This window comes from Sphingomonas sp. P4_G3 (genome assembly GCF_056401105.1).
Genome location: NZ_JBFUJZ010000001.1, coordinates 449,446 through 562,614, shown reverse-complemented (window position 1 = coordinate 562,614; position 113,169 = coordinate 449,446). Strand labels below are relative to the sequence as shown.

Below are 113,169 nucleotides of genomic sequence, written 5' to 3'. Positions count from 1 at the left end.
TTCGCCTTCATATTCGAAGCTGACCTGGCGCTGGTCGAGCACGCCCACGGCGGCACGCAAATTCTCGAGCCAGCGCCCCTCGGGATTGCCGAAGGTCGAATAGCTGAGGAACGCGACGCGCGGTTCGTGACCCATGCGGCGTGCGACAGCGGCGGTCTGCTCGGCGATATCGGCCAATTCCTCGGCGGTCGGACGCTCATTGATCGTGGTGTCGGCCATGAACACGGTGTGCGTCTGGCCGACCATGACATGGATGCCGAATGCGGTCCGCCCGGCCTCGATGTCGATCACCTTGCGCACTTCGCGCATCGTCTGGGCATAGGTCCGCGTGACCCCGGTGATCATCGCATCGGCCTCGCCGAGCTGGAGCAGGACGGCGCCGAAGATGTTGCGGTCCTGGTTGATCATCCGCTCGCAATCGCGGCGCAGATAGCCGCGGCGCTGGAGCCGCTGATAAAGGAAATCGACCATCCGCGGCACCAGGGCCGAGGTGCGGCTGTTATGGACCTCGTAACTCTCGACCTCCTTGACGCCGAGCGCCCGCAGCCGGTCATGGACGTCGTCGCGTCCGACCAGCACCGGCGTGCCGTAACCGCCCTCGCGGAATGCCGCCGCGGCGCGCAGCACGACTTCCTCCTCGCCTTCGGCGAACAGTACGCGCTTGGGCTGCGCGCGCGCGCCTTCATAGGCCTGGGCGAGCACGCCGGTGGTCGGGTTGAGCCGACCGCGCAGCTGCTGGCGATAGGCCGCCATGTCGAGGATCGGCTTGGTCGCGACTCCCGAATCCATCGCCGCCTTGGCGACCGCGGCGGGCACCAATTCCATCAGCCGCGGATCGAACGGCGCCGGGATGATATATTCGGGACCGAAAGTATGGCGCACACCATAAGCGACGGCGACTTCCTCGGGCACCGCCTCGCGCGCCAGTTCGGCGATCGCGTGCGCGGCGGCGATCTTCATTTCCTCGTTGATCCCGGTTGCGCGCACGTCGAGCGCGCCGCGGAAGATGAACGGGAAGCCGATCACGTTGTTGACCTGGTTGGGATAGTCCGAGCGCCCGGTCGCGATGATCGCGTCGGGGCGTGCTTCCTTGGCCAGCTCGGGACGGATTTCGGGCTCGGGATTGGCCATCGCGAAGATGATCGGCGCGTTGGCCATGTCGCGCACCATGTCGGGGGTGACCGCACCCGCTGCCGACAGGCCAAGAAAGACGTCGGCACCGTGCATCGCTTCCTTGAGCGTTCGCTTTTCGGTCACGACGGCATGCGCCGACTGCCATTGATTGATCTTGTCACGCCCCTGATAGATCACACCCGAACGGTCGCACATGATGACGTTTTCATGCCGCACGCCCATTGCCTTGATCAGCTCGGTGCAAGCGATCGCGGCCGCGCCCGCGCCGTTGACCGCGACCTTGATGTCCGAAAGGTGCCGGCCGGTCAGCAGGCAGGCGTTGATCAGGCCGGCCGCGGTGATGATCGCGGTGCCATGCTGGTCGTCATGGAAGACCGGGATGTTCATCCGCTCGCGCAGCGTCTGCTCGATGATGAAGCATTCGGGCGCCTTGATGTCCTCGAGGTTGATGCCGCCGAAGCTCGGCTCCATCAGCTCGACCGCGTCGATGATGCGGTCCACATCCTCAGTCTTGAGTTCGATATCGATCGCGTCGACATCGGCGAAACGCTTGAAGAGGACCGCCTTGCCTTCCATCACCGGCTTGGACGCCAATGCGCCGAGATTGCCCATGCCCAGGATCGCGGTGCCATTCGAGATGACCGCGACGAGATTGCCCTTGGCAGTATAATCATAGGCGGTCGCGGGATCGTCGGCGATCGCTTGCACCGGAATGGCGACACCGGGCGAGTAGGCCAGCGCCAGGTCGCGCTGCGTCGTCAGCGGTTTCGACGCGATGATCTCGATCTTGCCGGGCCGCCCCTCCGAATGGAACAGCAATGCTTCGCGGTCGGAAAACTGCACGGAAGATTCGTCGGCCATCCTGGTCCTCTCTGTTGCGCCCGTCTTTAGGTGCGCCTTGGGGAGAAGGAAACCGGCTTCCGGGCCCTTGATGTACTTTTGCCGACAGGGATGCGCTGCCCGCCAGGCGGGAATCCGCACACTTTACCCACAGCAAAGGGCGAAAGCGGGATTTGCGCCGCAGATCGGCTGGGCTAACCGACGCCAATGGCTGACGCCGCCCCGACCCCGATGATGGCCCAGTATCTCGCCTTGAAGGCGGAGGCTGGAGATTGCCTGCTCTTCTACCGGATGGGCGATTTCTTCGAATTGTTCTTCGAAGACGCGAAAATCGCCAGCGCCGTGCTCGACATCGCGCTGACCGCGCGCGGCGAGCATGACGGGGAGAAGATCCCGATGTGCGGCGTGCCGGCGCATGCCGCGGTCGGATATCTGCAACGACTGATCAAGGCCGGCCATCGCGTCGCCATCGCCGACCAGACCGAGACCCCGGCCGAGGCCAAGAAGCGCGGCGGGTCCAAGGCCTTGGTCGCGCGGGCGATCATCCGCGTGGTGACTGCCGGTACCTTGACCGAGGAAGCTCTGCTCGATTCCCGCACCGCCAATTGGTGCGTCGCGATCGGCGAAGCGGCGGGCGGCATCGCTGTCGCCGCCGCCGACGTTTCGACCGGGCGGTTCGAATTGGTCGAAACCGATGCAGGCGGCCTGTCCGCCGAACTTGCGCGCCTGAACGCGGCCGAAGTGCTGGCGAGCGAAGGCAGCGCGTTTGAACATTATGCAACCGTGCTGCGCCCGCGCGGCGAGTTCGATTCGACCGCCGCCGAAACGCGGTTGAAGCGCGTTTACGGTGTCGCCACGCTCGATGGATTCGGACAATTGAGCCGCGCCGGCATGGCCGCGGCCGGCGGGTTGGTCGCCTATCTCGACCATACCGCGAAAGGCTCGCTGCCGTTCCTGCAGCCGCCCCGGATCGGCAATGCCGGCGAAGCGATGGCGATCGACGCCGCAACGCGCGACAGCCTGGAACTCACCCAGACCCAGACCGGCCAGCGTAAGGGCAGCCTGCTCGACGCGGTCGACCGCACCGTGACCGGCGCCGGCGCGCGGTTGCTTGCCGGGGATATCGGCGCGCCACTGATGGACCGCTCGGCGATCGAGGCGCGGCTCGACCTCGTCCAGCGGTTGCACGACGATGGCGCCTTGCGCGAAAGCCTGCGCGCGACCTTGCGCAGCCTGCCCGATATCGGCCGCGCGCTGGGACGCCTGGTCGCCGGCCGCGGCGGCCCGCGCGATCTTGGGCAGTTGCGCGACGGGCTCGATGGCGCCTGGTTGCTCGGTGAGCGGATCGACGCGCTCGATGCGCCACCGCCATTGCTCCAGGACATCGTGCCTCGGCTGCGCGGCCACGGGTCGCTGGTCGACCTGCTCAAGCGCGCGCTCGTCCCCTCCCCGCCGATCGACGCGTCCGACGGCGGCTATATCGCCGAAGGGTATGACGCCGAGCTCGACGATCTGCGCGATATCGGCGCCGGCGGCCGCCGCGCGATCGCTGCGCTCGAGGCGGAATATCGCAACCGCACCGGCACGAGCGCGCTCAAGATCCGTCATAACGGCGTGCTCGGCTATCATGTCGAGGTTCCGGCCAGAGCCGCCGATCCGCTGATGGCGCCCGACAGCGGGTTCACCCATCGCCAGACGCTGGCCGGCGTCGTCCGCTTCAACGCGCCCGAACTCCACGAACTGGCGATGAAGGTCACCCAGGCCGGCAGCCATGCGCTTGCCGCCGAGGCGGCGCATCTCGAGGAACTGACCCAGACCGCGCTCGCCGGTCGCGAGGCGATCGCCGCGACCGCCGATGCGCTGGCCCGGCTCGACGTCGCCGCCGGGCTGGCCGAGCGCGCCGCCGAGGACGGCTGGGCTCGGCCCAGCTTGGTCGATCATGCCTGTTTCGAGGTCGAAGGCGGGCGCCATCCGGTGGTCGAGGCCGCCGTCCAGCGCAGCGGCGAACGCTTCGTCGCCAATGATTGCGTGCTTTCCGAAACCTCGCGGCTGTGGCTGGTCACCGGCCCGAACATGGGCGGCAAGTCGACTTTCCTCCGCCAGAACGCGCTGATCGCGGTACTCGCCCAGGCGGGCAGCTATGTCCCGGCGGCACGCGCCGAACTCGGGCTGGTCGACAAATTGTTCAGCCGCGTCGGCGCGTCGGACAATCTCGCGCGCGGGCGGTCGACCTTCATGGTCGAAATGGTCGAGACCGCGGCGATCCTGGCGCAAGCCACGCCGCGCAGCTTCGTCATCCTCGACGAAGTCGGACGCGGTACCTCAACCTATGACGGCCTCGCCATTGCCTGGGCAGTGGTCGAGGCGATCCATGAGGACAATCGCTGCCGCTGCCTGTTCGCGACGCATTATCACGAGCTGACGCGGCTTGCCGAACGCTGTGATGCACTGAGCCTTCACCATGTCCGCGCGCGCGAATGGAAAGGCGATCTGGTCCTGCTCCACGAAGTCTCCGAGGGACCCGCCGACCGTTCCTACGGCCTCGCGGTGGCGCGCCTCGCCGGGCTGCCGCCGGCCACGATCGCGCGTGCCAAGGCGGTGCTGGCCAAGCTCGAGGCGGGCCGCGCCAAGACTGGGGGGCTTGCTGCGGGACTCGACGACCTGCCGCTATTCGCCGCCGCGATCGAGGCGGAGGAAGAGGAATGCGACGCCGTCCGTGCCGAACTCGACAGCCTCGATGTCGACGCGCTCAGCCCGCGCGAAGCGCTGGACGTGCTCTATCGTCTGAAGCGGCTCGCGCACGACGACTAGCCCCAGATTGGTTCGATAAATCTTGCCCACGGCAATTTGGTCCGTTGCGGCCATTTCCGAACTATGGCAGAGATCACCTCGGGGACAGGAGGGGATTCGATGGACCGCGATAAACGCGGTCCGGCACCAGATCATCTGACCGCGAAAATGGAGGGAAGGGCCATTTCCGCACCCAGCCAGATCGGCGAAGCCTTGTGGCGCGGCCGGTTGAGGATGGGTTTGTCGCTGGATGACGTGGCGCGCCGGGCCGGCACCGACTTGCAGATCGTCAGTGCGATCGAGAATTCGGATTTCGGCCGACTGCCTGGCGCCGGCGCGACGATTGCGGCGGCACGTGCTTATGCCCGGGTCGTGAAACTGCCTGAACGGTGGGTGGCGCTGACCCTTGCCGCCGAACTGGCACGGATCGCCGTCTCCTCGTTACCGATCACGTGATTCCGATCTGCCTCAGCTGAAATCGACCAGCGCCGGCCGTCCCGCAATATAAGCGCTTTTGGGGTCGTTGAACGGGAAGCCGCCGGGCACCAGTCGTCCGAACAGCGCCGCGGTCCGCATCGTCGCCGTGGCCCCCATGATCGCGGCGCCAGGCCCGGCCAACAAATCGTCGGACAGCAGCACGCCGCGTCCGCGCTCGACCAGCTTGCCAGCCGCGACCGTCGCCAGGATCTGGCGCCGCACCGTCGAATAGGGGATCGTCAGCGCACGCGAGATCGCCGCCGCGGAAACCGGATCGCGCTGCTCGATCGGCACGAAGGTAGCGGTTTCCGAATAACGACGCGCCAATTCGCTATCGAGCGTGATCCGCCGCACGCTCGCGACCAGCACCGCTCCGACGATGGCGAGTTCCAGCCAGTCCGACACGAACAAGCCGACATTGTCGAACGCGCCCAGTGCCAGGTCGATCGACGCCGCCAGCGTGATGTCGGCGCGATAGGGCTGATCGACTGTCGCGGTACGCGGGAGCGGCATGTCGAAGGCGTGGAATTCGTCGGCCAGCCAGACCAGCGAATCGTGCAGATGGACCAGCAATGCCGCGACATCGGGATCGTCGCGCAATGCAATCGGGATCACCACGCCATTATTCGTGCGCGCACACAATCCAGCTTCGATTAGCGCGTTGACATGGCGGCGGACGGTTTCGAACGGGCGGTGCAGCGACTGCGACAGCGCGTTGATGCTGATGCCGCCACTATCGGCCTGGCTACGCGGCGCATTGGGCCAATCGGCCAGCACGTCGCCGCTGGCACGCAATATCGCCAGGAAGAAGATGCCGCGATCGAACACGAACGACCCGCCGGCAAGTTTGCGTACGATAGCGATCGCCCTGACCAGGCTGGTTAGCTGCGTTTCCACCAGCAGGCGCGAAGCCAGCCGCGATTGTGTCCGTTCCGGCGTTACCGGCGGCTCAAGGTTCATAATTCCCACCCCGCACCAAAAGAGGCGCCCTGCCAAGCCATTACAGTAAGATTACCGCGCCGCAAACCATCTGAGCGACCCAAATTCGGACGCTTTGTCAGCCGCAAAGCAGTCCTGGCCAATCAGCGTCGTTGCGGTAGCGGCACAATGGTGCGATCCTCCGATCGAGTCGGGGGGCTTCTGATGGATTTGTTTGGAGAGGAACTCGACCGCAACATGCCGGTCCTGTCCGCGGATGCGGTCGGTCGGGCGTTGCGGTCGGCGCGTGAGCAATTGGGATTGTCGCTGGCCGAGGTCGCCGACGTGACCCGGATGGCGGTGCGCCATCTCGAAGCGATCGAGCAGGCGCGCTTCGACGGTTTCTCCGCCCCGGTCTATGCGCTTGGATTCGCCCGCAACTACGCTCGTGCCGTCGGCCTACCGCTGCCTTGGATCACCGATTGCCTGCGCGGCGAGATCTCCGCGTTCTTCGCCGATCGCGAACGCTTCGATCTCGGCTGGACCGCCGAGGGGCTGCAGCACGGCCGCTAGAGGGAGTGGCCCGGCACCGTTACCGTTTCAGCTTTGCTGAAACAAATTCTAGGCCATAACCACGCGTGACGCCGCGTGCGTTCGCGACTATCGCCGGGTCATGCCCGCACGCTTCGACAGCCTGCCCCACCGCCGCGCGATCATCGATCGCCGCATATTGGCCGATGCGCTCAAGGCGCTGGAGGGCGACGACCGTACCAAGCTCCGCCACGCGGCGACCGCTCTGCTCAAACAGGCGCTGCAATCGGGCCGCGCCGAGATCGAGCGCCGGCTGCTCGAACACCCGTCGCGCGGGCTGGAGATCGCGGCCAGCCAGGCGTTCCTGATCGACCAGATTCTGCGCCTGCTCTACGATTTCACCGTCGAGCGGCTCTATCGGCTGAGCAACCCGACCGCCGCCGAGCGCCTGACCCTGATAGCGGTCGGCGGCTATGGCCGCGGCGAGATGGCACCGCATTCGGACGTCGATATCGGTTTCCTGACGCCGTGGAAGGAAACGCCCTGGCACGAGCAAGTCGTCGAATCGATGCTCTATGCCTTGTGGGATCTGGGGCTGAAGGTCGGCCAGTCGACCCGCAGCCTCGACGATATGGTCCGCCAGGCAAAGGGCGACGTCACGGTCCGCACTGCTTTGCTCGAGGCGCGCTATGTCTGGGGCGACCAGGACCTTTACGACGAGGCCGCGCGCCGCTTCAAGGCGGAGGTCCAGTCGGATACCGCGCGCGTGTTCATCACCGAGAAGCTCGCCGAGCGCGACTTGCGCCATAAACGCATGGGCGACACGCGGTACGTGGTCGAACCCAATGTCAAAGAAGGCAAAGGCGGATTGCGCGATCTGCACGCGCTCTTCTGGATCGGCAAATATGCCTATAACGTCCAGAACGCCGCGCAACTGGTCGATGTCGGGCTGTTCACCCGCGCCGAATATGCCCAGTTCCACCGCGCCGACAATTTCCTATGGGCGGTGCGCTGCCACCTCCATTCGCTGTCGCGGCGGGCCGAAGACCGTCTGACCTTCGACATGCAGCGCGAGATCGCCGAGCGGATGCGCTTCGCCGACCGGCCGGGCAAGTCCAAGGTCGAGCGCTTCATGCATTATTATTTCCTGCAGGCGAAGGCGGTCGGCGACCTGACCGGGGTCTTTCTGGCGCATCTCGACGATAAATTCGCGGCGCGCGGGCGACGCTTCGGCCTGCCGGTGCTGCGCCGCCGCCCGAGCAAACTCAACGGCTTCGTGCTCGACCGTGGTCGGCTGGCGCTACCCGACGAGGATTTCCTCGCCCAGAAACCCAGCCGATTGATCGAGATGTTCGTGCTGGCCGACCGTCACGGTCTCGAAATCCATCCGCTGGCGATGCGCGCCGCCGCGCGCGACGCGAAGCTGGCCGACGACATTCGCCGCGACCCCGAAGCGAACGCCTTGTTCCTCGAGGTGCTGACCAGCCGCCACAATCCCGAGACCACGTTGCGCTGGATGAACGAGGCCGGGGTGTTCGGCCGTTTCGTACCCGATTTCGGCCGCGTCGTCGCGCAAATGCAGTTCGACATGTACCATCATTATACGGTCGACGAGCATACCATCCACGCGATCGGGCTGTTGAGCCGGATCGAACGCGGCGACCTGACCGAAGATCATCCACTCAGCCACGCGATCATGAAGCAGATCGCGTCGCGCCGCGTCCTCTATGTCGCGGTGCTGCTGCACGATATCGCCAAAGGGCGCGGCGGCGATCATTCGGTGCTCGGCGCCGAAGTCGCGCAGCGGCTGTGCCCGCGCTTCGGGATGACCGCGGCCGAGACCGAGACGGTCGCCTGGCTGGTCCGCTATCATCTGCTGATGTCGGCGACCGCGTTCAAGCGCGACCTGTCCGACTTCAAGACGATCCTCGATTTCTGCGAGGCAGTGCAGAGCCCGGAGCGGCTGCGCTTGCTGTTGACGCTGACGGTGGTCGATATCCGCGCGGTCGGTCCCGGCGTTTGGAATGGCTGGAAACGCCAGCTCCTCACTGACCTCTATGAAGCGGCGGAAGAAGTGCTCAGGCTGGGCCACAAGCAGAAGGGACGGAGCGAACGCGTCGCGGCCAAGCAGTACGCGGTCGCCGCCGCGCTCGGCTGGGACGACAAGACCTTCGCGTCGGTCGTCAAGCGCCTGCCCGAATCCTATTGGGTGGCGGAACCCGACCATGCGCTGATCGCCAATCTGAAGCTGATGGCCGAGGCCGGCGACGAGCCGTTATCGATCGCCAGCCAGGTCGATGCGGATCGCGGCGCGACGCTGGTCACCATCTACGCCGCCGACCATCCGGGGTTATTCTACCGCATCGCCGGTGCGATCAGCGTGGCGGGCGGCAACATCATCGACGCGCGGATCCATACGACCCGCGACGGCATGGCGATCGATAATTTCCTGGTCCAGGATCCGCTCGGCCGCCCGTTCGATGATTCCGCCCAGCTGACCCGATTGCGACGCGCGATCGAGGATGCGCTGGCCAATCGCAACAAGCTCAGCGACCGCCTCAAGGCGAAGCCACTACCGCGTCCGCGCGCCGAGGCGTTCGACATCAATCCCGCGGCCTTCGTCGACAACCATGCCTCGAACCGCTTCACCGTGATCGAGGTCAATGCGCGCGATCGCCCTGCCTTGCTGCACCAACTCGCCCAGGCGCTGTTCCAGTCGAAAGTGACAATCCACTCGGCGCATGTCGCGACCTATGGCGAGCGCGCGGTCGATACTTTCTATGTAACCGACCTGACCGGCGACAAGATCGAGGCGCCGGCACGGGTCAAGACACTCGAACGCCGGCTGGTCGATGCCGCGATGGGAGAGATGGCCGCCGAGGCGGCCTGACAGAGGAGAACACAATGCCGGTACTCGGAGTTGGTGGAATATTCTTCCGCGCAAAGGATCCCGACGCGCTCAACGCATGGTATCGCGAGCATCTCGGCATTGGCGCGGGTTGCGCGGCGGAGGATACCGGGCCGCCGGAAGAATGGACCTGGAAAGTACAGGGCGGTCCGATGGTATTCGCGCCGTTCAAGGCGGATACCGATTATTGGGCGACCGACCATCAGTTCATGCTCAATTTCCGCGTCAACGACCTCGACGGCCTGCTCGAGCAATTGAACGCCAGTGGGATCGACGTGATCGTGAAACCGGAATGGGACTCGCCCGAAACCGGGCGTTTCGCGCGTATCCATGATCCCGAGGGCAATCCGATCGAATTGTGGGAAGCGCCGGCTTGAGTCTATCCGATCCCCAACCGCCCGGCGCCGCGTTCCAAGCAAGGCTTAAAGACGATCTCGATGCGCTGACCCGCCGCCATCGCCGGCGTGCGCTGGCCGCCCGGACCGGCCACGATTTCGCCTCGAACGACTATCTCGGCCTCGCCGGGTCGCCCGAAATGCGGGCGATCGTCGCCGACGCGCTGGCGCGGGGCGTACCGATCGGCGCGGGCGGATCGCGTCTGTTGCGCGGCAATCACGAGGAGCATGAAGCGCTCGAAGCGGAGGCAGCGCGCTGGTTCGGTAGCGAGGCCGCGCTCTATTTCAGCACCGGCTTCGCCGCCAATGGCGGATTGTTCGCGGCTTTGCCCGGCGCCGACGACCTCGTCGTCCATGACGAATTGATCCATGCCAGCGCGCATGATGGCATGCGGCTCGGCCGCGCCGCGCGCGTATCGGCCAGGCACAACGATGCCGACGCCGTCGCCGATGCAATCGCGCAATGGCGGCGCGAGGGCGGCCGCGGCCGGCCATGGATCGCGGTCGAGAGCCTCTATTCGATGGATGGCGACCGCGCCCCGCTCGGCGATCTGGTGGCGATCGCCGACCGCGAGGATGCCGTGCTGATTGTCGACGAGGCGCATGCGACCGGCGTGTTCGGACCGGTCGGGCGCGGGCTCGCCGCCGAATGGGAAGGCCGCGGCAACCTCATTACCTTGCGCACCTGCGGCAAGGCGCTGGGGGCTGAGGGCGCGTTGGTCTGCGCCTCTCGCGCAGTATGCGATACCCTGATTAACCGCGCCCGCGGCTTCATCTTCTCGACCGCGCCCTCCCCACTGATGGCCGCGGCGGTGCGCGGTGCCCTCGCTTTGCTCGAGCGCGAACCGGAACGGATCGCCACGCTCGATGGCCTGGTGCGCCACGCGCACGATCGCCTCGTCCCGCTCGGCGCGCTTGCCAGCGGGTCGCCGATCATGCCGGTGATCATCGGCGATGACGCGCGGACGATGGAGATTGCCGGGCATCTCCAGGCACAGGGTTTCGACGTACGTGGCATCCGCCCGCCGACCGTCCCTGTCGGCACTGCGCGGCTACGACTGTCGATCACGCTCAACGTCGATGCCGCGACGATCGATGCGCTCGCCCAGGCGCTGAAAGAGGCATTGTGACTGCGATCGTCGTCACTGCCACCGGCACCGATATCGGCAAGACAGTGTTCGCCGCCGCGCTCACCGCCGCGCTCGACGGCTGCTATTGGAAGCCGGTCCAGGCCGGGCTCGACGATGGCAGCGACCTGGAGCGAGTCGGACGATTGTCGGGCCTGCCGGCCGCGCGTCTGCTGCCCGAAGCCTATCGTCTGACCACCCCCTGCTCGCCACACCGCGCGGCGGAGATCGATGGTGTGACGATCGATGTGGACGCGCTCGAACCACCGCGGTGCGACCGGCCCTTAGTGATCGAAGGCGCCGGCGGCGTGCTGGTGCCTTTCACGCGACAGGCGACGTTCGCGGACGTGATGGCGCGCTGGCAGCTGCCGGTGGTGCTCGTCGCCGCGACGTCGCTCGGCACGATCAGCCACAGCCTGGCCGCGATTGAAGCGTTGCGCGCACGCAAGGTCGATATTCGCGGGGTGGCCTTTGTCGGCGATGCCGTCGAGGATAGCGAAGCGACGATCGCGGATATGGGCGGGGTCAAACGGCTTGGCCGCCTGCCGATGCTCGACCCGCTCGACCCCGGTGCGCTGGCCGCAGCCTTCGCCGCCAATTTCGATCTGGCCGATTTCCGATGAGCGGTTCGCCAGTCTGGCACCCCTTCACCCAGCATGGCCTAGGCGAGCCGATCCCGCTGGTGACGCATGCCGAAGGTGCGGTGCTCCACACCGCCGACGGCCGACGCGTGATCGATGCCATCTCGTCCTGGTGGGTGACGACGCACGGCCATTGCCATCCGCGCATCATGGCCGCGATCGCCGCGCAGACGCAAAAGCTCGACCAGATCATCTATGCCGGCTGGACGCACGAGCCGGCCGAGACGCTGGCGCGCGGGCTGACCGCGATCATGCCCCCCGCGCTCACCCGCGTCTTCTATTCGGACAGCGGATCGACCAGCGTCGAGGTCGCGCTCAAGATGGCGCTCGGGTTCTGGACCAATCGCGGCGAGGCGCGGCACCGCATTCTGGTGTTGGAGCATAGCTATCACGGCGACACGATCGGCGCGATGTCGGTCGGCGCGCGCGGGGTATTCAACCGGGCCTATGCGCCATTGCTGTTCGATGTCGGCACGATCCCCTTTCCCGCCGAAGGTCATGAACAGGTGACGCTCGACGCGCTGGAGACGGCATGCCGCGAGCATCCCGCGGCGTTCATTGTCGAGCCGCTGATCCTCGGCGCCGGCGGGATGCTGATCTATCCGGCGCACGTCCTGGCCGAGATGCGCGCAATCTGTGCGCGGCACGACGTGCTGTTCATCGCCGACGAGGTGATGACCGCCTGGGGTCGCACCGGCACTCTGCTGGCCTGCGAACAAGCCGATGTCGTGCCGGACATTTTGTGCTTGTCGAAGGGGTTGACCGGCGGCGCGGTCCCGCTCGCGGTGACGATGGCGACGCGGCCGATCTTTGACGCGCATCTGTCCGACGATCGCGCCAAGATGTTCTTCCACTCATCGAGCTACACCGCCAACCCCATCGCCTGCGCTGCGGCGGTCGCCAATCTGGAGATCTGGCGCGACGAGCCGGTGCTACAGCGGATCGCCGATCTGGGCGCGCGGCAGCAGGCGCGACTCGATGCGCTGAGCGGCGTCACGGGAAAGCGGCGGATCGGGTCCATCGCAGCGATGGAAGTGCCGGTGGGCGACGGCGGCTATCTCGCCGCGATCGGGCCGCGCTTGCTGAAGCATTTTCGCGAGCGCGACGTGCTGCTGCGACCGCTCGGCAACACGGTGTACGTAATGCCGCCTTACTGCATCGACGATGCGGAATTGGATACGGTTTACGAGGCGATTGCGACGGCGCTCTAGCCATCGTCGTCATGCCGGGCTTGTCCCGGCATCCACCGTGCAGCTTGGCCAAGGCTAGAGGCACTAATTTCACGCTTGCCGCCCGGTGGACCCCGGCACAAGGCCGGGGTGACGATGCTATTTGGGGCAGCGGAGCCGGCGCGGAGTAAATCCGCGCCGTCGGTCGGCGCTTAAGCGCCGCCGGCCGAGCTCGCCGAGCTTTCGCGGAATAGCGTTCCGCTATTCCGCGTCGGCGAGCCTTACTTCGGCGAAAGCACCATCAGCATCTGACGGCCTTCCATGCGCGGATAGCTTTCGACCTTCGCGTCCTCGGCGGTGTCGTCCTGCACGCGCTTCAACAGGTTCATGCCGAGCTGGCCGTGGCTCAACTCGCGGCCGCGGAAGCGGAGCGTCACCTTGACCTTGTCGCCCTCACCGATGAATTTGTGGATGGCCTTCATCTTCGTCTCATAATCATGATCGTCGATGTTCGGACGCATCTTGATCTCCTTGATCTCCTGCGTCTTCTGGCTCTTGCGAGCGAGGTTGGCCTTCTTCTGCGCCTCGTACTTGAACTTGCCGACATCGAGGAACTTGGCCACGGGCGGATCTGCGTTGGGCGACACTTCGACGAGGTCGAGACCAAGCCCTTGGGCCTGCTCCATCGCCTCTTTGGTGTACATAACACCCAGATTCTCGCCTTCATGGTCGATCACTCGAACCTTGGGCGACTGGATCCATTCGTTGAATCGGGGGCCGTTCATCGGCGGCGCCTGGTTTGGTCGGCGCATCGTGGGAGGACGGATAGGTACTGCTCCTTTGGGTTGTGAGGTGCCTGATATAGAATTTTGCCGACGGATTTAAAAGCCGCGACAGCAAAACTAGGCATTTATGATCGGGAATAGCGGTTCGCGATCGGCGCAATCCACGCCGGCGGCAACATTTCCTCACGATTGCGCACGATTACGGCAATGCGGGGGCGATAGTCAGAAGCCGCCGCCGGGACTCGGTCTCGCCATAGAAGACCCTGCCGGGCGGCCGCAGGAGGAACGTTCACCTCATCGCACAGGGGAATGTTCCATGATCTATCGCCTCGCCGCCATCGCGGCGGCGCCGTTGCTGGCCGCCATGCCTGCCGCCGCGCAGGAAGAGCCGCCCAAGCCGGTCACCGTGTCGGCCAATGTCGCCCTGGTGTCCGACTATCGTTTCCGCGGCGTGTCGCAGACCGACAAGCATGCGGCGTTGCAGGGCGGCGTGACCGTCACGCATGAAAGCGGCGTCTATGCCGGCGCCTGGGCCTCGAACCTTTCCGGCTGGGGCACGTTCGGCGGCGCCAACCTGGAACTCGACCTGTTTGCCGGGATCAAGAAGCCGATCGCCAGCGGCACCAATATCGACGTCGGCCTGACCTGGTACATGTACCCCGGTGGCGCCGACACGACCGATTTCGCCGAACCTTATGTCAAGCTTAGCACCACGATCGGACCGGCCAATCTGCTCGCCGGTATCGCTTATGCGCCGAAGCAGAAGGCGCTGGGCAATTTCTCCAACACGCCTGAGAGCCGGGGCCAGGCGCAGGACAATCTCTACCTCTGGGGCGATGCCAGCGTCGGTATTCCCAAGACCCCGCTGACCGCCAAGGCGCATCTCGGCCATTCCAACGGCAATCCCGGACTCGGGCCCAACGGCACCAGCGTCGCCCCGACCGGCGAATATTTCGACTGGTCGCTCGGGGTCGACTACGTGATCGGCCCGGTCACGCTGGGCGTGTCGTACGTCGATACCGATATCAGCAAGGCGAGGTCGGCTTATCTGCTGCCCAATTTCGCCTCGACCAAGAACGGGTCGTCGATCGCCGATGCCACCGCGGTGTTTTCGGTCAGCGCCGCCTTCTGAAAACAAACGGGCGGCGAAAAGCCGCCGCCCGCTGTTCGCATCAGGCCTGTGCCTCGGCCTCCGCCGCGATGGCGAGGTCGGGCGGCATCGCGGCGCGCTGCAATTGTTCGATCACCGCGGCCAGGGTCAGCACCTGCTGGCGATCGCTGCCCAGCTGGCGCAGCGCCACCGTGCCTTCGTCGGCTTCGCGCTTGCCGACGACGAGCAGGTTCGGGACCTTGGCCAGGCTGTGCTCGCGCACCTTGTAGTTGATCTTCTCGTTGCGAAGATCGGTCTCGACCCGCAACCCAGCCGCGCGCAGTTCGGCGGCGACCTGGTGGGCGTAATCGTCGGCGTCGGACACGATCGTCGCCACCACCACCTGGGTCGGCGCCAGCCAGAGCGGGAAACGCCCGGCGTGATGCTCGATCAGGATGCCGATGAAGCGCTCGAAACTGCCCAGGATCGCGCGATGAAGCATGATCGGGCGATGACGTTCGCCATCGTCGCCGACATAGCTCGCGTCGAGCCGCTCGGGCAGCACCGTGTCGGTCTGGATCGTGCCGACCTGCCATGTGCGCCCGATAGCATCGGTCAGATGGAATTCGAGCTTGGGCGCGTAGAAGGCCCCCTCGCCCGGCAATTCCTCCCAGCCGAATTCCTCGGTGTTGCGGCCCGTCGCCGCCACCGCGTCACGTAGCGATTGTTCGGACCAGTCCCACATCTCTTCGCTGCCGAAGCGCTTGTCAGGACGCAATGCGAGCTTGATCGCATATTTGTCGAAGCCCAGGTCCTTGTAGACGATATCGAGCAAGTCGATGAACGCCGCGACCTCGCCCACCAACTGGTCGGCGCGGACGAAGATATGTGCATCGTCCTGGGTGAACTGGCGCACGCGCATGATGCCGTGCAGCGCGCCGTGCGGCTCATTGCGATGACAGCAGCCGAACTCGGCCATGCGGATCGGCAGGTCGCGATACGATTTGATCCCCTGGCGGAAGATCAGGATGTGCGCCGGGCAGTTCATCGGCTTGAGCGCCATCCATTGCGCGTCGTCCGAGACCAAAGGCCCTTCGTCGTCGATGTTCGGCACCTCATCGGGGATGACGAACATATTTTCGCGATATTTGCCCCAATGGCCGGACTTTTCCCATTGGCGGGCGTCCATCACCTGCGGCGTCTTCACTTCCTCATAGCCCGCGGCGTCGAGCCGGCGGCGCATATAGGCTTCGAGCTCGCGCCAGATCATATAGCCCTTGGGGTGCCAGAACACCGATCCATGCGCTTCGGCCTGGAGGTGGAACAGGTCCATCTCCTGCCCGATCTTGCGGTGGTCGCGCTTGGCCGCTTCCTCGAGCATCACCATGTGCGCGTCGAGCTGCTTCTTGTTGAGCCAGCCCGTGCCGTAGATGCGCGAGAGCATCGCGTTATTCTGGTCGCCGCGCCAATAGGCGCCCGACACGCGCGTCAGCTTGAACGCCTGGGGATCGAGCTTGCCGGTCGAGGCGAGATGCGGACCGCGGCACATGTCGAGCCAGGCATCGGGGCGATTGCCGGCCTTGTAGACCGTCAGTTCCTCGCCCTCGGGCAGTTCGGCGGCCCATTCGGCCTTGAACGTCTCGCCCTGCGCCTTCCAGCGCGCGATCAGATCGGCGCGGCTCCACACTTCGCGGATCAGCGGCTCGTCGCGCGCGATAATGGCGCGCATTTCGGCCTCGATCGCGGGAAGCTCTTCCTCGGTGAAGGGTCCATGCTCGGGGGTCGGCGCGAAGTCGTAATAGAAGCCGTCATCGGTCGCCGGGCCGAACGTGATCTGCGTGCCCGGGAACAGATTCTGCACCGCCTCGGCCAGGACATGCGCGAAATCATGCCGCGCGAGTTCGAGCGCGTCCTTCTCGTCCCTGGATGTCACAAGCGCGAGTTGGGCATTGCCCTCGAAGGGCCGCATAATGTCGCGCAATTCGCCGTCGACGCGCGCGGCGATCGCCGCCTTGGCCAAACCGGGGCCGATCGCGGCGGCGATATCGGCCGGGGTCGTGCCGGGCGCGACCTCGCGAACCGAGCCGTCGGGGAGCGTGATCGAGAGCATTTCCATGGTCGTTCCTGTCAGTTGGCGCGCCTATGCACCGGGCAGCGTCCGAGGGAAAGACTGGAACGGGGAGCGGACGCCGACCTCACCCGTTCCCGGGCGAGGTAATCGGCGTGAACGTCAGTCGCGCGCGCCGAACACCCCCCGGAAACCCGGGGTAGTGGTGGTAGTCGTAGGGAACGCGCGGTTCATGGCCGGGGATATAGGGCGAGTTCGTAAACATCGCCACCCCCTCGATAAACACCCCTTATCATCGCCTTCCGAGCTTCGATTCATGCAGACGGCGGATCGCCGCTAAAGCATGCGCAGGAGGATCGCCCGATGGACAAGACCGTCATCCTGCGCCGCTGGTCGGCGCGCATCCGTACCGCCGATGAGGCGGACTATGTCGCCTATATCGCCGGCACCGGGCTCGACGATTACCGCGCGACGCCCGGTAATCTCGGCGCGCAGATGCTCGTCCGCACGCTCGGCAACGGCGAAAGCGAGGTCACCACGCTCAGTTGGTGGGAGTCGATCGAGGCGATCGCGGCGTTCGCCGGCGAGGATATCGACCGCGCGCGTTATTATCCGGAGGACGACCGCTTTCTGCTCACGCGACCCGATCATGTCGAGCATCACCGCGTGGTCGGCGGTGCCGAAATACGTCCCGGCGCCAGCGCATGATGATGACGGCCGGCAGGCCGATCAGGCGGCCTGAGCACCGACAATGTCGTTACGATGCGCGCGCAGGCGCGCATGGTCATCGTCGCTCAAATCGGGCGCCATCATCTGCCGCACTTGGGCGATGTGCGCGCGGACCCTGCCGTTGAACCAGGCCACTCCGGCGGCAACCCCGTCCCAGTCGAGCGGCGCGTCGGCGGCGCGCGCCATGAGTTCGCGGACGTTGAAGCGCAGATCCTCGGTCAGCGCGATGCACTCGACCTTGAGCTCGTTGACCCGCGCACGCGTCCCGGCGTCGACACGCTCCAGCATCGGTGCGAACACCTCGCGGTGGACGAACAATTGGTAGGAGGCGAGGACTAAAACGGATTCGGCGATGCGCCGCTTGATCAACTCTTCGCTCCCCGCGTCACGTGCGATCAGCCAGGCATCGCCTTCGGCCATCATGCGTTCGATCTTGGCGTGATATTCTTCAAGCGTCTGCGGCATYGGGGACCTCTCGATCGCCGATGGCTAATGGGAATTGGTTAGCAAAGGCTTTGGAGACCTACGTAGTTCGACGGATGTGCCCATTATGGGTACGATTATCCCCGGGATATGACCTGGCCGAACGGCACGACATGGTTGTTGCTGTCATGCCCGATCAGCGCGCGACCCTCATACGGGACCTTCAGGATCTTGCTCCAGTCCCAGGCGATCTGGTCGGGATTGTGCCCGAAATCGGCCTGACCGTCGGCGGGCGGCAAGGTGATCGAGCCGACGCGGAGCGTGGCGATTCCCGACAGCTGGGTCGAATTGGCGACGTGGAACATCATCCGGTCGACGCGATAGAGATGCTCGCTGACTTCCTCGACCAGCAAATCGTGATCGGTTAGATCGGGCAGCCACGGCGTGCCGATCATTGCGTCGAGGATCGACAGGTTGAACGCCGCCGCCGGGCGCCCCGATCCGATGATCCCGGGCTCGAGTCCCGCTTTGTCGCCATGGACCAGCCAGCCCAATGTCCGCCGGACCGAGGCGCCATTGTCCTTGCGCGTGACGTCGATCGGCATCGGGCCGTGGATCGGCTTGCCGATCTTGTGCGCGTAGAGCGCGCCGAGCATGAACCCCATGTCCGAATAGCCGATATAGGCCTTGCGCTTCGCGGCGTCCTCCAGATGCGGGAAGATCAGCGGGAACAGCCGGTTCGAGCCATAGCCGCCGCGCGCGAACCAGACCGCATGGACGCTGGGATCGTTGGCATATTTGAGAAAGGTGTCGGCGCGCAGCTGATCCGGGCCCGCCCAGGTATGGCCGCCACCCGAGGCCCAGCTTTGCGGATCGATCACCAATTCGACATCGTATTCGGCGGCGATTGCCGGCAGCGCGTCGAGCGAATGTTCGTCGACCCGGTTGGCAGGCGCCATCACCGCAATTTTCATTTACCCTGCCGTCCCGTTCTTGCCGTCGTCCGTGAAAGCGGGGATAGCCCGGCGCGATGGATATGAGCAAACCCTGTTTCTTCGTCGGGATCGGCGGATCGGGCATGATGCCGCTGGCGATGATCCTGGCCGCGCGCGGAGCGACCGTCGCGGGATCGGACCGCAGCCTCGACCAGGCGCGGCTGCCCGCCAAGTTCGACTATCTGCGCGATCTGGGCGTCACCCTGTTCCCGCAGGACGGCAGCGGCATCACCTCGCCCGATCAGATCGTCATCGCCTCGGCGGCGATCGAGCCGACCGTGCCCGATATGATCGCCGCGGAACGGCTCGATTGCCCGCGCCGCACCCGCGCGGAAATGCTCGCGGATCTGTTCAATGCCAGCACGATGCCGATCGGCGTCGCCGGCACCAGCGGCAAGTCGACCGTGACCGGCATGATCGGCTGGATCCTCCATGCGCTGCGCCGCGATCCCTCGGTGATGAACGGCGCGGTGATGAAGAATTTCGCCTCGCCCAACGCGCCCTTCGCCAGTGCCCTGGTCGGCGGCGGCGATGCGTTCGTCAGCGAAGTCGACGAAAGCGACGGATCGATCGCCTTGTTCGCGCCGCGCATCGCGGTGCTCAACAATGTCAGCCTCGATCACAAGAGCCTCGACGAGCTCAACCAATTGTTCGGCGACTTCATCGCCAAGTCCGAGATCGCCGTCGTCAATCTCGATAACGAGGATGGCGCACGGCTGGCTGGAACCTTGCCCGCCAATCGCGTGGTCGGGGTCGCACTCCAGGCCGATGCCGAGATCATGGCGACCGATATCGTCGAAGAGCCTTATGGCGCGCAGTTTCAGCTCGTCGCGCGCGGGCACGATCCGGTCGCGGTCGAGCTCCAGGTGCCCGGCCGCCATAATATCGCCAACGCGCTCGCCGCGATCGCCGCGTGCCATGCGGCCGGCATTTCGTTCGAGGATGCCGCGGTCGCGATCGGCGGCTTCACCGGCCTGCGCCGCCGCTTCGAACTGGTTGGCGAGACCAACGGCATCGCGGTGCTCGACGATTTCGGGCATAATCCCGACAAGATCGCCGCGACCTTGACCACGCTCCACGCCTTTCCCGGCCGGCTGATCATATTGTTCCAGCCGCACGGTTACGGTCCGCTCAAGACGATGCGCCGCGAACTCGTCGCCGCCTTCGCCGACGGCTTGAAGCAGGACGACGTGCTGATCCTCCCCGACCCGGCTTATTATGGCGGCACCGTCACGCGCGAGGTGACCAGCGCCGACATCGTCGCCGATATCCAGGCGGCCGGCCGCAACGCTAGCCACATCGCCGATCGCGCCGAAGCGGCGGACAGGATCGCGGGGCTGGCCCGACCCGGCGACCGCGTGGTGGTGATGGGCGCGCGCGACGACACGCTGAGCCTGCTCGCCGGGGATATATTGGCGAAGATCGCGGGTAACTGAGGCTGGGCGATCCCAGTTAGAGCCCGCAGCGCCGGGTCAGCTTATTTCGGCACGTGAGACTGAAATCGTGCTCGGCTTTAGAAGCGTCCGAACTCGAGATCGCAACCCGGCTTATTTTAAGCATCGACAATTACATGCACATTTCATCAGTTCTGGTGATGAAATTTGACGACAACCGTTGAATCTGGCTTCATTACGTCAGCGACTCGGGGGCGAGTCGATCGATATTGAGGGGGTTCCATGAAGACTGTCTATTCCAGCGCGCTCGCGAGCGCGCTGCTGGTCGTTGCGTTGCCGGCCGGCGCTCAAACCGCGCCTGCGGCGTCCACAGCGACGCTTGCGCCCGCACCCAAAACGGCTCCCATTGCCGTAGCCACCGGAACTGCACAGGACCCCAATGTCCTGCGCGTGGGGACGCCGATTTCGTTCAAGATGGCCGAGACCATCACGACCAAAGGCAAGAAGCTGGAGTCGGGCTATCGCGTCCACCTGGAAGTGATGGAACCGGTCATGGTGAATGGCGTCGTCGCGATTCCCGCCGGCAGCCCGGCAATCGGTGAAGTCACCGATGTCCGCAACAAGGGCATGTGGGGCAAGTCGGGACGGATCAACGCGCGGCTGCTCTATGTCACCGTCGGCAGTCGGCAGATTCGCCTGAGCGGCGTCTTCGACGACAAGGGCGTGACGGGCACGGCAGGCGTGGTTGCCGCGATCGCTTTCGTGCCGATCGCCGGCTTTTTCACCACCGGCACGAGCGCGACGATCCCGCTCGGCGCCGGCGTCAAGGGCTTTATCGACGAAGAGGTCGCACTCTCGATCGCGGCTCCTGCTCCGTCGGCGAACCCGGCGCCGGTCACTACTCCTGTTTCGACTTCGACGCCGGCTCCAGCGGCTGCACCAACAAAGTCGTAACGCAGAATAATCGGGCCGCACCGTGCTCACGGGCGGCCCCTTTTCCCGGCCAAACTACATACTTGAAGAAGCCATGGCATCAGCCCTGAATGGGAGTGCCTAAGGGGAGGTTGAATGGGCGCATTCAGTTTAATTCACTGGCTTATACTAGCCATAGTTGTTGCGTTTTGGATTGTTCCAGCTTGGAAAATCGCAGCGCGGGTGGGAATCGGTGGCGCTTGGTCGCTGCTGCTGATCGTCCCAATTGTCGGGATGGTCGCGTATTGGGTCTTCGCGTTCATGAAGTGGCCGATCGACGCAGAAACCGACCGTACGACAACGTTCGACTAGCTTTTTGTCGTCGTCCCTGCGCCGAGGGTCATCTACAACGCTCAGAAAGAAATGCGCGGCGGCCGAACTACAATTTTACCCGTTCCCGGCGTCGCGTTGGTCCGTCAGCAAGCGCCGATCGTGACGCGCGAACAATCTGTTCCACAGCCGCACATTGGCGGCATGACGCGCGGCGCGTTCGCGGCGGCGTTTGCGGCGCTGCGGTTGCTGGATAGCCCGCATAACCAAGATCGCCGCCCCCGCTATTGCGCCGATCGCCAATATGAACAGCAATACCGACTCCACGCCCGTTCTCCCCCCAAGGCGATCCAATCGGCTTCATATCACTTTCGATATAGCCACTCCACCGTCATGCCGTCGCAGAGCGGGACACCCTAGCCACCACAGCGGTCGCCTGTTTTGTAAAGCACCCTTGACTGACAAGCACGCTTTACTGTAAAGCTCACTTTACCGATTCGAAAGGAGACTTTACATGATCATGAGCCCCGCCGGTTGGCGCTACAACAAGAGGGTCATCGTCCTCAGCCTGATCTATTCCGCGTTCCTGATCGGCGCGGTCTATGGGTTCAAACATCATCTGGTGAGCGGCGCCTTCGCCTGGATCGTGGCGATCCTGCCCGCGCTTCCGATCATCGGCATCTTCGCGGCGATCGGGCTATATCTGGTCGAGGAGCAGGACGAATATGTCCGCATGCTGATGGTCCGCCAGACGCTCTGGGCGTCGGGCTTCTCGCTCTCGATCGCGACCGTGTGGGGCTTTCTCGAAAGCTTCGAACTGGTCAGCCATATCGAGGTCTATTGGGTCTCGGTCCTATGGTTCGGCGGGCTCGGCCTCGGCAACTTTGCCAACCGGCTGACGATGGGAAGAGGTCAATGAACAACCGCCTCAAGGTGCTGCGCGCCGAGCGCAACTGGAGCCAGGGCGACCTTGCCGACAAGCTCGAGGTCAGCCGGCAGAGCGTCAACGCGATCGAGACCGGGCGCTACGACCCCTCACTCCCCCTCGCCTTCAAGATCGCCGAGCTGTTCGAGCTCGCCATCGAAGACATCTTCGTTTCTCCGTCCAAGGAAGCCTGAAGTCATGAACCACTTCACTCTCCGTTTCGCGGTTGCCGTCCTCGCGCCGCTCGCGATCCTCCAGCCCAATATCGGCCATTGCGCCCCTGCCGCCGCCGCCGAGGTTCGAATGGACCACATCTCCGTCACCGAGACCGGCAAGGGGTCGCCGGTCATCCTGATCCCCGGTTTGTCCTCGCCGCGCGCGGTGTGGGATGGCATGGCGCCCGATCTCGCCAAGTCGCACCGCGTCATCCTGGTCCAGGTCAACGGTTTTGCCGGCGACGATGCCGGCGCCAATCTGAAGCCCGGCGTGCTCGACGGGATCGTCGGCGATCTCCACACCTATATCGGCAAGCACAAGCTGCAGGGCGCGGCGGTGGTCGGCCATTCGATGGGCGGGCTGGTCGGGCTGATGCTGGCCAAGGCGCAGCCCGGCGATGTCGGCAAGCTGATGATCGTCGACTCGCTGCCCTGGTACGGCATGCTGTTCGGCCCCGGCGCGACGGTCGATACGGTGAAGCCGCAGGCGGCAGCGATGCGCGACCGCTTTACCGCGAGCTATGGCAAGCCCAGCCCGGCGGCGAATCAGGCGATGGCGGCGCGGTTCGCGCTTCGCCCCGATGCCCAGGCCAAGGTCGCCGGCTGGATGGGCCAGACCGATGCGCGCGTCTCGGCCGAGGCGATGTACGAGGACATGATCACCGACCTGCGCGGCGACATGGGCAAGATCGCGACCCCGATCACGATGCTCTATCCGACCTCGGCGGCGTTGCCCAAGGCGGTGGCCGAGCCGCTTTACACCGCCGCCTATAAGGATGCGCCGCACGCGACGTTGGTCGAGGTGCCCGACAGCGCGCATTTCATCATGCTCGACCAGCCGGCGGTGTTTTTGAAGACGCTGATGGCGTTTGTTGGGTGACCTCTATCTCCCCTCCCTGCTTGCAGGGAGGGGCTGGGGTTGGGTGCGCGCGTCTGCGCGCCTAAAAAGACGCATTGATCGACCACCAAAACAGCGTCGGACGAGGCATCGAGCCTCGCCCGACGCTAAACCCACCCCTTAATCCCCTCCCTGCGAGCAGGGAGGGGAGCCCTAATTCACCCCTCCTACTTCGTGGGAGGGGCTTTTTGTTTGCCCGCCCTCCCCCTACAGCCCTCCCCATGACCGACACCCCTGCCCGCCCCGCGCTCGCTTATCACCTGACCGTCGGCAAGGGGCCGCCGGTGGTCTTCCTGCCCGGTTATGCCAGCGACATGAGCGGATCGAAGGCAGTTGCGCTGGAGGACTGGGCGAAGACGGTCGGCCGCACCTATCTGCGCTTCGATTATGCCGGCTGCGGCGAGAGCGAGGGTGACTTCGCCGACCAGACGCTGACCGGCTGGCGCGACGACGTGCTGGCGATGCTCGACATGCTGGCCGAGCCCGCGATCCTGGTCGGATCGTCGATGGGCGGCTGGCTCATGCTGATGATCGCGCGCGACCATCCCGAGCTGATCGCGGCGTTGGTCGGCGTCGCGCCGGCGCCCGATTTCACCGACTGGGGCTTCTCGATGGACGAGAAGATGAAGCTGCTCCAAGACGGCCAGCTCGAGCGGTCGTCGCCATATTCGGACCAGCCGACTGTCTATACCAGCCGCTTCTGGCAATCGGGCGAAGCATCGCGCCTGACCGCGTCGATGCTGGCGGTGGATTGCCCGGTGCGCATTCTCCATGGCCAGGGCGATCGCGACGTGCCCCACGAACGCTCGCTCCATCTCGCGCGGATTCTCCGTTCAGCCGATGTGCAGCTGACCTTGATCAAGGACGGCGACCACCGGCTGTCGCGCGATCAGGATATCGCGCTGTTGATCCGGACGATCGAAGGACTGTCGCCGCGCTCATGATCCTGCTCCCGCTGATGTTCCAGGTCGGGTCCACCCCGTCGCCGCTGTCGCCGAACGACCAGCGTTACGCTGCCTGCGTCTCTCTGGCGACGAGCGATCCCAAGGCGGCCGAAGCCGAGGCCGATCGCTTCCGCATCGCCGGCGGCGGCGCCAAGGCGCGGCAATGCCAGGGCATGGCCTATGCGCAGGAATCGCGCTGGAGCGATGCCGCGACCGCGTTCGAGGGTGCCGCACGCGATGCCGATGCGGCTCGCGATCGGCAGGCGGCGCGTTATTGGGCGCAAGCCGGCAATGCCTGGCTGGCGGCGGGCGACGCGGTCAAGGCGCAGACCGCGCTGACGACCGCGATCACTGCCGGGACGCTGGACAATTTCGGCCGCGGTGAGGCTTTGCTCGATCGCGCCCGTGCCCAGGTCGCGGCCGGGCGCCTCGCCTCGGCGCGCGGCGACATCGATGCCGCGCAGGAAGCGACGCCCAAGGATCCGCTCGCCTGGCTGTTGTCGGCGACGCTGGCACGCCGGATGAACGACTTGCCGCGCGCGCAGACCGACATCACCGAGGCACTGAAATTGTCGTCGGACGATGCTTCGGTCCAGCTCGAGGCCGGCAATATCGCCGCCTTGTCGGGCGATGCCGATGGCGCGAGGACGGCGTGGCAGGCCGCGGCCAAGCTGGCGCCGGGCACAGCGACCGCGGACAATGCCCGCGCCGCGCTGGCGCAGTTCGATACGCCTGCCGCAGCGGCGGCAACGCCGGTAGCTCCAGGCCCGGCGCCGGCCAAGAAACCCTGACCACTGTCTCCCCTCCCTTCTAGGGAGGGGCTGGGGGTGGGTGCGCGCGTCTGCGCGCCTTCAAAGACTCATATGCCGACCGCCAAAAACAGTGACGAACGAGGCATCGAGCCTCGCCCGTCACTCAACCCACCCCCGACCCCTCCCTTGCAGGGAGGGGAGATCTAAAGGTCGATCGGCCCGGTACTCATCTCTGACTGGCGCCGCCGCGCCCGCACCCCTATCTCCCGCCTGCACTACCAGCAGGGAGAAGAAGGATGAAATATCTCCACACCATGATCCGGGTCAGCGACCCGGAAGCGACGGTGAGATTCTTCGAGCTGCTGGGACTGAAGGAAGTGCGCCGGTTCGACAATGAAATGGGCCGCTTCACCTTGATCTTCCTCGCCGCGCCCGAGAATCTCAACGAACCGGGCAAGCGCGCCGAGGCCGAGGTCGAATTGACCTATAACTGGCCGTCCGAAGACGGCGAGCCAGAGCGATATTCGGGTGGGCGCAATTTCGGCCACCTCGCCTACCGCGTCGACAATATCTACGAGACCTGCCAGCGGCTGATGGACGCTGGCGTGACGATCAACCGCCCGCCGCGCGATGGCCACATGGCCTTCGTCCGCACCCCCGACAACATCTCGATCGAATTGCTCCAGAACGGCGTGCTCGAGCCGGCCGAACCCTGGGCGTCGATGCCGAACACCGGGGAATGGTAACGCAGTGACCGCTGCGGCCGATCGCTTCCTGGCGCTGACCGGCGCGCGCCTGCCGCTAGTCCAGGCGCCGATGGCCAATTTCGCCGGTAGCGCGCTCGCGATCGCCGCGCTCAAGGCAGGCGCGGTCGGATCGCTTGCCTGCGCGGTGCTCTCGCCCGAGCAGGTCGCGGACGAGGTCGCGGCGATCCGGACGGCGGCTGCGGGGCCGATCAACCTCAACTTCTTCTGCCACACGCTCAGGCCGCAACCCGACGAGAGCGCCTGGCACGCAGCGCTCGCCCCCTTTTACCAAGAGGAAGGAGTCGCCCCGCCCGCCCAGCCACCGGTGTTGCGCAAGCCGTTCGACGCGGCGATGGCCGAGGTGATCGAGGCGGTGCGGCCGGAGATCGTCAGCTTCCATTTCGGCCTGCCCGAGCGCGACCTGCTCGATCGCGTCCGGGCGACCGGCGCCAGGATCTTCGGCAATGCGACCAATGTGATGGAGGCGCAGTTTCTCGCCGGCGCCAAGGTCGACGCGATCGTCGCCCAGGGGTTCGAGGCGGGTGGCCATGCCGGCCATTTCCTGATCGGCCATCGTCCGATCGGCGTGCTCGCCTTGGTGCGGCAAATCCTGAAGGACATCGACCTGCCGGTGATCGCGGCGGGCGGGATCGCCGATACTGGCGCCGTCCGTGGCGCCATCGCGGCGGGTGCAGCGGCGGTACAGGTCGGCACTGCCTATCTCCGCACTCCCGAAGCGACGACCAGCGGGGTGCACCGCCGGCGGCTGGCCGAGGCGGGGCCCGAGGATAGCGTCTTCACCAACCTGTTCTCCGGCGGGCTCGCACGCGGATTGCGCAATCGGCTGATCGAAGCGCTAGGCCCCGTCAGCGATGTCGCGCCGCCCTTTCCCTATGCCAGCGCGGCGCTGGCGCAATTGCGCGCCAAGGCGGAAGCCGACGGCCGCGGGGACTATTCGCCGTTATGGGCGGGGCAAGGCGTACGGCTCGCCGGCGACGGTCCCGCCGAAGAACTGACCGCCCGGCTCGGCGCCGCGGCGCTGGAAGGAAACAGATGAGCAAGGTCGACATCGTCCGCATTGCCGCGCTCAGCGACAATTACATCTGGCTGGTGCACGATCCCGACAGCGGCGAGACGATGGTGGTCGATCCCGCCGAGGCCGATCCGGTGCTGGCCGAGGCCGACCGCCGCGGCTGGACGATCAGCGCGATCTGGAACACGCATTGGCATCCCGACCACACCGGCGGCAATGCTGCGATCAAACAGGCGACCGGCGCTCCGGTGATCGCCCCCGCCGCCGAGGCCGCGAAGATCCCCACCGCCGACCTGCTGGTGGTCGAAGGCGATATCGTGCAACTCGGCAAGCACATTGCGACCGTGCTTGAGACGCCAGCGCATACCGCCGGCCACATCACCTATCATTTCGCCGACGACGCCGTCGCGTTTACCGGCGACACTCTGTTCGCAATGGGATGCGGCCGCCTGTTCGAAGGCACCGCGGCGCAGATGTACGCCAATATGCGACGGCTGGCCGATCTGCCGCCCGAAACATCGGTCTATTGCGCGCACGAATATACGCTGTCGAACGCCCGCTATGCGCAGGTTGCCGAGCCCGACAATGACGCGATCGCCGACCGTCTGCGCGAGGTGGAAAAGATGCGCGAGCGTGGCGAGGCGACGGTGCCGACGACGATCGCGCTGGAACGCGCCACCAATCCGTTCATGCGCGCACAATCGATTGAACAATTTGCCGAAAGGCGTGCCTCTAAGGATGTATTCCGCGGCTGAACCGGTGTAGGATCGGGCCGAGGGGATGCGAAGGAGCCGCTTATGCGTAACCGTATCTTTCCGCTCGCGTCGCTGGCCGTAGCGCCAATCGCGCTGTCGTCCTGCGCGATGACGCCCGCCGAGACCGCGCGCGCCGCCGATGCCAAGGCCGCGACCCAGGCGGCACTGGGCAAAGAACTCGCCGGGCTGACGCCGACCGAGACCCGGGACTGTATGGACAATTACCAGTCCTCGTCGCTCAAGGCCTATGGCGGGACCCTGGTCTATAGCGTCAGCAAGTCGCTCAAATATGTCAACGACACCGGCGGTGGCTGCGAGGCGGTCGAACGCGGCGACATCCTGGTCACCACGTCGCCGAGTGGGCGGGTGTGCCGCGGCGATATCGCACGCACGGTGATGCCGGGATCGCGCATGCCGTCGGGCAGCTGCGCGCTCAGTTCGTTCACCACGTATCGCGCGAAGTGACGCCATGCGTATCGTGTTGATCCCCCTCGCGGCGCTTGGCCTGCTCGGCGCCGCCGCACCCGCCGCCCCGCGCCAGGAAACCATAGAGAGCGCGCTTGCCGGACGAATTGCGGGCAAGCCCGTCGATTGCGTCGACCATTCGCGGCTCGACGGCCCACAAGTCATCGACGAAAAGACGCTGATCTATCATGAATCGGGCCGTCGTATCTGGCGTAACGACCTGATCGGGGAGTGCCGTGGCCTCAAGCCGATGGACACGTTGATCGTCGACGTCTTCGGCACCCAACTGTGCCGCAACGACCATTTCCGCGCGCTGACGCCCGGCACGACGATCCCCGGCGCGATCTGCCGGTTGGGCAAGTTCACGCCCTACGACAAGCCGGCCAAGGCGAAGTAGAGTCGATTCCCTCCCAGCCGTCATCCCGGCGGACACCCTCGTCAATCCGACGTTGGCCTCAGGCGGTCGCGCGATGCTGCTCGAGATCCCAGCTTTCGCTGGGATGACGAATAGGCCGGGATGACGAATTGGCGTTGAATGTCGATCCGTTCAGGTGTTGCAACCTTGCCCCGCACCCCGCCCCTCGTCAAAGCACGAAGCGGCTGAGGTCGGTGTCGCGCGCGATCGAGGCGAGTTGCTTGTCGACATAGGCGGCGTCGATCGTCAGGCTGGTGCCCGATCGGTCCTCGGCGTCGAAGCTCACTTCCTCGATCAGCTTTTCCATCACCGTCTGCAGCCGCCGCGCGCCGATATTCTCGACCGCGGCGTTCACTTCGGCGGCGATCTTCGCCACCGCGCGGATGCCGTCGTCGGTAAAGTCGATCGTCACGCCTTCCGTCGCAATCAGCGCCTTATACTGTTCGGGCAGCGACGCCTTGGTATCGTTGAGGATGGCGACGAAATCGTCCTCGGTCAGGCCCTTCAGTTCGACCCGGATCGGCAGGCGCCCTTGAAGCTCGGGCAGCAGGTCGGACGGCTTGGCGACGTGGAACGCCCCGCTCGCGATGAACAGGATGTGGTCGGTCTTCATCGGGCCGTATTTGGTCGCGACCGTGGTGCCCTCGATCAATGGCAGCAAGTCGCGCTGCACGCCTTCGCGGCTGACCGAGCCGCCGCGCACGTCACTGACCGCGATCTTATCGATCTCGTCGAGGAACACGATCCCGTTGGATTCGGCATCGATCAGCGCGACCCGCGCAACGTCTTCCTGATCGAGGCGCTTGTCGGCTTCCTCCTCGACGAGCTTGTCCCAGGCCGAGGGCACGGTCAGCTTGCGGCGCTTCATCTGGCCCTGGCCGAATGCCTTGCCCATCATCTCGCCCAGATTGATCATCCCGACCTGGCCGCCACCGGGAATCTCGAACGGCATCTGGGGTGCTGCCTCCAGTTCGACCTCGATCTCGGTCTCGTTCAGATGGCCGTCCTTGAAGCGCTGGCGGAACGCCTCGCGCGTCGCGGTCGAGCTGTCGCGCCCGGTCAGCGCGTCGAGCAGGCGGTTCATCGCCGCCTCCTCGGCCTTGTCCTTGACCGCGACACGGCGGCGCTCCTTCTCGAGCCGGATCGCTTCTTCGACCAGGTCGCGGGCAATCTGTTCGACGTCGCGGCCGACATAGCCGACCTCGGTGAACTTGGTCGCCTCGACCTTGACGAACGGCGCATCGGCAAGCTTGGCCAGGCGGCGCGAAATCTCGGTCTTGCCGCACCCGGTCGGGCCGATCATCAGAATGTTCTTCGGCGTCACCTCGTCGCGCAGATCGGCCGACAGCCGCTGGCGGCGCCAGCGGTTGCGCAGCGCGACGGCGACCGCTTTCTTGGCGTCTGTCTGGCCGATGATATGCGCGTCGAGTGCGGCAACGATCGCCTTGGGAGTCAGTTTGTCGTTCATGTTCTTCTTCTTCAGCCCCTCCCCTCCAGGGGAGGGGTAAGGGGGTGGGGGATATCTCGTAGAGTGGGTCGCTTGCGACTGCCCCACCCCAACCCCTCCCCTGAAGGGGAGGGGCTTAGGTCAGGTAGCGCTGTCGAGGCTCTCCAGCGTCAGCCGGTCGTTGGTGTAAACGCAGACTTCCGCGGCGATCTTCATCGCCTTGCGGCAGATCGTCTCGGCATCGTCCTCATATTCGACCAGCGCGCGCGCGGCGGCGAGCGCGTAATTGCCGCCCGATCCGATCGCGGCGATCCCCGCTTCGGGTTCGAGCACGTCGCCATTACCGGTCAGGATCAAGGTCACGTCCTTGTCGGCGACGATCATCATCGCTTCCAGGTTGCGCAGATATTTGTCGGTTCGCCAGTCCTTGGCGAGCTCGACCGCGGCCCGCATCAGCTGGCCGTTGGCGCGTTCGAGCTTGGCTTCGAGCCGCTCGAACAGGGTGAAGGCGTCGGCGGTCGCGCCGGCGAACCCGCCGATCACGCTGCCGTCGCCCAGGCGGCGCACTTTCTTGGCATTGGGTTTCATCACCGTCTGGCCGGCGCTCACCTGGCCGTCGCCAATGACGATCACCTTGCCGTTCTTGCGCACGGAGAGAATTGTCGTGCCGTGCCACGTCATCTTGTCGCTCATACCTGCGGATGTAGTCATCGGTTGCGCGCGCGCAACATCACGCTCCCAGCGGCGGCAAAACGATGGTATCATCGCCGGGACGTGCTGCCGTTACGGCAGGCGATGTCGGGTCGATCCAATAAATAGGCCGCCCAACGCGGCAGAAGGTGACGGTAGCGGCGCGCTTTGGCGCGGAAAAGAAAGGGGTTTCAGCATCATGGCGAGCGAATTTCCCAAGGATATCGGACAGCCTCCGGTCGGCGGAGGCGGCATGATCGGGCGCATTCAGCGGCTGATATTGAAACCCAAGGACGAATGGGCGGCGATCGATGCCGAACCGATGACCGTCCAGGGAATCCTGATGGGCTGGGTAGCGCCGCTCGCGGCGATCGGGCCGATCGCGCATCTCATCCAGGTCATGGTTTTCCCCATGAGCTTTTTCGGCGTGGCCTGGCGCCCGTCGCTGATCGGCGCGATCGTGACCGCGGTTCTGACCTGGGCGCTGACTATCGGCCTGACCTATGTGTGGGCGCTGATCATCGACGCGCTCGCGCCCAGCTTCGGCGGTACCAAGAACCCGGTCTCGGCACTTAAGGTCGCGGCTTTTTCGGCGACGGCTGGTTGGATCGCGGCTGTTCTCGGCATCCTGCCGGCGCTCGGTATCATTGGCAGCCTGATCGGGCTCTACAACATCTATCTGTTCTGGGTCGGCGGGCCGATGCTGATGAAGGTGCCACAGGATAAGGCTGTAGGCTTCGTCGTCGTCTCGATCATCGTCGGCGCGGTCGCCATGGTTGTAGCCGGCCTCGTCGCGGTCGCGATCGCCGGCGCGATGTTCGCGATGTCGCCGGCGGCCGGCGGCTTCGGCGCACCAGGCGGTGGCTCAATCACCGTCGGCGGAACGACTCTCGATACCGGCAAGCTGACCGATGCCGCGACCAAGATGGAGGCCGCCAGCAAGTCGATGGAGGCGTCGCTCAAGGGCGGCGATGGCGCGGTCAAGATGGTCGATCCGGGCGCGCTGCAGAACCTGTTGCCGGCCTCGATCTCGGGCTGGAACCGCACCAGCGTCGAGAATCAGGGCGGCGCCGCCGGCGGGATCGGCGGCAGCAACGCGCGCGCCGAATTCCAGTCGGGTGACCAGAATTTCAGCCTCTCGGTCACCGACACCGGCGTGCTCGGCAATATCGCAACCCTGGGCGGCGCGATCAGCGCGACGTCCAACAAACAGACTACAACCGGCTATGAGAAGTCAGAAATGCAGGGCGGCAACAGGGTCGAAGAGAAGTGGGACAACCAATCGAAGTCGGGCAGCTATTCGGTGCTCGTCGCCAGCCGCTTCGCCGTCGAGGCGAGCGGCTCGGCCCCCAGCATCGACACGCTGAAATCCGCGGTTGCCTCGGTCAATCTCGGCCAATTGCAGTCGATGGCGAAGTGAGCAGCCGGGCGCGCGTCCGCATCACTCGATCCTGCAGGCGAGCCCGATGAGGCTCCGCATCATTCTGGCCGGCGCCATGCTCTCCATCGGTGGCTGCGAAGCCGGCAACGATAATCAATCCGCCGACGATCGCGGGCCGACCACCACCACCGCGGTTGCGGGGGCAGGCAGCGCCCCGGCCGATTGCAGCAAGCTGCCCGATTTCGTCCCGCTCTATGCCGATGCCCGCGTCGAAACCTGCGTTTCGGGCCTCGCCGGCGAACCGCGTCGCGAGAGCGGAACGGTGGTCTATACGACCGGCGCCACGCCCGACGCGATCATCGCCTGGTACAAGGACAAGGCCGTGCTCGACGGCCTCGTCCCTGCTCTGGCGACCCCCACCCTGTTCTCCGCACGTGACGGCGGCAAACGGTCGATGATGGCGATGGTCGAGACCGTCCGCGACGCGACCAAGGTCACGCTCAATTGGGGGCGGGATACCTGAAATTTCCTGGCTCCTCCCCTTCAGGGCAAGCCGGGCTTTTTCGTGTAAGGTCCCCACCCATGACGGGCACAGCCGCCATTCTCGGCATTCCGGTGCCCTCCACTGACCCGGCGTTTCTATCGGTCGTCGTCATCCACATCGGGTTCGGGGTCGGCGCTGTTGTCGCGGGCTTTTTAGCAATGATGAGTAGAAAGGGCCTTGGCAGACACGCTAGTTGGGGGAAGGTCTATTTCTGGTGCCTCGCGGGCCTGTCTGTCACGATGACTGCCCTTTCGGCCATCCGATGGGCAGAGGATTATCCTTTGTTCATTTTAGGTGCGATGGCGCTTGCGAGCGCTTACTCGGGACGCCGATTGCGCCTCCATCCGCGACTACATCTCACTGCGATGAGCGCGTCATACATCTTGATGTTGACCGCCTTCTACGTCGACAACGGCAAGGCGTTGCCGCTGTGGAAGGAGCTTCCCCAATTCGCCTTTTGGATTATCCCCACTGCCGTTGGAGTGCCGTTGGTCATCTGGGCGTGGTTTCGGCATCCGCCGACTGTGAGTCACACAGATATATAGGCCCGTGAAGGGGAGGGCTTTTTATGTATCAGCCCGCCAGAACCCCGACCAACAGCTTCACGTTCAGCACGACGATCGCCGCCGTGACCGCCCAAGCCGCGACGCGCAGCGCCCAAGGGCTGGCGAACTCGCCCATCATCCGTCGGTCGCCGGTAAACATCACCAGCGGAACCACCGCGAATGGCAGCTGCAGGCTGAGCACGACCTGGCTCAGCACCAGCAGGCTGGTGGTCGAGCCTTCGCCAGCGATCCCGATCACCAATGCCGCCGGTACGATCGCCAGCAGGCGCGTGACGATGCGGCGCAACCAGACCGGTAGCCGCAAATCGAGGAACCCCTCCATCACGATCTGCCCCGCCAGCGTGCCGGTGATGGTCGAATTCTGCCCCGAGGCGAGCAGTGCTAGCGCGAACACAACGCTCGCCGCCCCCGCGCCCAGCATCGGCGACAGCAAGCGGTGCGCCTGCTCGATATCCGCGACGTCGGCGCGGCCCGCCGCGTGAAACACCGAAGCCGCCAGGATCAGGATCGCCGCGTTGATCAGGAACGCCAGCCCGAGCGAGACAATCGTGTCGACCGTGGCCAGCCGGATCGCCCCGCGCTCGTCGCCCGCCGCGACCCGGCGCGTCTGCACCACCGAGGAATGGAGATAGAGATTGTGCGGCATTACCGTCGCGCCCAGGATGCCGATCGCAATGTAGAGCATCGCCGGGTTGGTGACGATCTCGGGCCGCGGCACCAGCCCGCCGGCGACCGCCCCCCAATCGGGCCGCGCCAGCCACAATTCGTAGGCAAAGCACCCCGCGATCACCACCAGCAGCGTGGCGATGAACGCCTCCAGCTTGCGGAAACCAAACCGTTGCAGCGAGAGCAACAACAGCACGTCGAACGAAGTGATCGCCACGCCCGCCAGCAGCGGCAGCCCGAACAGCAATTTGAGCGCGACCGCGGTGCCCAGTACTTCCGCCAGATCGCAGGCGATGATCGCCACCTCGCACAGCAACCACAGCACGATCGTGGTCTTGCGCCCGTATCGCGCGCGGCACGCCTGGGCGAGGTCGAGCTTCGCCGCGATGCCGAGCCGCGCCGACAAGGTCTGGAGCAGGATCGCCATCAGGCTCGACAGCAGAACGACCGCGAGCAAGGTGTAGCCGAACGCCGATCCACCGGCGAGGTCGGTCGCCCAATTGCCCGGATCCATATAGCCGACCGCGACCAGATAGCCTGGCCCGATGAAGGCGAAGAACCGGCGCCAGGCACCCGTCGCCGGCACCGCGATGCTGGCATGGCTTTCGGCAAGCGACGGCCGCCCTCGCGCGAAAGGCGCGGTAGTGCTGATCGCGTCGCTGTTCGGCGGTGGCGTCATTCGGGTCCCTGTTCGCGTCCGCACAGTCAAAGCCGCTCATTCAAAACCGCGCAGCCGCCGATCGTTCCTAGCGCCGCAATGCCCGCCCCGCCACCGCGTCGAGCTTCGCCATTAACACAGGATCACGCTTGGCCGGATCGGTGATCAGCGCGACGTCCAGGCAGGTGTCGATCGGCGACGGCGTGCGCTCTCTGGGCAGCGCCTCGACGAACGCCTCGACCGTGCGCCGCGCGACTTCGCCATTCTTGTGCATCTGCGCGATCACCTCGGCGACCTCGACCGGCGCCTCGCTCTCGCGCCAGCAATCGTAATCGGTCACCATGCCGATCAGCGCGTAGGGCAGCTCGGCTTCGCGCGCGAGCTTGGCTTCGGGCATCGCGGTCATGCCGATCACGTCGGCGCCCCAGTCGCGATAGAGCAGGCTTTCGGCGCGGGTCGAGAATTGCGGCCCCTCCATCGCCAGATAGGTGGCGCCGGTCGCGACCTTGCCGCCCGCCGCCTCGACCGCCGCGGCAGCAAAGCCCGACAGGCGCTCGCACACCGGATAGGCCATACTGACATGGGCGACCATGCCGGTACCGAAGAAGCTCGACGCGCGGTGCACGGTGCGGTCGATGAACTGGTCGACCACGACGAAATGGCCGGGCGGCAAATCCTCCTCAAGCGACCCGATCGACGAGATCGCCAAGATGTCGGTCACCCCCGAACGTTTGAGCGCATCCACATTGGCGCGGAAATTGAGTTCGGACGGCGGGATGACATGGCCACGGCCGTGGCGCGGCAGGAACACCAGATTGACCTTGCCGATCCGCCCGAACAGCAATTCGTCCGACGGTGAGCCCCAGGGCGTATCGACCCGGCGCCATTCGGCATCCTCCAGCCCGTCGATCGCGTAGAGTCCCGATCCGCCGATGATCCCGATCGTCCAGCCGTCGCTCATATCGTCTCCTGTGGGTGCCGATTCGCTGCCTCCTTAGGCGATCGGGACGCAGGGCGCAGCGCCCGATCGGCATCCATCCGCCGCGATGAACGGTTGGTTCGTCCGGCGGCACAAAGGCCTGCCATGCCCCCGTTTATGCCATCGCCGATGATTCGCCCGCTCCTTCTCGCCCTCGCCGCCGTCACCGCCGCGCTCCCCGCCCCGCTGTTCGCCGCGGCGCCGATCGCCGGCCGCTGGCTGACCGCCGATGGCGGCGCGGTGGTTGCGATCGGCGATTGCGGTGGCGCGATTTGCGGCCGCGTCGTCAAGGTGATCAAGGGTCCACCAGCCGGCAAGCCCTGGGTCGATTCGCTCAATCCAGACCCCAAGCTCAAGACCCGCCCGCTGGTCGGCCTGCCGATCCTGACCGAGATGGCAGCGTCCGGCGAGGGTTGGAAAGGCAAGATCTACGACCCCAAGAGCGGCAAGACCTATCGCGCATTGGTCGGCCGCGACGGCGCCAATCTGAAGGTCCAGGGTTGCATCGCGATCTTCTGCCAGACAATGATCTGGACGCGGGCGGGGTAGGCTACGGCAGCCGTTGTGGAAAGCGGCCGTCCGTTTTGCAGCCTGCAAAGATGCCTAAGGAGCGCTATACGTCGCGGCGACTCTCTTGGAACGAAGCAGATAAGCGGTCGCCGCCGCGCTAATCAGTATCAGCCAGATCAGGTTTGGCGCTGCGCGACCGTAGGATACGGGTCCAGGATTGAAGGCCACCGCAATAGCCACGCTGACTACGCCCAACAGGAACAAGGCCACCCAAATTCCTATGGCCGCGATTTTTGGCGTCGAGCGTCGCCTATCCCATATCAACGACTTTGCCACGAACAAACAGATGATGGTGCGAGCCGCCATCACCGAGGAAGCAAGCGCAAAGTAAGTTGACCAGTTGGAACCGAAACGCGGTTCCAGGATCGGTGCTGCGTTTGTAAGAGTAAGGAAGCTGCCGACCTGACCCAACGGAACCAAAACTCCGACCACTCCAACGAGCACTGCTAGCCAACCTTTAATGCTCGCCAATCCTACCTCACCCGCCATTCTCACCCCCAACATATAACTTATCCGCGGTTACATGACGGCCCCGACGAATGACCGCAATCGCGGCCGCTAGTAGACGTTTAGATCACGTCCATGTCCACCTTGTAATGATGCCAGGCCAGGATCGCTGCCGCCCCGCGATGCGGGCGCCAGCTCTCCGCCAACTCGCGCATCAGCTTTTCCGCCGGCCGCTCGTCATGCTGCAGGATGCGGCCGATCTCGATCTGCACCGCCAAATCGCCGGCCGGCCAGATATCCGGGCGTCCTTCCGCGAACAGCAGATAGATTTCCGCCGACCAGCGGCCGATGCCCTTGATCTTGACCAGCTGCGCGATCGCGTCCTCGTCATCCTCGGGCAATTGCGCGAAATCGAGCCGCCCGCTCGTCACTTCCTCGGCCAGGCTGCGCGCATAGCTCACCTTTTGCCGCGACAGGCCGGCAGCGCGGAGTTGCTCATCGCTCGCCGCGGCGACGGTGGCGGGGTCGGTCAGGTCACCGACTTGCGCCTCCAGCTTGTTCCAGATCGATTGCGCCGCCGCCACCGACACCTGTTGCCCGATGATCGTGCGCAGCAAGGTGGCATAGCCGCGGTCGCGCACGCGCGGCGGGGGATAGCCCGCCCGCTGCAGCGCGACGGCGAAAGCGGGTTCGATCGCGGCGAGCGTGTCGAGCGCGGCCTTTAACGACTGGGCAGTCTGGACCATATGAAACCTTGTACGAAACCTTGATCGATGCGCCCGGGCACGGCATGGGCCCCTGCAACCGGACGGAGGAAAGACATGCCCAAGCTTATCGTCGTGACGCGCGACGGGGAAGAACAGGAAATCACGGGCGAGTCCGGGCTTTCGGTGATGGAAGTGATCCGCGACGCCGGGATCGACGAGGTTTTGGCGCTGTGCGGCGGCTGCTGCAGCTGCGCTACCTGCCACGTCCATGTCGACCCGGAATTTGCGGCCAAACTGAAACCGATGAGCGAGGACGAGAACGACCTGCTCGATTCCTCCGCCGACCGCGACGAGAATAGCCGCCTGTCGTGCCAGATCGAGTTTGGCGATCACCTCGACGGGTTGAAGGTGCGGATCGCCGAGGAGGACTAGGTTCTCCTTGCTCTCGATCGTCATGCCGGGCTCGTCCCGGCATCCACCGCGCCCCAGACTGAGGAAGTGGAACCTCGAGTTCCGCGCTCGCCTCCCAGTGGATCCCGGCACAAGGCCGGGATGACGAAATATGGGTAGCGCGGCCAGCCGCCTACTTCGCGGCCCCTGCAAACCGCACCACCGCCATCGGCGCAGTGGTCGATAGCGGGGTCGCTTTCCACGTCACGGTCTTGCGGCCGTTGACGGTCTTCGCACCCTCCTCGTTATTCTGGCTGACGATCTCGGCGTCGGTGTCGAGGATGAAGGTGCCGTCGAGCTTGGCCGAGGCCTTGCTCGTATCCGATCCGGGCATGCCCGCCGAATCCTTCGAATCGTTGGCGAAGCCCGGTGCCTTGACGCGCGCGGTGCCGTTGGCGCGGATTTCGACCGCGACGAACGGGATGATGATCCCGGCATCGATGTTGTAGGGGAACAGATAGGTGTGATCGAGCTTCCCGCTGATCTGATAGTCGATCACAAACTTGTTATCGCCGACATAGGTGACCTTGCGGAACCCGGCTTCCTTGGACAAGGTCGCGGCCATTTCGCGGTTCTTGGCGTCCGCCGCGGCCTGGGACTTGACATCGTCCTTCGCGCCGCTCTTGCCATTCTTGTCGCCCTTGCCGCTCTTCTGGCCGCTTTTGTCGAAGCCGATCTGCTGCAACGAGACGCCGTCGGTCTTCTTGGTGTCGTCGTCACCGCCCGACGGCATGTCCTTCATCGCCTCGTTGAGGTCGAAGGCATAGACCTCGCCCTGGTAGCTATAGGTGAAGGTGCGGTCGGCATTGATCGTCAGCGTCGAGGTGAACTTGCCCGGTGCAAGCAGGCAGCCGACCAACATCAGAGGAACAAGCAACACCAGCGCGAGACGCGTCATCCGTGCCGTCATTTCCGATTCCCCCATCAGTCGCGCGCGGCCACCGCGTAGAGCGCGATCGCGGCGGCATTGGATACGTTCAAGCTTTCAATTCTAGGAGATATCGGCAGGCGCGCAAGCTGATCGCAATGCTGCATTGTGTTGTGCCGCATGCCCTCGCCTTCCGCCCCCAGCACCAAAGCGATCCGCGCCGCGCCGATCACGTTGCCAAGCGTTTCGGTCGCTTCCCCCGCCAGGCCGACGCGCCAGAAACCGGCCTCGGCGATCTCTCCCAGCGCGCGCGACAGATTCACCACGCGGACCCAGGGTACGATCTCGAGCGCGCCCGACGCGGTCCGCGCCACGGCGCCCGATTCGGGCGGAGAATGGCGATCCTGGGTGACGATGCCGAGCGCGTCGAACGCCGCGGCCGAGCGCAGGATCGCGCCGACATTGTGCGGATCGGTGACCTGATCGAGCACCACCAGCGGGCGGCGATCATCCTCTCCCTGGCCCTGCTCGAGCAGGTCGCCAAGCCAGATATCCTCGAGCGGCTCGACCTCGATCACCAGCCCCTGATGCGGCGCGTCGCCCGGTACCAGCCGGCCGAGATCGGCGACATCGGCATAGGTAATCGGGATCACAGGCGGGATGTCGAGCCCGGCCAGCGCCTCGCGCGTCGCCCACATCTTCCTGACCGTCCGCTCGGGATTGGCGAGCGCCGCCAGCACCGCATGGCGTCCCCAGAAACGGGGCCGCGACGCGGGCGCCTGGCTCGGACGGTGACCTCTACGCGCCACGACTACGCCGTCACCCCAGCGAAAGCTGGGGTCTCAGGCCGTTGCGCCATCGCTAGAGATCCCAGCTTTCGCTGGGATGACGGTCGAGAATTATTCGTCAGGATAAGCAAATGGATCGCTTTTCGTCGGTTGGGTCGGCAGCGGCGGACGCGGTAGCGCGTCGCCATTCGCCGCATTCCACAGGAACGCCGCCAGCACAACCGCCGCCTGACGCATGTCGTCGCCCTTCAGGTGATCGAAGGTATCGACCGAGGTGTGGTGGATGCGGCTGCCATAATCGAGCGGATCCTGGATGAACTGGAAACCGGGCAACCCAACCGCTTGCATGAAGACATGGTCGGTGCCGCCGGTCTTGCGGATCACCACCGATGATGCACCCATCGCATTGAACGGCTCCAGCCATTGCTTGAAGATCGGCACTACCGCCGGATTGTTCTCGGCGTAGATGCCGCGCAATTTGCCTGAACCGTTGTCGATATTGAAATAGGCGGCCATTTTCGACCAGTCGGCCTTGGTCGCGATCGGCCAGCGATTGGCCCAGCCCTGATAACGCGCCAGGCCGGTCAGCTTGGGATCGCTGCCGCTGCCGCGGGTCGCGAAATGGTTCTCGACATAGGCCAGGCTGCCGAGCAGCCCCTGCTCCTCACCTGCCCAGAGCGCGAAGCGGATCGTCCGCTTCGGCTTGACCTTCAAGGTCGACAGGATGCGCGCGGCTTCCATGATCATCGCGCTGCCAGCGCCGTTATCGGCGGCGCCGTCGCCCGCCACCCAGGAATCGAGATGCGCGCCGGCCATCACATAGCTGCCGTCCTTGGCGCTGCCGGGGATGTCGGCGATGATGTCATAGGCATTGACGTCGCTGTCGTCGAAGCGGACGTCGTTGTTGATCGACACAGTCGGCGCCGCGCCGACGATCGAGAGCCGAACGAGGCGGCGATAATCCTCCGCCGCGATCTCGACGCCCGGAGTCTTTACGGTATCGCCGGCGCCGAACAGATAGCCTTCGCCATGGACCAATTTGCCGTCGAGCCGTGACTTGGTGGCATAAGCGACCGCGCCTTCCTCTTGCAGAAAGGCGTCAAGCTTCTTGGCGAATTCCAGCCGCTTCATGCCACGATCGGCGGCGGCAGGATCGTATTTGGGCTGGACGAACTGATCGAGCTTGGCGAGATCGTCCGCGGTGTAGCGCTTGAACGGCGCATCGCCCGGTTCCGAGCCGTCATCGGGCTTGGTCACCAGCACGATCTTGCCCTTGAGCTTGCCTTTCCACTTGGCGAAGTCGGCCGGGGTCGCGATCGGCGCGACGATCACCTCGCCCGACACCACACCATTGGTCGAGGGCGTCCAGGCGATCGGGATCGCGGTCAGTTGGATCGGGCGCGGGCTGGTCATCCGCACCGACGAGCTTTCGATCCACCAGCCGCGGCCGAACTCGAACCCTTCCTTGTGAACGTTGGTCAGGCCCCATTCGCTGAACTTGGACGAGGTCCACGCTTCCGCCTTGCGCATATTGGGCGAATTGGTCAGCCGCGGGCCGATCTGGTCGGAGAGATATTCGGCGGTGGTCATCACCTGAGAGCGGTTGAAGCCCTCATCCATGATCCGGTTGACCATCGACAGGTCGTTGGAATGCAACGACGCGGGAATGGCGACGGCGGCAGCCGCGGCAAAGGCGGCGATCATCTTGCGCATGAACGATTATGCTCCCCGGGGATTGTTATGGCGCGCACGCTATTGCCGCCGCGCGACCCGCGCAAGGGTGTGCCACACATATCGTACGCCTGGTTTCGGCAACGCCGAAAACGTGCCCCAACCGCGTTGACATGACCGCCCGCCTTGGGCATGGGGCGCCCTCGCTTTTCGAAGCGACCGCCCTTCCCGCGAAGGGCGAAGACCTGGGGACAGGTGGCCGAGTGGTTAAAGGCAGCAGACTGTAAATCTGCCCGTGCAAGCGTACGCTGGTTCGAATCCAGCCCTGTCCACCATTTTCAAATCGACCAAACCCAGCGTCGTCATCCTGGAGTGTAGGGATCGCTGCCACGCGTTTGTCGATGGACCCATTGCCGGTCCGACCGGTCTCGCGGGCAAGCAGATCCAAAGTAACGATACGCGATCGAGCAACGCCGCCAGACACGAACACTCCCGCGCCCAGTAAACAGTTGTAACGCGGGGCTAACATGACGACCGCGTCGTTGTAGGCCGCTTTCCAGCTCTGTTGATAAGTACTTGCCTGGCACGGATCGAACTATCGGGGTGGCGGTGCGCTCCTCCGGGTTCGGACCTTCGTTGCGCGGCGATGTACGGTTGGAAAGGTCGCCGATGCTCACGAGCCGTTCGCCCGACACTCCGATCGCCGCGATCGTCGAGGACATGCCGCTTCTCCGGATTCAGACGCGTGAGGCGGTCGAGGAGTTGGGATTCGAGGCGAGAGACGCGGCCAGCGTGACCGAAGCCCTCTCGATCATCGAGGCGATGACCCGACCCCTTTCGTTATTGGTCACCGACGTCGAGATGCCGGGCGAACGCCATGGCCTGGGTCTCGCCTGGGAAATTCACGAACGGTGGCCGCTAACGCGCATTCTGGTCGTTTCCGGTAACAGGTCTTTCGCAGCGGAGCGGCTGCCTCCTGGGGCGCTCTTTCTTGCCAAGCCATTTGGAGCGGCGCGATTGAAGGCGTGCATACACGCCTTGTTCGAGGGGCCGCGACATGGATCGATGCCTGCCCCTTCGGGCCAGTCGGACTTGACCAAATACTGTTGACGCGTTGGGGCGCAAATCACGATGCCAGTGAATCTCGCCACGGCAGCTTTGCGAATGGATCAAAGCCCCCAAGACGTAGCGGAAACTCGCCTGGGCGTTACAACTGTTTACAAGCCCGCGATTGTCGCACTTCGGCCCCGTTGCTAGCAGCGGCGCATGTCGCGGAACAGCACCCCTTCCAGGAGAGTGAACCACCGGCCGCCAAGCGTGACGCCATCGCTCGGAGCGTTCCGTGCAGGGCAACACGACAATGGCTTGTCCGATTTCAGGCGGATGGCAGGGGCGCTTATGGCTGAGCCCTATTGAGTTCGCGCAAGGGCCTGGCATGCGAATCGCGGTAGTCGACGACGATGAAAGCGTGATCGAATATGCTTCGGCAGCACTCGCCGGCGCGGGGCATTCGTGCACGGGGTTTCGCAACGGCGCCTCTCTTCTCGCCGCATTGCGAAGGCAGACTTTCGACCTGATCCTGCTCGACTGGAATCTGCCCGACAGCTCCGGGATCGAACTGCTGCGATCAATCCGCGATGCGGTTTCGCGCGCAACGGCGATCATCATGCTCACGAGCCGGTCGGACAAGGACGATGTCGCCGCGGCGCTTCATGCCGGAGCAGACGACTATGTCGTGAAACCGGAAACCGGCACGGTCATCGTGGCGCGGGTACAGGCGGTGCTTCGCCGCGCGATGCCCGCGGCCGCGCAAAACCGCGTTCTGCAATTCGGAATCTATGCCTTCGACCGCCTGACAGAACGGGTGAGCATCGGCGACGAGGAAGTCGCGCTGAGCGCGAAGGAGTTCCAGCTCGCGCTGGTCCTTTTCGAGAACATGCACCGCGCACTGTCGAGGAGCTATCTGCTGGAGACGATCTGGCAGAGCGCCGCCGACCTCTCGACGCGAACGCTCGACATGCACGTCTCCCGGATACGAACGAAGCTCAAGCTAACCCCAGAGAACGGCTACCGAATCGTGGCCATATCTGGCTATGGTTATCGCTTGGAGCGTTTCGGGGCAGAAAATTGAGCATCTTACTCGCGGTCGCCGCGCACGCCGCCGCCATCGCGCCCGCCCAACCGCAGAATGACGATATCTGGTATGTCATCCGGCGAGGTGACACGCTCTACAGGCTGAGCCAGAGCTTTCTCGTGCCCGAGCGCCGCTGGGAGGCGCTGCTCCGGCTGGCGGCGATCCGCGATCCGAAGCGACTGCCCGTGGGCCGCAAGCTGCGTATCCCGCGGACCTGGCTGCGCTTCAAAGTCGAGCCGGCACGGCTGGCCGGCTACCGTGGCACCGTGAGTCTGTCGATGAGCGGCCGGACGATAGCGCCCTCCGTTGGCATCGCCATCGGCGAAGGTGCCGAAATCATCACTGCGGGCAACAGCTTCGCGACGCTCATGCTGGCGGACCGCTCAAAAGTGGTGATCCCGTCGCAAAGCCGCGTGCTTGTTCGGGAACTGCGACGAATCCTGCTGACCGGGGCGATCGACTATCGCATCGACGTCGAACAGGGCCGGCTCGAGACCAAGGTCACGCCGCTGGAGCAACCATCCGGCAGATACCAAATTCATACGCCGATCAGTATGACCGCGGTCCGGGGAACGGAGTTTCGCGTCTCCTTCGAGGACCAACGCCGCGCGGCAGCCACCGAAGTCCTGGCGGGAACGGTGACGTTTTCGCCATCCCAGAGCGAGACGGGGTTGAGGCTGGAACGCAGTTTCGGCGCCACACTCGATCGGGAGGGCGGATCTCGCGTCGAAAAGCTGCTCGCCGCTCCCGACCTCGAGGAGCCGCCGGCATTGCAGACGAAGGACGCAGTCGAGTTTCGAGTGCGCAAGATGGAAGGCTCACTACGCTACAGGGCCGTGATAGCCTCCGACGCGGGCTTCATCGACAACATTGCCGAGCAATTCTCCAACGATGGCGCGTTCGCGCTGGCGGACATACCCAATGGCAACCTCTTCGTCCGCGTTTCCGCGATCGCCCCGAGCGGCCTCGAAGGAATGGCGCAATCCTACAGCTTCCAGCGTCGGCTCGCCTCGATACGCGGCAGCGTGGAACCCCAGGACGACGGCTATCGGTTCCGCTGGGCCGGGGCCGGCGCCGGCGTGCGCCGATACCGCTTTCAGCTCAGGCGGGATACGCCGCAGGGCGCACTCGTCGTCGACGAGGTGGCGCTCGCACGCGATGCGCTCACGCTGCGGCGGCTGAAGGCGGGCGTCTATTACTGGCGGGTTGGCCTCGCCCAGCTCGAAGACGGCGAACTCACCGAGTCCTGGACGGAACCGGAAAAGCTCACGGTCACCGATCCTTCTCGATCGCCGCGAGGCTGACGAGGTGTTCCGGCGGCTGTTAGTCGAATGGTGCGCCGTCGCCTTGCTGGTGCTGGGCCTCACGCTCGGCCTTACCCTGATCGGAGCCACGTCCAAGGCGGATGACGCGATCTATGATCAGATCGTGCAATTGCGCGCGCCGCCCGCCTCGGAGCGGATTCTTCTGGTCACGATCGACGATGCGAGCCTCGCGGCGCTCGGGCATTGGCCTTGGCCGAGAACCGTTCATGCAAAGGCGATCCAGGCCATCTCGGCGGCTCGACCGGCGGCAATCGCTTATGACGTGCTCTTCACCGAGCCCGCACGCGCGCCAAAAGAAGATGCGGCGCTTGCCGCGGCCTTCAGCGATGCGAAGAAGGTCACGCTGCCCATTCTTTTCGAGGCGCCGGGTGCGAATGGTCGTCCGTTCGACACGGTGCTTCCCATCCCGCCGATCGCTCATGCGGCGGCGGCGCTCGGGCATGTGGCGCTCCCTCATGAGGCGGACGGCAAGGCGCGAGCTGCATTGCTCCAGGTGAACGACGGATCGCGCGCCTGGCCGCATCTGGCCGAACAGACGTTCCGGCTGGCGTACGGACGGTCGTCACCGGCATGGCGGCGCAGCGTCCGGCGAGGCGACATGTCGGTGCTGGTGCCGTACCGCGAAGCGGGCGCCTACCGCACCGTGTCCTTCAGCGATGTACTCGCGGGTCGGCTTCCGCCAGCCTTTATCCGCGATCGCATCGTGCTCGTCGGCGCGACCGCTGGGGGCCTTGGGGACCGTCATGACGTCGCCGGGGCCGGTACGCTGGCAGGGATCGAGATCCAGGCGAACCTGCTGAACGCGATGCTGGCCGACCGGTTCGTGCGGGAGGCGCCGCTTCCACTGCGTCTCGCGATCGGAGCGTTGCCCGCTTTCATCCTATTGCTCCTGTTCTGGCGCCTGCGACCCTCTGCAGCATTGGTGGCATCGCTCGTGATGTTCGGGCTCGTCGCTGCCGTGCCGGTCCTGCTGGTCGCCATCGCGGGCCTGTGGATCCCGCCCGCGACGGGCCTGGTCGGCGTGCTGTTCGTGTATCCGTTATGGGGGTGGCGGCGATTGCACACGATCGACAAGGCGGTCGCTCGCGAATTGTCCCAATTGTCGGACGACCTCGGCGGCTGGGTGGCGCCGACGATAGACCGGCTGGACCATCCGGGACGCAACGCACTCGCGTTGAGCGGCTCGATCACTGCGCTTCGCGACCTGAAAAGGCTCGTTGCGGACACTGTGGAGGGAGTTGCCGATCCTCTGATCGTCACCACGATGGAGGGCGATGTCCTGGTCGCCAATCGGCACGCGGAGGCGCTTCTCTCGCAGAATGCCAGCGTTCGCGATGCGCTGTACGGCCTGCCCGCTACCAACGATCTGATATCGGCGGATGGACGACATTTCTCGCACCGCCGCACGCCGCTTACCGGTGCCGACGGCGCACGACGCGGCTGGATTCACTTGCTGGCGGAAATCACGGGTATCAGGGCGGTCGAGCGGGATCGCGAGCAAGCACTCGAATTCCTGAGCCACGATATGCGCTCGCCGCAAGCGTCGATCCTCACATTGCTGGAGGGATCGGAAAAAAAGGGCATCGGCGCGGATGCGGCAGACAAGATCGCTTATCATGCCAGGCGTACTCTCAACCTTGCCGAGAATTTCGTGCAGCTTGCCCGGCTGCGCGAGACGCCCTTCACCCCGGAAGAAACCGACCTTCATGACTGCCTCGCGGAGGCAAGCGACGCATTATGGCCGCTGGCGTCGAAGAAAAGCGTCTGGATCGTCGCGCCACCAGCCGATCCCTGCTACGTGGCAGGAGAGCGCCACGCCCTCACCCGCGCCTTGCTGAACCTGCTCGACAACGCCGTCAGGTTCAGCCCTCCCGGCGCGAAGATCAGATGCGGGATCGACCTCGTGGAAACCACAGGCGCATCGCTGTTCGAGCTTTGGATCGAGGACCAGGGTCCGGGCATATCGGAGGAGCGGTTGACGGATCTGACCAGCCGGTTCGGCCCGCTGGCGGCGACCGGGCCGGGTCTCAGCGTCGGTCTCGGCCTCGCTTATGTCCGGACCGTTGCCGAACGCCATGGCGGCAGCGTGCGATACGAGGCGGTGTCACCCCATGGATCGCGCTTCATTTTCACGATCCCGGCGCTTAGAGCGTGATGTCCCTCATCCGTTGACGGCGGTCCGCACGAGTTCGGGTAATATCTTCGCCGGCGAGCCGCCGCAGTGACGCGCCGCCGCGGCGTTTCGGAACAATAACGCGCCATTGGTCCGGTCGATCATTCCGACCGTCAAGACATAGCGTTGCGGCCGGCAGAAGACGATGGGGTGCATCGTGCCCTTCACGCTTTCCGCGCTACTTTCTGGCCGCTGGACCTCGACATCGGGCGGCGCGCTCGCGAGACCGATCTCGAGCCGATAACGACCGTTCGGACTTTCGCGGTATCCTTTGCCGGCCAGAGCCGCGCGCACCAGCTCGGACGCCTCCATCACAGTGCTGCCGGCATCCCCCGGCGCTGGCGCGAATGTATAGCTGGCATCTGTCAGCCGCGCTCCCGCGGGCGGTAGCGCACCTTGCCGGCTCAGCGGGGAAGTGCACGCGCCGACGAGGGACAGCGCGGCCGCTGCGATCAACCGTGCTGTACGCATTACCTTCTCCGTGACCCCGCGTCCGGCCCATAGACGAAACAACGGCTTAGCCTCAACTCGGCGGGGCCTCGAAGGGCTCAGATCCGAGGCCGGTTGGACTACTTGCTCCATTTCGGATGGATCGGGTTGTGTTCTGGCCAACGCTCGACGAGGTCCTCATCTATACTGATATATGGGGGAAAATCGGATGAAGAAGGTTGGATTGATGCTGCTCGCGACGATGCTGGTTGCTGGCTGCGGACAGCGAGTGAATACGTCGAGCCCGGATGCGTACAGCAAGAGCATCGAAGCGATGGTCAAGGACATGTCCGCCGACAAGCAGGCCGCGCTCAAGGATTCGCTGATCGCGATCACTTTCAACACCCCCGAGCCCGAGACAGGCATCTGGTCGCAGGCCGAGCCGACCGCGCCGGTCTTTCTCGGCGCCAAGGACAAGATCAACGGACTGACCGCGGACCAGATCATCAAGCTCGGCTATCAGACCCGGATCAAGCTGCTCGATCAGAAGATCGCCGACGACGCGGCGAGCGCGCAACGCTATCAGGCGGCGCGCGCCAAGGTCGCCGACGTGTTTCAGGGCGTAAAGATCGGCAATGCGCAATATCGCGTCGACAAGGGCGCTATCGACATCGATCGGCCGCAGATCATGCTGCACGTCACCAACGGATCGAAGCGCCCGATCAAGACGATCTATGTGAAGGGCACGCTGACCTCGCCCGGTCGTGCGGTGCCGTGGATCTCTTCGGACTTCAATTACGAGTTTCCGGGCGGCCTGGAACCAGGCGAATCGCAATCGCTGACCCTGGAACCGAACATGTTCGGCGACTGGAAGCCGCAGGACAGCTTTGCCCACCGCACCGATCTCCATCTCGATTTGACGCTGATCAACGCGGCCGGCGCCGACGGGACGATGTTGATCGACGAGACCATGGTCGGCGACAAGACCGCCACCGCCGAGGCGACCAAGCTCCAGAGCGAGCGCAACGATCTGGCCGCCAAGCTCGCCAAGCTCTGATCGCGGCGCGCGGCCGAGTATTCGGCCGCCGGCTACTCGACGATCGATGCCGCGTTCTGCCGGTTGACGCCGGCGGAGGCGGCGCTCCGTGCCCGCCGCCGCGGGTCGCAAAAAAATTCGGCTCTCGCGAAGCCGCCAAAGCCTGATAGATTGCGCGCATCTTTGGAGGATGCGTGATGGGTCTGGGTGATTTCCTGAAGAAGCAGCTGGTCGATGTCATCGACTGGGTCGACGAGCCGGGCGTGCTGGCGATCCGCTATCCGATGCAGGATCGCGAGATCCAGAATGGCGGCCAGCTGACCGTGCGCGAAGGCCAGGTCGCGATGTTCCATAACGAAGGCAGACTGGCCGACGCGTTCGGGCCCGGCCAGCACACGCTGGTCACGCAGAATCTGCCGCTGCTGACGGCGATCATGAACTGGGACAAGGGCTTCAAATCCCCGTTCAAGGCCGACGTCTATTTCTTCACCCAGCGCGAGCAGACCGGGCTCAAATGGGGCACGCCGCAGCCGATCACGGTGCGCGACAAGGAATTCGGGCCGCTACGTATCCGCGCGTTCGGCAGCTATTCGTTCCGCATCGAAGACGTCGCGACCTTCGCGGTCAAGATGATGGGCTCGCTCGACCGGCTGACCGTGACCGATCTCGACCAGCAATTGCGCGCGGTGATCAACACCGCGATCGCAACGGCTTTGGGCGGCGGCGAGATCGCGTTCATCGACCTTGCCGCCAACCAGCAGGCGATGTCGGAAAAGCTCAAGGGCGCGGTCGAGGCCGGGTTCAAGGAATGGGGCCTGTCGTGCCGCACCTTCTTCGTCGAGAGCGTGTCGTTGCCCGAGAATGTCCAGGAATATCTCGACAAGGGCAGCTCGATGCGGGTGCTCGGCAATCTCGACCAATATGCCAAGTTCCAGGCGGCCGACTCGATCCAGACCGCGGCGGCCAATCCGGGCGGCCTCGCCGGGATCGGCGCGAGTGCCGCGGCAGGGATGGCGATCGGGCAGCAAATGGCAGCGGGGCTCGGCGGCGTCGGCAGTGGCGGCGCGACCAGCATCCCCGCGGCCGCACCACAGCCCGAGGTCGATCCCTATGAACAAATCGAGAAGCTGCACAAATTGATGGTCGCCGGCGCGATCACGCAAGAGGAGTTCGACGCCAAGAAGACTGCTTTGCTCGCCAAGATCTGACGCGCGCCAGTGCTCGACGCCAATTGCCCCAATTGCGGCGCCCCGATCCGGTTCAGGTCGAACGACCTGCCGGTGAAGGTGTGCGACTATTGCCGCACATCGGTACTGCGGACCGGCGGCAATCTCCAGGCGATCGGCAAGATCGCCGAGGTGCCCGACGATGTCAGTCCGCTGCAATTGGGCGTGCGCGGGCGCGATGGGACGCACACGTTCGAGCTGATCGGCCGCGTTCGCTGGCGCTATGCCGACGGCGCGTGGAACGAATGGTTGGCTTTGTTCGACGACGGTTCAACCGGCTGGGTCGGCGAATCCTCGGGGCGCTATATGATGCTGCGTCAGGTCGACGACGACGCGCTTGCGCCGGTCGTCGTCGATCACATCAAATCGGGTCAGCCGATCGCAATCGATACGTTGATCACGATCGGCGGGGTCGATTATGCCGTCACCGACAACAAGCAGGTCACCTGCGTCGCGAGCGAGGGCGAGCTACCGTTCAACGCGCCGCTCGGGCTCACCGCCACCAGCATCGATCTGATGACTCCCGACGGCGAGTGCGCGAGCATCCAGAAGGATCAGGGCGGTGAGGTGGAGGCCTATGTCGGCCGCTACATGTCGCTCGCCGACCTCAACGCGACCGGCTTGCGATCGTTCGAGGGCTGGCCGATGCCGGCATCTGCCGCATGAGCGACGACGCGCTCCCGGTCGACGCCGCGCCGCCGGCACCCGCGCCACCGCCGACAGCGCCGGTCACGCCGGCATCTACCGTCCGCCCGCTGAGCTGTCCCAATTGCGGCGGCATCGTCAACGTCCGCGCGCAGGGTCTGACGGTCAGCGTGTTGTGCGAACATTGCGGCTCGACGCTCGATGCGACCAGGCCCGACCTCCAGGTCATCGCGCGCGCCAATGAGGCGCTCAGGACACCGGAGATCCCGCTCGGCACGCGCGGTACGCTCAATGGCCGGGTGTGGGAAGTCGTCGGCTATATGGAGCGCACCGACGAGGAGATCGGCTGGGCCGAATATCTGCTGTTCAATCCATATGAAGGCTATGCCTTCCTGGTCGATGACGGCCGCCGCTTCAGCCTGGGCATCATGCTCGATCGCCTGCCGACGATGGGCTGGGGCAATTCGATGCAGCTCGATCACCAGAGCTATGCGCGGTTCGGCGATACCTATCCGGTCCGCGTCACCTTCGTCGTCGGCGAATTCTATTGGCGTGTCGCGGTTGGCGAAACGGTCGACGAGACCGATTTCGTCCGCCCCGGCACGATGCTGTCGTGCGAGGTCTATCAGACCGAGCGCACCTGGACCCGGCTCGACCTGCTCGACTGGGGAGTCGCCGAAACGGCGTTCGGCATTCCCGCGCGCCGCCGCGAGTACAGCCATCCCGCGCCGCACGAGCCGTCGCCCTACAAACGCCAGCTGGGCGAGGCGATGATCATCGGGATCGTCGCCTTGTTCACCCTGATGGTCATCTCGACCTTCGCCGGCGGCGAGCAACAGATCGGGCAGACCACCACCGATGCGGTGCTCGACGGGCCCGAAAAGACCGTCGTCATCCGCGGGCTCGACCTCCCCTCGGCGCGGTCGCGCGTGGTGGTCGATGCCGATGCCGGCGCGATCGACAATGCCTGGGTCGACCTGGATTATTCGCTGACCGACGAAAAGACCCAGGACAGCGTCGATACTTATGGCCTGGCCGAACATTATTCGGGCAGCGACAGCGACGGATCGTGGACCGAGGGCGATCCGCGCCCCGAAGTCAGCCTGTCGAGCATCCCCGGCGGCAAATACGATCTGGTCGTCACGCTTTCCGCGCATCGCTGGAACGGCGGTTCGAGCAGCAGCAGTTACTCCATGCCGACCGGTTTCGCCGGCGGCAGCATGTTCGGACAGGATAGCGGCCAGACCATCCCGGTCACGGTCACGATCAAGCGCGGCGGCGTGTTCGGTGGCAATCTCCTGCTTGCCTTCCTGTTGATCGGGGCCTGGCCGTTGATCGTATTGTTCAAGCATTTCGGGTTCGAAAAGCGCCGCATGGCGCCGGTCAGCGGCAGCGGCGGCAGCGATGACGACGACAGCGGGGGAGACGACGACTGATGAGGCACATCGTGATCTACGGGCTCTACTGTCTCGGCATCGTCTTCCTGTCGATGTTCGCCGTCCGCGACGGTTATTCGCCCTTTGCCACTGGCGGCGCGCGCGGGCCGATGATGTTCGGCTCCTACGGCCCCACCCACAAATAACGAAAGGATCGGACCATGATCTCCATCCCCGTTCTCGTCTCGACGCTGCTCTATACCGGCATCGGCCTCGTCATCTTCATCGGCGGCTTCTGGCTGTGGGACAAGATCAGTCCGGTCGACATGTGGGGCGAGATCTGCCGCGAGAAGAATGTCGCGCTGGCGATCTTCACCGGATCGATCGCGATCGCCGTCGCGATGATCATCGCCGCCGCCATCCATGGGTGAACGGCCAAGTTTGAGTCGAAATCGATTGTGCCAAGCTCGTCGTCACCCGGACTTGTTCCGGGGTCCAAGCCTCCACAAGGGAATCCAGCCGTTGTTGCACGTTGGATGCCGGAACAAGTCCGGCATGACGGCTGAGCTGCATGACTGAGCAGCAGGGCGGTCGCGCCATTCCTTCCCGCTCCGGCGCGTTGCTGCTGGCGTCGGCATTCGTCGTCGCGACGTGCGGGCTGATCTACGAACTGCTCGCCGGCACCTTGGCGAGCTATCTGCTCGGCGACAGCGTCACCCAGTTCTCGATCATCATCGGCATCTATCTGTTCGCCATGGGCATGGGCTCATGGTGCTCGCGTTACGTGCGCAAGAACGAGCTCGTGATCTTCGTCCGGGTCGAGGTGCTGATCGCCGCGATCGGCGGTTGTTCGGCGGCATTGCTGTTCCTGCTGTTCGATCGCGTCCAGGATTTCCGCTTGCCGCTCTATGGACTGGTGCTTGCGATCGGCTTCCTGGTAGGGCTCGAAATCCCGCTCCTCATGCGCATCCTCAAGGACCGGCTCGAGTTCAGCGACCTGGTCTCGAAAGTGCTGACCTTCGATTATGTCGGCGCGCTTGCCGCCTCGCTGCTGTTCCCGCTGCTGCTCGTCCCGCATCTCGGACTGATCCGCACCGGTTTCCTGTTCGGCCTGTTCAATGTCGGCGTCGCGATCGCGGTGATCCTGATGCTGCCGCAGCGGCGCCGGATGACGATCGAATTGCTCGTCGCGATCCTGGTCGCGATCGTGCTGGCCGCCGGCTTCGTCGCGTCGGAGAAGATCGAGCGCACCGCCGAGGTCGCGGCCTATGGCGACCCGATCATCTATGCCGACGCCACACCCTACCAGCGCATCGTCATCACCAAGCGAGCCAACGACTTGCGGCTGTTCCTCAACGGCAATCTGCAATTCTCGTCGCGCGACGAATATCGCTATCACGAGGCGCTGGTGCATCCGGTGCTGAGCCGGGTGGCGAACCCGCGCGACGTGCTCGTGCTGGGCGGCGGCGACGGGCTCGCGGTGCGCGAGATCCTCAAATATCCCGGCGTTCAGTCGGTCACCCTGGTCGATCTCGATCCGGCGATGACAACGCTCTTCCGCAAAAGCTCGATGCTCGTCGCGCTCAACCATGGGTCTTTGCTGTCGCCCAAGGTCCATGTCATCACCGCCGATGCGTTCAGCTGGCTGCGCGCCAACCAGCGCAAGTTCGACGCGGTGCTGGTCGACTTTCCCGACCCGACCAATTTCGCGATCGGCAAGCTCTACACGATCAGTTTCTATCGCGAGCTCGCCCGAGCGCTCAATCCCGGTGCGATGATCAGCGTCCAGAGCACCTCGCCGCTGGTCGCGCCCAAGGCCTATTGGACTGTCGCGACCACGCTTGAGGCGGCCGGGCTGACCACGCGCGGCTATCACGTCTATGTGCCAAGCTTCGGCGAATGGGGCTTCGTCCTCGCCTCGAACCGGCCGATTGGCGCACTTGGCGCCTTGCCGTCGGGGCTGCGGTTCCTGACGCCGCGGGTCGACACGCTCGCTTTCTTCTTCCCGCCCGACATGGCGCGACGCCCGACCCCGGTGAATCGACTCGACAACCAGGCGCTGGTTCGCGAGTTCGACGCCGAATGGTCGGTGTTCGAGGGCTAGGGTGCCAACACGCCGCACCGTCATCGCAGGATCGATCGCCGGGGCCGCGGCGCTCGGTGCGGGTGCGATCGCGCTCGCCCCACATGACGAGACGATCCCCGGTACGCTGAGCGGCGCCGATTTCCGCCGCGGGCATCGCTTACGCAGCGGCAAATTCCCCGAGCCGAGTGAGACGGTGCGGACCAGGATCGCGATCGTCGGCGGCGGCGTCGCTGGGCTCGCGGCGGCATGGACGCTGGCAGACGCCGGCGTGCAGGATTTTCGCCTGCTCGAACTCGAGGATCGTACCGGCGGCAATGCGCGCAGCGGACGCAACACTGTCTCCGCTTACCCGCTAGGCGCGCACTATCTGCCGCTGCCCAATGCCGAGGCGAAGGGCGTCATCCATTTGCTCGAACAGCTCGGCATCATCACCGGCTGGCAGGATGGCAAGCCGGTCTACGATCCCTATCAGCTCGTCTCCGACCCCGAGGAGCGCCTGCTCTATCTCGGCAAATGGCAGGAAGGACTGGTCCCGCAAAAGGGGCTGAGCGAGGCCGACGTCCATGACCTCAAGGCCTTCTTCGCCGCGATGAAGGCCTATCAAGAGCGCCGCGACGCCCAAGGACGCCCCGCTTTCGCGATCCCGATGGAGCTGAGTTCGCGCGATCCCGATCTGCTCGCGCTGGACAAATTGAGCTTCGCCCAATGGCTCGACCAGCAGGGCTGGCACTCATCGGTGCTGCGCGTGTACGTCCGCTATGCCTGCCGAGACGATTACGGCACCGAGCCCGACCAGGTCTCGGCCTGGGCCGGGATCCATTATTTCGCCAGCCGCCGCGGGCTCGCCGCCAATGCCGATCCCGACACGATGCTGACCTGGCCCGAGGGCAATGGCCATCTGGTCGGGCGGATGGCGGCGCGGCTCAAGGATCACCTCGATTGCGGCAGGATCATCCATCGCGTCACCCGCACCGACAAGGGCGCGCAAATCGATGCCCTCGAAGTCGCGAGCGGTCGTGGCGTCCGCGTCGATGCCGATGCGGTGGTGCTCGCTACTCCGCACTTCGTGAGCGCACGCCTGACCGCCGATGCGCCGTCGGCCAGCGGGTTCGACTATGCGCCCTGGGTGGTCGCCGCGGTCACCGTCGACCGCCTGCCCGCCGGACCGGGGTTCGAGGTCGCCTGGGACAATGTGTCGTGGACCAGCCGCTCGCTCGGCTATGTCGTCGACACGCATCAATCGCTCGACCGCGTGCCGCGCGCGACGGTGCTGAGCTGGTATCTGCCGCTGTCCGACATGGCACCCGCCGACGCGCGGCGCGACTTGCTCGAACGCCCACTCACCTATTGGCAGGACATGGTCCGCGACGATCTGCTCCGCACCAATCCCGACCTCAAGGGCGCGATCCGGCGGATCGATGTGTGGCGCTGGGGCCATGCCATGATCCGCCCGGTGCCGGGCTATTTCTGGGACGGCCGCCGCGAGGCCGCCGCCGCGCCGCGCCCGCCGTTGTTCTTCGCGCATTCCGACCTGAGCGGGCTCTCGCTGTTCGAGGAAGCGCAATATCGCGGCATCCGCGCGGCGGAGGATGCGATGACGCATCTCGCCATTTCCTATCGCTCGGTGCTGGCGTAGGATTAGGGTCCGTACTCAATTATCGCGAGGATCGTGATTGCCCAGAGGAGCCCGCCGACAAGGAGCGCAGCGCAGTCGCGTAGCCGAAGCTACGCGCAAGCAAGCGACGATGCTCGGCGGGCTCCTCCGGGCAACCGCGAAGCGGCGGGCCGATTTTGGCGTCCGGACGTCGTCGCGCGTCGGTCACGATGCTACCAGCATCGCTCCCTCCTTGCTCCTAGCCGGACACCAAAATCGGCTCCGTCACGACCTCGCGATAATTGAGTACGGACCCTAGCGGCGTGGACTTCAGTGGGACCCACCTTCTTGCCGACCTGTTCGACTGCGATCATCTCGACGATGAAGCGCGGATCGAGGCGGCGTTGCTCGCGGCCGTCGCCGCCGCCGATGCGACGCTGATCGAGCTCAAGGTCCATGGCTTCGGCGCCGGTCAGGGCGTGACCGGCGTCGCGTTGCTCGCCGAATCGCACATCTCGATCCATTCCTGGCCGGAGCGTGGTTACGCCGCGGTCGACATGTTCCTGTGCGGACGGCGCCACGATCTCGACGCCGCGCTGGCGGCGCTGGCCGGGATGCTCGACGCCGGGCGGGTCGAGCAACGCCGCTTCGCCCGCGGCTTCAGCCTGGAGGCCACCGACCAATGACCGGCACGCAATTACCCCCGAAGCGCCAATCGACGGCACGCCTTGTCTTGATCCTCCTGCTCGGGCTGCTCGGCCTGTGGGTCATCCACGCATTCCTGCCCGTTCTCATCTGGGCGGTAGTCATCGCCGTCGCGGTCGATCCGCTCGTCCAGCGCGCCGAGCGCCAGTTTCCGCGCCCCAATCTCGTTGCCGCGGCTTTCACCGTGGGTTTCGCCCTGATCGTGCTGGCGCCGATCGCGATCGGCATCGCTCAGGCCGCACGCGAGGCGCACGATGTCGCGACCTGGGTGAAGGAGGCGCAGCAATACGGGGTGCCGCCGCCCGGCTGGCTCGCCAATTTGCCGTACAGCGCCGAGGCGACTGATTGGTGGCGCACCAATCTGTCCGATCCGGCGGCGGCCCATCATCATTTCGAGGTGCTGAGCCACAGCCTGCTCGGCGCGCAAGCGCGGTTGCTCGGCTTCGGGCTGGTCCATCGCGCGGTGGTGTTCGGCTTCACCTTGATCGCGCTCTTTTTCCTGATCCGCGACCGCGATGCCTTGGCGGTGCAGTTCCGCACCGCCAGCGCGAAGCTGCTCGGGCCGCAGGGCGAACGGATCGGGCAACAGGCGCTCGCCTCGGTCCGCGGGACGATCGACGGGCTGGTGCTGGTCGGACTTGGCTTCGGCGCGGTCATGACCGTCGTCTATTTCTTCCTCGGCGTGCCGCATCCTATCCTGCTCGGCGCCGTCACCGCGATCGCCGCGATGATCCCGTTTGGTGCGCCGGTCGCGTTCGGGCTCGCCGCCTTGCTGCTGCTCGGACAAGGATCACCCGGTGCCGCGATCGCGGTCGTCGTGATCGGCTTTGCCGCCGAATTCGTCGCGGGCCATTTCGTCCGCCCCGTCTTGATCGGCAGCGCGACCAAACTGCCGTTCTTCTGGGCGTTGGTCGGTATCCTCGGCGGCGTCGAGACGCTGGGGTTACTCGGGCTTTTTGTCGGGCCGGCGACGATGGCGGTATTGGTGATGCTGTGGCGCGAACTCGTCGAGGGCGATGCGACCCCCGTTGCCTGACGTCTATAGCTGACCGTCGGCGTTACGATTGCCCCGAACGGATCGGAACCTTAGATGGGCGGCAAATCCCCCGCCCTCAGGAGTCCCTATGACCTATTCCGCCAAGCTCGGCCTCTATATCGACGGCGAGTGGCTGACCGGCGATGACCGGGACGTGCATTCGGTGCTCAACCCGGCGACCGGCGCGGGCCAGGCCGACTTGCCGCTGGCCACCACCGCCGACCTCGATCGCGCACTTGCCGCGGCGCAGCAGGGGTTCGAGGCGTGGCGCGCGGTTGCGCACGAGCAACGCGCCGCTGTGCTTAACAAGACCGCCGCTTTGGTCCGCGAACGCGCCGACGCGATCGCCCGCATCGCGACGATGGAGGAAGGCAAGCCGGTCGCCGAGGCCAAGGGCGAGGTCATGGCCGCTGCTGCGATGCTCGAATTCCACGCCGGCGAAGCGGTGCGCGTTTATGGCCGCGTGCTGATGCGCACGCCGGGCATGCGCTCGATGGTGCTGCATCATCCGGTCGGTCCGGTCGCGGCGTTCTGCGCCTGGAACTTCCCGGCCTTGAACGTCGTCCGCAAAATCGCGCCCGCGGTCGCGGCCGGCTGCTCGATCATCCTCAAGCCGAGCGAGGAAACCCCGGGCTCGGCGGTTGAGATCATGCGCTGCTTCCAGGATGCCGGGCTCCCCGGCAATGTCGCGCAGATCGTGTTCGGCGTGCCCGACATGATCTCGCGCCACCTGCTCGCTTCGCCGGTCACGCGCAAACTGAGTTTCACCGGATCGGTGCCGGTCGGTAAGCATCTGATGAAGCTGGCGTCGGATAGCGTCATGCGGATGACGATGGAATTGGGCGGCCACGCGCCGGTGCTGGTGTTCGACGATTGCGATCTCGAAAAGACGCTCGATATCTTGGTCACGCACAAGTTCAGGAATGCCGGCCAGGTTTGCGTCGCGCCGACCCGCTTCCACGTCCAGGACGGCATCTACGAGAAGTTTGTCCAGGGGTTCGCCGAGCGCACGAAGAAGCTGCAGATCGGCAGCGGCCTCGACGCCGCCAACCAGATGGGTCCGCTCGCCAATCCGCGCCGCCCGGACACGATCTCAGCGCTGGTCGAGGATGCGCGCTCGATCGGCGCGCGTGTGCTGGCCGGCGGCGAGCGCGAGGAAAAGGACGGCGGCTTCTTCTTCCAGCCGACGGTGATCGCCGATGTGCCGCTGGGAGCCAAGGCGATGAACGACGAGCCGTTCGGGCCGCTTGCCTTGATCCGCCCGTTCGGCACGGTCGAGGACGCGATCGCCGAAGCCAACCGCCTGCCCTTCGGCCTTGCAGCCTATTGCTTCACCGAGAGCGGTCGCCGCCAGAATCTGCTCGCCGAAACGGTGGAGGCGGGGATGGTCGCGATCAATCAGGTTCGCATGACCTGGCCCGACGCGCCGTTCGGCGGGATGAAGGAATCGGGCTTCGGCTCCGAGGATGGTCCCGAGGGGATCATGGCGCATCTGACCACCAAGGCGGTCCATATCGCATAGTTCTGTTGTCGATATTTGTTCCCACCCCGGCGAAAGCCGGGGCCCAGTTTCGAGACGATGGTTGGGAAGCGAGTCGTGCCGCCGCCGATTTGGTCGCGACTGGGCCCCGGCYTTCGCCAGGGTGGGATAAACTGCTAGGCGCGGCGGCAAGAATGACGATCCGGGGAGTATGATGACTGCAACCAACGGAGCCGGTTCACGTACGGCCGCCCGCATCCTCGTCGACCAGCTGATCGCGCAGGGCGTCGACCGCGCCACCTGCGTGCCTGGCGAAAGCTATCTGTCGGTGCTCGACGCGCTGATCGGCAGCGGGATCGACCTCCTCACGTGCCGCGCCGAGGGTGGCGCGGCGATGATGGCGGAGGCCCATGGCAAGCTGACCGGTCGTCCCGGCATCTGCTTCGTAACGCGCGGACCGGGAGCGACCAACGCCAGCCCGGGCCTGCACATCGCGATGCAGGATTCGACCCCGATGATCCTGTTCGTCGGGCAGATCGAGCGCGGCATGCGCGATCGCGAGGCGTTTCAAGAGCTCGATTACCGCGCCACGTTCGGCGCGTTGGCGAAATGGGTGGTCGAGATCGATGACGCCGCCCGCATTCCCGAGATCATCGCCCGTGCCTTCCGCGTCGCGATGCAGGGACGACCGGGCCCGGTGGTGATCGCGTTACCGGAGGACATGCTCGACGAGGTTGCGGAGGTTGCCGATGCGCCACGCGTGGACCCCGTCGAAACCGCGCCCGCGCCCGCCGATATCGACCGGCTCGGCGAATTGCTCGCGGCGGCCAAAAACCCCGTCGCGATCGTCGGCGGCTCGCGCTGGACACCGCAAGCGCGCGACGCGATGATCGACTTCGCACACCGCTTTGATTTGCCCGTCGCCGCGCAATTCCGCCGCGCCCCGCTGTTCCCCGCGACCGACGACCATTTCATCGGCGATCTCGGGCTCGCGCCCAATCCCAAGCTGATCGAGCGCATCAAGACCGCCGACCTGGTCCTGCTGATCGGCGGACGGATGTCGGAAATCGCTTCGCAATCCTATACATTGCTCGGCATCCCTGCCTCGGCGCAGCAGCTCGTCCATATCCATCCCGACCCGCTTGAACTCGGCCGCGTTTACCAGCCGGTGCTGGCGATCAACGCCACGCCGCCGGCCTTCTTCGCCGCGCTCGACGGTATCGAGGCGAGCCCGACCTGGTCCGCCAACCGTGAGGCGGCACGCGCCGATTACCTCGCCTGGTCCGACACGCCGCCGCCGGTGCCGGGCGATTTCCAATATGGCGACGTCATGGCGTGGCTGCGCGACCGGCTGCCGCCCGACGCGACGATCTGCAACGGCGCGGGCAATTTCGCGAGCTGGATCCATCGTTATTACCGCTTCCGCGATTTCGGCACCCAGCTTGCGCCGACCAGCGGGTCGATGGGATACGGCCTGCCCGCGGGCGTGATGGCCAAGCGGCAAAAGCCCGACAGCATCGCGCTGACCATCGCGGGTGACGGCGACTTCCTGATGAACGGCCAGGAATTCGCCACCGCCGTCCATCACGGCATCCCGCTGATCGTCGTGCTGATCGACAACGGCATTTACGGCACTATCCGCATGCACCAGGAAAAGACCTTTCCGGGGCGCATCTCCGCGACCAGTCTCACCAATCCCGACTTCGCCGCGCTCGCGCGTGCCTATGGCGGCCATGGCGAGACGGTCACCACCACGGCGGAATTCGCGCCCGCCTTCGAGCGCGCGCTAGCTTCAGGCAAGCCGGCGATCCTGCATTGCCATCTTGACAGCCAGGCGATCACCCCGACCGCGACACTGGATGGGCTTAGGGCAGCGGCAGAGAAGAGCTGAAGCCGGCTGACCCTCCGCTTGATCCGTGATCCAGTTTCTGCGGCATCGCTGTGAAAGTTGGAGCGGGTAACGGGAATCGAACCCGTGTATTCAGCTTGGAAGGCTGCTGCACTACCATTGTGCTATACCCGCATCCGGTTGAATTCACTCGCTAAAGTGATTTCCGGCGCTTGACGATCCAACCGGCGTCCCGCTGGAAATCCAACGAAGGTCCGATCGGCCGCGCGGCGCACCGGTTAGCGCGCCGATCGGCAAGGCGCAAGGGTCAGGCGCTTTGATCGGGCTGGGCGAGTGCCTGCGTTCAAGCTTAACCGATCATTCACCAAACCCTCGCACTAAGCGGCATGGATTACGAAGGACGTTCGGCCTTTGCCACCAGGGTGGCGCTTCATGCGCGCGATGATCTCGCGACCATCGGGCGCGGGATCCGGCCTGCCACGCTGGCAGGTGTGCTGGTCTCGTTCCTGTTGGTCGACCAAGTCCTGCTCTGGCATTTCCTCTGCCTTGTACCACCGATAGCTGTCGTATCGGCGTTGGTCCTGTTGCCCGTCGCGTTCTGGCCGCTGACGCGGCACACGGACGCGGGAAGCGCGAGATTGCCATGGAAGCTTTTGGGCATCTGCTTCGCCGTTTCGCTGGTCGTCTATATCCTGGGCGGCGAAGGGCGACTGTTTTACGCCAATAGGGATTGGCAGGTGCGCGGCGCGGTGCTGCGCGATCTCGTCAACTATCCCTGGCCGGTTATCTATGACGGCACCGATCCGAAGATATTGCGTCTGCCGTTGGGCATGTATTTGATCCCGGCCTGGATCGGCAAATCCTATGGCTTCGCGGCTGCCGAACTGACGGAGCTGCTGCAAAACAGCTTGCTGCTGACGGCCGTGCTGGCGCTCGGTTCGACCCTATTCACCGGTACGCGCGCGCGCCTGATCGCGCTGGGCGTCTTCCTCGGCTTTAGCGGCATGGACGTTATCGGCGCGCTACTCACCGGCCAGCCGCCCCACGGCCATATCGAGCAATGGAATGTCTACCAATTCTCGTCCCACATTACCCAGGCATTCTGGGTTCCGCAGCATGCTTTGGCGGGCTGGATCGGGGCCTTGTGTTATCTGTTGTGGCGCGACGACAAGGCACCCGCGGCATTGCTGTTCTGCGTCGTCCCTCTGTCGGCATTGATGTCGCCGCTAGCCTTTATGGGCCTGTTGCCGTTTGCCGCGCACGCCGCGGTCACCGTCGTCGTTCGGCACGAAGTGCGTGTCCGCCAACTCGTTCTACCGGTGCTCGGCGTGCTGATCTCGCTGCCGTCGCTAGTGTACCTCACGTCCGCCGCCGATACGGTCGGCGGACATTTCGAGGCGCCCAGGATTCTCCAATATCTCCTTATCGAACTTCTCGAGATCGTGCCCTTCCTGGTCGGACTCAAACTCGCGACGAGAAGCGATCGATTTGGCCGGACGACGTTCGTAATCGTCGCGCTCATCCTGTTGTTCGCGCCGCTCGGGAAGGTGGGCAGAGGGATCGACTTCGTGATGCGCGTCTCCATACCGGCGCTGGCGATCCTTTCGATGCTGATCGCCGACCTGTTCAGCACGCCGGCGGAGCCTTCCGCGCGGCGTGGCCGCCAGATCGTGTTTGGTGCTTTCCTGATTGGCCTGGCAACGCCGGCCACGGAGATTGGCCGCGCACTCCTCTTTCCTCGGTCGCCTTCCCCGCTTTGCAGCTATCTCGGCGTCGTACCCGGTGGCGCTACCGACTATGTAGCGTCTCTCTCGAGACTACCCGCCTGGATTAGGCCGAGCGAGCCGGCAATGGTTCGGCCTCGCGATCCCGAGCAATGCTGGGACGGACCCTGGCCAAAACCTGTCACTTAGAGCTGTCGCATCGCTTTTTGCGGAAAACCGGTACCCGCTCTTCCGCGCGATGCTCTAAGCCCGAGAAAGCGCCCTGCTTTACAAATGATGTGTGCGCCTTAGCGGCGCGCGCGTCCGACATCCTTCACGGCTTGCTTACCATTCCGCGCGTATCCCCGCGCGCATGTATCACGACCCTGCATTGGGCACGGCCGCCAAGGCCGATCCGCGCCCCAAGTCCGCCGTGTCGACCGGGACCGGCATATCCGGGCTAGCTGGGCTATTCACCTGGATAGCAATCGCGCGCTGGCTCGGGATGGACGGTCCCTATGCCGCCCTGATCAACGTCGCCGCGACCGCACTGCCGATGGTGCTGTGGTCGGTGTTCGTCGACAAGGTCCACCGTAACCCCTCGACCGGGATCGACTGGGCCAATCCGAAACCGTGGCGCGAGACGCTCGACATCTCGATCACCAAGCTCGCCGGGCTATGGCTGACCTGGGCCGGGATCGCCTGCCTCTACGCGGTCGGACGCTTCTATTGGGAAGGCAATTTCCAGTTCTCGATGTGGTGCTTCATGTGGGCGGCGCCGGCGCTGTTCGTGCTGTCGATCCCCTACACATTGTGGCTCGACCGCCGCATGGTCGAGCCCAAGGACGGCTGCTGGGCCTTGGGCGCCTGGATGATGGGACTCAAGGAACCGATCGACAAGGAAGCGATCTGGAACCACCTGAAGAGCTGGGGCGTGAAGATGTTCTTCACCGCCTTCATGCTGGCAATCGTCCCGCCGGGGTTCGGCGATTTCGTCCGCGGCGATTTCAGCCGGGTGCTCGCCAGTCCCGTGGCGCTGGCCAATTGGCTGATCACTTTCATGTTCCTGGTCGACGTGGCGTTCGCCACCGCGGGCTATCTGCTCGCCTTGCGCCCGCTCGATTCGCACATCCGCACCGCTAATCCCTATGCAGCAGGCTGGATGGCGGCGCTGATCTGCTACCCTCCCTTCGTCCTGATGGGCGATAACGGCCCGCTCGATTACCATCCCGGCACCTATGGCGAGGCCGGCTGGTCGACCTGGTTCGCGGATTATCCGGTGCTGCTGGTCGGCATCGGCACCTTGCTGGTGCTGCTGACCGCGATCTACGCCTGGGCTACGGTCACGTTCGGCATCCGTTTCTCCAACCTCACGCATCGCGGCATCCTGACCAACGGGCCCTATGCCTTTTCGCGGCACCCCGCCTACCTCTCCAAGAACCTGTTCTGGCTGATCGCCACCTTACCGCTGCTGACCACCGGCAGCTGGCTCGACGCGGTGCGATCGACCGCGATCATGGCCATCGTCGCCGGGATCTATTATTGGCGCGCGCGGACCGAGGAGCGCCATCTGCGCGCCGATCCGGCGTACGAGGAATATTATCAGTGGATGGAGCGCAACGGCCTGGTGCCGCGCTTTTTCCGATGGATCAGCGGCAAGTCGGCAGCGGTCACGCCAGACACAGCATGAACCCGATCGCGCCGGCCATCGCCACCGCACTCGCGGCCAGCGCACGGTGCAGATGGGGACCGTCCGGACAAAGCCGGGCATAATCGCGCCAGACCAGGATCGCCGGACGCCAGAGCGATCGCGAGCGTTGCTCGGTCGCCCGGACGGTGATCGCCATCCGCCCGTTTTCCAGGGTCGCAACCACCAGCCCGGTGATCACCGCGACAAGACAGATGACCGCGGCGACCGACCGCGGTCCGGCCATCAGAAGCTCATCTCGTCATAGATTTTCGAAATGTCGCCGTTCCACTCACCGTTATAGCGGTCGAGCAGGACCTGTGCGGGCACCTTGCCCGACCGCACCACTTCGCGCAGCGGATCGAGGAACCCGGTCTCGTTGGTCCCGCCGGCATCGGTCCGCGCGCGCGCGGTCAATCCGGCATGCGCGATGTCGAGCACTTCCCCACCGATGTCACGAAGCTTGCCGCCACCCGGCAACGGCGCGTCGAGCGCCAGCGCGGGCACCGAATTCCGCAATTCCTCGCGCTCAGCCATGGTCCAGTGCCGCACCAGATCCCATGCCGCGTCGAGCGCGCCCTGATCGTAGAGCAGTCCGACCCAGAATGCCGGCAAGGCGCAGATCCGCCCCCAAGGCCCGCCATCGGCGCCGCGCATTTCGAGGAACGTCTTGAGCCGCACTTCGGGGAAAGCGGTCGAGAGGTGATCCGACCAATCCTCGATCGTCGGCTTCTCACCCGGCAGGATGTCGAGCTTGCCGTCGAGGAAGTCGCGGAAGCTTAGCCCCGCGGCGTCGAGATACTGGCCGTCGCGATAGACGAAGTACATCGGCACATCGAGCGCGTAATCGGCATAGCGCTCGTAGCCGAACCCGTCCTCGAACACGAACGGCAGCATGCCGGTGCGCGCGGGATCGGTGTCCGACCAGATATGGCTGCGGAACGACAGCATGCCGTTCGGCTTGCTCTCGGTGAACGGCGAATTGGCGAACAGAGCGGTCGCCAGCGGCTGCAGCGCGAGTCCGACACGGAACTTCTTCACCATGTCGGCTTCGGACGCATAGTCCAGATTGACCTGGATCGTGCAGGTCCGGAGCATCATGTCGAGCCCCAGGCTGCCGACCCGCGGCATGTGGCGCAGCATGATCGCATAGCGGCCCTTGGGCATGATCGGCAGATCCTGCCGCGCCTTGTCGGGCCACATCCCCATGCCGAGGAAGCCGAGCCCGAGCCGGTCGCCGATCGTCTTGACCTGTTGCAAGTGACGGCCGGTTTCGGCGCAAGTCTCGTGCAGATTTTCGAGCGGCGCGCCCGACAGCTCGAATTGCCCGGCGGGCTCGAGGCTGACCGATCCATCGGCGCCGGTCAGCGCGATGATCTTGCCATTCTCCTCGACCGGCCGCCAGCCGAACTCGGTCAGGCCATTGAGTAGGTCGCGGATGCCGCCGGGCTCGTCCCACGACGGCGCGCGATGATCGACGGTGCGATAGACAAATTTCTCATGCTCGGTGCCGATCCGCCAACGCTCGGCGGGCTTTTCCCCACCGGCGAAAAAATCGATCAGCTGCTGACGGTCTTCGATGACCGCTGCGTTCGTGTCCGTAACGGTCTTCGTCGTCATGGCGCGCATGTAGCGACGACGAAACGGTTGCGCTAGCCGTCGTTCGAAAGGCCCCGGTTAACCCCGCCAATCGCCCGCCGCTGACATCCAGATTGTCACCGCTGCTGCCGCCGCAGTCTCGGCACGAAGAATACGCGGACCGAGGCCGATTCCTACCGCTTGGGGCAACGCACGGATCGCCTCGCGTTCGGCGTCGTCGAACCCGCCTTCGGGTCCGATCAGGATCGCCGCCGGCCCGCGATGCGCCGCCATCGCCTCGGCGGCGGGCGCGCCGCCCATCTCGTCGGCGAAGAAGAGCGCGCGATCCTCGGGCCAGTCGCGGAGCAAGGCGTCCAGCTTCACCGCCTCGGACAGTTCCGGCAACGCGGTGCGGTCGCATTGCTCCGCCGCCTCGATCATGTGGCTGCGCAGGCGGTCGAGGTTGAGTCGGTCGATTATCGCGCGGCGAGTCAGCACCGGCATCAGCCGCGCGACGCCCAGCTCGCAGGCTTTTTCCGCGACCCAGTCGATCCGGCCTTTCTTGATCGGCGCCGCGCACAGCCACAGGTCCGGGACCGGCTCGCGGCCGCGCAGATGCGCCGAGACGGTCAGAATCAGGTCGCGCTTGCCGATCGCGCTGGCGATGCCGAGCCATTCGCCGGTAGCGTCATCGAACAACTTTACCGGATCGCCCGCCTTCAGCCGCAGCACCGACAGCAGATAATGCGCCTGCCCGCCCTCGACGCGGACATCGGCGCCTTCGGCCAGCGGGACGTCGATGAACAGACGCGGCGTCGATCGCGGCGGCCAGGCGGGAGTTGCTGCCATGGCTGGCGACTTAGCGAGTTCGTCTCGGTCGGGCCAGCGTCACCTCCCCTCCCGCTTGCGGGAGGGGAACGTCGGTCACGGCTTCGGCTTGCGCCGCATCATCCGCCAGCCGACCACCAGCGCCGCGATCCCGAACGCGCCGCCGACTAGCGCCAGCCCCGCCGCCTGGGCGATGCCCCAGAACAGCGTCTCTGCGAACCGGGCAATGGCGACGGACAGATGGACCATGGACTGGCCTTAGGGCCCGTACCCGATTACCGCGAGGTCGTGACGGAGCCGATTTTGGTGTCCGGCGAGGAGCAAGGAGGGAGCGATGCTGATAGCATCGTGACCGACGCGCGACGACGTCCGGACGCCAAAATCGGCCCGCCGCTTCGCGGTTGCCCGCAGGAGCCCGCCCAGCGTCGTCACTTGCTGGCGCGTAGCTTCAGCTACGCGTCTGCGCTGCGCTCCTAGTCGGCGGGCTCCGGCGGGCAATCACGATCCTCGTGGTAATCGGGTACGGGCCCTTAACACGCCAACCCGCCTAGCGTATCCGTTTCCAGTGCCGGACCTGGCAGCCGAAACCGAATAAGGTACAACCGCTGGCGGTGATGCTGTCGGAATCGGTCAGTTCGATTCGCCCCGAAATCGTCTGGTCGAGCGCCGGCACATAGACCTTGCCCTTCCATTCATTGGGACCGGTCTGACGAAATTCGCGGAACACTTGCGTTCCGATCAAGGTCCGGCCGCGCGAGGCGATGTCCGCCTTGGTCTTGTCGTCCGCCCAGATCACGGTGCCGCACATCGCATCGCCGCAGCGGCCGGCGCGGACGTGCATCGTGTTGTTCATATTGGTCCAGGTGCCCACCCAGGCCGCGCCGGCACGCGCCGGATCGGGTTCGGGACCAGCCTGGGCAGACGCCGCAACGACGGTCAGCGTCAGCGCGGCGCAGGCCAGAAGTCGGGGCATGATCGTCGACATCGCAAACTCCAAAAACACACTCCCCCACCCCTTCCGCCTAGAAATAGAAATTGTCCGTCTTGGGGCAAGGCGTGGCGCTGGTGCGGCAATTCGCACGCGGCTAGTGAATAGGTGATGACTGTCGAACCCGAGTCCGAGATCGTCCCAGACACCCAACATCGCGGGTTGGTCGGGCGATTGCCACCTTATCCGCGCGCATTCGCCTTGCTGGCGCGATTCGATCGGCCGATCGGCTGGCAATTGCTGTTCTGGCCCGGCGCCTGGGCGATCGCGCTGGCGCATGGCGCGATCGACCGCTGGGATCTGATCCTGTGGATCGCGCTCGGCGCCATCGCCATGCGCGGCGCCGGCTGCGTCTATAACGATATTGTCGACCGCGACCTCGATCGCCAGGTCGAACGCACGCGGAGCCGCCCGCTCGCCTCGGGCGCGGTGTCGCTGAAGGCGGCGTGGATCTGGCTGGTGTTCCTGTGCCTGATCGGGCTGGTCGTGCTGCTCCAGCTGCACCGTTATGCCGTGATCGTGGCGCTGGTCAGCCTGGCGCCCGTCGCCGCCTATCCGTTCATGAAGCGGATCACCTGGTGGCCGCAGGCGTGGCTGGGCATCGTCTTTTCCTGGGCGGCGTTGGTCGGGTGGAGCGAGATCGCCGGGTCGCTGATGATGCCGGGACCCTTGCTCTATCTGGGGTCGATCTTCTGGGTGATCGGCTATGACACGATCTACGCGCTCCAGGATATCGAGGACGATACGCTTGTAGGCGTCCGCTCCTCGGCGCGCGCGCTGGGTAGCCGGGTCAGATCGGGCGTCGGGACTTTCTATGCCCTCGCGATCGCCTGCTGGGCGCTGGCCTTGTGGGAATTGCGGCCCGACCCGCTGGTGCTCGTCGCGCTCGCCCCGGCCGCGCTGCATTTCGCCTGGCAGGTCGCGACGCTCAAGCCCGCCGATGGCGCCAACGCGCTCCGCCGCTTCCGCTCGAACCGATTCGCCGGACTGCTGGTGTTCCTCGCCTGCTTCGTCGTCGGACAAACGAGTTTTTGAGCGACTACCGCCACCCGATCTCGGTCAGTTTTGCCGACGCCCTTTGACCGGCGCGCCTGCGCTTCCTAAGTGCCGGTCATGTTGACTCCCGACGCCGCGCGCGACCGCGCTCTCGATATCGTTACACGCGCGCGCAAAGCCGGCGCCGATGCCGCTGACGCAATGCTCGGCGCCTCGGCCAGTGTCGAGGTGTCGGTGCGGCTGGGCGAGCTCGAAGATGTCGGCCGTTCCGAAGAGGAGCAATTGGGTCTGCGCGTATTCGTCGGCCAGCGTTCAGCCTCGGTCTCGACCTCCGATCTGTCGTCGGCCGCGATGGACGCGCTGGTCGAGCGCGCGGTGGCGATGGCGCGCGAGGCGCCCGAGGACAAATGGGCCGGTCTCGCGCCCGAGGATCGGCTGATGACCGGGCCGATCCCCGATCTCGACCTGCAGGATGCGGACGATCCCGCCCCCGCCACGCTCAAGCAAACCGCGCTCGCCGCCGAGGATGCGGCACGCGCGGTGCCCGGCGTCACCAACAGCGAAGGCGGCGGGGCTTCGGCCGCGCGCGTCGCCTGGGCGCTCGCCACCAGCCACGGTTTCTCCGGCGCCTATGCCACGACCAGCCACTCGGTCTCTGCCAGCGTGCTGGCGGGCAGCGGTGGCGCGATGCAGCGCGATTACGGACACCGCACGGCGCGCCACCGCGCGCACCTCCCGTCGCCCGAGGCGATCGGCCGCGAGGCAGGCGAACGCGCCGTCGCCCGGCTCAACCCCGGCAAGGTCGCCAGCGGTCCGATGCCGGTGCTGTTCGATCCGCGCGTCGGCGCGTCGCTGATCGGTCATCTGACCGGCGCCATTTCCGGCGCGGCGATCGCGCGCGGCACCAGCTTCCTGCTCGGCAAATTGGGCGAGCAAATCTTCGCGAGCGGGATCGACATCGTCGATGATCCGCTCCGCCCGCACGGCCTGCGTTCGCGTCCCTTCGATGGCGAAGGACTGGCGGTATCGGCAACCAGCCTGGTCCGCGACGGCGTGCTCACGACCTGGCTGCTCGATTCGGCGTCGGCGCGGCAACTCGGACTCGAGCCGACTGGCCATGCCGCGCGCGGCGGCGCGGGGGCGCCGGGAGTCAGCACCACCAACACTTATCTCGCCGCGGGCAAGACCAGCCGCGACGGCCTGATCGCCGGAGTGAAGCGCGGCGTCTACGTCACCGAGTTGATCGGCCAGGGAGTCAATGGCGTCACCGGCGATTACAGCCGCGGCGCGGCCGGTTTCCTGATCGAGGATGGCGTGCTCACCACACCGGTCGACGAATTTACGATTGCCGGCAATTTGAAGGACATGTTCCTCCAGCTAACTGCTGCCGACGATCTCGAATTCCGCTACGCGACCAATGTCCCCACGCTCCGGATCGATGGAATGACGGTCGCGGGTGGCTGAGCTGATCGACGACATCGCCGAGGTCGCAGCAGAGGCGAGCGCCTATGCGCTGGCGCGCTGGCGGACCGATTTCGCGCGCTGGGAAAAGGCGCCTGGCAACCCGGTCTGCCAGGTCGATATCGACGTCAACAATCTGCTCCGCGAGCGATTGACCGCGCTCGCCCCCGATGCCGGCTGGCTGTCGGAAGAGACGGTCGACGACGCGGTGCGGCTCAACCATCGCCGCTGCTGGGTGGTCGATCCGATCGACGGCACTCGCGACTATATCCGCGGGCGCGAGGGGTGGGCGGTATCGATCGCGCTGGTCGATGGCGAGCAGCCGGTGGCGGCGGTGCTCGATGCCCCTGCCCTGGCCGAGGTCTGGCGTGCCGAAACGGGCAAGGGCGCGACGCTCAACGGCGATCCGATCGCGCATAGCGGACGCGCGGTCTTCATCGGCGCGCGCACGCCAACCGACACGCTGCCCGACGTCGACGCCGATCTGATCGCGGTCACCAAACCCAATTCGATTGCGCTGCGAATCGCGATGGTCGCGTCGGGTCAGGCGGATCTGCTCGCGACGATCCGCTGGGGCAATGAATGGGACATCGCCGCCGCCGTGTTGATCGCGCGCGAAGCGGGATGTGCGGTCAGCGATGCGGTCGGGCGCAAGCTGCGCTTCAACACCCCGCGCGCCGAGGCGTTCGGCGTGCTCGCGACCGCTCCGGGCATTCATCTCGCCGCGATCGCGCGCCTGCATGAGCGCGCCGTGGCGGGATTGGGCAAGCCGCGCTGAAATACGATGCTCCTGCTTTCGCAGGCGCCGGTAGTTCTTCAGACGGTGTCAGCCCTCAAGCTGGCGGATCAGGCTGCGCACCGCGCCGTCGATCTCGTGATCGCTGCCACGCAGTTCCTCGATACGGCGCACCGCGTGGATCACGGTCGAATGGTCGCGCCCGCCGAACTTGCGGCCGATCTCGGGCAGCGAGCGCGTGGTCAGGCGCTTGGCGAGATACATGGCGATCTGGCGCGGGCGGGCAACCACCACGGCGCGCCGCGCGGAAACCAGATCGACCGGCTTGAGGTCGTAATGCGCCGACACCGCACGCTGGATCTCGTCGATCGTGATCCGCTTGGTGCCGCCGCGCAGCACGTCGCCGAGCGTCGCCTGGGCGAACTCCAAGTTGATTTCCTCGCCGGTCAACTGGGCATAAGCGACCAGCCGGTTGAGCGCGCCTTCGACTTCGCGCAGGCTGCCGGTAACCTTGTGCGCGAGCAGTTCGAGCACCTCTTCGGGTACCTTGACCTCGGGCAGCTCGCCGAGGCGATGATCGAGCAATGCGCGGCGCAAGGTCGCGTCGGGCATCTTGATGTCGGCGACCAGGCCCATCGCCAGCCGCGACACGATCCGCGCCTCGACATCGTCGAGTCCCTGGGGATGACGGTCGGCGGTGATAACCAGGCGCTTGCCCGCCGCGGTCAGCTCGTTGATCGTGTGGAAGAATTCGTCCTGGGTCGGCTTCTTGCCCGAGATGAAGTGGAGATCGTCGATCATCAGCAGATCGGCGCCGCGCAGCCGGGTCTTGAAGGCATGCGTATCATTGGCGCGAATCGCCGCGACGAATTCGAACATGAACCGCTCGGCCGACATCAGGAACACGCGCGCCTCGGGAACCGCCGCCAGATAGGCATGGCCGATCGCGTGCATCAGATGGGTCTTGCCGAGCCCAGTGCCCGAATGGAGGAATAACGGGCTGAACCGCGGCACGCCGGGTTCGGCCAATGCCCTGGCAGCGTTGAAGGCGACGCGGTTCGACGGGTCGACCACGAAGCGGTCGAACGTCAGGCGCGGATCGAGCGTGGGTCGCTCGGCGGCTTCGACGGGCGTGGCAGGCGATTCGGCCGGCTGGTCGGTGGCGATACGCAGCACCGCCGGCGCGGACGCCTGACGTACATCGATCGACACGGTGCGAATCGCCGGGATCGCGGCGCGGAATTCCTGGACCAGCCGGTCCTGATAATGGTTGCGGACCCAATTGGCGGTGAACGCCGACGGCAGCGTCAGGCGAACGGTGGTCTCGTCGTCGCTATCGTCGAGCTCGATCGGCTTGAGCCATTGCTCGAACAACCGCGCGCCAGCCGACTCCCTCAGATTCTTACGGATTCTCGCCCAGGCATTGAGAACTTCCCCGGGCACAACACCGTCCTTTGCTAACGAAACCGCCACCCGCAACAACCCCTTCCAAGCCTGCCCACGCCCCCGCGACGGGCCCGATTCTTTAGGCAGACGCCTCCCCCCAGCCGGAATTGCCATCCGCCTGAACGCGAGTACTGCTATGATTCGGCGAGCACCTGATGGGCGCTGCGAGGGCTGATTATGAAGCTCGAAGCCCATCGATCAACCCCGTCGATGACAGAAATATTAAAATAAAAAAGTTGACTCGCCCTGACCCGCAGAAATCCGGGCTTCTCTAAATAAGCCTCTGAATTTAGGTAGATTTCACATTACGCTTCTGTGAACTATTTGCGAATCGCTAGGTTTTCCCATGGTTAGGGAATTCGTTAGAAGATCGGGTATGGTTATCGCTGCGGAGCAGCATGGCGGGAGCACCAGACAGCAAAAAGCCCGCCGGTGAATTTCACACCGGCGGGCGCCATCCCTGCTACCAAATCGGGTATCTTACAGCGAAGCGAGTCGCTTGGTCAGACGCGAGAATTTGCGGCTCGCGGTGTTCTTGTGGAGCACGCCCTTGGCGACGCCACGCTGCAGCTCGGGCTGTACGGCGGCAAGCGCGACGGTGGCGGCTTCCTTGTCGCCGGCGGCCAGCGCCGATTCGACCTTCTTGACGAACGTACGGATGCGACCGACGCGGTTGCCGTTGATTTCCGCGCGACGGTCGTTGCGACGGATACGCTTTTTCGCTTGCGGCGTGTTCGCCATGAAAGTCCTCTGAATTTCGCAAAAAATGGGACAGGCAAGACGTATAGCCGTGCCCGGAAGCGGTGGCCCTTAGCGAGGTGGGGAGATTCGGTCAACCGGGTTGATGTGGTTCATGCTGCCGCCCAGACCTAAGTCTGGCACGCCGGACACCAGAACGTCGATCGTCCGCCCTCGACATAACGATGCACCGTCCCGCCGCAGCCGCATGGTTCGCCCTCGCGGCCATAAACGGCGAACTGCTTGGAGAAATAGCCGAGCTCGCCGTCCGGCCGGGCGAAATCGCGCAGGCTCGACCCGCCCGCCGCGATTGCCGATTCGAGCACGGCATGGATCTCGCGCACCAGCCGTTCGAGCCGCGCCAGGCTGATCCTTCCGGCTTCTCGCCTGGGCGAAATGCGCGCCGCATAGAGCGCCTCGCAGACATAGATGTTGCCCAGGCCCGCTACGATCCGCTGGTCGAGCAGCATCTGCTTGATCGAGGCGAACCGGCTCTTGAGCGCGGCTTTCATATAAGGCGCGGTGAAGTCCGGGCCGAGCGGCTCGGGGCCGAGCGTCTTGAACGCGGGGAAGTCGGCCAGCTCTTCGCTCGGCACCAGGTCGACCGACCCGAATCGCCGCGGGTCGTTGAGCACGACGCGGCGTCCTTCCTGGGTATCGATCACCAGGTGATCGTGCGGCAGCAATTCGTGCGGATCGACTCGCCAGCGCCCCGACATGCCGAGATGGAAGATCATCGTGTCGCCGCGATCGGTCTCGATCAGCCCGTATTTGGCGCGGCGCCCCAGCCCCGTCACCGTCGCCCCGGTCATCCGCTGCGCGAGATCGGGCGGAAACGGCCGGCGCAAATCGCCGCGCCGCGTCACGACATGCGCCAGCCGCTGGTCCTTGAGCACGGGCTCCAGCCCGCGGACGGTGGTTTCGACTTCGGGAAGTTCAGGCATCGGATCCTCATATCGCCATTCCAGCGAAAGCGGGAATGACGAAGATAAGGGCGGGGATGACGGCGAAGGATTGCCCCGCTACAGCCCCGCGCATGACCGATAAAGTCTCCTTCGGCTACGAAGATGTCAGCCCCGAGGAAAAGACCCGCCGCGTCGGCGGCGTCTTCGCCAGCGTCGCCAGCAAATATGACGTGATGAACGACGCCATGTCGGGCGGGCTGCACCGCGTCTGGAAAGACGTGTTCGTCCGCCGCGTGAAACCCCGGGCGGGCGAAGCGATCCTCGATATGGCCGGCGGCACCGGCGACATCGCCTTCCGCATGGAGAAATCGGGCGCCGCGATCACCGTCGCCGATATCAATCCGGCGATGCTCGAGGTCGGGATCGAGCGCGCGGCCAAACGCGGCATCGACGGCCTGGTGTGGAGCGAGGCCAATGCCGAGACGCTGCAATGGCCGGACCGCTTCTTCGACGCCTATACGATCGCGTTCGGCATCCGCAACGTCACCGACATTCCGAAGGCGCTGCGCGAGGCGCATCGCGTGCTCAAGCGCGGCGGCCGCTTCTTCTGCCTCGAATTCTCGACCACCTTGTGGCCGGGTTTCGGCGATATCTATGACGCTTACTCGCACCATGTCGTGCCCAAGGTCGGCCAGGCGATCGCCGGCGACGCCGAAAGCTATCGCTATCTGGTCGAGTCGATCCGCCGCTTTCCCACCATGGAGCGGTTCAAGGAAATGATCGGCGAGGCCGGTTTCGTCCAGACCAAGGTCGAACCGATGCTCGGCGGACTGGTCGCGATCCATAGCGGCTGGAAGATTTGATGGGGCGGAAGATAAACTCCCCTCCCGCAAGCGGGAGGGGTCGGGGGAGGGCATGTCGCCTACTCGATATTATCGAAACACGCCCTCCCCTAGCCCCTCCCGTAAACGGGAGGGGAAGTAGGTGACCGCCCCCGCTATCCATCTCTGGCGCCTGCTCAAATGGGGCCGGATCCTCGCGCGCCACGGAGCGCTCAAGGGCATCGAACGCGACCCCAAAACGCCCGCCAGCGTCCGCCGGTTGGTTCGCGTCGCGCGGTTTGGCGCGCGGGTGCCCGCGGTGCCGCGCTATGCCGATGCTTTCCAGGCGATCGGCCCCGCCGCGATCAAGCTCGGCCAGACGCTGGCGACTCGCCCCGATCTGGTCGGCGAGGAAGCCGCGCACGACCTAATGCGCTTGCAGGACGCGCTGCCGCCGCTCCCTTATGCGACGATCAAGGCGGCGATCGAACGCGGGCTGGGCCGTCCGGTCGACGAGGTGTTCGCCTCGATCGACGAGACTCCGGTCGGTGCCGCCTCAATCGCGCAGGTGCATCGCGCGGTCACGCCCGATGGTCGCCAGGTCGCGGTCAAGGTGCTGCGTCCGGGCGTCGAGGACGAGTTCGCGCGGGCGATCGACACCTATCAATGGGCAGCCGCGCAGGCCGAGGGGTTGGGCGGTGAACTCGCTCGCCTGCGCCCGCGCCTCGTCATCGAAACATTCAAGCGCTGGACCTTGCGCGAACTCGACTTGCGGCGCGAAGCCGCCTCCGCATCCGAACTCGCCGAGTCGATGCGCGCCGAGCCCGATTATCAGGTCCCGGCGATCGACTGGCAGCGCACGACGGGCAGCGTGCTGACGCTCGAATGGATCGACGGGATCAAGCTGACCAACCGCGAGGCGCTGATCGCCGCCGGGCACGATCCGAGCAAACTCGCCGGCATCCTGGTCAATGCCTTTCTGCGCCAGGCGATTTCGGAAGGATTCTTCCACGCCGACATGCACCAGGGAAATCTGTTCGCGACTCCCCAGGGCCATATCGCCGCGATCGATTTCGGCATCATGGGGCGGATCGACCGGCGCGCGCGGGTCTGGCTGGCGGAAATCCTCTACGGACTGATCACCGGCAATTATCAACGCGTCGCGGAAATCCATTTCGAAGCCGGATACGTCCCGCCGCATCACAATGTCGGCGAATTCGCCACTGCCCTGCGCGCGGTCGGCGAACCGATGCGCGGACTGCCGGTCAAGGACATGTCGGTCGGGATGATGCTCGACGGCCTGTTCCGCATCACCCGCGATTTCGACATGCAGACCCAGCCGCATCTGCTGCTGCTGCAGAAGACGATGGTGATGGTCGAGGGCGTCGCCACCAGCCTCGATCCCGAGATCAACATGTGGGACACCGCCGCACCGTTCATCCGCGAATGGATCCGGACCGAATTGGGCCCCGAAGCAGCGATCGGCGACCGGCTGATCACCGATCTGCGCACGCTGATGCGGCTGCCCGAGTTGATCCGCAATATCGAGGCGCGCTTCCCCTCGCCCGGCGGCGCGCCGCCTGCCCCGCCGTTGCGCGAGATCGAGGTCGTCCGGCTCGGCGGCGGCTGGCGCTATGTCGCGGTCGCGGTGCTGAGCGCCGCAGTCTCGGTAGCGGCGACGTGGTGGTTCCTCCACGGATGACGCTCTGGCTGGCCGAACCGTCGCGCTTCGCCGGCCTGTCGAAAGGCAAGGCCCGGCTCGCGCTCGCCGGGCTCGTCCTGCTGCTGCTCGCGACGCTGACCGCGCTCACCGTGCCCGGCCCGCCGCCAGTCAGCGGCGATTCAGCCAAGCGCGGCGACGATCAGGCCGACATCGTCCTCTACGAAGCGATCGTCGACGGCGTCCGCCATGGCGGCAATTATTACGCGGTCGCGGCGCAGGAGCTGCGGCGCGGCGATTATCCCTTGCGCCCGTTCATCACCTTTCGCCTGCCAACGCTGGCGATGGTTCAGGCGCAGATGCCGCATTGGGCGGTGGTCGGTCTGCTTTGGGCGCTCGCCGCGGGCGTCATGGTGGCGTGGTTCAACCGCCTGCGGCCCGCCTTCGCACGGCCACCACCCTTGTTCATTGCGATGGTGCTGCTCGCGGGCGGGATGGGTGCATTCATCCAGGCCGACCTTGCCGCGTTCCATGAGGTCTGGGCCGGCCTGCTGATTGCGCTCAGTCTTGCGCTGCGCCGACCTGGCCATTGGGTCGCGGCGGTCGGGATCGGCGCGATCGCGCTGCTGATCCGCGAAACCAGCGCGCTCTATGTCGGGATCATGGTCGTGCTCGCCTGGCTCGAAGGTGACCGGCGCGAGGCGTTGGGATGGGCCGGTGGGCTCGGATTGCTGGCGATCGCAGTCGCCGCGCACGCTCATGCCGTCGCGCAAGTGGTGACGCCGATCGACCCCGCCTCGCCCGGCTGGGCGGGCATGCTCGGGTTCGGTTTCTTCGTCGAGGCACTGACCTTGTCGACCGCGCTTCGCCTCGCGCCGATGTGGCTGGCGGCATTGCTGATGGGATTCACCTTGTTCGGCTGGGCAGCATGGCGCGACCTCACCGGGATTCGCGCTTTGGCGACCTTCACTGCCTATGCCGCGCTGATCGGCCTGTTCGGGCGGGTCGACACCTTCTATTGGGGACTGATGGTGGCGCCCGCGATCCTGATCGGCCTGGCCTTCGCGCCTGACGGGCTGAAGGACTTGGTCGTCGCTGCCTTCCCCAAGCGTCGCAAGATCACGGTCACGAGGCTCACTCCATGAAGCGCATCCTGTTGATCGTCGGCGGCGGCATCGCGGCCTACAAGGCTTGCGAGCTGATCCGGCTAGCCAAGAAGGCCGGGATCGGCGTCAAATGCGTGCTGACCGCGGGCGGCGCGCATTTCGTCACCCCGATGACACTCGCCGCTTTGTCCGAGGAACAGGTCTATACCACCCTGTGGGACCTCAAGGACGAGACCGAGATGGGGCATATCCAGCTCAGCCGCGAGGCCGATCTGATCGTCGTCGCGCCCGCTACTGCCGATCTGATGGCCAAGATGGCCGCGGGGATTGCCGACGATCTCGCCACTACCTTGCTGCTGGCAACCGACAAGCCGGTGCTCGCCGCGCCGGCGATGAACTGGCGGATGTGGACGCACCCGGCGACGAAACGCAACGTTGCGACCCTGCGCGGCGACGGGGTGACGGTGATGGAGCCCGACGAGGGCCCGATGGCGTGCGGCGAATTCGGCCCCGGCCGCCTGCCCGAACCGCCGGCTATTTTGGCGGCGATTCAAGACAAATTGGGGCGGTGAGTCCTGCCCTGCCCTCACCCTTCCCACCCGGCTGCGCCGGGCGGGCCCCTTCCCTCTCCCGTCGGGAGAGGGAGGGAGCGCCGAAGGCGCGGAAGGGTGAGGGCAGTTAGGTGCTGAATGGCAAGCACATCATCGTCACCGCCGGCCCGACCCACGAGCCGATCGACCCGGTGCGCTACATCGCCAATCGCTCGTCGGGGAAACAGGGCTTCGCGATCGCCGGCGCGCTGGCGGCGCTCGGCGCCCGAGTGACGTTGGTTGCCGGGCCAGTGACGTTGCCCACACCTCCGGACGTCGACCGTATCGACGTCAAAACCGCGCTCGAGATGAGTGAAGCGGTCGATGCCGCCCTCCCCGCCGATGCCGCGGTGATGGTCGCGGCGGTCGCCGATTGGCGAGTCGTGGCCTCGCCCCAGAAGATCAAGAAAGGCGCGAGCGGCCCGCCCGTCCTCCACTTGGTCGAAAACCCCGACATCCTCGCGACGCTTGCCTGCAGCCCACGCCGCCCTCGCCTGGTCATCGGCTTTGCCGCCGAGACCGAGCATGTGGTCGAGCACGCCCGCGCCAAGCTGGCCAGGAAAGGCGCTGATTGGATCGTCGCCAACGACGTGTCGGGCGACGTGATGGGCGGCGACGCCAACACCGTGCACATCGTCTCGACCGACGGCGTCGAGAGCTGGGACAAGCTGCCCAAGGGCGATGTCGCCACGCGGCTCGCGGGCCGAATCGCCGCCGCGCTCGATTAGAGCGTCATCGCCATGAATACCGTGCCCGGCGGCGTCGGCGCGTAATAAGGCTCGATCCGCTCGAACCCGAGCCCTTCGTACAACGCGATCGCGCTAGTCATCGATGGTAAGGTGTCGAGGCGGAGCTCGCGATAGCCGCGATCGCGCGCCGCCGCGATGATCGCCTCGGCCAGAGCCCGGCCCAGCCCCATGCCGCGCGCTGCGGGGACCAGAAACAGCCGCTTCATCTCGCAAACGCGCTCGTCGAGCGGGCGCAAAGCAATACAGCCGAGCGATGCCCCGGCCTGGTCGCGCGCGAGCAGCAGCGCGCCTCGTGGCTCCGCATATTTGCCCGGCAACCCCGCCAGCTCGGTGGCGAAATCCTGATAGCCGAGATCGACCGGTAGCGAGGCGGCATAGCCCTGAAACAAGTCCGAAACGGACTGCACGTCCGCCGCGGTAATGGCGACATCTATCTGGAAACGTTCGGTCATGGGCTCATTGTGGCGTCACCTGCGCAATGCTTGCAACTCCCCTTTCCCCATCGCGGTCGAGGCTCCTACAACGCGACCATGATCTTGATTCGGCCGCACCGGATCGAGACCCGTCGCAAAGGTGACCAAGACCAGATGACCGCCCCCATTCGTATCGCCGTCAAGCGCTTGCCCCATGGCGACGATCTGCCTCTTCCCGCTTATGCCACCACCGGCGCCGCCGGGATGGACGTGGTCGCGGCCGAATCCCTGACGCTCGCACCCGGCGCCCGCCACGCGGTCGCGACCGGCTTCGCGATCGCCATCCCGGAAGGCTATGAGGTTCAGGTCCGCCCGCGGTCGGGTCTCGCCCTCAAACACGGTGTCACTTGCCTCAACACCCCTGGTACGATCGATCATGACTATCGCGGCGAAGTGAAAGTCATCCTCGCCAACCTGGGCGATCAGCCGTTCGATATTGGCCGCGGCGACCGGATTGCCCAGCTCGTCCCCGCCCCGGTTCAGCGCGCGACGCTCGACGAAGTGGCCGATCTCGACGACACTGATCGAGGTAGTGGCGGTTTCGGCTCTACTGGTCGATAATCGGCGAATGATGTTCGGATTCTTTCTGCTCTTCCAGGCGGCCGTTGCCACGGTCGTCCCGACGGCTGTCCCCAGCGACTGGTCGAAACTGCCCGACCTCCGGCTGACGACCACGCCCGATTATGCGGCGATCATGACCAAGTTCGTCCATGACGAGATCGCAGCGGGCCGCTGTGCCGCGCCCGCCCCGATCGATGGCAAGACCAGCATCAAGGTCGATATGGTCGTGCTCGTCTCGTCGGTCAGTGGCGAGGCGGTGAAGATCGTGCCCAGGGCGATCAATTGCCCGACCGTCGAGCAATTCGCCGCGGGCGTCATCCAAAAGGCAGCGCGCGGCAACATCGCCGGCCCGCCGCCCGCTGCCGACAGCTGGTACCATACCGGCGTCACCCTTACATGGGGGCCGTGAGCCTCTCCACGACCACCCTTTCCGATACCGACCTCTCACGGTTCGCCCGGCATATCGTCTTGAAGGAAATCGGCGGCGGCGGACAGCTGGCCTTGCGCCGCGCCCATGCCGTAGTGGTCGGTGCGGGCGGGATCGGGTCCCCAGCGCTGCAATATCTCGTCGGGGCCGGGATCGGGCGGATCACGATCGTCGATGACGATGCGGTCGACCTCTCCAATCTCCAGCGCCAGACCCTGTTCGGGACCGCCGATATCGACGCTGCCAAAGCGGATGCCGCAGCCGCCGCGCTCGCCAGGCTGGATCCCGATGTGACGATCGACCGCCACCGCGTGCGGATCGATTCGGCCAATGTGCGCGAGATCCTGGCCGGGGCCGATGTCGTGCTCGACGGCACCGACAATTTCGCGACACGCCTGACGGTCGCCGACGCCGCGCAGGCGCTGCGGATACCGCTGGTCTCGGCGGCAGTCAGCCAGTTCGAGGGTCAACTCGGTGTCTATCGCGGCTGGGAAAGCGACAAGCCCTGCTATCGATGTTTCGTCGGGCACGACCCCGAGCGCGAGGGCGTCAGCTGCGCCGATGTCGGCGTGCTCGGCGCAATGGCGGGCGTGATGGGCAGCCTGGCCGCGCTCGAAGTCATCCGCGCGATCGTACCGTTCGGCGATGACACTGCCGGCACCTTGCTGCTCGCCGACGGCCTATCGCTACGCTTCCGCACGATCCGCCTGCCCAAGGATCCGGGCTGCCCGGGCTGCGCGGCTTAGAGTTCGTCGATGAATTTTCGGATCGCCGGACCGATTTCCGGGCGATCGAGCGCCAGTGCGATATTCGCCTGGATATAGCCGGCCTTGTCGCCGCAATCGAAGCGGCGCCCGCCGAACTTATAGGCATGAAAGGGCTGGCCGCCGATCATCTGCGCCATCGCGTCGGTCAGCTGGATCTCGCCGCCCGCACCTTTCCCCTGCGTCTCCAGCACCCGCATCACTTCGGGCTGCAGGATATAACGGCCCGGGATCATCAGGTTCGATGGCGCGGTCCCGAGCGTGGGCTTTTCGACCAACGCGGTCACTTCGACCAGATTGCCGTCGTGCCGCCCCGGCGAGATGATGCCGTAGCGATCGGTCTCTTCCGGCGGGACTTCATAGCCGCAGACCAGATTGCCGCCGACCCGATTATAGGCGTCGACCATCTGCTTCATGCAGCCGGGCTGGCCGACCATCAGCTCGTCGGCAAGGAAGATCGCGAACGGCTCGTCACCGACGATGTCGCGCGCGCACCACACGGCATGGCCGAGGCCCATTGGCTCCTGCTGGCGGACATAGGCGACCGCGCCGGGCTTAAGACGCGTTTGATGCAGTATTTCCAGGGACTTGCCGCGGTTCGACATCGTCGTTTCGAGTTCGTAGGCGATGTCGAAATGGTCCTCGATCGCCGATTTGCCGCGGCCGGTGACGAAGATCATCTGCTCGATCCCCGCCTCCAGCGCTTCGTCGACCGCATATTGGATCAGCGGGCGGTCGACGATCGGCAGCATCTCCTTGGGGAGTGCCTTGGTCGCGGGCAGGAATCGGGTACCGAGCCCCCCTACGGGGAACACGGCCTTGCGCAGCGGCTTGATCGACATTCAATTCTCCTGGCGGGCGCGCATAGGGCTCCGCGCCGTCCGCGGAAAGCCCCGTTCGACCATCCGGCGCGCGGCTCGGCCAATCCGGGCGGCTGGGCTGATCAACAGATAGAGCGGCCGCGCGGCACGCGGCAGCGGTAGCGCCAAGGCGTCGGCCGTCGACACCCAGCTGCTCCAGGCAGCGTTGGCGAGGTAGGCGGGGCTCGATTTGAGCAATAATGCCGATACATGCCCGACCGCCATGTAGCGCCGCGGTACCCTATGCTGTTCGGCCAACTCGTCGGCACCGCGCATCAGCGCGTCGGATAAAGCAGCGAGCCAGCGGACGCGGCGCGATCGGCCGACATCGTCGGGCACGGCCGTCCCGAACAGGCGGTTCGCCTGTAATAGCGCAAGATCCATCGCCCTCATCACGCCGTCGCGCTTCGCCCGGGCGCGCAAGGCCGCTACCGCCGCTTCATCCCTTACCGCCAGCAGCGCGTTGAAATCCGCCAGCCATTTGAGCCGCGACCAGCCGTGCCGCGCACCGTGGACCGCGAGATAGACCATTAACGGCTCATCGCCGAGCGTTGGCAGTCGATGGTTGCCGACCGTAACGATCCGCAAGTCTCGTATCAGATCGGGCTCGGCCAGCAGCCCCTCGATCGAGGTCATGCGCCAATGGAGGTCAAGCATCGCCTTGTTGCCTGGTCGTACCAAGGTGCACTCCTTGACCAGGTCGATCAGCACTGACAGCCGCTTCCCATCGAGCGGCACTGCCGGATCGACAACACGATAACCCATAGGCTCGAGCAGCTTGATCGTCGCCGCGACCTGGTCGGGGCCGACCAGCAAATCGTTGTCGAGCGTCTGCTTCACCGCCTGGTCGCCATAAGCCAGTTGGGCCAGCGTCGCGCCTTTGAGAAACGCTGCGGGGATGTCGGCCTCCGCCAGCATCGCGGCGATCCGCGCGGCCTCGTCGAGCAGCAACAGGTTGCGCGCGGTCTGGCGGCGGTGCGCCGCGACAAGCCCGGACGGAACATCGATCGCCGCCGCCTCCAGCCCGATCCGCGCGAACCCCCGCACGCGATGGCGCCGCGCCAGCGCCGCGAAACGGGGCCAATCGATCGCGATCTGGGCAGCCTTGCGGATAGCAATCGTGTCAGTCGGCCAGCGGCAGCATGCCGCAAGCAGCAGGAATTCGGCGGAGGCCCCGCCGCCGCTCACGTCGCGAGGAACCAGCGGTGCCCCGCTTCGATCCCGATCGCGGTCAGCGTTCCGCTGGCATAGGCGCCGGTATCGATGCCGATGCGGTTGTGCCTTTCCTCGACCGCCGGGCTGATCGAATGGCCGTGGACGACGATTGTCCCATGACTGCCCTCGAAATCGAGGAAGCGTTCGCGGATCCAGCGCAGATCCTCGACCTTCTGGCGATCGAGCGGCACGCCCGGGCGGAGGCCGGCATGGACGAAGCAATAGCCGCCGACCACCAAAGTATCAGTCATGCGGTTGAGGAACATGGCATGCGCGTCCGGCACGCGCCTGGCGAAGTCCTCACACAAGGACAATGTATCGCCCGAGTCGATCAGCGACTGGGAAACCCCATAGCTCGCCATCGTCTCGGCACCGCCGATCCGCGTCCAGAACCGCGCCGCCTCCAGATTGCCGCCGAGCGTCAGCAGGAACACTTCCTCATGATTGCCCTTCAGGAATACCGGCCGCCGCGTGCCCCAGTCGCGCGTCAACACATGGTCGATCACTTGTTTCGATTGCGGTCCGCGATCGACCAGGTCGCCGAGCAGGATGATCCGCGTCTCCGCCGCGCCGCGTGCCGCATCGTCGCGATCGATCGCGTCGAGCAAGTGCGTCAACAAATCGAGTCGACCGTGCACGTCGCCGATTGCATAGAGCCGCTCGCCCGGTGGCACGTGCGCGCCGTTGGACGAGGCCGCCTCGCCACCAGCACCCCCGCCGCCGAACAAAGACTTCAACCGCCGGGCGATCATGACGCGTATCGCCCGGCAAAACAGATAACCCGGATATCCATTCTTGCAGATAGGCACCGCGCTCGCCTGCGATCAAGCAAGCATTGGCGAGGCAGCATCGCCAAGCGGGCATGTCGGCTGTTTACCGCGCGCTTATCCCCCTATAGCGGTGCGACCGGGCGAGACGGCCAAATCATCGAAGGGGCGATAGTGCGGCAATTCTACAGGTTATGCCTTGGCGGCCCGCAACAGGCTCGCGAATGACCCTGCCCGCTGCCGTCCGGCCCGTCCGGATGATGATCGCCAGCGAGTTCATTCACGGCTCGACCGCACGCGGCCTGGTCGGGGGGTTCCGTGCGCTGGGCTGGGACGTTGCCGAGGTCGACCTGCTCCATTTCGTGGTGCGCGGCCGTGGCCGGCTGGCACGCGGCGCCGCGCGGCTGTTGTGGAAGAACTCGATCGCCGAATATAACGCCGAGATCCTGCGGGTCGCCGAGCTCAACAAGGTCGAGCTCCTGCTGACCATCAAGGGCGTCAACATCGCGCGATCGACGGTCGAGCGCTTGCGCGCGAACGGCACGCGCGTCGTCGTCTTCTATCCCGATGTGCTGTTCGATCACGCCGGCGTCGACGAGGCGGTGCTGGCCGCGACCGACCTCATCGTCACCTCCAAGAGTTACCATGCGCCGTATCTCGATCAACTGGTCGGGCCGGCACGGCATGCGTTCGTCCATCACGGCTATTGCCCCAGCGCGCATTCGCGCCGCCACGCGCCGGGCGCGATTCCCTATCGCTGGGATATCGGCTTCATCGGCAATGCCTCGCCGCACAAGGCCGCACATCTGTCCGCGGTCGCGCACGCCTTCCCTGATCAGCGTTTCGTCGTCGTCGGCAACGGCTGGACCGATCTTGCCAAGGGAACGCCGCTGGCTCGCTTTGTCATGGGCGCTCCGCTCACCGGCGATTATTTCGCCCGCGCGATCGAGGAAACGCGGATCAACCTCGCGATCCACCATGGCGAGGTCGGGCCGGACAAATGGCAGGACCTCACGTCAACCAGGACATTCGAGATCCCCGCCGCCGGCGGGTTCATGCTCCATGTCGATAACGACGAGGTGCGGGCGCTCTACGAACCCGGACGGGAGATCGATGTGTTCACCGGCGAGGAGCAGTTGATCGAGCGGATTGGGCACTACCTCGCGAACGAAGCCGAGCGCGCGACCATTGCGGAAGCCGGTCATGCCCGTTGCGTACCCGCTTATTCGCTGGAAACGCGGGCGGAAGAGATTGCAGCGCTGCTGAGGGAACGGGGATTGCTCGACGAAGTTCGCTGAGCGATACCGCCCGCATTCGACCTAATTCTACAGGACTTCAAATCGACGGCACCTTCGGGCGATTGCGCGCCGGCGTTACCGCATTGACCCCCTCGGATCGACCCGCCTAGGACGGCGTGGACAAAAACGCWTTGGCGGAAACGACTCTATCCATGTTGGCAAAGCTGTTCGGAGATTTCAGGGGCATCGCCCGCGTTGCCGGCATTGGCACCGCGCTGCGCTGGCTGGCCTGCGTCGTCGTGACGCTGCCGAGCGCGCTGAAGACCCGCAACCTGCTGGCGGCCGATCGCTTGATGGGCACCGGGCCATTTCGCGTGCACCACGCCATCGGCGACGCGCTCCTGACCGGCGACAGCGCGTTCAGCGGGTTGCGCGAAATATGGGTCCGCGACGTTTATGCCGGCGGCGACTTCCTGCGCGTGCCTGACCGCGGCACCGTCGTTGATCTTGGCGCCAATATGGGCAATTTCTCCGCCCAGGCGCTTGCCGCCAATCCCACAGCGCGGTTGATCGCGATCGAACCCAGCGCGCCGCTCGGCGCCAAATGGGCGGCGACGATGGCGGCCAACGGCTTCCAGGATCGCGCGCAATTGTGCCGGGCCTTCATTGGCATCTTCACCGATAAACAGCAGCGCGATTTCGAAAATGATCCCGCTTATGGCGATGCGCCGACGATCAACGAAGACGAATTCCTGCGGCGATACGCGATCGATCATATCGACTTCCTCAAATGCGATATCGAAGGCAGCGAGTTCTTCATGACAGAACGCGGCAGTCGCTTGCTCGACATCACCGATCGCGTCGCGATTGAGCTTCACGATTTCGGCGGCGATCCGCAGCATTTCCTCGACACGCTCAAGGCAAAAGGCTTTGCCGACCTGCAGGTCGATTGGTATGGCCGCGAATGCATCGCACGCGCCGCGCGCGCGGCGTCACTGCGAATGGCAGCCTGATCATGGCGACCCTCGCCATCTCACGATATGCGCCCAAGGCCGAGCGGCGCCAACCCAGGTCGTCGATGATCGCCGATCTGGAGCCGACCTATCGCGAAGTTCTGTTTTCCGCGCTTATCGCCTTGTGGTTCGCGATCGGCTCAGGCGCGCTCGCCGGTTCGGAAGATTGGATCAATACGATCGGGCTGATCGGCTTTTCGATCATGCTAGCCTGGGCCGGCTATCGCCAAATGAAGCTCAACGTCGCCTCGCTCTGGACGCCTTTGCTGTGGTACAGAGTGGCGCTATTGAGCTATTACGGCATCGGCTCGCTAGTGCCGATCTGGACCAACGCCGATACACAGGAGTTGATGAAGGGGTTCTACAGCTACTTTTCCTACGAAATTGTTAAACTAAACTTAGTCATTACGTTATTCAATTTCGTATTTATCGCCGCGACCAAGATATTATTCATAGCTATTAACAATAGATCTATAACTAATATCTTCCACAACAGAAAGTTTATTAGCACATCCAATTTCAGTATGATTGCATTCGGGTCGATGTGCCTGATTGTTGGTTCCGCTGTTAACTATCTGATCATTTTCCCGCAGATCGTTGGATGGATTAATCTTAGTCTTTTCAGTACCCTAGCGAACTTATCTGTCCTTTCGTGGCTCGGATATTTCATGGTGATTTTCTGGGGGCTTGAGAATAAGCGGCGCGAATTCATCATCTGGCCGATCGCTCTTGCACTCGGAGAGTGCGTGATCGGATTCTTCGCGATGAGCAAGTCAGTCATGCTCATGCCGCTGGTCATGGTCAGCATTGCGTTCATCTATCATCGTCGCAGCCTGCTCCGTATCTCACTTCTAGCCGGATCCTTTGTGACTTTGTTCATGTTTCTTTCTCCGATCATCACTCACGTAAGAGATATGAACGGTAAATATTACGATAGCGCCGTCCAGGCTAAAGATATTCCGGGTCTATATCTCTCCTATTTCACTACGGGTCGTGAGAGCGATCAATTTGCCGAGGTCGAAACGGGCTGGATGCGACTGAGTTTCGTCAATGCCGGCACTTTCGTGATCAATCAGTACGATCACGGCATGCCCGGAAACTCTTACCGCTACTGGTCTATCGTCTGGATCCCGCGAATAATCTATCCGACAAAACCAATCATCACCGATGTCGGCAGAGAATTATCCTATGCCGCCAACGGCAACTATAATTCGTCCTCCAGCGCGGGCATTGCGGCGGAGGCATATTGGAATGGTGGCTGGGTATTGTCGATGGGCATCGCGATATTCTTGGCGCTGGTCTTTGGTCTTTGGACGATCTATTCTTATGAGGTCATCCAACGCAAAGCCTGGCACCTGTTCTTTATCGTTTTGATCGGGATGAGAATGGCCCTCCGCGTCGATGGCGCTTTCGTATCCGACATTTTGGGCCCCATAGCGCTGGTGATCCTGGCGCACATCGCCCTGGAGTTGATGAACCGATTCCTTCCGCAGGCGCTGGCTGGCGTGATGCGTCGACCTTCCGCACAGCCCTAAGCTTCCATCATGTGCGGCTTGGCCGGTTTCTTTGCACATGCCGCACACGGCGCGCCCATCGGTCGCGCTACGCTGATCGCGATGCGCGACAGGATGGCGGCCCGCGGCCCCGATGGTGTCGGCCTTTGGATCGCGCCCGATGGCCGCGCCGGCTTCGGTCATCGTCGGCTGTCGATCATCGATCTCAGCGAAACCGGCGCACAACCAATGCCGACTCCGGATGGCCGGTATACGATCGCCTATAATGGCGAGATCTATAATTACCGCGCGCTCCGCGCCGAGTTGATCGAGCAGGGCGCCACTTTTGCCGGCGACTCCGACACCGAGGTCGTGCTCCACCTCTACGCCCGATATGGTGCGGGCATGCTGGAAAAGCTGCGCGGGATGTTCGCGCTGGCAATCTGGGATGCCCATGCCCGGACGATGTTTCTGGCGCGCGATCCGCTCGGCATCAAACCGCTTTATTACGCCGACAGCGCCGGGACGTTGCGATTCGCATCGCAAGTCAAAGGACTGCTGGTCGATCCCGCCATCTCCCGCGATCCTTCCCCCGCAGGCCTGGCGGGTTTCCACCTTACCGGGTCGGTGCCTGAACCGTTCACGTCCTATCGCGCGATCCGCGCACTGCCTGCCGGACACTGGCTGACCTGCACCGAGGAGGGACCGGGCGCCCCAGCGCGTTACGCCAATGTCGCTGCCACCCTCGCCGACGCGCGTGGGCGAGTGATCAGCGATAACGATATTCGCGCGGCGTTGCGCGACAGCGTTCGCCATCATCTCGTCGCCGATGTGGAAGTCGGCGCCTTCCTGTCCGGCGGGGTCGATTCAGGCGCGTTGATCGGGCTGATGCGCGATTGCGGCCAGCAACGGATCCGTGCCTGCACGCTCACTTATCGCGAGTTCGCCGGGACTGCCGACGACGAAATGCCCGGCGCGGTCGATATGGCGCGACGTTATGGCGTCGACCACCATGTCCGATCCGTCACCGCCGCCGAATTCGCCGAGGATCTGGATACGATCTTCAATGCGATGGACCAGCCGAGCATCGACGGCATCAACACCTGGTTCGTCAGCAAGGCCTGCCGCGAAATGGGGTTGAAAGTCGCGTTGTCAGGACTGGGCGGCGACGAGTTGCTGGCGGGCTACTCGACGTTCCGGTCGGTCCCTCGAATGTTCCACCGCGCCGGGCCGCTAACCAGGATACCCGGAGCGGCAAAGGCCGCCAGAATGCTGATCCGAACCTTCGCGCCGCGGCTTGCTCGCCGCAACCCGAAGGCGCTGGGTGTGCTCGATCATGCAGGGACCTGGGCCGGCGCCTATCTGTTACGCCGCGCGGTGCTACTTCCCTTCGAACTCGACGACGCGATGGACCCGGACATGGCGCGCGAGGGTCTGGCCGAACTCGATCTGCTCGGTCTGTTCGCCGACAGCCTCCAGCCCGATCCTGGCTCCGACAATGGCCGGGTCGGCGCGCTCGAAACGTGCAATTACATGCGCAACCAATTGCTGCGCGACAGCGATTGGGCGAGCATGGCGCATTCGGTCGAAATCCGCGTGCCGCTGGTAGATTTCACGCTGCTCGAGGCGATCGCCCCGCGCATCGCTTCGCTCAGGCCGGGCGAAGGCAAGATCCTGCTCGCCAATGCACCCGTCATTCCGGTCCCGGCCGAGGTCGTCGCGCGTCCGAAGACCGGCTTCGGCATTCCGGTGGGCGACTGGCTGCGCGGCGATGTCGAGCATCGCGAGGACCGCCGCACCTCGCGCCGCTGGGCGCACGTGGTCGAAGCGCGCTACGCGGGATCGGTCGACGCGCTGCCGACGGCCTGAACGGTGGCGCTGACGTCCGCGAACGGCTAGGCGATCAGTCTGTGAGGATACTCGCGCTCTCCCATTATTACCCGCCCGAGGTGAACGCGCCCGCGTCGCGCCTGTCCGAACATGCGCGCATCTGGCGCGAGGCGGGGCATGAGGTGACTGTCGTCACCTGCGCGCCCAACCACCCCGCCGGGCAACTCTATCCGGGCTACCGCAACCGGTTGTGGCAGGAAGAGACGGTCGATGGCATCCGCGTCATCCGGCTGTGGACCTACCTTGCCGCGAACGAAGGTTTCCTACCGCGGATCGCCAATTACCTCACTTATCTGTTTTCGGTGCTGGTCTGGATGTGGCGCCTGCCGCGCGCCGACATAGTGATGTCGACCAGCCCGCAATTCTTCTGCGGCCTCGCCGGCTGGTTCCTCAAGCGCGACAAGCGACCCTGGGTGCTCGAGATCCGCGACCTGTGGCCCGAGAGCATCGTCACCGTCGGCGCGATGAAGCGCGGCGCCGTGATCCGCGCGATCGAGAAGGTGGAGGCGTTCGCCTATCGCAAGGCCGACCTCGTCGTGTCGGTGACCGACGGCTTCGTCCCGCACATCCGCGCGCACCGCGCCAAGGGCCCAATCGCGGTGATCAAGAACGGTGTCGACCTGTCGCGCTTCGCCAGCGATCCCGCCGCCGCCGACGCGTTCCGCGCCGAGCACGGCCTGACCGGCAAGTTCGTCGCTTCTTATGTCGGCACGCACGGCCTGGCGCATGGGCTACAGGCGGTGATCGCGGCCGCCGAACGACTTCGCGATCGCGACGACATAGCGTTCCTGATGGTCGGCGGCGGCGCCCAGCGCGACACGATCAAGACGATACGAGACGCGAAGGGCCTGACCAACATCGTCATGCTCGACCAACTGCCCAAGGCGGCGATGCCCGCGGTGTGGGGAGCGAGTGATGCAGCGCTCGTGCTGCTCAAGCGCGTCGACACGTTCAAGACCGTGATCCCGTCCAAGATGTTCGAGGCGATGGCGCTCGGCGTGCCGATGATCCTCGGCGTCGAGGGCGAGGCGAAGGCGCTGATGGAAGCGGGCGGTGCCGGCATCGCGATCACGCCCGAGGACGATGCCGAACTCGCCACGGCGATCCTGCGCCTCGCCGACGACCGCGCGCTCGGCCGCCAGATCGGCGCTTCGGCCCGGGCCTTCGTCCGCGCGCAGTTCGACCGCGAGAGCCTCGCGCACGCCTATCTCGCCGAATTCGAAGCGCTCCGGCGATGAAGATCGCCCGCAGTCTTGCCTTTGCCCGCCACATTCCGCCGCGCCAGATCGCCGCGCGCTTGTGGCTCGAGGCGAAGCGTCGCTGGTCGCTGCGGGCGCCGCCACGCCTCCAAACGCTCGCTTATCCCGCCGCCGACGCGCCACAGCCGATCTTCYCCCCACGCACCGGCATGATCGAGCGCCTCCCCGCTGGCTGGTGCTTCACCTTTGTCGGCCGCTCCGTCGACACCGGCGAGGCGATCGACTGGCAAGCCGATCCCGACCAATTGTGGTGCATGAACCTCCATTACATGGAGTATCTGGAGGAGCTCGACCGCGACACCGGCATCGCGCTGATCCGTCAGTGGATCGCGGCAAATCCCCCCTGGCGCCCGGGCTATTGGCGCGACAGCTGGAACAGCTATGCACTGTCGTTGCGCGTCGTGGTGTGGATGCAGCGGCTGACTGCCTGGGAGGTCGATCTCGCCGATCCCGATATCCGCCGCATCGTCGCCAGCCTGGCTGCGCAACTCGACTTCCTGCTGAAAAATCTCGAGCGCGATCTTGGCGGCAACCACCTGGTCAAGAATATCAAGGCGCTCGCCTGGGGCGGGGCGTTCTTCGCCGGTCCGTTCGGCCAAAGGCTGCGTGATCGCGCGCTCCGGCTGCTGGCGCGCGAAATCCCGCGCCAGATCCTGCCAGACGGGATGCATTACGAGCGGTCCTCCTCCTATCACGCCCAGGTCTTCGCCGATTTGATCGAGACGCGCGTGGCGCTCGGTGACCAGGCGCTCGACCCGGTGCTGGATCGCATGGCGCAGGTCGTCGCGACGCTCACCCATCCCGATGCCGGCCCGGCGGTGTTCAACGATGCAGGGCTGAATATGGCCTATGCCCCCGACGATTGCCTCGCCGCGTTCTCGCGCGTCACCGGCCGAACCATTCCGCAGCGCGACGGCGCGTTCGGCTTTCGCGATGCCGGCTATTTCGGGCTCCACGCGCCAGGCTTCGCGCTGATCGCGGACATGGGGCGGATCGGTCCCGACAGCCTGCCAGCGCATGCACATGGCGATATCGGCTCGATCGAACTGTCGATCGGCGGCGAACGGCTGGTGGTCGACCAGGGCGTCTACGAATATGTCGCCGGTGATCGCCGCCAGGCCTCGCGGAGCGCGCATCACCACAATTGCCTGGCGATCCTTGGCGCCGAGCCCGCCGACTTCTACGGCGCGTTCCGCTGCGGCCGCCGCCCGCAGGTCGGCGTCGCGCAGTTCGTCGGCGGCGATGGCGGCATGCTGCTTCGCGGCCATCATGACGGCTATCGTCGCCTCAAGGGCAAGCCGATCGTCGTTCGCCGTATCGAGGCCAGCGCCGATGGTATCACGATCCACGACCGGATCGACGGCAAGACTTGGCACGAGGCGACGTCGCGATTGTTGCTTCACCCCGAGTGCCGCGCCGAACTGCATGGCGATCTCGCCATCCTGCATCGCGGCGAAGTGTCGATCGCGGTCCGTGGCTCGGCGCCGCTCTCTGTCGAGCCCGCGGTCTGGTGGCCCGACATGGGGGTAGAGATCGCCACGCGGCGGCTCTGCTTGACACTCCCGCCCGGTTGCTTTGAAGCCACATTAGAATTCGGCGCTGTGGTGCCGGCCGGATCGGAGTTTGCGTGAAACAGGTCGAACAAAATTACCGCAGCGGCGTGCTCCGCCTGATCGACGCGCCCGTGCCGCGCGCGGGCGGCGGGCGCAACCTGGTCGCGACGCGGGTGTCGCTGATCAGCGCTGGGACCGAGAAGCAGATCATCGATCTTGCGCGGTCGAGCCTGGCGGGCAAAGCGATGGCGCGCCCCGACCTCGTCCGCAAGACGCTGCAGAAGGTCCGCAACGAAGGTCTGTTGCCGACGGTGCAGAAGGTCTTCGCCAAGCTCGATACGCCGATCCCGCTCGGCTATTCGCTCGCCGGCATTGTCGCCGAGGCGGGCAGCGATGCCGGCGGTTATGCCGTCGGTGATCGCATCGCCTGTGCGGGCGCGGCCGTCGCCAACCACGCCGAATATAATGCCGTGCCCAAGAATCTGTCGGTGCGCATCCCGGCGGGCGTCGATGACGAAGCGGCGAGCTTCGTCACGATCGGTGCGATCGCGCTGCAGGGCGTGCGGGTGGCCAACCCAACCTTGGGCGAGCGTGTCGTCGTCATGGGGCTCGGGCTGATCGGCCAGCTCACCGTGCAATTGCTCAAGGCCAATGGTTGCCGCGTGCTAGGCTTCGATCCCAATCCGGCGCGCGCCAGACTCGCGCTCGACATGGGCGCTGATGTCGCGGTTAGCGAGGCCCTCGACGATGCCGTGCGCGGCTTCACCGACGGTTATGGCGCCGACGCAGTGATCGTCACCGCGTCGAGCAAATCCTCCGCGCCGCCCAACCAGGCCGCCGAGATCAGCCGGATGAAGGGCCGCGTCGTGATGGTCGGGCTGACCGGCATGGAGATCGACCGCGAGCCTTATTACAAGCGCGAGCTCGATCTCAGGCTGTCGATGTCCTACGGCCCCGGGCGCCACGACCCGGCCTATGAGCTGGAGGGGCATGATTACCCGCTCGCCTATGTCCGCTGGACCGAACAGCGCAACATGCAGGCGTTCCTCGAACTGGTCGCCGAAGGTCGCGTCACGCCGCTCAAGCTCGTCACCCATCGCTTCCCGATCGAGCAGGCCGAGGCAGCCTACAAATTGATGGATGGCGACGAGCCGTATCTCGCCATCCTGCTGACCTATTCGGACACGCCTACCCCGATCGAACGATCGATCCCCGTGGCGAGCAAGAAGGCGTCGACCGCCGCCGGTCGCGGCACCGGCTTTATCGGGTTCGGCAATTATGCCAAGGCGGTGCTCCTCCCCGCGCTCAAGAAGGTAGGTAACGAGCGGCTGACGACGGTCGTCACCTCGACCGGCCTGTCCGCACACGACGCCGCCGAGCGCCAGGGTTTCGCCCATGCAGCGACCGACCCGCGGGCGGTGCTGGGCGACGCCGACACCGATTGCGTGTTCGTCGCCACGCGTCACGACAGCCACGCCCAACTGACGGTCGAGGCGCTCAAGGCAGGCAAGCATGTCTTCGTCGAAAAGCCGCTGGCGCTGACCCTCGATCAACTCGCCGAGGTGCAGGCGGCGGCCACCACCGCCCCCGGCGTGCTGACGGTCGGCTTCAACCGTCGTTTCGCGCCGATGATGGTCGAGGCCAAGGCCGCGCTCGCCAATCGCGGCGGGCCGATTGCGATGCATTACCGCATCAATGCCGGGCATGTGCCGGGCGACAGCTGGCTGCACGGCAGCGAAGGTGGCGGCCGCATCGCCGGCGAGGCTTGCCATTTCGTCGACGCGCTGACTTTCCTCGCCGGCGGCCCGCCGGTCGCAATCGAGTCGTTCAGCCCTGACGGGGTGAGCGACACCGTCTCCGCGGTGCTGCGCTTCGCCGATGGCTCGACCGGCACGATCCTCTATTCCTCGCTCGGTGACTCTTCGCTGCCCAAGGAATATCTCGAAGTGTTCGCCAGCGGGCTCGTCATCCGGCTCGACGATTTTCGCAAGGTCCACATCACCCGCGGCGGCAAGACCGTTACCAAGTCGGCATCGGCGCAGGACAAGGGCCAGACCGGGCTGGTCAAGGCCTTCTATGCCGCCGCCCGCGATGGCGCCCCGCCTCCGATCCCGCTCGACGAGCTGATCGCGGTCAGCGCCGCCACGCTGGACATGGCCAGGTCGGACTGAGACCCCGCGTGACCGCGCCCTCGCTCACCGCAGTGATCCTCTCGTATAATGAAGAGATCCATATCGGCCGCTGCCTCGACCGCATCGCGCCGCTGGTCGAGCGGATGATCGTGATCGACAGCTTCTCGACCGACCGCACAGTGGAGATCGCGCGCGAAAAGGGCGCCGAAGTCCACCAGCACGCCTTCTCCAACCAGGCGGCGCAGCTGCAATGGGCGCTCGACACGATTCCGATCGCCAGCGACTGGATCATCCGCGTCGATTGCGACGAATATCTCGAACCCGCGCTGATCGACGAGATTCGGACCAAGCTCCCTTCCCTCCCCGGCGACGTCACCGCGCTCGACGTCAAACTGAAGGTGCTGTTCAAGGGCAAGTTCATCCGCTGGGGCGGCTATTACCGCACCTGGCTGACGCGGCTGTGGCGCCCCGATGCCGGGCGGATGGAACAGCGCTGGATGGACGAGCGCTTGCTGATCACGCGCGGCGATGCCGAGCGGCTGACCGGCGGCGATCTGGTCGATGCCAGTCTCAAGGACATCGGCTGGTGGACCGACAAGCATAACGGCTACGCCACGCGCCAGATGATCGACTTCATCGCGCGCGAGCACGGGCTGATCGACGAGGAGGATGGCCAGCTCACCGCCTCGGCCAGGAAGCGCCGGGGCTTGCGCAAATTCTATGGCGGTGCCCCGCTCTATCTCCGCGCGGTGCTCTATTTCATCCGGCGCTATTTCCTGCTGCTCGGCTTTCTCGACGGCCGGCTCGGCTTCGTCTGGCATTTCCTCCACGGCTTCTGGTTTTTCGTACTGATGGACGCCAAGATCGACGAGGCGCGGACCTGGATCGCAGCCAATTCGATCGAGGAATTCCCGCGCTACCTCGCCGAACGCTATCGCATCGCCGAGACGGGGATCGCATGGCGGCGGTAAGGCCGAAGGTCATCATCCTGATCGGAGCGTTCTGGCCGGGACACGAATCCGCCGGCCCCAACCTCAGCGTCAAGGCGATGTGCGAGAGCCTCTCGGACAAGGTCGAGTTCTTTCTGGTCGCCCGCGACCGCCCGTTTGGTGCGGCCGAGCCGATGGTGGCCAACGGAGAATGGCGCGACCTTGGCTGGGCGAAGATCCGTTATCTGACGGTCGGTTCGAAGGGCGCCGAAGGCCTCGCGCCACTGCTGCGCGAGACGCCGCACGACCTATTGTTCGTCAACGGCTTCTTCGACCGCGAATTCACCATCCCCGCGATGCTCGCGCGCCGCTTCGGCAAGGCGCCGCGAACGCCGGTGGTGATCTCGCCGCGTGGCGAGTTCTCGTCGGGCGCGCTCGGCCTGAAGAATGCGCGCAAGGGCTTGTACGTGGCGCTGGCCCGACTGCTCGGCCTGGCAAAACAGGTCACGTTCCACGTCACCAGCGAGGAAGAGGAAGCCGATACCCGCAAGCTCTTCCCGACCAACCGGATCGAGCGGATCACCAACGTCCGCCCGCTCTTCCCGCTGCCGCCCTATCAGCCCGGCAACCTCTTCCGCCTCGCCTTTCTCGGCCGCATCTCGCCCGTCAAGGGCCTCGACGTCGCGCTCGAGGCACTGGCGCTGGTTACCGAGCGCGTCGATTTCACCATCTTCGGCCCCGTCAGCGACCCCGCGCATTGGGCCCGCTGCGAGGAATTGATCGCCGCCCTTCCAGCCAACGTCACCGCGCATCGCGACGGCGAGTTGACCAACGACGCCGTCCCCGCCGCGATGGCCAGGCAGGACCTGATGTTCATGCCCTCGCGCTCGGAGAATTTCGGGCACGCGATCTTCGAGGCTTTGTGCGCCGGCACTCCCGTCCTGATCGGCGACCGCACGCCGTGGCAGGACCTCGAAACCGTCAAAGCCGGGTTCGATATACCCCTGCCCAACCCCGCCGCGCTCGCCGCCGCGATCGACCGCCTCGCGGCGATGACCTCGGCCGAATACGCCCAATGGCGCGCGGGCGCGCGGGCAATGGCCGAGCGCTTCGTCGTCGGCTCGACCGCGCGCGCCGATATGACGCGGCTGTTCCTCAACTTGACCGGTAAGGGTGCTTCACCCATGGCCGAGCACGCATGACCAGCCTCGCCACCCACGCCAAGCGCTTTATCGGGCCTTTGCTGGCCAATCGCTGGACCGGGATCGTCGCTGCGCGCGTACTCGGCAACCGCATCCCGCATCGCGGACTGATCATCGACACGTCGAGCCCGGTGGTCACGCCCAAGATCAAGGCTGCCTTGCTGCTCCAGGGTTATGAGTCCGGCGAATATCGCTTCGTCCGCCGCTACGTGCCGACCGATTGCGACGTGATCGAACTTGGCGGCAGCCTCGGCGTGATCAGCTGCACGATCCGCCGCCGCATCGATCCCGCCCGCCGCCAATTCATCGTCGAGGCCGATCCGCGCCTTGCCAAGGCGCTTCGTCGCAACCTGGCGATCAACCAGTGCGACGCCAATGTCGAGGTGATCGAGGCGGCGATCAGCTACGATCCGGGCGATACCGTGTCGTTCGCGTTGGGGGAAAGCTCGGTCAGCGGCCGCGTCGCCACCGACGCCGGGTCGCTGCCGACGATCGAGGTCCCCGCCTGCACGCTCAGCCAGCTGATCGCGCGCCATAACCTCACCGACTTCGCGCTGGTCAGCGATATCGAGGGCGTCGAATGGCGTATCCTCAAGAACGATCTGGAGGCGCTGGCAAGCGCGCGAATGATCGTCATGGAGACGCACGACAGTCCGGGCAACGGCAGCTACGAGGATCTGATCGCCGCGCTCCAGGCGACCGGCCGCTTCGATCTGATCGACCGCCACGGCCCCGTCGTGGTGCTCAAGCCCAAAGCGGCCTGAGCCCGCTCATGCCCACGCGCCCCGCGCCCGTACGGCTCGCCATCGTCGTCACCCACCCGATCCAGCATTTCGTCCCCTTCTATCGCGCCCTTGCCGCCGATCCGGGGATCGATCTCCACGTCCTCTACGGTGCGCCGATCGGGGTAAAGTCGTATTTCGACAAGGAGATGCAGTCCGAGATCAGCTGGAACATGGACATGCTCGGCGGCTACGGCCACGAGTTCCTGGGCGAAGTCCCGGCCAACGGCCAGTCGAGCGTCCGCGAACCCAGCTCGCCTGAAATCGGCAAGCGATTGGAGGCGTTCGGGCCGGATGTGGTATTAGTCTATGGCCATGCCCAGGCTAACGTCTATCGCGCGATCTGGTGGTGCCGTCGCAACAAGGTGCCGTTGATGACGATCGGCGACAGCGAATTGCTGCGCGAGCGCACCACCACCACGCGGATGGCCAAGGAAATCGTCGTCCGCCAGATCTTCCGTCGTTATTCGGCGTTCCTGTCGGTCGGCGACCGCAACGCCGACTTCTATGCCTATTATGGCGCCCCGCGCGATCGCATCTTCCGCTGCCCGTTCACCATCGACGAGACGACCTATCGCGCGGCGAAAGCCAACCGCGCAATGCTACGGGCCGAGGCGCGCCGCACCTACGACATCGCCGACGATGCGATCGTCGCCCTGTTCGTCGGCAAGCTCTCCGGCCGCAAACGCCCGATCGACCTGATCGAGGCACTGGCGCAGACCAAGGGTCGCAAGGTCACGGCTCTGTTCGCCGGCAATGGCGAGCAGATGGAGCCGGCCAAAGCGCGTGCCGCCGAAGCCGGGGTCGACGCCCGTTTCGCCGGGTTCGTCAATGTCGACAAACTCCCCGCGCTCTACGCCGCCGCCGACATGCTGGTGCACCCGTCGCAAGCCGACCCGCATCCGCTGATCTGTTCGGAAAGCGCGTGCATCGGGTTGCCGATGCTGCTCAGCGATCGGGTAGGTGCCGCCGGCCCGACCGACGTCGCGCGGCCGGGTGAGAATGCGTTGATCTTTCCCTGCGCCGACACTGCTGCCTTGGCCGGCCTGATCGACGAATTGGCCAGCGACGACGCCCGCCGCGCGGCGATGGGTGCGCGCTCGGTCGAGATTTTCGACGAACTCGACATCAAGGCGAGTGTCGCCGGCGTCCATCGCGGGATCGATACCGCGTTGGCGCGACCGCGATGAACGCCGTTCGCAAGCTGCTCAGTCCGAGCTATTGGCTGAGCGACAGCCCGATCGCGGCCTGGCTGCGCGGCGCTGGCTGGCTGTTCACCTCGTCGCTGATCGAACGCGGCGCCGCGCTCGTCCAGACGGTGATGATCGCGCGCGCGATTGGGATCGACAATTACGGACGCTACGCGCTGCTGTTCTCGACGATCAGCCTGCTGACCCCGCTGATCAGCCTGCAATTGCCCTATGCGATCATCTATTTCGTCTCGCGCTACCAGTTGCGCGAGCCCGAACGAGCAGGCGCCGTCGTCTTGCTGGGCCGCCGGCTGACCGCGGCGACGACCGGCCTGATGCTGGCGATCGCCCTGCTGTTCGCGAGCCCGCTTGCCGCCTGGCTGTTTGCCGCGCCTGGCTATGCCTGGCCGCTGATCCTGGGCGCGATCCTGTTGTTGGCCTCGATCCAGGCGGGGCTCAACGACACCCTGCTCCAGGCGAGCGAGCGCTTCCGCACCTTGGCGATCGCGCGGCTCTCGACCGCCATCGTCGGCGTGCTGATATTGGTCGTCGTCGCGAAGCTGACACCCGGTCTCACGCCGGTGATGATCGTGCTCGCCGGCAGTGCCGTGCTGCGCTGGCTGGCGGTGGCGATCCCCGCGCGATCGGTCAGCAACCGGCTCGTCGCGCACAGCAATTTCCGCGAAGCCATTCGCCAGGGGTCGGTGATCCTGCAATTCTCGCTGCCGAGCGGTATGCTCGCGTTCGCGCAAGGCATCGCCATGTGGATCGGCAATTATTATCTCACCCGCAGCCCCTATGGTCTGCGCGACCTGGCGGTGATCAATACCGGGCTGCAATGGCGCTCGCCGATCCTAGTGGTGATGGCGTCGCTGGCCAGCGCGCTGCTGCCGATGCTCGGCCGCTATATCGGTCAGGACGACCATAGCCAGACGCAGCGGCTGCAACGCTACAACATGATCCTGAACGTCGGCATCGCTTTGATCTTCTCGATCCTGGTCATCCTGTTTTCGAGCTTCATCCTGAAGCTGTACGGCCGCGACTTTCACGGCCAGACGTTCCTGTTCGGGCTGTTCCTGATCGTGCTGGTGCCGACCGTCTATTGCAACGTCCACCAGCAATATCTCGTCGCGACCGGGCGGATGTGGGCGCAGTTCCTGCTGTTCGTGCCCTATACGTTGATCATCGTCGGCGGGACGATGTGGTTCGCGCCTGGACTGCGTGGGGTTGCTCTGGGCTATATTCAGCTACTCGCCTGGGTGGTAACGGCGATCCTCATCACCGTCGTCGTCTCGATCCAGGCGGCGGCCGATCGCAAGAGCCAGGAATCGACCCAGTCATGAGTGCCCAGGACCAGTTCCGATCGTTGAACGCCGCGCGCTTTTGCGAAAGCACAGGCTTCGCCGCGGTCGATATCGGCGCGCGCGGCGGACTCGACGCGGCGATGCTGCCGCTCGCCTGGGCGACCGAGATGATCGGCTTCGAGCCCGAGCCGGCCGAGGCTGCCGCGCTGCAGGGCGGCGATCCCAAGCCGTGGAAAGTCCGGCGCGTGATCGCCGCCGCGGTCGGCGGGGTCGACGGCACCGCGACGCTGCACATCCCGCCCTCGCCCGAAAGCGCCTCGCTGCTGCCGCACAATGAGGAAATGGTCGAATGGTTCGGCGTGTCCGAACAGCACAGCATCGACCGCTCGATTTCGGTCGAGACGCGCACGCTTGACGGCCTGCTCGCTGAAGGCACGCTGCCGACCGCCGACTATATCAAGATCGACGTCGAGGGTGCCGAAGGCGCGATCCTCGAACATGCCACGCGCTATCTCGAAACCACCTTGGCGCTACGTGTCGAGGTGTCGTTCCTCGAACAGCGCGTGGGGCAGCCGCTCGGCTGGGACGTCGCCAAGCTGCTGACCGATAGCGGTTTCCTCATCCTCGACCTGATCGCGGTGCAGCGCTGGCGCGCCAAGCGACTTGCCGGCCATCCCTATCGGACCAAGGCGGACCTTCCTTATTCCAAGCCGGTGCTGGCGCAGGGCGACCTGATCGCGGTGCGCGACTTCCGCCGGGTGAGCGATGCGACCCAAGCCGCCAAGCTGGTGATCCTCACTGCCGCGCTCGGCTATGTCGATTTCGCCGCAACCATCCTGCGCCATCACCAGGCGGCGATCGCCGCGCTGGGGCTGGACCTGACGGCTGATCTCAGGTCATTGTCGGGATCGCTTGGCGGCGCCGCGCCTGCCGAGGCGATCCGCGCCAATCTGCGCGACCTCGTGCCGCTCGGCCGCTCGCTGCTCGGCGGGCTGCCGGCGCGATAGGAGACAAAGCATGTGCGGTATCCTGGGGCTGGTGTCGAAGGACCCGATCGACCGCGGGCGCGCGCACGCCGCGCTCGACCTGATCGCCCATCGCGGCCCCGACGGCGACAATAGCTGGCACGATTCGGCCGACCACGTCTGGTTCGGCCATCGCCGCTTGTCGATCATCGACCTCAGCCACGCCGGCGACCAGCCGATGCACTCGGCCGATGGCCGCTTCGTGCTGATCTTCAATGGCGAGATCTACAATTATGTCGAGTTGCGCAATGAGCTGATCGCCGCTGGCGCGACCTTCCAATCGGCAAGCGACAGCGAAGTCATCATCGAGGGGTATCGCGCCTGGGGCGTCGGCGTGCTGTCGAAGCTCAACGGCATGTTCGCGCTCGCGCTCTATGACCGTGGCCAGCGGATGATGCTGTGCGCGCGCGACCGCTATGGCGAAAAGCCGTTCCTCTATACGATGCGCGACCGCTTCTTCGCCTTCGGGTCGGAGTATAAGGCGCTGCTCGCCTTGCCGGGCGTGCCGCACGACCATGACGAATTGCGCGTCGTCACCGAGACCTGCCAGCCGGGATCGAGCGCCGATCGCCAGCGCCAGACCGTCTTCACCGCGATCGAACAATTGCTCCCGGGCGAGGCGATGGTGGTCAATTGCGCCACGCTGGAGAGCAAGACCTGGCGCTATTTCGACATCGACCTGACACGCGAGCGCAAATTCGCGGACCCGAAGGACGCGATGGCCGAATTCCGTGACCTGTTCGTCGATTCGGTGCGCATCCGCATGCGCTCGGACGTCGAAGTCGGGTCGTGCCTCTCGGGCGGGCTCGATTCGTCTGCGATCGTCGGCGCGGTACGGCATCTGCTTGGGCCGGACGCGGTCTATCATACCTTCACCGGCCGCTTCCCCGGCACGCCCGCCGACGAATGGCATTTCGCCGAGCAGGTGGTGAATGCCTCGGGCGTGGTCAGCCATATCGTCGAGCCGACCGTCGACCGCTTCATCGCCGATCTGCCCAACTTCATGTGGCACAACGAGCTGCCGGTCGGATCGTCGAGCCAGTTCGCGCAATGGTGCGTGTTTCACCTCGCCAAGGAGCATAACATCACCGTGCTGCTCGACGGCCAGGGCGCCGACGAGCTGATGGGCGGCTATGAGCAATATTTCGCCTTTTACATCCGCTCGCTCAAGGCGCGCGGCGAGACCGCGCGGCTGGCGCGCGAACTGCCCGAGATCGAACGCCGCTATCCTGCCGCGCAGATGGACCGCGCGATGCGGATGAAGTCCGCGGTGCCGCAGCGACTGCGCCACGCGCTCGCACACATGCTCAATCGCGGCTCGGACATCCGCTTCGGGTTGAAGCCCGGCTATAGCGAGGCGGTGTCCGAACAAAGAGGGCGTAACGACCATGGCAGCGGCGATCCGCTGCGCGACGCGCTCTACGAGGACAGTTTCGAGCGTTTCCTGACTACTTTGCTGCGCTACGGCGATCGCAACTCGATGGCGCATTCGCGCGAGGTGCGCCTGCCGTTCTGCGACCATCGCCTGTCCGAATTCGTCCTGTCCCTGCCGCCCGAGCTGATCATGGGCGACGTCCAGACCAAGCGCCCGATCCGCGAGGGCCTGCGCGAGTTTCTGCCCGAGGCGATCGCGACGCGCTGGAACAAGCAGGGTTTCCGTCCGCCGCAGGATCTGTGGTTCACCTCGCCCGGCTTCCTCGAGCTGATGCAGGATACGCTGACCTCGACCTCGTTCCGCCAGTCCGAGATCTGGGACCAAAAATGGTGGCTCAAGGTGCTCGACCGCATCCGCGCCGGTGACCTCGGGCTCGGCTGGAATTTGTGGCAGCCGTTCATCCACGAAATGTGGAAACAGCATTTCCTCAAACCCGCGACGCAGGGCATCGAGCCGAAGCGCCTCGCCGCCTGACGACGCGCGCGATGGACATCCTGCTGATCAACGGGACGCACCCCGCGGCGCCGCACATTTCGGGCGTGCGTGCAGGACGGTTCGCCGCCGAGTTGGCGCGGAAGGGGCATCGCTGCGTCCTGATCTGCCCGCCGCTGCCGGGCCTGGCGGCGAAAGACCCTGCCCCGATCGCCTCGCATGACTGGTCGCGTCCGCTGATCGTCGAGGCGGACGATCCGCCGCCTGCGGGCGGCAACGCGATCGCCACGTTCGCCAATTTACTGCGCTATGGCGGCCGCCGCACCGGTTTCCAGCGCAACCTTGTCGCCCGTGGTCGCGCGCTTGTCGCCAAGTTCCAGCCGCAGGTCGGTTGGGCGACGTTCGGCTCGCTCGAAACGGTGACCGCGCTGCGGACGCTGGCGCGCGAGCAGCATTTCCCGTGGATTTTCGACGACAAGGACAATCCCGAAATCTATGTGCCCGGCGCCGTGCGCTTGCCGCTCGCCTGGCGGCTGCGCGGCTATGCTGCGCTCCAGGCCAATTCGATGCTCCATGCCGATGCCGCGCGGCGCTGGCTCGGGGACACCGCCGAAGTGATCTATAGCGGCGTCGATAGCTGCTTCTTCGAGCCCCATCCCTCACCCGAGCCCGCACGGCGATATGTGACCCTGGTCGGCAGCCTTTATCATCGCGACCTGGTCGACGCGATCGTCAGGGCGGTCGGGGATTTCAACGCCGCGAGCGGGCGACCACCGGTCAGCATCGTCCATCTCGGCAAGCAGGGCGACTGGCTGGCGAACGACCGCGGCGTGCCGATCGAGATTCCCGGCTACGTCTCGCCCGACGAGATGGCCCGGCTATGCCAGCACGCGCTCGCCAATATCTATGTGTTCCTCGGCCGCACCTTTCATCACAAGCTCTTCGAACTGCTCGCCTGCCGCCGCCCGGTGATCGCTTATGGCGGCGAGTTGCCGGAAAGCGTCGCCGAGGCGGAACGGCTTCACGCCCCGCTTGCCGTGCCGACCGATCCTGCCGCGCTCGTCGCGGCGCTGACCGCGGCCGAACGCTTCACCCCCGACCCCCGGATGCCCGAACGCTTCTTCACCTGGCCCGAACAGGCTGCCATGGTCGAGGCCGCGATGAGGAGATTGATTGGATGACCGACGCCGCCGTGCCGACCACGCAGGAACGCGTGATCGACCAATATTTCGAGACGACTTCGTCGCGCACTGCCTTCACCGAGGAAATGAAGGCCAATGCCGTGGCGACGCTCGGCCGCCTGCTGGGCGATTGGGGCGCGCAACCGGGCGAGGTGATGGTCGATCTCGGCTCAGGTATGGGCGAAGGTTGTCTTTTCGCGCTGTCCCGCGGGGCGGCGAGCGCGACCGGCATCAATCTGTCGGGCAGCGAGAATGCGCTGGCGCGCGAGCGCGTGCCGGATGCGACCTTTCTCGACACCGATCTCGTCTCGGGCCTCAAGGGGCTGGCCGACAATAGCGTCGACCGCATCATGGCGCTCAATATCCTCGAACATATCGACAAGCAGACGCTGGCCACCGTGCTTGAAGAAGCGGCGCGGGTGCTCAAGCCGAGCGGCTATCTCGTCGCGATGACGCCCAATGCCGGATCGCCGTTCGGGTCGATGACGCGCTATTGGGATATCACCCACGAGATCGCCTACACCCCCTCGGCTTTCCGCCAGATCGGCTTATTGTGCGGGTTCAAGCGCTTCGATTTCCGCGAATGCGGACCCCGCCCACACGGCGTCGTCAGCATGATCCGCTTTGTCCTGTGGCAGATGATCCGGCTGAGCATCAAATTCCGGCTGCTGGTCGAAATGGCCTCGACCAAGGGCGGTATCTACACCGCCGACATGCTCACGCGGATGGCGAAATAGCTTCGGCTACCAGGCGCTTCACCAGCTCCTCGCCGACAACGCTCGCGCGCCAGCCGATCAGTTCGGCGGCGCGTGACGGGTCGGCGTACTGCTCGGCGATGTCGGCGGGACGACGCAGACCGGGTACGCTCGTCACATGGTCGCGCCAATCGAGGCCGATCGCGGTGAAGGCGGCGGCAACGAAATCCTCCAACCGCATGCTGCTACCGGTGGCGATGATAAGATCCTCGGGCGTTTCGCGCTGGAGCATCGCCCACATCGCCGCGGCATAGTCGGGCGCCCAGCCCCAGTCGCGCACCACGCTGAGATCGCCCAATTCGAGCGGCGTGCGATTGCCCGCGGCGAAGCGGCGGATCGCCGCCATCAACTTGCCGATGACGAAGCTGTCGGGCCGGAGCGGCGATTCGTGCGAGAAAAGGAAAGCCGAGCAGGCGCGCTGCCGATAGGCGATGCGATTGGCCCCGATCAGCAGATGCGCGCTGCACTTGGCAACGGCATAGGGGCTGCGCGGGCGAAAGCGCGATCCCTCGGTCGCCGGCTCGACGGTTTCGCCGAAGCAATCGCCCGACGCGGCGTTGAGCAACGCGGCATCCGGCGCCTCGCGCCGCGCCGCTTCCAGGACATTGAGCAATCCGGACGCCGCCCCCGCGAACGTCGCCTCCGGCTCGGCGAACGACCGTCCGACCGAGCTTTGTCCAGCAAGATAATAGATCTCGTCAGGCGCCGCCGCGGCGATGACCTCGGTGACCGTGGCGCTGTCGGACGGATCGGCCCGATGAAGCCTGATCTTGTCGGCGATTCCCAGCCGCGCAAGATTGTCCGGTATCGCGCCGCCGCGACTGGTCCCGTGCACGCGATAATCCTTGTCGAGCAGCAACCGCGCCAGATAGGCGCCGTCCTGCCCCCCGACGCCCCAGATCAGCGCCGACCGCGCCGTCATGCTCGCGCCATCAGCGTGCCGGTCATCGCCGCGAGCCGCCGCGCGAAGGCCGGGAAGGCGAAATAATCGAGCCCTTCGGGAATGGCGCGCGGCCGCTCCAGGCTGGCGATCACCGCATCGACCACCGCCTGCTGGTCGAGCGGGTCGACGATCGGCCCGAGCAGTCCCTCGCGCATCGCCTCGCGCGTGCCGTCGCGCGTGCTGCCGATCGACGGGATTCCGCACGCCATGGCTTCGAGCAGGACGAAGCCAAACCCTTCGCCGCGGCTCGGCATGACATAGACGTCGGCAAGCCGGTAATGATCGGCCTTCTCCGCTTCGGGCACCATGCCGGTGAAGACGACATGGTCGGTCAGACCCATGTCGCGCACCCTGTCCTCCAGCCGCGCACGATCGTTGCCGTCGCCGGCGATCACATAGCTGACGTCCGGCCGTTGTTCGATGATCGCGGGAAGCGCGTCGAGCACGGCGTCGAACCCCTTGTAACGCTCGCTGCCCGCCAACCGCCCGAAGGTCATCAGCACCTTGCGGCCCTGGAGGCCATAGCGCGCCTCAAGATCGGGGTTCTTCGGTCCCAGCGCGAACTCGTCGAGGTGAATCGCGTTGGGCATCAACGTGGTCGTTGCGTCGGGATACGGCGCCCAGGAGTGGAACCGGTCGAGCGTCACCTGGCTGATCGACATGACGTGATCGGCCGATCGCGCCAGCCGCCGCGACAAGGCGCGCGTACTCGGTTCCCACGCGTCGATGCCGTAGATCGCGAGAACGAGCGGCTTTCCGAGCAACGTCGCGACCGCGCGCGCCAGCGGCAACAGGTTGAGGTGCGCGCAATAGACTAGGTCATAGCGCCCGCGCCGCATTGCCCGCATCACTGCCCGAACATAGGCCCCGAACCCGCCCAGCGCGGACAGGTCGAAATCGAGCTTGGCGGGCAGATCGCCAGCCAGCGGCAATGTCGCGACGCGCGGCAACGCCACCACCTGATCGATCGTCGGGTCGAGACACATCGCCTCGATCACATCGCGATTGTAGAGCGCAATGCCGCCATGCCCGCCCCACGCGTCGGTCAGGAGCATCAGCACCCGCCGCCCGCGCGGCGTGGCCGTCATCAGGCGCCGCCTCGGTTGCTCTGCCCCGCGGCCTGACGCAGGTCCGCCTCGACCATTTCGGTGATCAGCGCATCGATCGAGGTAGTCGGCGTCCAGCCGAGCACGCGCTTGGCCTTCGATGCATCGCCGATCAACAGATCCACCTCCGTCGGCCTGAAATAGCGCGGGTCGATCCGCACCAATATACGGCCACTTTCGGTACAACGGCCGATCTCGTCGATCCCTTCGCCTTCCCAGGCGATAGTGATGCCGGCCACCGCGAAGGAGCGTTCGACAAAGCTGCGCACGCTGTGGGTTTCCCCGGTGGCGAGCACATAGTCATCGCCTTGGGGTTGCTGTAGGATGCGCCACATCCCCTCGACATAGTCTCGGGCATGGCCCCAATCGCGCTGGGCATCGAGGTTGCCCAAATACAGCGTGTCCTGGTGCCCGTGACGGATCGCCGCGACCGCTCGCGTGATCTTGCGCGTGACGAAGGTCTCGCCGCGCAGCGGACTCTCATGGTTGAACAGAATGCCGTTCGAGGCGTGCATCCCGTACGCCTCGCGATAATTGACCGTGATCCAATAGCCGTAGAGCTTGGCCACCGCATATGGACTGCGCGGATAGAAAGGCGTGTTTTCGGTCTGCGGCACTTCGCCCACCTTGCCGAACAGTTCCGAGGTGGACGCCTGGTAGAAGCGCGTCTTGTCGGTCAGCCCGGCCACCCTGATCGCCTCGAGCACGCGCGCCACGCCGACGCCATCGGCATTGGCGGTATATTCGGGTGTCTCGAAGCTCACCGCGACATGGCTTTGCGCGGCCAGGTTGTAGACCTCGTCGGGCTGGATCTCGGCAATGACGCGGCCGATATTGGTCGCGTCGGTCATGTCCGAATAATGCAGGAACAGCCGCACACCCTCGACATGCGGGTCGTCATAAAGATGGTCGATCCGCGACGTGTTGAACGACGAGGCGCGGCGGCGCAGGCCGTGCACCTCATATCCCTTGGCGAGCAGGAGCTCCGCCAGATACGCGCCGTCCTGGCCGGTGATCCCGGTGATGACCGCCTTTTTGCCGTTCAACTCCTAGTTCCTCTTCTACGTCGACGCCGCCGATCGACGGGTCGGGAGCCCGGGTAACCGGCGCACGATCAAAAGCAACCCCCAGCCAGGCGCGGCATCAAGCTTGGCAGCGCGCATAGCAGTCGCTAGGGCCTCGGCTTCGCGGGCATCGCCGCGGCAACGACAGACCGACCGAGCCGGAGGAAGTTTGCCCAATCCGTTCAGCACCAACCGGCCGCAGACGCTCTACGCGGCACTCGCGCTGCTTGGCGTCGCTGTCCTGTTTGGCGGAGCGACGCGCTACGAAGTCGGGACGACGATCCTGCCCCGCCTCGCGGCACTGGCAGCGATCGTCTATCTGTTCTGGCCGCGCAACCGCTCGCCGCTTCGCGTCGAACGCGGCGCGTTGTTCTTCTGGGCGGCGCTGTTCGCATTGCCGCTGGTCCAGCTCATCCCGCTCCCTTGGTCGGTCTGGACCGCACTGCCCGGCCGCGGCCTTGCGCAGCAGGTCTATACCGCGCTGGGCGACAAACCGTGGCTACCGATCAGCCTGTCGCCCAGCCGGACGCTCGACTTCCTGCTCGCACTGGTCGTGCCGCTGGCCGCCTGGCTGCTCGGCAAGCATCTCGATTATGCGGGCCGTGTCGTGGTGTTGCGAGCGATGCTGCTGCTGGCGCTCGCCAGCGCGACCCTCGGGCTCATCCAGCTGACGATGGGGGCCGGCAGCCCGGCCTATTTCTATCATGTGACCAACGACGATTCGAGCGTCGGCTTCTTTTCCAACGCCAACCATCTGGCGCTGTTTCTGGCGGGCGCTATCGTCATCGCGCTTGCCTGGCTGGCCGACGCGATGACGGTAAGCGGTCGCATCCCGGCCCCGGCGGCGGTCGTCTGCGGACTGGCGATCGGCGTATTGCTGTTCGGCATCGCCGGAACCAGTTCGCGCGCGGGAGCGATCTTTTCCGTGGCCGGCCTGCTCGGCGGGCTGGCGATGCTCCCGCTCGAACGGATCGGCCTGAAGCGCAGCTACGTGCTGGGTGGCTCCGCCGTCGTGACGTTGGCGCTCGCCGGCGGCCTGGGCCTGGTGCTCAGCGGCCGCGTCTTGTCGGATCGTTTTCAGATCGACGACGGCACGCACGAACGGATCGGGCTTTTGCCGAAGTTTGCCCATGTCGCGCACGATTTCTTTCCATTCGGTTCCGGCCTGGGCAGCTTCGAGCCGGTGTACAAGAGCTATGAACGGGCCAGCGAGCTGAGCTTCGGCTATTGGAACCAGGCGCATCAGGATTACTTGCAGGTCGCGATCGAAGGCGGCCTGGTCGGCATGCTGTTGATCCTGGCGTTCCTCGTCTGGTTCGTGATCCGCGTCGTGCGCATCTGGTATCGTGGCGACGATTCCTCGCGCATGCGGCGGCAACAAGCGACGGCGGCGCTGTTCATGACGATGATTATGGCGCACGGCATGGGCGATTATCCGATGCGGACGGGAACGATCGCCTGCATATTCGGTTTTCTCGCCGCGTTCCTGACCGTCCCGGAGGAAGCCGGTGCGAGCCGCTCAAGATCGCGCAGCGATTTGGGCGAGGACGCTTTTGGGGTATATGGGCAAAATCAGGATGTGGTACCCGTCAGGGCAATCGACCGCGGACTCGCGGCGCAGGGAGGCGAACATTACTCGTAAGCTTATCGTAGCGTGCGCGCTCGCGGCTGGCCTGGGCGCATGCGCAGGCCCCAATTACAAGCCCGACGTGGCAACCGCGGCTACTCCCCAGACGACGCTGCCCGTCCCGTCGGTCGAGGATATGACGCGCGACCAGGCCGATTACCGCATCGGCCCGCTCGACAAGCTGACCGTCACGGTGTTCGGCGTGCCGGATTTGACGACGAACGGCCAGGTCGACGGCGCGGGCAATCTCGCCATGCCGCTGATCGGCCAGGTCAAGGCGATTGGCGAGACGCCCAATTCACTGTCGTCCAAGATCGCGGCCGCGCTCGACCAGCGCTACGTCCGCAATCCGCAGGTATCGGTCAGCGTGACCGAAGCGGTGAGCGCGATGGTCACGGTCGAAGGCAGTGTGATGAAGCCCGGCCAATATGCGGTCGTCGGCCGCACCACCCTGCTGCGCATGCTCGCAGCCGCTGGTGGCCCGTCCGACTATGCGCGGCTGAGCGAGGCGGTAGTATTCCGCACAATCAACGGGCAGAAGATGGTCGCCCGGTTCAATATCAAGGATATCCGTGGCGCACGCACGGTCGATCCAGAAATCTACGGCAACGACGTGATCGTGATCGGCAACAACGCTGGGCGTGCGCTGTTCAAGGACATCATCTCCGTCGCGCCGGTCCTCGGCATCTTCTATCAGATCACAAGATAAGGCTTTCCCTTGGCAACCAATACCCTTCCGCTCGATCTCGGCGGCCCCGCGGCGGACCGCGGCCCCGATTCGCGGCTGGCGCTCGAACATTTCCTGCAGCAGCAGGACGCGGAAAGCCCGCTGACCCAGTATCTTCAGATACTGATTCGGCAGCGCTGGATCGTCCTGGCGATCATCGCCGCGGGCGTGCTGGCGGCGGTGTTCGTCAACGCGACGACGGTAAAACTGTATCGCTCGACTGGGTCGATGGAGATTGCGCGCGAGGCGGCACGGGTAGTCAATACCGACGATGCCCAACCTCGCCAAGCGGCGGCTGCCCAGGAATTCTACCAGACGCAATATGGCCTGCTGCGCAGCCGCGCTCTGGCCGAACAGACGGTTGCGTCGCTGCGCCTCGCCGACAACCCGACCTTCCTCTACGGCTATACCGGCAAGAAAGCGCCGGCCGATGCACTTGGTGGCGATCGCAAACGTCGCGAATTGACTGCCGCTCGACTGCTGATGGGACATTTGACGGTCGAACCGGTCCGCGGCTCGAGCCTGGTCCAACTTAGCTTCGATAGTCCGGATCCGGCGTTGTCGGCCACGATCGTCAATTCGATCGCCAAGAACTTCATCGCATCCAATCTCAATCGCCGGTTCCAGGCGACCGCTTATGCGCGCCAGTTCCTGCAGCAGCAGATCGAAAACACCCGCCAGAAGCTCGAGGCGTCCGAACGCGCGCTGGTCGCTTATGCCGGCCAGCAGCGGATCATCAACTACGAGAACGGCACGTCGGGCAAGGATCAGGACGCATCGAACGGTGCGTCGGTCGAATCGACCGACCTGCGCGCGCTTAACGACGCGCTCAACGCCGCCAAGATCGATCGCGCTCAAGCCGAATCGCACTATCAGCAAGCCGCGCGCAGCCAGGGGTTGAACGCGCCCGAGAGCTTGCAAGACGGCACCGTCGCCGCACTGCGCAGCCAGCGCTCGCAGTTGCAGGCCGAATATCAGCGCCTGTCGGCGCAATTCCGCTCGGACTATCCGCAGATGGTCGCGCTTCGCCAGCAGATCAGCGAACTCGACAGGCAGCTCGGCAAGCAGGGTGCGGTGGTGCTCGATTCACTCCGCGCCGCTTATCAGGCGGCGGCCCAGCGCCAGGGCGAACTTCAAGGACAAGTCGACAAGCTCAAGACCAATGTGATCGACCTGCGCGGCCGTACCGTCCAGTACAACACGCTGCAGCGCGACGCCGACACCAACCGCGCGCTCTATGACGCGCTGCTCCAGCGCTACAAGGAGATCGGCATCGCCGGCGGCGTCGGGACCAACAACGTTTCGGTGGTCGACACCGCGCTCCCGTCGGGCAGCCCGGTAACGCCGCGCACCTCGATGAATCTCCTGCTCGGGCTGTTGCTCGGCACGCTGGTCGGTGGCGCGGTCGCGTTCATCCTCGAACAGCTCGACGAGTCGATCATCGCGCCGCACGATCTCGAACGGAAGCTGGGCGTGCCGCTGTTGGGCAGCGTACCACGCGTGCCCGATTCCGACGTCTCAATCGACCTGCTCGAGGATAGCAAGACGCCACTCGCCGAAGCCTATCTTTCACTCCAGACAGCGCTCCGGCTCACCACCAGCAAGGGTGCGCCGCGCGTCCTGTTCGTGACGAGTTCGCGGCCGTCCGAAGGCAAGTCGACCACGGCGATGGCGGTGGCGCGCAACTTCGCGTCGCTCGGCAAGAAGACGATCCTGATCGACGCCGATTTGCGCAACCCGTCGGTGCACAAGATGATGGGCTTCGCCAATACGGGCGGGCTCACCAACATCCTTGCCGGTGCGACCGACATCGACACTTATATCCGCAAGGGCCCAGTCGATCGCCTGTGGATCATGAGCTCGGGGCCGATCCCGCCCAACCCGGCCGAATTGCTGGCGGGCTCCAACCTGTCGCAGACCTTCGATCGACTGCTCAAAGAAGGCTATGACCATATCGTCGTCGACGGCCCGCCGGTGCTCGGCCTCGCCGACGCGCCGCTGATCGCGAGCTATGCCGAAGCGACAATGTTCGTGATCGCCGCGCGCAACACCCATACTCGGACCGCACGCGTGTCGCTGCGCCGCCTTGCCGACGTCCATGCCAATATCCTCGGCGCGGTGCTGACCAAGTTCGACGCCAAGAAGATCGGCTACGATTACGGCTATAATTACGATTATGGCGACAAGCGGATCGGCTTCATGAAACGCGTGACGGGCTGAGCCCCGAGGCGGGCGCGTAATGGCAATGATCGCCCTGCGCCGTGGCACGGTGACCGTTCGGGTCGTCGTGCTGACGCTCGCGCTCGTCGCCGGCGTCTTCACGCTGCGGTCGGGGCTGGCGTTCCTGCTCGCCACGCCGACTACCGCCCGACTCGCGCTCCGCATCGATCCGACCAATACCAACGCGCTCAGCACGGATGCCAATGAACGGCTGAAGACGGTCGAACTCGGTGCGCCGGCAGCAAAGCTCGCCGCCGACAGCAAGAGGCTCCTCGAACATTCGCCCTATGAGGTCGTGGCACTCCGCAACATCGGCATCATCGCCGCGTCGAACGACGATGAGAAAGGCGCGGCCAAGCTGCTCGACATCGCCGCGCGGCTGTCGTTGCGCGATTACCTGACTCATGCCTGGCTGCTTGACTATCGGTTCCGCACGAACCAGGTCGCGCCGGCCGTGACCGAAGCGGACATCCTACTCCGCCAGGACGACCAGAACTGGCCGGTCATCCTTCCCGCGCTGATCGCGCTGACCCGCGACCCCAGGATCATCGATCCGCTGGCAAGGGTGCTCGCCACGCGGCCCTATTGGAGGAGTACGTTCCTCACCCGGCTCGGCAGCGACAATCCCTATCCCGATGCGACCTTGGCGCTGTTGACCCGACTGAAGGCGATCGGCTCGCCGGCCGCCAAGGAAGAGCTCGATCCCTATTTCATCAAGATGGCCGATCGCCTGTCGCCGACCCAGCTGTTCGCGCAATGGGTCGCTTTGCTGCCACCCAGCGCGCAATCGGCGGGTAAGGGCTTGCTGCGCGAAGGGGACTTTACCGGGCTCGATGCGTCGCCGCCGTTCGGATGGCGGCTTTACCCCGCCGACGGCGTCTACGCGGAGCGGAGCACCGGCCCGGCGGGTATGGGCAGCGCGCTGTATGTCTCCTATTCGGGCGAGCGCGAGACGGTCTTCGCCAACCAGGAACTGGTGCTCCCGGCCGGTCGCTATCGATTCGTGGGGCGTGCCTATGCCGAGGACGCGATCGACGCGGGGGTCTTTCGCTGGTCGATCGTCTGCATGACCAAGGGCGCAACAGGGGTGCTCGCTACCGCGCCGGTCAATCCAGTGCCCGGCCAACTCGGCCGTTATGCGGTCGAATTCGATGTGCCGTCGAAATGCGACCAGCAACAGCTGGCGTTGACGGGGACCGCACGCGACACGACGTTCGACACGCTCGCGCTTTATATCGACGGGCTCGACATCACGCGGCTGCGCTGAATATCCGTTCGTC

The 113,169-nt window shown here is 65.2% G+C and carries 107 protein-coding genes, 2 tRNA genes and 1 pseudogene (1 of these 110 only partly in view); 77 read left to right on the top strand and 33 right to left on the bottom strand.

Annotated elements, in window-relative coordinates:
• Window positions 1-1,995, bottom strand: the 5' portion of a protein-coding gene (locus AC1DQQ_RS02635) for an NADP-dependent malic enzyme (RefSeq protein ID WP_478044187.1). It extends 264 nt beyond the left edge of the window; 1,995 of the gene's 2,259 nt are visible here — the first part of the coding sequence; it begins with the start codon at window positions 1,993-1,995; the stop codon falls past the left edge of the window.
• 210 nt (window positions 1,996-2,205) lie between these two features.
• Here AC1DQQ_RS02635 and mutS point away from each other — a divergent pair, with 210 nt between their 5' ends.
• Both mutS and AC1DQQ_RS02625 read left to right on the top strand, forming a co-directional pair.
• Entirely contained in the window at window positions 2,206-4,785 is a 2,580-nt protein-coding gene (mutS, locus tag AC1DQQ_RS02630; protein WP_478044507.1) for a DNA mismatch repair protein MutS, read from the top strand.
• Window positions 4,786-4,884: 99 nt separating this feature from the next.
• Complete coding sequence (locus AC1DQQ_RS02625) at window positions 4,885-5,220, top strand: helix-turn-helix domain-containing protein (RefSeq protein WP_478044186.1); 336 nt, start codon at window positions 4,885-4,887, stop codon at window positions 5,218-5,220.
• 12 nt (window positions 5,221-5,232) lie between these two features.
• Here AC1DQQ_RS02625 and AC1DQQ_RS02620 read toward each other — a convergent pair whose 3' ends face one another.
• Complete coding sequence (locus AC1DQQ_RS02620; RefSeq protein ID WP_478044185.1) at window positions 5,233-6,201, bottom strand: hypothetical protein; 969 nt, start codon at window positions 6,199-6,201, stop codon at window positions 5,233-5,235.
• A gap of 183 nt (window positions 6,202-6,384) precedes the next feature.
• Between AC1DQQ_RS02620 and AC1DQQ_RS02615 the strand changes: the two genes are divergently transcribed.
• From AC1DQQ_RS02615 to AC1DQQ_RS02590, 6 genes are all read left to right on the top strand, one after another.
• Complete coding sequence (locus AC1DQQ_RS02615) at window positions 6,385-6,732, top strand: helix-turn-helix domain-containing protein (RefSeq protein ID WP_478028130.1); 348 nt, start codon at window positions 6,385-6,387, stop codon at window positions 6,730-6,732.
• A 100-nt stretch (window positions 6,733-6,832) separates the two neighbouring features.
• Window positions 6,833-9,580 carry a [protein-PII] uridylyltransferase gene (locus tag AC1DQQ_RS02610; protein WP_478028128.1) on the top strand — a complete coding sequence of 916 codons (2,748 nt, stop codon included), beginning with the start codon at window positions 6,833-6,835 and terminating at the stop codon, window positions 9,578-9,580.
• Between the two features lie 14 nt (window positions 9,581-9,594).
• The gene (locus tag AC1DQQ_RS02605; protein ID WP_478028127.1) at window positions 9,595-9,975 is read left to right on the top strand and encodes a VOC family protein; all 381 of its coding nucleotides are present in this window, start codon (window positions 9,595-9,597) and stop codon (window positions 9,973-9,975) included.
• On the top strand, window positions 9,972-11,123 hold the full coding sequence (locus AC1DQQ_RS02600) for an 8-amino-7-oxononanoate synthase (RefSeq protein WP_478028125.1): 1,152 nt from the start codon (window positions 9,972-9,974) through the stop codon (window positions 11,121-11,123). The genes AC1DQQ_RS02605 and AC1DQQ_RS02600 overlap by 4 nt, the downstream gene beginning before the upstream one ends.
• The gene (bioD, locus tag AC1DQQ_RS02595; protein ID WP_478028123.1) at window positions 11,120-11,743 is read left to right on the top strand and encodes a dethiobiotin synthase; all 624 of its coding nucleotides are present in this window, start codon (window positions 11,120-11,122) and stop codon (window positions 11,741-11,743) included. The genes AC1DQQ_RS02600 and bioD overlap by 4 nt, the downstream gene beginning before the upstream one ends.
• Window positions 11,740-12,972, top strand: coding sequence for an adenosylmethionine--8-amino-7-oxononanoate transaminase (locus tag AC1DQQ_RS02590; RefSeq protein ID WP_478044184.1), 1,233 nt, complete (start codon window positions 11,740-11,742; stop codon window positions 12,970-12,972). The genes bioD and AC1DQQ_RS02590 overlap by 4 nt, the downstream gene beginning before the upstream one ends.
• A 239-nt stretch (window positions 12,973-13,211) precedes the next feature.
• On the opposite strand, the gene infC is transcribed toward AC1DQQ_RS02590, so the two are convergent.
• Entirely contained in the window at window positions 13,212-13,742 is a 531-nt protein-coding gene (infC, locus tag AC1DQQ_RS02585; protein WP_066808683.1) for a translation initiation factor IF-3, read from the bottom strand.
• A 289-nt stretch (window positions 13,743-14,031) separates the two neighbouring features.
• Between infC and AC1DQQ_RS02580 the strand changes: the two genes are divergently transcribed.
• The gene (locus tag AC1DQQ_RS02580) at window positions 14,032-14,847 is read left to right on the top strand and encodes a TorF family putative porin (RefSeq protein ID WP_478044183.1); all 816 of its coding nucleotides are present in this window, start codon (window positions 14,032-14,034) and stop codon (window positions 14,845-14,847) included.
• 40 nt (window positions 14,848-14,887) lie between these two features.
• Here AC1DQQ_RS02580 and thrS read toward each other — a convergent pair whose 3' ends face one another.
• A complete protein-coding gene (gene thrS, locus AC1DQQ_RS02575; protein ID WP_478044505.1) occupies window positions 14,888-16,915 on the bottom strand; it encodes a threonine--tRNA ligase in 2,028 nt (675 codons plus the stop codon).
• 321 nt (window positions 16,916-17,236) lie between these two features.
• Between thrS and AC1DQQ_RS02570 the strand changes: the two genes are divergently transcribed.
• The gene (locus AC1DQQ_RS02570) at window positions 17,237-17,581 is read left to right on the top strand and encodes a hypothetical protein (RefSeq protein WP_478044182.1); all 345 of its coding nucleotides are present in this window, start codon (window positions 17,237-17,239) and stop codon (window positions 17,579-17,581) included.
• Window positions 17,582-17,602: 21 nt separating this feature from the next.
• Here the strand turns inward: AC1DQQ_RS02570 and AC1DQQ_RS02565 are convergent, their stop codons facing one another.
• Window positions 17,603-18,067 (bottom strand): hypothetical protein, encoded by a 465-nt coding sequence (locus AC1DQQ_RS02565; RefSeq protein ID WP_478044181.1) that lies wholly within the window; start codon window positions 18,065-18,067, stop codon window positions 17,603-17,605.
• A gap of 95 nt (window positions 18,068-18,162) precedes the next feature.
• A complete protein-coding gene (locus AC1DQQ_RS02560; RefSeq protein ID WP_478044180.1) occupies window positions 18,163-18,999 on the bottom strand; it encodes an LD-carboxypeptidase in 837 nt (278 codons plus the stop codon).
• Between the two features lie 56 nt (window positions 19,000-19,055).
• Here AC1DQQ_RS02560 and AC1DQQ_RS02555 point away from each other — a divergent pair, with 56 nt between their 5' ends.
• From AC1DQQ_RS02555 to AC1DQQ_RS02545, 3 genes are all read left to right on the top strand, one after another.
• Window positions 19,056-20,456: a UDP-N-acetylmuramate--L-alanine ligase gene (locus AC1DQQ_RS02555; protein WP_478044179.1), complete on the top strand. Its 1,401-nt coding sequence runs from the start codon at window positions 19,056-19,058 to the stop codon at window positions 20,454-20,456.
• 240 nt (window positions 20,457-20,696) lie between these two features.
• Entirely contained in the window at window positions 20,697-21,368 is a 672-nt protein-coding gene (locus AC1DQQ_RS02550; RefSeq protein WP_478044178.1) for a hypothetical protein, read from the top strand.
• Between the two features lie 114 nt (window positions 21,369-21,482).
• Window positions 21,483-21,698, top strand: a complete 216-nt coding sequence (locus AC1DQQ_RS02545; protein ID WP_478044177.1) for a hypothetical protein — start codon at window positions 21,483-21,485, stop codon at window positions 21,696-21,698.
• A gap of 75 nt (window positions 21,699-21,773) precedes the next feature.
• Here AC1DQQ_RS02545 and AC1DQQ_RS02540 read toward each other — a convergent pair whose 3' ends face one another.
• Window positions 21,774-21,983, bottom strand: a complete 210-nt coding sequence (locus AC1DQQ_RS02540; RefSeq protein ID WP_478044176.1) for a hypothetical protein — start codon at window positions 21,981-21,983, stop codon at window positions 21,774-21,776.
• A gap of 187 nt (window positions 21,984-22,170) precedes the next feature.
• Between AC1DQQ_RS02540 and AC1DQQ_RS02535 the strand changes: the two genes are divergently transcribed.
• The 10 genes from AC1DQQ_RS02535 to AC1DQQ_RS02490 all read left to right on the top strand — a co-directional run bounded on the left by AC1DQQ_RS02535 (window position 22,171) and on the right by AC1DQQ_RS02490 (window position 28,786).
• Window positions 22,171-22,575: a hypothetical protein gene (locus AC1DQQ_RS02535; RefSeq protein WP_478028107.1), complete on the top strand. Its 405-nt coding sequence runs from the start codon at window positions 22,171-22,173 to the stop codon at window positions 22,573-22,575.
• Window positions 22,572-22,775 (top strand): helix-turn-helix transcriptional regulator, encoded by a 204-nt coding sequence (locus AC1DQQ_RS02530; protein ID WP_066592615.1) that lies wholly within the window; start codon window positions 22,572-22,574, stop codon window positions 22,773-22,775. Before AC1DQQ_RS02535 ends, AC1DQQ_RS02530 begins: the two co-directional genes overlap by 4 nt.
• Window positions 22,776-22,779: 4 nt before the next feature.
• Window positions 22,780-23,676 carry an alpha/beta fold hydrolase gene (locus tag AC1DQQ_RS02525; protein ID WP_478044175.1) on the top strand — a complete coding sequence of 299 codons (897 nt, stop codon included), beginning with the start codon at window positions 22,780-22,782 and terminating at the stop codon, window positions 23,674-23,676.
• 239 nt (window positions 23,677-23,915) lie between these two features.
• Window positions 23,916-24,638, top strand: coding sequence for an alpha/beta hydrolase (locus AC1DQQ_RS02520; protein WP_478044174.1), 723 nt, complete (start codon window positions 23,916-23,918; stop codon window positions 24,636-24,638).
• A complete protein-coding gene (locus AC1DQQ_RS02515; protein ID WP_478044173.1) occupies window positions 24,635-25,429 on the top strand; it encodes a tetratricopeptide repeat protein in 795 nt (264 codons plus the stop codon). The genes AC1DQQ_RS02520 and AC1DQQ_RS02515 overlap by 4 nt, the downstream gene beginning before the upstream one ends.
• 257 nt (window positions 25,430-25,686) lie before the next feature.
• Window positions 25,687-26,136, top strand: coding sequence for a VOC family protein (locus AC1DQQ_RS02510; RefSeq protein ID WP_478044172.1), 450 nt, complete (start codon window positions 25,687-25,689; stop codon window positions 26,134-26,136).
• A gap of 4 nt (window positions 26,137-26,140) precedes the next feature.
• A complete protein-coding gene (locus AC1DQQ_RS02505) occupies window positions 26,141-27,193 on the top strand; it encodes an NAD(P)H-dependent flavin oxidoreductase (RefSeq protein ID WP_478044171.1) in 1,053 nt (350 codons plus the stop codon).
• Window positions 27,190-27,924, top strand: a complete 735-nt coding sequence (gene gloB, locus AC1DQQ_RS02500) for a hydroxyacylglutathione hydrolase (protein WP_478044170.1) — start codon at window positions 27,190-27,192, stop codon at window positions 27,922-27,924. The genes AC1DQQ_RS02505 and gloB overlap by 4 nt, the downstream gene beginning before the upstream one ends.
• Before the next feature lie 42 nt (window positions 27,925-27,966).
• Window positions 27,967-28,389: a hypothetical protein gene (locus AC1DQQ_RS02495; protein WP_478044169.1), complete on the top strand. Its 423-nt coding sequence runs from the start codon at window positions 27,967-27,969 to the stop codon at window positions 28,387-28,389.
• 4 nt (window positions 28,390-28,393) lie between these two features.
• On the top strand, window positions 28,394-28,786 hold the full coding sequence (locus AC1DQQ_RS02490) for a DUF6491 family protein (RefSeq protein WP_478044168.1): 393 nt from the start codon (window positions 28,394-28,396) through the stop codon (window positions 28,784-28,786).
• Window positions 28,787-28,973: 187 nt separating this feature from the next.
• Here AC1DQQ_RS02490 and hslU read toward each other — a convergent pair whose 3' ends face one another.
• Together hslU and hslV are read right to left on the bottom strand one after the other, a co-directional pair.
• Complete coding sequence (gene hslU, locus AC1DQQ_RS02485) at window positions 28,974-30,272, bottom strand: ATP-dependent protease ATPase subunit HslU (protein WP_478028093.1); 1,299 nt, start codon at window positions 30,270-30,272, stop codon at window positions 28,974-28,976.
• A 120-nt stretch (window positions 30,273-30,392) separates the two neighbouring features.
• Entirely contained in the window at window positions 30,393-30,962 is a 570-nt protein-coding gene (gene hslV / locus AC1DQQ_RS02480; protein WP_478028092.1) for an ATP-dependent protease subunit HslV, read from the bottom strand.
• A gap of 178 nt (window positions 30,963-31,140) precedes the next feature.
• On the opposite strand from hslV, the gene AC1DQQ_RS02475 reads away from it, so the two are divergent.
• Genes AC1DQQ_RS02475 through AC1DQQ_RS02465 form a run of 3 tightly spaced genes read left to right on the top strand, consistent with a single transcriptional unit; the run spans window position 31,141 to window position 33,411 of the window.
• Window positions 31,141-32,361, top strand: coding sequence for a Yip1 family protein (locus tag AC1DQQ_RS02475; RefSeq protein WP_478044167.1), 1,221 nt, complete (start codon window positions 31,141-31,143; stop codon window positions 32,359-32,361).
• Between the two features lie 46 nt (window positions 32,362-32,407).
• Window positions 32,408-32,845 carry a hypothetical protein gene (locus AC1DQQ_RS02470; protein WP_478040316.1) on the top strand — a complete coding sequence of 146 codons (438 nt, stop codon included), beginning with the start codon at window positions 32,408-32,410 and terminating at the stop codon, window positions 32,843-32,845.
• Between the two features lie 59 nt (window positions 32,846-32,904).
• The gene (locus tag AC1DQQ_RS02465) at window positions 32,905-33,411 is read left to right on the top strand and encodes a hypothetical protein (RefSeq protein ID WP_478028087.1); all 507 of its coding nucleotides are present in this window, start codon (window positions 32,905-32,907) and stop codon (window positions 33,409-33,411) included.
• A 28-nt stretch (window positions 33,412-33,439) separates the two neighbouring features.
• On the opposite strand, the gene AC1DQQ_RS02460 is transcribed toward AC1DQQ_RS02465, so the two are convergent.
• Window positions 33,440-34,777 carry an Nramp family divalent metal transporter gene (locus AC1DQQ_RS02460; RefSeq protein WP_478044166.1) on the bottom strand — a complete coding sequence of 446 codons (1,338 nt, stop codon included), beginning with the start codon at window positions 34,775-34,777 and terminating at the stop codon, window positions 33,440-33,442.
• 67 nt (window positions 34,778-34,844) lie between these two features.
• Window positions 34,845-35,717, bottom strand: coding sequence for an S-methyl-5'-thioadenosine phosphorylase (locus tag AC1DQQ_RS02455; protein WP_478044165.1), 873 nt, complete (start codon window positions 35,715-35,717; stop codon window positions 34,845-34,847).
• Window positions 35,718-35,864: 147 nt separating this feature from the next.
• Between AC1DQQ_RS02455 and AC1DQQ_RS02450 the strand changes: the two genes are divergently transcribed.
• Entirely contained in the window at window positions 35,865-36,284 is a 420-nt protein-coding gene (locus AC1DQQ_RS02450) for a DUF2147 domain-containing protein (protein WP_478044164.1), read from the top strand.
• Between the two features lie 54 nt (window positions 36,285-36,338).
• On the opposite strand, the gene AC1DQQ_RS02445 is transcribed toward AC1DQQ_RS02450, so the two are convergent.
• Complete coding sequence (locus tag AC1DQQ_RS02445) at window positions 36,339-36,794, bottom strand: DUF2569 family protein (protein WP_478044163.1); 456 nt, start codon at window positions 36,792-36,794, stop codon at window positions 36,339-36,341.
• 80 nt (window positions 36,795-36,874) lie between these two features.
• Window positions 36,875-37,498 carry a DNA-3-methyladenine glycosylase family protein gene (locus tag AC1DQQ_RS02440; protein ID WP_478044162.1) on the bottom strand — a complete coding sequence of 208 codons (624 nt, stop codon included), beginning with the start codon at window positions 37,496-37,498 and terminating at the stop codon, window positions 36,875-36,877.
• A gap of 75 nt (window positions 37,499-37,573) precedes the next feature.
• Between AC1DQQ_RS02440 and AC1DQQ_RS02435 the strand changes: the two genes are divergently transcribed.
• Window positions 37,574-37,891 (top strand): 2Fe-2S iron-sulfur cluster-binding protein, encoded by a 318-nt coding sequence (locus tag AC1DQQ_RS02435; RefSeq protein ID WP_066810432.1) that lies wholly within the window; start codon window positions 37,574-37,576, stop codon window positions 37,889-37,891.
• A 151-nt stretch (window positions 37,892-38,042) separates the two neighbouring features.
• On the opposite strand, the gene AC1DQQ_RS02430 is transcribed toward AC1DQQ_RS02435, so the two are convergent.
• The 3 genes from AC1DQQ_RS02430 to AC1DQQ_RS02420 all read right to left on the bottom strand — a co-directional run bounded on the left by AC1DQQ_RS02430 (window position 38,043) and on the right by AC1DQQ_RS02420 (window position 41,278).
• Window positions 38,043-38,819, bottom strand: coding sequence for a hypothetical protein (locus AC1DQQ_RS02430; protein WP_478040304.1), 777 nt, complete (start codon window positions 38,817-38,819; stop codon window positions 38,043-38,045).
• Window positions 38,820-38,833: 14 nt separating this feature from the next.
• Window positions 38,834-39,586, bottom strand: a complete 753-nt coding sequence (rlmB, locus tag AC1DQQ_RS02425) for a 23S rRNA (guanosine(2251)-2'-O)-methyltransferase RlmB (protein WP_478040302.1) — start codon at window positions 39,584-39,586, stop codon at window positions 38,834-38,836.
• Window positions 39,587-39,676: 90 nt separating this feature from the next.
• Window positions 39,677-41,278: a M20/M25/M40 family metallo-hydrolase gene (locus AC1DQQ_RS02420; protein ID WP_478044161.1), complete on the bottom strand. Its 1,602-nt coding sequence runs from the start codon at window positions 41,276-41,278 to the stop codon at window positions 39,677-39,679.
• Between the two features lie 207 nt (window positions 41,279-41,485).
• On the opposite strand from AC1DQQ_RS02420, the gene AC1DQQ_RS02415 reads away from it, so the two are divergent.
• The 5 genes from AC1DQQ_RS02415 to AC1DQQ_RS02395 all read left to right on the top strand — a co-directional run bounded on the left by AC1DQQ_RS02415 (window position 41,486) and on the right by AC1DQQ_RS02395 (window position 46,850).
• Window positions 41,486-41,571 (top strand) — tRNA-Tyr (locus AC1DQQ_RS02415).
• Between the two features lie 301 nt (window positions 41,572-41,872).
• Window positions 41,873-42,346, top strand: a complete 474-nt coding sequence (locus AC1DQQ_RS02410) for a response regulator (RefSeq protein ID WP_478044160.1) — start codon at window positions 41,873-41,875, stop codon at window positions 42,344-42,346.
• A 232-nt stretch (window positions 42,347-42,578) separates the two neighbouring features.
• Window positions 42,579-43,367 (top strand): response regulator transcription factor, encoded by a 789-nt coding sequence (locus tag AC1DQQ_RS02405; RefSeq protein WP_478028068.1) that lies wholly within the window; start codon window positions 42,579-42,581, stop codon window positions 43,365-43,367.
• Complete coding sequence (locus AC1DQQ_RS02400; protein WP_478044159.1) at window positions 43,364-44,674, top strand: FecR family protein; 1,311 nt, start codon at window positions 43,364-43,366, stop codon at window positions 44,672-44,674. Before AC1DQQ_RS02405 ends, AC1DQQ_RS02400 begins: the two co-directional genes overlap by 4 nt.
• Window positions 44,675-44,678: 4 nt before the next feature.
• Entirely contained in the window at window positions 44,679-46,850 is a 2,172-nt protein-coding gene (locus AC1DQQ_RS02395) for a CHASE2 domain-containing protein (protein ID WP_478040295.1), read from the top strand.
• 6 nt (window positions 46,851-46,856) lie between these two features.
• Here the strand turns inward: AC1DQQ_RS02395 and AC1DQQ_RS02390 are convergent, their stop codons facing one another.
• Window positions 46,857-47,339, bottom strand: a complete 483-nt coding sequence (locus tag AC1DQQ_RS02390; protein WP_478040293.1) for a DUF4136 domain-containing protein — start codon at window positions 47,337-47,339, stop codon at window positions 46,857-46,859.
• A 187-nt stretch (window positions 47,340-47,526) separates the two neighbouring features.
• Between AC1DQQ_RS02390 and AC1DQQ_RS02385 the strand changes: the two genes are divergently transcribed.
• The 12 genes from AC1DQQ_RS02385 (at window position 47,527) to AC1DQQ_RS02330 (ending at window position 60,372) form a co-directional block, all read left to right on the top strand.
• On the top strand, window positions 47,527-48,354 hold the full coding sequence (locus AC1DQQ_RS02385; protein WP_478044158.1) for a hypothetical protein: 828 nt from the start codon (window positions 47,527-47,529) through the stop codon (window positions 48,352-48,354).
• A gap of 176 nt (window positions 48,355-48,530) precedes the next feature.
• Window positions 48,531-49,541, top strand: a complete 1,011-nt coding sequence (locus AC1DQQ_RS02380; protein ID WP_478044157.1) for an SPFH domain-containing protein — start codon at window positions 48,531-48,533, stop codon at window positions 49,539-49,541.
• Between the two features lie 9 nt (window positions 49,542-49,550).
• A complete protein-coding gene (locus AC1DQQ_RS02375) occupies window positions 49,551-50,225 on the top strand; it encodes a DUF4178 domain-containing protein (RefSeq protein WP_478040291.1) in 675 nt (224 codons plus the stop codon).
• The gene (locus tag AC1DQQ_RS02370) at window positions 50,222-51,640 is read left to right on the top strand and encodes a DUF4178 domain-containing protein (protein WP_478044156.1); all 1,419 of its coding nucleotides are present in this window, start codon (window positions 50,222-50,224) and stop codon (window positions 51,638-51,640) included. Before AC1DQQ_RS02375 ends, AC1DQQ_RS02370 begins: the two co-directional genes overlap by 4 nt.
• Window positions 51,640-51,786 carry a hypothetical protein gene (locus AC1DQQ_RS02365; protein ID WP_478028058.1) on the top strand — a complete coding sequence of 49 codons (147 nt, stop codon included), beginning with the start codon at window positions 51,640-51,642 and terminating at the stop codon, window positions 51,784-51,786. The genes AC1DQQ_RS02370 and AC1DQQ_RS02365 overlap by 1 nt, the downstream gene beginning before the upstream one ends.
• Window positions 51,787-51,801: 15 nt before the next feature.
• Window positions 51,802-52,011, top strand: a complete 210-nt coding sequence (locus AC1DQQ_RS02360; RefSeq protein WP_478028056.1) for a DUF350 domain-containing protein — start codon at window positions 51,802-51,804, stop codon at window positions 52,009-52,011.
• 140 nt (window positions 52,012-52,151) lie between these two features.
• Window positions 52,152-53,684 carry a polyamine aminopropyltransferase gene (locus AC1DQQ_RS02355; protein WP_478040287.1) on the top strand — a complete coding sequence of 511 codons (1,533 nt, stop codon included), beginning with the start codon at window positions 52,152-52,154 and terminating at the stop codon, window positions 53,682-53,684.
• A gap of 1 nt (window position 53,685) precedes the next feature.
• Complete coding sequence (locus AC1DQQ_RS02350) at window positions 53,686-55,302, top strand: FAD-dependent oxidoreductase (protein ID WP_478040285.1); 1,617 nt, start codon at window positions 53,686-53,688, stop codon at window positions 55,300-55,302.
• A 281-nt stretch (window positions 55,303-55,583) separates the two neighbouring features.
• Window positions 55,584-55,946, top strand: a complete 363-nt coding sequence (gene speD, locus AC1DQQ_RS02345) for an adenosylmethionine decarboxylase (protein ID WP_478040283.1) — start codon at window positions 55,584-55,586, stop codon at window positions 55,944-55,946.
• Window positions 55,943-57,001 carry an AI-2E family transporter gene (locus AC1DQQ_RS02340; protein ID WP_478044155.1) on the top strand — a complete coding sequence of 353 codons (1,059 nt, stop codon included), beginning with the start codon at window positions 55,943-55,945 and terminating at the stop codon, window positions 56,999-57,001. Before speD ends, AC1DQQ_RS02340 begins: the two co-directional genes overlap by 4 nt.
• An 88-nt stretch (window positions 57,002-57,089) precedes the next feature.
• Window positions 57,090-58,523, top strand: coding sequence for an NAD-dependent succinate-semialdehyde dehydrogenase (locus AC1DQQ_RS02335; protein ID WP_478044154.1), 1,434 nt, complete (start codon window positions 57,090-57,092; stop codon window positions 58,521-58,523).
• A 172-nt stretch (window positions 58,524-58,695) separates the two neighbouring features.
• Window positions 58,696-60,372, top strand: a complete 1,677-nt coding sequence (locus tag AC1DQQ_RS02330) for a thiamine pyrophosphate-binding protein (RefSeq protein WP_478044153.1) — start codon at window positions 58,696-58,698, stop codon at window positions 60,370-60,372.
• A gap of 58 nt (window positions 60,373-60,430) precedes the next feature.
• On the opposite strand, the gene AC1DQQ_RS02325 is transcribed toward AC1DQQ_RS02330, so the two are convergent.
• Window positions 60,431-60,504: transfer RNA gene (locus AC1DQQ_RS02325), tRNA-Gly, on the bottom strand.
• Window positions 60,505-60,716: 212 nt separating this feature from the next.
• Here AC1DQQ_RS02325 and AC1DQQ_RS02320 point away from each other — a divergent pair.
• Both AC1DQQ_RS02320 and AC1DQQ_RS02315 read left to right on the top strand, forming a co-directional pair.
• Window positions 60,717-62,243, top strand: coding sequence for a hypothetical protein (locus AC1DQQ_RS02320; RefSeq protein WP_478044152.1), 1,527 nt, complete (start codon window positions 60,717-60,719; stop codon window positions 62,241-62,243).
• 163 nt (window positions 62,244-62,406) lie between these two features.
• On the top strand, window positions 62,407-63,723 hold the full coding sequence (locus AC1DQQ_RS02315; RefSeq protein ID WP_478044151.1) for a methyltransferase family protein: 1,317 nt from the start codon (window positions 62,407-62,409) through the stop codon (window positions 63,721-63,723).
• On the opposite strand, the gene AC1DQQ_RS02310 is transcribed toward AC1DQQ_RS02315, so the two are convergent.
• The 5 genes from AC1DQQ_RS02310 to AC1DQQ_RS02290 form a co-directional block, all read right to left on the bottom strand.
• Window positions 63,704-63,967 carry a hypothetical protein gene (locus tag AC1DQQ_RS02310; RefSeq protein WP_478028043.1) on the bottom strand — a complete coding sequence of 88 codons (264 nt, stop codon included), beginning with the start codon at window positions 63,965-63,967 and terminating at the stop codon, window positions 63,704-63,706. The genes AC1DQQ_RS02315 and AC1DQQ_RS02310 overlap by 20 nt on opposite strands.
• Complete coding sequence (locus AC1DQQ_RS02305; protein WP_478044150.1) at window positions 63,967-65,340, bottom strand: glutamate--cysteine ligase; 1,374 nt, start codon at window positions 65,338-65,340, stop codon at window positions 63,967-63,969. Before AC1DQQ_RS02305 ends, AC1DQQ_RS02310 begins: the two co-directional genes overlap by 1 nt.
• A gap of 57 nt (window positions 65,341-65,397) precedes the next feature.
• Window positions 65,398-66,147, bottom strand: a complete 750-nt coding sequence (locus AC1DQQ_RS02300) for a 16S rRNA (uracil(1498)-N(3))-methyltransferase (protein WP_478044149.1) — start codon at window positions 66,145-66,147, stop codon at window positions 65,398-65,400.
• Between the two features lie 75 nt (window positions 66,148-66,222).
• A complete protein-coding gene (locus tag AC1DQQ_RS02295; protein WP_478028038.1) occupies window positions 66,223-66,375 on the bottom strand; it encodes a hypothetical protein in 153 nt (50 codons plus the stop codon).
• 298 nt (window positions 66,376-66,673) lie between these two features.
• A complete protein-coding gene (locus tag AC1DQQ_RS02290; protein WP_478028036.1) occupies window positions 66,674-67,111 on the bottom strand; it encodes a DUF2147 domain-containing protein in 438 nt (145 codons plus the stop codon).
• Window positions 67,112-67,225: 114 nt separating this feature from the next.
• On the opposite strand from AC1DQQ_RS02290, the gene ubiA reads away from it, so the two are divergent.
• The 3 genes from ubiA (at window position 67,226) to AC1DQQ_RS02275 (ending at window position 70,349) form a co-directional block, all read left to right on the top strand.
• Complete coding sequence (gene ubiA, locus AC1DQQ_RS02285; protein WP_478044148.1) at window positions 67,226-68,149, top strand: 4-hydroxybenzoate octaprenyltransferase; 924 nt, start codon at window positions 67,226-67,228, stop codon at window positions 68,147-68,149.
• A gap of 78 nt (window positions 68,150-68,227) precedes the next feature.
• The gene (locus AC1DQQ_RS02280) at window positions 68,228-69,574 is read left to right on the top strand and encodes a TldD/PmbA family protein (protein ID WP_478044147.1); all 1,347 of its coding nucleotides are present in this window, start codon (window positions 68,228-68,230) and stop codon (window positions 69,572-69,574) included.
• Window positions 69,567-70,349, top strand: a complete 783-nt coding sequence (locus tag AC1DQQ_RS02275; protein ID WP_478044146.1) for a 3'(2'),5'-bisphosphate nucleotidase CysQ — start codon at window positions 69,567-69,569, stop codon at window positions 70,347-70,349. Before AC1DQQ_RS02280 ends, AC1DQQ_RS02275 begins: the two co-directional genes overlap by 8 nt.
• 48 nt (window positions 70,350-70,397) lie before the next feature.
• Here the strand turns inward: AC1DQQ_RS02275 and dnaA are convergent, their stop codons facing one another.
• From dnaA to mutM, 3 genes are all read right to left on the bottom strand, one after another.
• Window positions 70,398-71,750, bottom strand: a complete 1,353-nt coding sequence (dnaA, locus tag AC1DQQ_RS02270; RefSeq protein WP_478044145.1) for a chromosomal replication initiator protein DnaA — start codon at window positions 71,748-71,750, stop codon at window positions 70,398-70,400.
• A 483-nt stretch (window positions 71,751-72,233) separates the two neighbouring features.
• On the bottom strand, window positions 72,234-72,494 hold the full coding sequence (gene rpsT / locus AC1DQQ_RS02265; RefSeq protein WP_066813132.1) for a 30S ribosomal protein S20: 261 nt from the start codon (window positions 72,492-72,494) through the stop codon (window positions 72,234-72,236).
• Between the two features lie 128 nt (window positions 72,495-72,622).
• Window positions 72,623-73,435: a bifunctional DNA-formamidopyrimidine glycosylase/DNA-(apurinic or apyrimidinic site) lyase gene (gene mutM, locus AC1DQQ_RS02260; protein WP_478044144.1), complete on the bottom strand. Its 813-nt coding sequence runs from the start codon at window positions 73,433-73,435 to the stop codon at window positions 72,623-72,625.
• A 92-nt stretch (window positions 73,436-73,527) separates the two neighbouring features.
• Here mutM and AC1DQQ_RS02255 point away from each other — a divergent pair, with 92 nt between their 5' ends.
• The 4 genes and pseudogenes from AC1DQQ_RS02255 (at window position 73,528) to AC1DQQ_RS02240 (ending at window position 78,301) form a co-directional block, all read left to right on the top strand.
• Window positions 73,528-74,259: a class I SAM-dependent methyltransferase gene (locus tag AC1DQQ_RS02255; protein WP_478040261.1), complete on the top strand. Its 732-nt coding sequence runs from the start codon at window positions 73,528-73,530 to the stop codon at window positions 74,257-74,259.
• A 121-nt stretch (window positions 74,260-74,380) separates the two neighbouring features.
• Entirely contained in the window at window positions 74,381-75,919 is a 1,539-nt protein-coding gene (gene ubiB, locus AC1DQQ_RS02250; protein ID WP_478040259.1) for a 2-polyprenylphenol 6-hydroxylase, read from the top strand.
• On the top strand, window positions 75,916-77,022 hold the full coding sequence (locus tag AC1DQQ_RS02245) for a hypothetical protein (RefSeq protein WP_478044143.1): 1,107 nt from the start codon (window positions 75,916-75,918) through the stop codon (window positions 77,020-77,022). Before ubiB ends, AC1DQQ_RS02245 begins: the two co-directional genes overlap by 4 nt.
• A pseudogene (locus AC1DQQ_RS02240) lies at window positions 77,019-78,301 on the top strand (bifunctional phosphopantothenoylcysteine decarboxylase/phosphopantothenate synthase). The gene AC1DQQ_RS02245 and the pseudogene AC1DQQ_RS02240 overlap by 4 nt, the downstream one beginning before the upstream one ends.
• On the opposite strand, the gene AC1DQQ_RS02235 reads toward AC1DQQ_RS02240, so the two are convergent.
• Window positions 78,298-78,774, bottom strand: coding sequence for a GNAT family N-acetyltransferase (locus AC1DQQ_RS02235; protein WP_478028022.1), 477 nt, complete (start codon window positions 78,772-78,774; stop codon window positions 78,298-78,300). The pseudogene AC1DQQ_RS02240 and the gene AC1DQQ_RS02235 sit on opposite strands and share 4 nt — an antisense overlap.
• A 135-nt stretch (window positions 78,775-78,909) precedes the next feature.
• Here AC1DQQ_RS02235 and dut point away from each other — a divergent pair, with 135 nt between their 5' ends.
• The 3 genes from dut to AC1DQQ_RS02220 are packed head-to-tail and all read left to right on the top strand — an operon-like array spanning window position 78,910 to window position 80,529.
• Entirely contained in the window at window positions 78,910-79,356 is a 447-nt protein-coding gene (gene dut / locus AC1DQQ_RS02230; RefSeq protein WP_478028021.1) for a dUTP diphosphatase, read from the top strand.
• A gap of 7 nt (window positions 79,357-79,363) precedes the next feature.
• Window positions 79,364-79,765 carry a hypothetical protein gene (locus tag AC1DQQ_RS02225; protein ID WP_478043521.1) on the top strand — a complete coding sequence of 134 codons (402 nt, stop codon included), beginning with the start codon at window positions 79,364-79,366 and terminating at the stop codon, window positions 79,763-79,765.
• Window positions 79,762-80,529: a HesA/MoeB/ThiF family protein gene (locus AC1DQQ_RS02220; RefSeq protein ID WP_478028017.1), complete on the top strand. Its 768-nt coding sequence runs from the start codon at window positions 79,762-79,764 to the stop codon at window positions 80,527-80,529. Before AC1DQQ_RS02225 ends, AC1DQQ_RS02220 begins: the two co-directional genes overlap by 4 nt.
• Here AC1DQQ_RS02220 and galU read toward each other — a convergent pair.
• From galU to AC1DQQ_RS02205, 3 genes are read right to left on the bottom strand one after another with little or no spacing between them, the layout of a single operon-like run.
• Entirely contained in the window at window positions 80,526-81,389 is an 864-nt protein-coding gene (galU, locus tag AC1DQQ_RS02215; RefSeq protein WP_478044142.1) for a UTP--glucose-1-phosphate uridylyltransferase GalU, read from the bottom strand. The genes AC1DQQ_RS02220 and galU overlap by 4 nt on opposite strands.
• Entirely contained in the window at window positions 81,390-82,595 is a 1,206-nt protein-coding gene (locus AC1DQQ_RS02210; RefSeq protein ID WP_478044141.1) for a nucleotidyltransferase domain-containing protein, read from the bottom strand.
• A complete protein-coding gene (locus AC1DQQ_RS02205) occupies window positions 82,592-83,374 on the bottom strand; it encodes a metallophosphoesterase family protein (RefSeq protein WP_478040245.1) in 783 nt (260 codons plus the stop codon). Before AC1DQQ_RS02205 ends, AC1DQQ_RS02210 begins: the two co-directional genes overlap by 4 nt.
• 239 nt (window positions 83,375-83,613) lie before the next feature.
• Here AC1DQQ_RS02205 and AC1DQQ_RS02200 point away from each other — a divergent pair, with 239 nt between their 5' ends.
• From AC1DQQ_RS02200 to AC1DQQ_RS02125, 16 genes are all read left to right on the top strand, one after another.
• Complete coding sequence (locus AC1DQQ_RS02200) at window positions 83,614-84,687, top strand: CgeB family protein (protein WP_478028011.1); 1,074 nt, start codon at window positions 83,614-83,616, stop codon at window positions 84,685-84,687.
• A 152-nt stretch (window positions 84,688-84,839) separates the two neighbouring features.
• Window positions 84,840-85,640 (top strand): FkbM family methyltransferase, encoded by an 801-nt coding sequence (locus tag AC1DQQ_RS02195; protein WP_478028009.1) that lies wholly within the window; start codon window positions 84,840-84,842, stop codon window positions 85,638-85,640.
• Complete coding sequence (locus AC1DQQ_RS02190; RefSeq protein ID WP_478028008.1) at window positions 85,592-87,175, top strand: hypothetical protein; 1,584 nt, start codon at window positions 85,592-85,594, stop codon at window positions 87,173-87,175. The genes AC1DQQ_RS02195 and AC1DQQ_RS02190 overlap by 49 nt, the downstream gene beginning before the upstream one ends.
• A gap of 9 nt (window positions 87,176-87,184) precedes the next feature.
• The gene (asnB, locus tag AC1DQQ_RS02185) at window positions 87,185-89,002 is read left to right on the top strand and encodes an asparagine synthase (glutamine-hydrolyzing) (protein WP_478044140.1); all 1,818 of its coding nucleotides are present in this window, start codon (window positions 87,185-87,187) and stop codon (window positions 89,000-89,002) included.
• 41 nt (window positions 89,003-89,043) lie between these two features.
• Entirely contained in the window at window positions 89,044-90,261 is a 1,218-nt protein-coding gene (locus AC1DQQ_RS02180) for a glycosyltransferase family 4 protein (RefSeq protein WP_478044139.1), read from the top strand.
• Window positions 90,258-91,913: a heparinase II/III domain-containing protein gene (locus AC1DQQ_RS02175; protein ID WP_478044138.1), complete on the top strand. Its 1,656-nt coding sequence runs from the start codon at window positions 90,258-90,260 to the stop codon at window positions 91,911-91,913. The genes AC1DQQ_RS02180 and AC1DQQ_RS02175 overlap by 4 nt, the downstream gene beginning before the upstream one ends.
• Window positions 91,910-94,006 carry a bi-domain-containing oxidoreductase gene (locus tag AC1DQQ_RS02170; RefSeq protein ID WP_478044137.1) on the top strand — a complete coding sequence of 699 codons (2,097 nt, stop codon included), beginning with the start codon at window positions 91,910-91,912 and terminating at the stop codon, window positions 94,004-94,006. Before AC1DQQ_RS02175 ends, AC1DQQ_RS02170 begins: the two co-directional genes overlap by 4 nt.
• An 8-nt stretch (window positions 94,007-94,014) precedes the next feature.
• Entirely contained in the window at window positions 94,015-94,938 is a 924-nt protein-coding gene (locus AC1DQQ_RS02165) for a glycosyltransferase family 2 protein (protein ID WP_478044136.1), read from the top strand.
• A complete protein-coding gene (locus tag AC1DQQ_RS02160; RefSeq protein ID WP_478044135.1) occupies window positions 94,926-96,098 on the top strand; it encodes a glycosyltransferase in 1,173 nt (390 codons plus the stop codon). Before AC1DQQ_RS02165 ends, AC1DQQ_RS02160 begins: the two co-directional genes overlap by 13 nt.
• Window positions 96,095-96,862, top strand: coding sequence for an FkbM family methyltransferase (locus AC1DQQ_RS02155; RefSeq protein WP_478027998.1), 768 nt, complete (start codon window positions 96,095-96,097; stop codon window positions 96,860-96,862). Before AC1DQQ_RS02160 ends, AC1DQQ_RS02155 begins: the two co-directional genes overlap by 4 nt.
• An 8-nt stretch (window positions 96,863-96,870) precedes the next feature.
• A complete protein-coding gene (locus AC1DQQ_RS02150; protein ID WP_478027996.1) occupies window positions 96,871-98,070 on the top strand; it encodes a glycosyltransferase family 4 protein in 1,200 nt (399 codons plus the stop codon).
• On the top strand, window positions 98,067-99,413 hold the full coding sequence (locus AC1DQQ_RS02145) for an oligosaccharide flippase family protein (protein ID WP_478027995.1): 1,347 nt from the start codon (window positions 98,067-98,069) through the stop codon (window positions 99,411-99,413). Before AC1DQQ_RS02150 ends, AC1DQQ_RS02145 begins: the two co-directional genes overlap by 4 nt.
• Entirely contained in the window at window positions 99,410-100,381 is a 972-nt protein-coding gene (locus AC1DQQ_RS02140) for an FkbM family methyltransferase (protein ID WP_478027994.1), read from the top strand. Before AC1DQQ_RS02145 ends, AC1DQQ_RS02140 begins: the two co-directional genes overlap by 4 nt.
• A 10-nt stretch (window positions 100,382-100,391) precedes the next feature.
• Window positions 100,392-102,308 (top strand): asparagine synthase (glutamine-hydrolyzing), encoded by a 1,917-nt coding sequence (gene asnB / locus AC1DQQ_RS02135; RefSeq protein WP_478027993.1) that lies wholly within the window; start codon window positions 100,392-100,394, stop codon window positions 102,306-102,308.
• An 11-nt stretch (window positions 102,309-102,319) separates the two neighbouring features.
• Window positions 102,320-103,447, top strand: coding sequence for a glycosyltransferase (locus AC1DQQ_RS02130; RefSeq protein WP_478027991.1), 1,128 nt, complete (start codon window positions 102,320-102,322; stop codon window positions 103,445-103,447).
• Entirely contained in the window at window positions 103,444-104,184 is a 741-nt protein-coding gene (locus AC1DQQ_RS02125; protein ID WP_478027990.1) for a class I SAM-dependent methyltransferase, read from the top strand. The genes AC1DQQ_RS02130 and AC1DQQ_RS02125 overlap by 4 nt, the downstream gene beginning before the upstream one ends.
• On the opposite strand, the gene AC1DQQ_RS02120 is transcribed toward AC1DQQ_RS02125, so the two are convergent.
• From AC1DQQ_RS02120 to gmd, 3 genes are read right to left on the bottom strand one after another with little or no spacing between them, the layout of a single operon-like run.
• The gene (locus AC1DQQ_RS02120) at window positions 104,165-105,124 is read right to left on the bottom strand and encodes a GDP-mannose 4,6-dehydratase (RefSeq protein ID WP_478027989.1); all 960 of its coding nucleotides are present in this window, start codon (window positions 105,122-105,124) and stop codon (window positions 104,165-104,167) included. The genes AC1DQQ_RS02125 and AC1DQQ_RS02120 overlap by 20 nt on opposite strands.
• Window positions 105,121-106,233, bottom strand: a complete 1,113-nt coding sequence (locus tag AC1DQQ_RS02115) for a glycosyltransferase family 4 protein (RefSeq protein ID WP_478027987.1) — start codon at window positions 106,231-106,233, stop codon at window positions 105,121-105,123. The genes AC1DQQ_RS02120 and AC1DQQ_RS02115 overlap by 4 nt, the downstream gene beginning before the upstream one ends.
• Window positions 106,233-107,297, bottom strand: a complete 1,065-nt coding sequence (gene gmd / locus AC1DQQ_RS02110) for a GDP-mannose 4,6-dehydratase (protein WP_478027986.1) — start codon at window positions 107,295-107,297, stop codon at window positions 106,233-106,235. The genes AC1DQQ_RS02115 and gmd overlap by 1 nt, the downstream gene beginning before the upstream one ends.
• 187 nt (window positions 107,298-107,484) lie before the next feature.
• Here gmd and AC1DQQ_RS02105 point away from each other — a divergent pair, with 187 nt between their 5' ends.
• From AC1DQQ_RS02105 to AC1DQQ_RS02090, 4 genes are all read left to right on the top strand, one after another.
• Entirely contained in the window at window positions 107,485-108,957 is a 1,473-nt protein-coding gene (locus tag AC1DQQ_RS02105; protein ID WP_478040239.1) for an O-antigen ligase family protein, read from the top strand.
• A 67-nt stretch (window positions 108,958-109,024) separates the two neighbouring features.
• Complete coding sequence (locus AC1DQQ_RS02100; protein WP_478027983.1) at window positions 109,025-109,651, top strand: polysaccharide biosynthesis/export family protein; 627 nt, start codon at window positions 109,025-109,027, stop codon at window positions 109,649-109,651.
• 9 nt (window positions 109,652-109,660) lie between these two features.
• Window positions 109,661-111,889, top strand: coding sequence for a GumC family protein (locus tag AC1DQQ_RS02095; RefSeq protein ID WP_478027981.1), 2,229 nt, complete (start codon window positions 109,661-109,663; stop codon window positions 111,887-111,889).
• 19 nt (window positions 111,890-111,908) lie between these two features.
• Window positions 111,909-113,156 (top strand): hypothetical protein, encoded by a 1,248-nt coding sequence (locus AC1DQQ_RS02090; RefSeq protein WP_478027980.1) that lies wholly within the window; start codon window positions 111,909-111,911, stop codon window positions 113,154-113,156.
• The last annotated feature ends 13 nt before the right edge of the window (window positions 113,157-113,169 follow it).

Excerpts from the sequence above, each read along its gene's own strand:
- mutS (WP_478044507.1), top strand. The coding sequence starts at position 2,206 with ATGATGGCCCAGTATCTCGCCTTGAAGGCGGAGGCTGGAGATTGCCTG.
- AC1DQQ_RS02625 (WP_478044186.1), top strand. The coding sequence starts at position 4,885 with ATGGACCGCGATAAACGCGGTCCGGCACCAGATCATCTGACCGCGAAA.
- AC1DQQ_RS02620 (WP_478044185.1), bottom strand. The coding sequence starts at position 6,201 with ATGAACCTTGAGCCGCCGGTAACGCCGGAACGGACACAATCGCGGCTG.
- AC1DQQ_RS02615 (WP_478028130.1), top strand. The coding sequence starts at position 6,385 with ATGGATTTGTTTGGAGAGGAACTCGACCGCAACATGCCGGTCCTGTCC.
- AC1DQQ_RS02610 (WP_478028128.1), top strand. The coding sequence starts at position 6,833 with ATGCCCGCACGCTTCGACAGCCTGCCCCACCGCCGCGCGATCATCGAT.
- AC1DQQ_RS02605 (WP_478028127.1), top strand. The coding sequence starts at position 9,595 with ATGCCGGTACTCGGAGTTGGTGGAATATTCTTCCGCGCAAAGGATCCC.
- AC1DQQ_RS02590 (WP_478044184.1), top strand. The coding sequence starts at position 11,740 with ATGAGCGGTTCGCCAGTCTGGCACCCCTTCACCCAGCATGGCCTAGGC.
- infC (WP_066808683.1), bottom strand. The coding sequence starts at position 13,742 with ATGCGCCGACCAAACCAGGCGCCGCCGATGAACGGCCCCCGATTCAAC.
- AC1DQQ_RS02580 (WP_478044183.1), top strand. The coding sequence starts at position 14,032 with ATGATCTATCGCCTCGCCGCCATCGCGGCGGCGCCGTTGCTGGCCGCC.
- thrS (WP_478044505.1), bottom strand. The coding sequence starts at position 16,915 with ATGCTCTCGATCACGCTCCCCGACGGCTCGGTTCGCGAGGTCGCGCCC.
- AC1DQQ_RS02570 (WP_478044182.1), top strand. The coding sequence starts at position 17,237 with ATGGACAAGACCGTCATCCTGCGCCGCTGGTCGGCGCGCATCCGTACC.
- AC1DQQ_RS02565 (WP_478044181.1), bottom strand. The coding sequence starts at position 18,067 with ATGCCGCAGACGCTTGAAGAATATCACGCCAAGATCGAACGCATGATG.
- AC1DQQ_RS02560 (WP_478044180.1), bottom strand. The coding sequence starts at position 18,999 with ATGAAAATTGCGGTGATGGCGCCTGCCAACCGGGTCGACGAACATTCG.
- AC1DQQ_RS02555 (WP_478044179.1), top strand. The coding sequence starts at position 19,056 with ATGGATATGAGCAAACCCTGTTTCTTCGTCGGGATCGGCGGATCGGGC.
- AC1DQQ_RS02550 (WP_478044178.1), top strand. The coding sequence starts at position 20,697 with ATGAAGACTGTCTATTCCAGCGCGCTCGCGAGCGCGCTGCTGGTCGTT.
- AC1DQQ_RS02545 (WP_478044177.1), top strand. The coding sequence starts at position 21,483 with ATGGGCGCATTCAGTTTAATTCACTGGCTTATACTAGCCATAGTTGTT.
- AC1DQQ_RS02535 (WP_478028107.1), top strand. The coding sequence starts at position 22,171 with ATGATCATGAGCCCCGCCGGTTGGCGCTACAACAAGAGGGTCATCGTC.
- AC1DQQ_RS02530 (WP_066592615.1), top strand. The coding sequence starts at position 22,572 with ATGAACAACCGCCTCAAGGTGCTGCGCGCCGAGCGCAACTGGAGCCAG.
- AC1DQQ_RS02525 (WP_478044175.1), top strand. The coding sequence starts at position 22,780 with ATGAACCACTTCACTCTCCGTTTCGCGGTTGCCGTCCTCGCGCCGCTC.
- AC1DQQ_RS02520 (WP_478044174.1), top strand. The coding sequence starts at position 23,916 with ATGACCGACACCCCTGCCCGCCCCGCGCTCGCTTATCACCTGACCGTC.
- AC1DQQ_RS02515 (WP_478044173.1), top strand. The coding sequence starts at position 24,635 with ATGATCCTGCTCCCGCTGATGTTCCAGGTCGGGTCCACCCCGTCGCCG.
- AC1DQQ_RS02510 (WP_478044172.1), top strand. The coding sequence starts at position 25,687 with ATGAAATATCTCCACACCATGATCCGGGTCAGCGACCCGGAAGCGACG.
- gloB (WP_478044170.1), top strand. The coding sequence starts at position 27,190 with ATGAGCAAGGTCGACATCGTCCGCATTGCCGCGCTCAGCGACAATTAC.
- AC1DQQ_RS02495 (WP_478044169.1), top strand. The coding sequence starts at position 27,967 with ATGCGTAACCGTATCTTTCCGCTCGCGTCGCTGGCCGTAGCGCCAATC.
- AC1DQQ_RS02490 (WP_478044168.1), top strand. The coding sequence starts at position 28,394 with ATGCGTATCGTGTTGATCCCCCTCGCGGCGCTTGGCCTGCTCGGCGCC.
- hslU (WP_478028093.1), bottom strand. The coding sequence starts at position 30,272 with ATGAACGACAAACTGACTCCCAAGGCGATCGTTGCCGCACTCGACGCG.
- hslV (WP_478028092.1), bottom strand. The coding sequence starts at position 30,962 with ATGACTACATCCGCAGGTATGAGCGACAAGATGACGTGGCACGGCACG.
- AC1DQQ_RS02475 (WP_478044167.1), top strand. The coding sequence starts at position 31,141 with ATGGCGAGCGAATTTCCCAAGGATATCGGACAGCCTCCGGTCGGCGGA.
- AC1DQQ_RS02470 (WP_478040316.1), top strand. The coding sequence starts at position 32,408 with ATGAGGCTCCGCATCATTCTGGCCGGCGCCATGCTCTCCATCGGTGGC.
- AC1DQQ_RS02465 (WP_478028087.1), top strand. The coding sequence starts at position 32,905 with ATGACGGGCACAGCCGCCATTCTCGGCATTCCGGTGCCCTCCACTGAC.
- AC1DQQ_RS02460 (WP_478044166.1), bottom strand. The coding sequence starts at position 34,777 with ATGACGCCACCGCCGAACAGCGACGCGATCAGCACTACCGCGCCTTTC.
- AC1DQQ_RS02455 (WP_478044165.1), bottom strand. The coding sequence starts at position 35,717 with ATGAGCGACGGCTGGACGATCGGGATCATCGGCGGATCGGGACTCTAC.
- AC1DQQ_RS02450 (WP_478044164.1), top strand. The coding sequence starts at position 35,865 with ATGATTCGCCCGCTCCTTCTCGCCCTCGCCGCCGTCACCGCCGCGCTC.
- AC1DQQ_RS02445 (WP_478044163.1), bottom strand. The coding sequence starts at position 36,794 with ATGGCGGGTGAGGTAGGATTGGCGAGCATTAAAGGTTGGCTAGCAGTG.
- AC1DQQ_RS02440 (WP_478044162.1), bottom strand. The coding sequence starts at position 37,498 with ATGGTCCAGACTGCCCAGTCGTTAAAGGCCGCGCTCGACACGCTCGCC.
- AC1DQQ_RS02435 (WP_066810432.1), top strand. The coding sequence starts at position 37,574 with ATGCCCAAGCTTATCGTCGTGACGCGCGACGGGGAAGAACAGGAAATC.
- AC1DQQ_RS02430 (WP_478040304.1), bottom strand. The coding sequence starts at position 38,819 with ATGACGGCACGGATGACGCGTCTCGCGCTGGTGTTGCTTGTTCCTCTG.
- AC1DQQ_RS02420 (WP_478044161.1), bottom strand. The coding sequence starts at position 41,278 with ATGCGCAAGATGATCGCCGCCTTTGCCGCGGCTGCCGCCGTCGCCATT.
- AC1DQQ_RS02390 (WP_478040293.1), bottom strand. The coding sequence starts at position 47,339 with ATGCGTACAGCACGGTTGATCGCAGCGGCCGCGCTGTCCCTCGTCGGC.
- AC1DQQ_RS02385 (WP_478044158.1), top strand. The coding sequence starts at position 47,527 with ATGAAGAAGGTTGGATTGATGCTGCTCGCGACGATGCTGGTTGCTGGC.
- AC1DQQ_RS02380 (WP_478044157.1), top strand. The coding sequence starts at position 48,531 with ATGGGTCTGGGTGATTTCCTGAAGAAGCAGCTGGTCGATGTCATCGAC.
- AC1DQQ_RS02370 (WP_478044156.1), top strand. The coding sequence starts at position 50,222 with ATGAGCGACGACGCGCTCCCGGTCGACGCCGCGCCGCCGGCACCCGCG.
- AC1DQQ_RS02365 (WP_478028058.1), top strand. The coding sequence starts at position 51,640 with ATGAGGCACATCGTGATCTACGGGCTCTACTGTCTCGGCATCGTCTTC.
- AC1DQQ_RS02360 (WP_478028056.1), top strand. The coding sequence starts at position 51,802 with ATGATCTCCATCCCCGTTCTCGTCTCGACGCTGCTCTATACCGGCATC.
- AC1DQQ_RS02355 (WP_478040287.1), top strand. The coding sequence starts at position 52,152 with ATGACTGAGCAGCAGGGCGGTCGCGCCATTCCTTCCCGCTCCGGCGCG.
- AC1DQQ_RS02340 (WP_478044155.1), top strand. The coding sequence starts at position 55,943 with ATGACCGGCACGCAATTACCCCCGAAGCGCCAATCGACGGCACGCCTT.
- AC1DQQ_RS02335 (WP_478044154.1), top strand. The coding sequence starts at position 57,090 with ATGACCTATTCCGCCAAGCTCGGCCTCTATATCGACGGCGAGTGGCTG.
- AC1DQQ_RS02330 (WP_478044153.1), top strand. The coding sequence starts at position 58,696 with ATGACTGCAACCAACGGAGCCGGTTCACGTACGGCCGCCCGCATCCTC.
- AC1DQQ_RS02320 (WP_478044152.1), top strand. The coding sequence starts at position 60,717 with ATGGATTACGAAGGACGTTCGGCCTTTGCCACCAGGGTGGCGCTTCAT.
- AC1DQQ_RS02315 (WP_478044151.1), top strand. The coding sequence starts at position 62,407 with ATGTATCACGACCCTGCATTGGGCACGGCCGCCAAGGCCGATCCGCGC.
- AC1DQQ_RS02310 (WP_478028043.1), bottom strand. The coding sequence starts at position 63,967 with ATGGCCGGACCGCGGTCGGTCGCCGCGGTCATCTGTCTTGTCGCGGTG.
- AC1DQQ_RS02305 (WP_478044150.1), bottom strand. The coding sequence starts at position 65,340 with ATGACGACGAAGACCGTTACGGACACGAACGCAGCGGTCATCGAAGAC.
- AC1DQQ_RS02300 (WP_478044149.1), bottom strand. The coding sequence starts at position 66,147 with ATGGCAGCAACTCCCGCCTGGCCGCCGCGATCGACGCCGCGTCTGTTC.
- AC1DQQ_RS02295 (WP_478028038.1), bottom strand. The coding sequence starts at position 66,375 with ATGGTCCATCTGTCCGTCGCCATTGCCCGGTTCGCAGAGACGCTGTTC.
- AC1DQQ_RS02290 (WP_478028036.1), bottom strand. The coding sequence starts at position 67,111 with ATGTCGACGATCATGCCCCGACTTCTGGCCTGCGCCGCGCTGACGCTG.
- ubiA (WP_478044148.1), top strand. The coding sequence starts at position 67,226 with ATGACTGTCGAACCCGAGTCCGAGATCGTCCCAGACACCCAACATCGC.
- AC1DQQ_RS02280 (WP_478044147.1), top strand. The coding sequence starts at position 68,228 with ATGTTGACTCCCGACGCCGCGCGCGACCGCGCTCTCGATATCGTTACA.
- rpsT (WP_066813132.1), bottom strand. The coding sequence starts at position 72,494 with ATGGCGAACACGCCGCAAGCGAAAAAGCGTATCCGTCGCAACGACCGT.
- mutM (WP_478044144.1), bottom strand. The coding sequence starts at position 73,435 with ATGCCTGAACTTCCCGAAGTCGAAACCACCGTCCGCGGGCTGGAGCCC.
- AC1DQQ_RS02255 (WP_478040261.1), top strand. The coding sequence starts at position 73,528 with ATGACCGATAAAGTCTCCTTCGGCTACGAAGATGTCAGCCCCGAGGAA.
- AC1DQQ_RS02245 (WP_478044143.1), top strand. The coding sequence starts at position 75,916 with ATGACGCTCTGGCTGGCCGAACCGTCGCGCTTCGCCGGCCTGTCGAAA.
- AC1DQQ_RS02235 (WP_478028022.1), bottom strand. The coding sequence starts at position 78,774 with ATGACCGAACGTTTCCAGATAGATGTCGCCATTACCGCGGCGGACGTG.
- dut (WP_478028021.1), top strand. The coding sequence starts at position 78,910 with ATGACCGCCCCCATTCGTATCGCCGTCAAGCGCTTGCCCCATGGCGAC.
- AC1DQQ_RS02225 (WP_478043521.1), top strand. The coding sequence starts at position 79,364 with ATGATGTTCGGATTCTTTCTGCTCTTCCAGGCGGCCGTTGCCACGGTC.
- galU (WP_478044142.1), bottom strand. The coding sequence starts at position 81,389 with ATGTCGATCAAGCCGCTGCGCAAGGCCGTGTTCCCCGTAGGGGGGCTC.
- AC1DQQ_RS02205 (WP_478040245.1), bottom strand. The coding sequence starts at position 83,374 with ATGATCGCCCGGCGGTTGAAGTCTTTGTTCGGCGGCGGGGGTGCTGGT.
- AC1DQQ_RS02200 (WP_478028011.1), top strand. The coding sequence starts at position 83,614 with ATGACCCTGCCCGCTGCCGTCCGGCCCGTCCGGATGATGATCGCCAGC.
- AC1DQQ_RS02195 (WP_478028009.1), top strand. The coding sequence starts at position 84,840 with ATGTTGGCAAAGCTGTTCGGAGATTTCAGGGGCATCGCCCGCGTTGCC.
- AC1DQQ_RS02190 (WP_478028008.1), top strand. The coding sequence starts at position 85,592 with ATGCATCGCACGCGCCGCGCGCGCGGCGTCACTGCGAATGGCAGCCTG.
- asnB (WP_478044140.1), top strand. The coding sequence starts at position 87,185 with ATGTGCGGCTTGGCCGGTTTCTTTGCACATGCCGCACACGGCGCGCCC.
- AC1DQQ_RS02160 (WP_478044135.1), top strand. The coding sequence starts at position 94,926 with ATGGCGGCGGTAAGGCCGAAGGTCATCATCCTGATCGGAGCGTTCTGG.
- AC1DQQ_RS02155 (WP_478027998.1), top strand. The coding sequence starts at position 96,095 with ATGACCAGCCTCGCCACCCACGCCAAGCGCTTTATCGGGCCTTTGCTG.
- AC1DQQ_RS02150 (WP_478027996.1), top strand. The coding sequence starts at position 96,871 with ATGCCCACGCGCCCCGCGCCCGTACGGCTCGCCATCGTCGTCACCCAC.
- AC1DQQ_RS02145 (WP_478027995.1), top strand. The coding sequence starts at position 98,067 with ATGAACGCCGTTCGCAAGCTGCTCAGTCCGAGCTATTGGCTGAGCGAC.
- AC1DQQ_RS02140 (WP_478027994.1), top strand. The coding sequence starts at position 99,410 with ATGAGTGCCCAGGACCAGTTCCGATCGTTGAACGCCGCGCGCTTTTGC.
- asnB (WP_478027993.1), top strand. The coding sequence starts at position 100,392 with ATGTGCGGTATCCTGGGGCTGGTGTCGAAGGACCCGATCGACCGCGGG.
- AC1DQQ_RS02130 (WP_478027991.1), top strand. The coding sequence starts at position 102,320 with ATGGACATCCTGCTGATCAACGGGACGCACCCCGCGGCGCCGCACATT.
- AC1DQQ_RS02125 (WP_478027990.1), top strand. The coding sequence starts at position 103,444 with ATGACCGACGCCGCCGTGCCGACCACGCAGGAACGCGTGATCGACCAA.
- AC1DQQ_RS02120 (WP_478027989.1), bottom strand. The coding sequence starts at position 105,124 with ATGACGGCGCGGTCGGCGCTGATCTGGGGCGTCGGGGGGCAGGACGGC.
- AC1DQQ_RS02115 (WP_478027987.1), bottom strand. The coding sequence starts at position 106,233 with ATGACGGCCACGCCGCGCGGGCGGCGGGTGCTGATGCTCCTGACCGAC.
- AC1DQQ_RS02090 (WP_478027980.1), top strand. The coding sequence starts at position 111,909 with ATGGCAATGATCGCCCTGCGCCGTGGCACGGTGACCGTTCGGGTCGTC.